Annotated in this window: 114 protein-coding genes (1 of these 114 running past the window's edge); 53 read left to right on the top strand and 61 right to left on the bottom strand. The window is 60.0% G+C overall.

From position 1 onward, the window contains the following. Positions 1–82 carry the beginning of a cell division protein ZapE gene (gene zapE, locus JZI28_RS18435; RefSeq protein ID WP_375698533.1) on the bottom strand. It extends 992 nt beyond the left edge of the window, so only the first 82 of its 1,074 coding nucleotides appear in the window; its start codon is at positions 80–82; its stop codon lies beyond the left edge, outside the window. A 117-nt stretch (positions 83–199) separates the two neighbouring features. Here zapE and JZI28_RS18430 point away from each other — a divergent pair, with 117 nt between their 5' ends. Both JZI28_RS18430 and JZI28_RS18425 read left to right on the top strand, forming a co-directional pair. Next, positions 200–763 carry a hypothetical protein gene (locus JZI28_RS18430; protein ID WP_375698532.1) on the top strand — a complete coding sequence of 188 codons (564 nt, stop codon included), beginning with the start codon at positions 200–202 and terminating at the stop codon, positions 761–763. 119 nt (positions 764–882) lie between these two features. Continuing rightward, entirely contained in the window at positions 883–2,124 is a 1,242-nt protein-coding gene (locus tag JZI28_RS18425; protein WP_375698531.1) for an MFS transporter, read from the top strand. Positions 2,125–2,185: 61 nt separating this feature from the next. On the opposite strand, the gene JZI28_RS18420 is transcribed toward JZI28_RS18425, so the two are convergent. The 8 genes from JZI28_RS18420 to JZI28_RS18385 form a co-directional block, all read right to left on the bottom strand. After that, positions 2,186–3,034, bottom strand: coding sequence for an alpha/beta fold hydrolase (locus tag JZI28_RS18420; protein ID WP_375698530.1), 849 nt, complete (start codon positions 3,032–3,034; stop codon positions 2,186–2,188). Continuing rightward, a complete protein-coding gene (locus JZI28_RS18415; protein ID WP_297340870.1) occupies positions 3,031–3,948 on the bottom strand; it encodes an ornithine cyclodeaminase family protein in 918 nt (305 codons plus the stop codon). Before JZI28_RS18415 ends, JZI28_RS18420 begins: the two co-directional genes overlap by 4 nt. Beyond that, positions 3,945–4,565: an HAD family hydrolase gene (locus JZI28_RS18410; protein WP_375698529.1), complete on the bottom strand. Its 621-nt coding sequence runs from the start codon at positions 4,563–4,565 to the stop codon at positions 3,945–3,947. Before JZI28_RS18410 ends, JZI28_RS18415 begins: the two co-directional genes overlap by 4 nt. Before the next feature lie 14 nt (positions 4,566–4,579). Next, positions 4,580–5,542 carry a DMT family transporter gene (locus JZI28_RS18405; protein ID WP_297340868.1) on the bottom strand — a complete coding sequence of 321 codons (963 nt, stop codon included), beginning with the start codon at positions 5,540–5,542 and terminating at the stop codon, positions 4,580–4,582. 389 nt (positions 5,543–5,931) lie between these two features. Then, positions 5,932–6,390, bottom strand: a complete 459-nt coding sequence (locus JZI28_RS18400) for a YaiI/YqxD family protein (protein WP_295455031.1) — start codon at positions 6,388–6,390, stop codon at positions 5,932–5,934. After that, the gene (gene sthA, locus JZI28_RS18395; RefSeq protein ID WP_353397058.1) at positions 6,387–7,916 is read right to left on the bottom strand and encodes a Si-specific NAD(P)(+) transhydrogenase; all 1,530 of its coding nucleotides are present in this window, start codon (positions 7,914–7,916) and stop codon (positions 6,387–6,389) included. The genes JZI28_RS18400 and sthA overlap by 4 nt, the downstream gene beginning before the upstream one ends. A gap of 27 nt (positions 7,917–7,943) precedes the next feature. After that, a complete protein-coding gene (fghA, locus tag JZI28_RS18390; RefSeq protein WP_375698528.1) occupies positions 7,944–8,777 on the bottom strand; it encodes an S-formylglutathione hydrolase in 834 nt (277 codons plus the stop codon). Between the two features lie 136 nt (positions 8,778–8,913). Next, positions 8,914–9,843 carry an AEC family transporter gene (locus tag JZI28_RS18385; protein WP_375698527.1) on the bottom strand — a complete coding sequence of 310 codons (930 nt, stop codon included), beginning with the start codon at positions 9,841–9,843 and terminating at the stop codon, positions 8,914–8,916. Between the two features lie 554 nt (positions 9,844–10,397). Here JZI28_RS18385 and JZI28_RS18380 point away from each other — a divergent pair. Then, positions 10,398–11,024 carry a TetR/AcrR family transcriptional regulator gene (locus tag JZI28_RS18380; protein WP_375698526.1) on the top strand — a complete coding sequence of 209 codons (627 nt, stop codon included), beginning with the start codon at positions 10,398–10,400 and terminating at the stop codon, positions 11,022–11,024. Between the two features lie 54 nt (positions 11,025–11,078). On the opposite strand, the gene JZI28_RS18375 is transcribed toward JZI28_RS18380, so the two are convergent. Next, positions 11,079–11,618, bottom strand: coding sequence for a c-type cytochrome (locus tag JZI28_RS18375; RefSeq protein ID WP_375698525.1), 540 nt, complete (start codon positions 11,616–11,618; stop codon positions 11,079–11,081). A 306-nt stretch (positions 11,619–11,924) separates the two neighbouring features. Between JZI28_RS18375 and JZI28_RS18370 the strand changes: the two genes are divergently transcribed. The 3 genes from JZI28_RS18370 to JZI28_RS18360 all read left to right on the top strand — a co-directional run bounded on the left by JZI28_RS18370 (position 11,925) and on the right by JZI28_RS18360 (position 13,491). Beyond that, positions 11,925–12,626: an ArsR/SmtB family transcription factor gene (locus JZI28_RS18370; protein ID WP_375698524.1), complete on the top strand. Its 702-nt coding sequence runs from the start codon at positions 11,925–11,927 to the stop codon at positions 12,624–12,626. Beyond that, positions 12,619–13,068 carry a hypothetical protein gene (locus JZI28_RS18365; RefSeq protein ID WP_375698523.1) on the top strand — a complete coding sequence of 150 codons (450 nt, stop codon included), beginning with the start codon at positions 12,619–12,621 and terminating at the stop codon, positions 13,066–13,068. Before JZI28_RS18370 ends, JZI28_RS18365 begins: the two co-directional genes overlap by 8 nt. An 84-nt stretch (positions 13,069–13,152) precedes the next feature. After that, entirely contained in the window at positions 13,153–13,491 is a 339-nt protein-coding gene (locus tag JZI28_RS18360; RefSeq protein WP_375698522.1) for a DUF2794 domain-containing protein, read from the top strand. An 18-nt stretch (positions 13,492–13,509) separates the two neighbouring features. Here JZI28_RS18360 and JZI28_RS18355 read toward each other — a convergent pair whose 3' ends face one another. The 3 genes from JZI28_RS18355 to JZI28_RS18345 form a co-directional block, all read right to left on the bottom strand. Beyond that, positions 13,510–14,274 carry an NlpC/P60 family protein gene (locus JZI28_RS18355; protein WP_375698521.1) on the bottom strand — a complete coding sequence of 255 codons (765 nt, stop codon included), beginning with the start codon at positions 14,272–14,274 and terminating at the stop codon, positions 13,510–13,512. A 5-nt stretch (positions 14,275–14,279) separates the two neighbouring features. Continuing rightward, positions 14,280–15,680 (bottom strand): M17 family metallopeptidase, encoded by a 1,401-nt coding sequence (locus JZI28_RS18350; protein ID WP_375698520.1) that lies wholly within the window; start codon positions 15,678–15,680, stop codon positions 14,280–14,282. A gap of 328 nt (positions 15,681–16,008) precedes the next feature. Further along, the gene (locus tag JZI28_RS18345) at positions 16,009–16,368 is read right to left on the bottom strand and encodes a hypothetical protein (protein ID WP_295455558.1); all 360 of its coding nucleotides are present in this window, start codon (positions 16,366–16,368) and stop codon (positions 16,009–16,011) included. Between the two features lie 175 nt (positions 16,369–16,543). On the opposite strand from JZI28_RS18345, the gene JZI28_RS18340 reads away from it, so the two are divergent. Then, on the top strand, positions 16,544–17,194 hold the full coding sequence (locus tag JZI28_RS18340; RefSeq protein WP_295455463.1) for a carbonic anhydrase: 651 nt from the start codon (positions 16,544–16,546) through the stop codon (positions 17,192–17,194). A 62-nt stretch (positions 17,195–17,256) separates the two neighbouring features. Here the strand turns inward: JZI28_RS18340 and JZI28_RS18335 are convergent, their stop codons facing one another. Continuing rightward, positions 17,257–18,408, bottom strand: coding sequence for a DUF3095 domain-containing protein (locus JZI28_RS18335; protein ID WP_375698519.1), 1,152 nt, complete (start codon positions 18,406–18,408; stop codon positions 17,257–17,259). 137 nt (positions 18,409–18,545) lie between these two features. On the opposite strand from JZI28_RS18335, the gene JZI28_RS18330 reads away from it, so the two are divergent. From JZI28_RS18330 to JZI28_RS18315, 4 genes are all read left to right on the top strand, one after another. Continuing rightward, positions 18,546–19,718, top strand: a complete 1,173-nt coding sequence (locus JZI28_RS18330; RefSeq protein WP_375700122.1) for an MFS transporter — start codon at positions 18,546–18,548, stop codon at positions 19,716–19,718. Between the two features lie 79 nt (positions 19,719–19,797). Next, the gene (locus JZI28_RS18325; protein ID WP_348152263.1) at positions 19,798–20,820 is read left to right on the top strand and encodes an aspartate-semialdehyde dehydrogenase; all 1,023 of its coding nucleotides are present in this window, start codon (positions 19,798–19,800) and stop codon (positions 20,818–20,820) included. 128 nt (positions 20,821–20,948) lie between these two features. Then, entirely contained in the window at positions 20,949–21,326 is a 378-nt protein-coding gene (locus JZI28_RS18320) for an aspartate-semialdehyde dehydrogenase (protein ID WP_295455470.1), read from the top strand. Between the two features lie 278 nt (positions 21,327–21,604). After that, complete coding sequence (locus tag JZI28_RS18315) at positions 21,605–23,272, top strand: mucoidy inhibitor MuiA family protein (RefSeq protein ID WP_375698518.1); 1,668 nt, start codon at positions 21,605–21,607, stop codon at positions 23,270–23,272. A 341-nt stretch (positions 23,273–23,613) separates the two neighbouring features. Here the strand turns inward: JZI28_RS18315 and JZI28_RS18310 are convergent, their stop codons facing one another. The 7 genes from JZI28_RS18310 to hpaD form a co-directional block, all read right to left on the bottom strand. Next, on the bottom strand, positions 23,614–24,684 hold the full coding sequence (locus tag JZI28_RS18310; RefSeq protein WP_348152258.1) for a branched-chain amino acid ABC transporter permease: 1,071 nt from the start codon (positions 24,682–24,684) through the stop codon (positions 23,614–23,616). Then, positions 24,681–25,712, bottom strand: coding sequence for a branched-chain amino acid ABC transporter permease (locus tag JZI28_RS18305; RefSeq protein ID WP_295455476.1), 1,032 nt, complete (start codon positions 25,710–25,712; stop codon positions 24,681–24,683). Before JZI28_RS18305 ends, JZI28_RS18310 begins: the two co-directional genes overlap by 4 nt. 86 nt (positions 25,713–25,798) lie before the next feature. Further along, complete coding sequence (locus JZI28_RS18300) at positions 25,799–26,521, bottom strand: ABC transporter ATP-binding protein (protein ID WP_295455478.1); 723 nt, start codon at positions 26,519–26,521, stop codon at positions 25,799–25,801. Beyond that, positions 26,514–27,290, bottom strand: a complete 777-nt coding sequence (locus JZI28_RS18295) for an ABC transporter ATP-binding protein (protein ID WP_375698517.1) — start codon at positions 27,288–27,290, stop codon at positions 26,514–26,516. Before JZI28_RS18295 ends, JZI28_RS18300 begins: the two co-directional genes overlap by 8 nt. A 155-nt stretch (positions 27,291–27,445) precedes the next feature. After that, positions 27,446–28,621, bottom strand: a complete 1,176-nt coding sequence (locus tag JZI28_RS18290; protein ID WP_295455482.1) for a substrate-binding domain-containing protein — start codon at positions 28,619–28,621, stop codon at positions 27,446–27,448. Positions 28,622–28,820: 199 nt separating this feature from the next. Then, positions 28,821–30,230: a pyridoxal phosphate-dependent decarboxylase family protein gene (locus JZI28_RS18285; protein ID WP_375698516.1), complete on the bottom strand. Its 1,410-nt coding sequence runs from the start codon at positions 30,228–30,230 to the stop codon at positions 28,821–28,823. A 75-nt stretch (positions 30,231–30,305) separates the two neighbouring features. Further along, positions 30,306–31,286: a 3,4-dihydroxyphenylacetate 2,3-dioxygenase gene (hpaD, locus tag JZI28_RS18280; protein WP_375698515.1), complete on the bottom strand. Its 981-nt coding sequence runs from the start codon at positions 31,284–31,286 to the stop codon at positions 30,306–30,308. 143 nt (positions 31,287–31,429) lie between these two features. Here hpaD and hpaR point away from each other — a divergent pair, with 143 nt between their 5' ends. After that, positions 31,430–31,864 carry a homoprotocatechuate degradation operon regulator HpaR gene (gene hpaR / locus JZI28_RS18275; protein ID WP_295455488.1) on the top strand — a complete coding sequence of 145 codons (435 nt, stop codon included), beginning with the start codon at positions 31,430–31,432 and terminating at the stop codon, positions 31,862–31,864. A 21-nt stretch (positions 31,865–31,885) separates the two neighbouring features. Here hpaR and JZI28_RS18270 read toward each other — a convergent pair whose 3' ends face one another. Next, a complete protein-coding gene (locus JZI28_RS18270) occupies positions 31,886–33,151 on the bottom strand; it encodes a glycerate kinase (RefSeq protein ID WP_375698514.1) in 1,266 nt (421 codons plus the stop codon). 138 nt (positions 33,152–33,289) lie between these two features. Beyond that, positions 33,290–34,846, bottom strand: coding sequence for a sulfatase-like hydrolase/transferase (locus tag JZI28_RS18265; protein WP_375698513.1), 1,557 nt, complete (start codon positions 34,844–34,846; stop codon positions 33,290–33,292). Between the two features lie 218 nt (positions 34,847–35,064). Here JZI28_RS18265 and JZI28_RS18260 point away from each other — a divergent pair, with 218 nt between their 5' ends. From JZI28_RS18260 to JZI28_RS18230, 7 genes are all read left to right on the top strand, one after another. Continuing rightward, positions 35,065–35,871: a DeoR/GlpR family DNA-binding transcription regulator gene (locus JZI28_RS18260; RefSeq protein WP_375698512.1), complete on the top strand. Its 807-nt coding sequence runs from the start codon at positions 35,065–35,067 to the stop codon at positions 35,869–35,871. A 1-nt stretch (position 35,872) separates the two neighbouring features. Beyond that, positions 35,873–37,576, top strand: coding sequence for a Na/Pi cotransporter family protein (locus JZI28_RS18255; protein WP_353396879.1), 1,704 nt, complete (start codon positions 35,873–35,875; stop codon positions 37,574–37,576). Positions 37,577–37,649: 73 nt separating this feature from the next. Continuing rightward, positions 37,650–38,489: a hypothetical protein gene (locus JZI28_RS18250; protein WP_375698511.1), complete on the top strand. Its 840-nt coding sequence runs from the start codon at positions 37,650–37,652 to the stop codon at positions 38,487–38,489. Positions 38,490–38,771: 282 nt separating this feature from the next. Continuing rightward, the gene (locus tag JZI28_RS18245) at positions 38,772–39,896 is read left to right on the top strand and encodes an extracellular solute-binding protein (protein ID WP_375698510.1); all 1,125 of its coding nucleotides are present in this window, start codon (positions 38,772–38,774) and stop codon (positions 39,894–39,896) included. A 161-nt stretch (positions 39,897–40,057) separates the two neighbouring features. Continuing rightward, positions 40,058–41,170 carry an ABC transporter ATP-binding protein gene (locus JZI28_RS18240; protein WP_295455499.1) on the top strand — a complete coding sequence of 371 codons (1,113 nt, stop codon included), beginning with the start codon at positions 40,058–40,060 and terminating at the stop codon, positions 41,168–41,170. Positions 41,171–41,181: 11 nt separating this feature from the next. Continuing rightward, positions 41,182–42,102 (top strand): ABC transporter permease, encoded by a 921-nt coding sequence (locus tag JZI28_RS18235; RefSeq protein WP_295455501.1) that lies wholly within the window; start codon positions 41,182–41,184, stop codon positions 42,100–42,102. Next, positions 42,099–43,379 (top strand): ABC transporter permease, encoded by a 1,281-nt coding sequence (locus tag JZI28_RS18230; protein ID WP_297339724.1) that lies wholly within the window; start codon positions 42,099–42,101, stop codon positions 43,377–43,379. Before JZI28_RS18235 ends, JZI28_RS18230 begins: the two co-directional genes overlap by 4 nt. Before the next feature lie 75 nt (positions 43,380–43,454). Here the strand turns inward: JZI28_RS18230 and JZI28_RS18225 are convergent, their stop codons facing one another. Next, the gene (locus JZI28_RS18225) at positions 43,455–44,222 is read right to left on the bottom strand and encodes an aspartate/glutamate racemase family protein (protein WP_375698509.1); all 768 of its coding nucleotides are present in this window, start codon (positions 44,220–44,222) and stop codon (positions 43,455–43,457) included. A 202-nt stretch (positions 44,223–44,424) separates the two neighbouring features. Between JZI28_RS18225 and JZI28_RS18220 the strand changes: the two genes are divergently transcribed. After that, positions 44,425–45,348, top strand: coding sequence for a DMT family transporter (locus tag JZI28_RS18220; RefSeq protein WP_375698508.1), 924 nt, complete (start codon positions 44,425–44,427; stop codon positions 45,346–45,348). Between the two features lies 1 nt (position 45,349). On the opposite strand, the gene maiA is transcribed toward JZI28_RS18220, so the two are convergent. The 7 genes from maiA to hmgA form a co-directional block, all read right to left on the bottom strand. Beyond that, positions 45,350–45,991 (bottom strand): maleylacetoacetate isomerase, encoded by a 642-nt coding sequence (gene maiA / locus JZI28_RS18215; protein ID WP_348152227.1) that lies wholly within the window; start codon positions 45,989–45,991, stop codon positions 45,350–45,352. A 93-nt stretch (positions 45,992–46,084) separates the two neighbouring features. Continuing rightward, on the bottom strand, positions 46,085–46,627 hold the full coding sequence (locus JZI28_RS18210) for a VOC family protein (RefSeq protein WP_297339720.1): 543 nt from the start codon (positions 46,625–46,627) through the stop codon (positions 46,085–46,087). Continuing rightward, positions 46,624–46,836, bottom strand: coding sequence for a DUF2783 domain-containing protein (locus JZI28_RS18205; RefSeq protein WP_295455511.1), 213 nt, complete (start codon positions 46,834–46,836; stop codon positions 46,624–46,626). The genes JZI28_RS18210 and JZI28_RS18205 overlap by 4 nt, the downstream gene beginning before the upstream one ends. Before the next feature lie 5 nt (positions 46,837–46,841). Then, positions 46,842–48,455 carry an FAD-dependent oxidoreductase gene (locus JZI28_RS18200; protein ID WP_375698507.1) on the bottom strand — a complete coding sequence of 538 codons (1,614 nt, stop codon included), beginning with the start codon at positions 48,453–48,455 and terminating at the stop codon, positions 46,842–46,844. A gap of 230 nt (positions 48,456–48,685) precedes the next feature. Further along, entirely contained in the window at positions 48,686–49,636 is a 951-nt protein-coding gene (locus JZI28_RS18195; protein ID WP_295455514.1) for an MBL fold metallo-hydrolase, read from the bottom strand. A 68-nt stretch (positions 49,637–49,704) separates the two neighbouring features. Next, positions 49,705–50,967, bottom strand: coding sequence for a fumarylacetoacetase (gene fahA, locus JZI28_RS18190; protein WP_375698506.1), 1,263 nt, complete (start codon positions 50,965–50,967; stop codon positions 49,705–49,707). Between the two features lie 132 nt (positions 50,968–51,099). Continuing rightward, positions 51,100–52,455, bottom strand: coding sequence for a homogentisate 1,2-dioxygenase (gene hmgA, locus JZI28_RS18185; protein ID WP_375698505.1), 1,356 nt, complete (start codon positions 52,453–52,455; stop codon positions 51,100–51,102). 70 nt (positions 52,456–52,525) lie between these two features. Between hmgA and JZI28_RS18180 the strand changes: the two genes are divergently transcribed. Continuing rightward, positions 52,526–53,008, top strand: a complete 483-nt coding sequence (locus tag JZI28_RS18180) for a MarR family winged helix-turn-helix transcriptional regulator (protein WP_375698504.1) — start codon at positions 52,526–52,528, stop codon at positions 53,006–53,008. A 26-nt stretch (positions 53,009–53,034) separates the two neighbouring features. Continuing rightward, positions 53,035–54,285, top strand: coding sequence for an adenylate/guanylate cyclase domain-containing protein (locus JZI28_RS18175; RefSeq protein WP_375700121.1), 1,251 nt, complete (start codon positions 53,035–53,037; stop codon positions 54,283–54,285). A gap of 158 nt (positions 54,286–54,443) precedes the next feature. Here JZI28_RS18175 and JZI28_RS18170 read toward each other — a convergent pair whose 3' ends face one another. The 5 genes from JZI28_RS18170 to trmD all read right to left on the bottom strand — a co-directional run bounded on the left by JZI28_RS18170 (position 54,444) and on the right by trmD (position 58,843). Further along, a complete protein-coding gene (locus JZI28_RS18170; RefSeq protein ID WP_295455523.1) occupies positions 54,444–55,253 on the bottom strand; it encodes a division plane positioning ATPase MipZ in 810 nt (269 codons plus the stop codon). A gap of 239 nt (positions 55,254–55,492) precedes the next feature. Next, positions 55,493–55,714, bottom strand: coding sequence for a 50S ribosomal protein L31 (gene rpmE, locus JZI28_RS18165; protein WP_083100364.1), 222 nt, complete (start codon positions 55,712–55,714; stop codon positions 55,493–55,495). 11 nt (positions 55,715–55,725) lie between these two features. Further along, positions 55,726–56,100 carry a 50S ribosomal protein L19 gene (gene rplS / locus JZI28_RS18160; protein ID WP_295455526.1) on the bottom strand — a complete coding sequence of 125 codons (375 nt, stop codon included), beginning with the start codon at positions 56,098–56,100 and terminating at the stop codon, positions 55,726–55,728. A gap of 331 nt (positions 56,101–56,431) precedes the next feature. After that, on the bottom strand, positions 56,432–57,889 hold the full coding sequence (locus JZI28_RS18155; protein WP_375698503.1) for a M20 family peptidase: 1,458 nt from the start codon (positions 57,887–57,889) through the stop codon (positions 56,432–56,434). Positions 57,890–58,009: 120 nt separating this feature from the next. Continuing rightward, positions 58,010–58,843 carry a tRNA (guanosine(37)-N1)-methyltransferase TrmD gene (trmD, locus tag JZI28_RS18150; protein ID WP_295455530.1) on the bottom strand — a complete coding sequence of 278 codons (834 nt, stop codon included), beginning with the start codon at positions 58,841–58,843 and terminating at the stop codon, positions 58,010–58,012. A 55-nt stretch (positions 58,844–58,898) separates the two neighbouring features. Here trmD and JZI28_RS18145 point away from each other — a divergent pair, with 55 nt between their 5' ends. Beyond that, complete coding sequence (locus JZI28_RS18145; RefSeq protein ID WP_375698502.1) at positions 58,899–59,507, top strand: hypothetical protein; 609 nt, start codon at positions 58,899–58,901, stop codon at positions 59,505–59,507. A 7-nt stretch (positions 59,508–59,514) separates the two neighbouring features. After that, positions 59,515–59,697: a phosphotransferase gene (locus tag JZI28_RS18140; RefSeq protein WP_375698501.1), complete on the top strand. Its 183-nt coding sequence runs from the start codon at positions 59,515–59,517 to the stop codon at positions 59,695–59,697. A 228-nt stretch (positions 59,698–59,925) separates the two neighbouring features. Here JZI28_RS18140 and rimM read toward each other — a convergent pair whose 3' ends face one another. The 9 genes from rimM to JZI28_RS18095 all read right to left on the bottom strand — a co-directional run bounded on the left by rimM (position 59,926) and on the right by JZI28_RS18095 (position 65,973). Next, complete coding sequence (gene rimM, locus JZI28_RS18135) at positions 59,926–60,441, bottom strand: ribosome maturation factor RimM (RefSeq protein ID WP_295455533.1); 516 nt, start codon at positions 60,439–60,441, stop codon at positions 59,926–59,928. 149 nt (positions 60,442–60,590) lie between these two features. After that, a complete protein-coding gene (gene bluB / locus JZI28_RS18130; protein WP_375700120.1) occupies positions 60,591–61,175 on the bottom strand; it encodes a 5,6-dimethylbenzimidazole synthase in 585 nt (194 codons plus the stop codon). Between the two features lie 97 nt (positions 61,176–61,272). Continuing rightward, positions 61,273–61,632, bottom strand: a complete 360-nt coding sequence (rpsP, locus tag JZI28_RS18125; protein ID WP_295455535.1) for a 30S ribosomal protein S16 — start codon at positions 61,630–61,632, stop codon at positions 61,273–61,275. Between the two features lie 40 nt (positions 61,633–61,672). Beyond that, positions 61,673–61,999, bottom strand: coding sequence for a chorismate mutase (locus JZI28_RS18120; RefSeq protein ID WP_295455537.1), 327 nt, complete (start codon positions 61,997–61,999; stop codon positions 61,673–61,675). Then, the gene (locus tag JZI28_RS18115; protein ID WP_375698500.1) at positions 61,992–62,597 is read right to left on the bottom strand and encodes a GNAT family N-acetyltransferase; all 606 of its coding nucleotides are present in this window, start codon (positions 62,595–62,597) and stop codon (positions 61,992–61,994) included. The genes JZI28_RS18120 and JZI28_RS18115 overlap by 8 nt, the downstream gene beginning before the upstream one ends. Next, complete coding sequence (locus JZI28_RS18110; RefSeq protein ID WP_295455540.1) at positions 62,594–63,121, bottom strand: GNAT family N-acetyltransferase; 528 nt, start codon at positions 63,119–63,121, stop codon at positions 62,594–62,596. The genes JZI28_RS18115 and JZI28_RS18110 overlap by 4 nt, the downstream gene beginning before the upstream one ends. Beyond that, positions 63,118–63,660: a GNAT family N-acetyltransferase gene (locus JZI28_RS18105; protein ID WP_375698499.1), complete on the bottom strand. Its 543-nt coding sequence runs from the start codon at positions 63,658–63,660 to the stop codon at positions 63,118–63,120. Before JZI28_RS18105 ends, JZI28_RS18110 begins: the two co-directional genes overlap by 4 nt. A 1-nt stretch (position 63,661) precedes the next feature. Then, positions 63,662–65,191 carry a signal recognition particle protein gene (ffh, locus tag JZI28_RS18100; RefSeq protein ID WP_295455543.1) on the bottom strand — a complete coding sequence of 510 codons (1,530 nt, stop codon included), beginning with the start codon at positions 65,189–65,191 and terminating at the stop codon, positions 63,662–63,664. Between the two features lie 269 nt (positions 65,192–65,460). After that, a complete protein-coding gene (locus JZI28_RS18095; RefSeq protein WP_375698498.1) occupies positions 65,461–65,973 on the bottom strand; it encodes a hypothetical protein in 513 nt (170 codons plus the stop codon). Between the two features lie 234 nt (positions 65,974–66,207). Between JZI28_RS18095 and JZI28_RS18090 the strand changes: the two genes are divergently transcribed. The 3 genes from JZI28_RS18090 to JZI28_RS18080 all read left to right on the top strand — a co-directional run bounded on the left by JZI28_RS18090 (position 66,208) and on the right by JZI28_RS18080 (position 68,255). Then, positions 66,208–66,447 carry a hypothetical protein gene (locus JZI28_RS18090; RefSeq protein ID WP_375698497.1) on the top strand — a complete coding sequence of 80 codons (240 nt, stop codon included), beginning with the start codon at positions 66,208–66,210 and terminating at the stop codon, positions 66,445–66,447. Next, positions 66,386–67,480 carry a hypothetical protein gene (locus JZI28_RS18085; protein ID WP_375698496.1) on the top strand — a complete coding sequence of 365 codons (1,095 nt, stop codon included), beginning with the start codon at positions 66,386–66,388 and terminating at the stop codon, positions 67,478–67,480. Before JZI28_RS18090 ends, JZI28_RS18085 begins: the two co-directional genes overlap by 62 nt. 247 nt (positions 67,481–67,727) lie before the next feature. Continuing rightward, the gene (locus JZI28_RS18080; protein WP_375698495.1) at positions 67,728–68,255 is read left to right on the top strand and encodes a prolyl-tRNA synthetase associated domain-containing protein; all 528 of its coding nucleotides are present in this window, start codon (positions 67,728–67,730) and stop codon (positions 68,253–68,255) included. Between the two features lie 9 nt (positions 68,256–68,264). Here JZI28_RS18080 and JZI28_RS18075 read toward each other — a convergent pair whose 3' ends face one another. The 3 genes from JZI28_RS18075 to JZI28_RS18065 form a co-directional block, all read right to left on the bottom strand. Next, a complete protein-coding gene (locus tag JZI28_RS18075; RefSeq protein WP_375698494.1) occupies positions 68,265–68,417 on the bottom strand; it encodes a hypothetical protein in 153 nt (50 codons plus the stop codon). Next, positions 68,414–68,728 (bottom strand): hypothetical protein, encoded by a 315-nt coding sequence (locus tag JZI28_RS18070; protein WP_375698493.1) that lies wholly within the window; start codon positions 68,726–68,728, stop codon positions 68,414–68,416. Before JZI28_RS18070 ends, JZI28_RS18075 begins: the two co-directional genes overlap by 4 nt. 143 nt (positions 68,729–68,871) lie before the next feature. Next, on the bottom strand, positions 68,872–69,453 hold the full coding sequence (locus JZI28_RS18065; RefSeq protein WP_297340726.1) for an FMN-dependent NADH-azoreductase: 582 nt from the start codon (positions 69,451–69,453) through the stop codon (positions 68,872–68,874). A gap of 152 nt (positions 69,454–69,605) precedes the next feature. Between JZI28_RS18065 and JZI28_RS18060 the strand changes: the two genes are divergently transcribed. Both JZI28_RS18060 and JZI28_RS18055 read left to right on the top strand, forming a co-directional pair. Continuing rightward, a complete protein-coding gene (locus JZI28_RS18060; RefSeq protein ID WP_375698492.1) occupies positions 69,606–70,484 on the top strand; it encodes a LysR family transcriptional regulator in 879 nt (292 codons plus the stop codon). Next, positions 70,481–71,386: a DMT family transporter gene (locus JZI28_RS18055; RefSeq protein WP_375698491.1), complete on the top strand. Its 906-nt coding sequence runs from the start codon at positions 70,481–70,483 to the stop codon at positions 71,384–71,386. The genes JZI28_RS18060 and JZI28_RS18055 overlap by 4 nt, the downstream gene beginning before the upstream one ends. A gap of 10 nt (positions 71,387–71,396) precedes the next feature. On the opposite strand, the gene JZI28_RS18050 is transcribed toward JZI28_RS18055, so the two are convergent. Next, positions 71,397–71,765, bottom strand: coding sequence for an ArsR/SmtB family transcription factor (locus JZI28_RS18050; protein WP_375698490.1), 369 nt, complete (start codon positions 71,763–71,765; stop codon positions 71,397–71,399). A gap of 266 nt (positions 71,766–72,031) precedes the next feature. Between JZI28_RS18050 and JZI28_RS18045 the strand changes: the two genes are divergently transcribed. The 5 genes from JZI28_RS18045 to JZI28_RS18025 all read left to right on the top strand — a co-directional run bounded on the left by JZI28_RS18045 (position 72,032) and on the right by JZI28_RS18025 (position 74,739). Further along, positions 72,032–72,376, top strand: coding sequence for an AtpZ/AtpI family protein (locus tag JZI28_RS18045; RefSeq protein ID WP_295448513.1), 345 nt, complete (start codon positions 72,032–72,034; stop codon positions 72,374–72,376). A gap of 38 nt (positions 72,377–72,414) precedes the next feature. Continuing rightward, positions 72,415–73,215, top strand: coding sequence for a F0F1 ATP synthase subunit A (locus tag JZI28_RS18040; RefSeq protein WP_295448504.1), 801 nt, complete (start codon positions 72,415–72,417; stop codon positions 73,213–73,215). Between the two features lie 86 nt (positions 73,216–73,301). Beyond that, on the top strand, positions 73,302–73,538 hold the full coding sequence (locus JZI28_RS18035) for a F0F1 ATP synthase subunit C (RefSeq protein WP_008205040.1): 237 nt from the start codon (positions 73,302–73,304) through the stop codon (positions 73,536–73,538). Positions 73,539–73,625: 87 nt separating this feature from the next. Further along, the gene (locus tag JZI28_RS18030) at positions 73,626–74,174 is read left to right on the top strand and encodes a F0F1 ATP synthase subunit B' (protein WP_375698489.1); all 549 of its coding nucleotides are present in this window, start codon (positions 73,626–73,628) and stop codon (positions 74,172–74,174) included. A 4-nt stretch (positions 74,175–74,178) separates the two neighbouring features. Then, positions 74,179–74,739: a F0F1 ATP synthase subunit B gene (locus JZI28_RS18025; RefSeq protein ID WP_295448493.1), complete on the top strand. Its 561-nt coding sequence runs from the start codon at positions 74,179–74,181 to the stop codon at positions 74,737–74,739. A 328-nt stretch (positions 74,740–75,067) separates the two neighbouring features. Here JZI28_RS18025 and JZI28_RS18020 read toward each other — a convergent pair whose 3' ends face one another. Both JZI28_RS18020 and JZI28_RS18015 read right to left on the bottom strand, forming a co-directional pair. Next, on the bottom strand, positions 75,068–75,733 hold the full coding sequence (locus JZI28_RS18020) for a metal-binding protein ZinT (protein ID WP_375698488.1): 666 nt from the start codon (positions 75,731–75,733) through the stop codon (positions 75,068–75,070). Between the two features lie 339 nt (positions 75,734–76,072). Beyond that, positions 76,073–76,993 carry a PHP domain-containing protein gene (locus JZI28_RS18015; protein WP_375698487.1) on the bottom strand — a complete coding sequence of 307 codons (921 nt, stop codon included), beginning with the start codon at positions 76,991–76,993 and terminating at the stop codon, positions 76,073–76,075. Between the two features lie 94 nt (positions 76,994–77,087). Between JZI28_RS18015 and JZI28_RS18010 the strand changes: the two genes are divergently transcribed. Beyond that, positions 77,088–77,636, top strand: a complete 549-nt coding sequence (locus tag JZI28_RS18010) for a tetratricopeptide repeat protein (protein ID WP_375698486.1) — start codon at positions 77,088–77,090, stop codon at positions 77,634–77,636. 111 nt (positions 77,637–77,747) lie between these two features. Here the strand turns inward: JZI28_RS18010 and JZI28_RS18005 are convergent, their stop codons facing one another. From JZI28_RS18005 to JZI28_RS17970, 8 genes are all read right to left on the bottom strand, one after another. After that, positions 77,748–78,455, bottom strand: coding sequence for a hypothetical protein (locus JZI28_RS18005; protein ID WP_375698485.1), 708 nt, complete (start codon positions 78,453–78,455; stop codon positions 77,748–77,750). Then, complete coding sequence (locus JZI28_RS18000) at positions 78,452–79,339, bottom strand: ABC transporter permease (RefSeq protein WP_375698484.1); 888 nt, start codon at positions 79,337–79,339, stop codon at positions 78,452–78,454. Before JZI28_RS18000 ends, JZI28_RS18005 begins: the two co-directional genes overlap by 4 nt. Continuing rightward, positions 79,336–80,736, bottom strand: coding sequence for an ABC transporter permease (locus tag JZI28_RS17995; protein WP_375698483.1), 1,401 nt, complete (start codon positions 80,734–80,736; stop codon positions 79,336–79,338). The genes JZI28_RS18000 and JZI28_RS17995 overlap by 4 nt, the downstream gene beginning before the upstream one ends. Then, entirely contained in the window at positions 80,733–81,833 is a 1,101-nt protein-coding gene (locus JZI28_RS17990; protein WP_375698482.1) for an ABC transporter ATP-binding protein, read from the bottom strand. Before JZI28_RS17990 ends, JZI28_RS17995 begins: the two co-directional genes overlap by 4 nt. Positions 81,834–81,908: 75 nt before the next feature. Continuing rightward, a complete protein-coding gene (locus JZI28_RS17985) occupies positions 81,909–83,030 on the bottom strand; it encodes an extracellular solute-binding protein (protein ID WP_353396970.1) in 1,122 nt (373 codons plus the stop codon). Positions 83,031–83,151: 121 nt separating this feature from the next. Next, entirely contained in the window at positions 83,152–84,357 is a 1,206-nt protein-coding gene (locus JZI28_RS17980; protein ID WP_375698481.1) for a TRAP transporter large permease, read from the bottom strand. Next, entirely contained in the window at positions 84,350–84,910 is a 561-nt protein-coding gene (locus JZI28_RS17975; RefSeq protein WP_297339350.1) for a TRAP transporter small permease, read from the bottom strand. Before JZI28_RS17975 ends, JZI28_RS17980 begins: the two co-directional genes overlap by 8 nt. Then, the gene (locus JZI28_RS17970) at positions 84,907–86,142 is read right to left on the bottom strand and encodes a serine hydrolase domain-containing protein (RefSeq protein WP_375698480.1); all 1,236 of its coding nucleotides are present in this window, start codon (positions 86,140–86,142) and stop codon (positions 84,907–84,909) included. Before JZI28_RS17970 ends, JZI28_RS17975 begins: the two co-directional genes overlap by 4 nt. Before the next feature lie 196 nt (positions 86,143–86,338). Here JZI28_RS17970 and JZI28_RS17965 point away from each other — a divergent pair, with 196 nt between their 5' ends. Both JZI28_RS17965 and JZI28_RS17960 read left to right on the top strand, forming a co-directional pair. Then, complete coding sequence (locus JZI28_RS17965; protein WP_375698479.1) at positions 86,339–88,252, top strand: flavin-containing monooxygenase; 1,914 nt, start codon at positions 86,339–86,341, stop codon at positions 88,250–88,252. 87 nt (positions 88,253–88,339) lie between these two features. Continuing rightward, positions 88,340–89,005 (top strand): TetR/AcrR family transcriptional regulator, encoded by a 666-nt coding sequence (locus tag JZI28_RS17960; RefSeq protein ID WP_375698478.1) that lies wholly within the window; start codon positions 88,340–88,342, stop codon positions 89,003–89,005. An 85-nt stretch (positions 89,006–89,090) separates the two neighbouring features. On the opposite strand, the gene JZI28_RS17955 is transcribed toward JZI28_RS17960, so the two are convergent. Then, positions 89,091–90,266 carry an iron-containing alcohol dehydrogenase gene (locus JZI28_RS17955; RefSeq protein ID WP_375698477.1) on the bottom strand — a complete coding sequence of 392 codons (1,176 nt, stop codon included), beginning with the start codon at positions 90,264–90,266 and terminating at the stop codon, positions 89,091–89,093. An 82-nt stretch (positions 90,267–90,348) separates the two neighbouring features. Further along, entirely contained in the window at positions 90,349–92,004 is a 1,656-nt protein-coding gene (locus JZI28_RS17950) for an AMP-binding protein (RefSeq protein WP_375698476.1), read from the bottom strand. Between the two features lie 399 nt (positions 92,005–92,403). On the opposite strand from JZI28_RS17950, the gene JZI28_RS17945 reads away from it, so the two are divergent. The 16 genes from JZI28_RS17945 (at position 92,404) to JZI28_RS17870 (ending at position 111,498) form a co-directional block, all read left to right on the top strand. Continuing rightward, positions 92,404–93,411 (top strand): alpha/beta hydrolase family protein, encoded by a 1,008-nt coding sequence (locus JZI28_RS17945; protein ID WP_375700119.1) that lies wholly within the window; start codon positions 92,404–92,406, stop codon positions 93,409–93,411. A 235-nt stretch (positions 93,412–93,646) separates the two neighbouring features. Then, positions 93,647–94,231 (top strand): ANTAR domain-containing response regulator, encoded by a 585-nt coding sequence (locus JZI28_RS17940; protein WP_295448409.1) that lies wholly within the window; start codon positions 93,647–93,649, stop codon positions 94,229–94,231. Between the two features lie 2 nt (positions 94,232–94,233). Then, positions 94,234–95,415 carry a CmpA/NrtA family ABC transporter substrate-binding protein gene (locus JZI28_RS17935; protein ID WP_375698475.1) on the top strand — a complete coding sequence of 394 codons (1,182 nt, stop codon included), beginning with the start codon at positions 94,234–94,236 and terminating at the stop codon, positions 95,413–95,415. Positions 95,416–95,693: 278 nt separating this feature from the next. After that, the gene (locus JZI28_RS17930; RefSeq protein WP_375698474.1) at positions 95,694–97,007 is read left to right on the top strand and encodes a CmpA/NrtA family ABC transporter substrate-binding protein; all 1,314 of its coding nucleotides are present in this window, start codon (positions 95,694–95,696) and stop codon (positions 97,005–97,007) included. A gap of 75 nt (positions 97,008–97,082) precedes the next feature. After that, a complete protein-coding gene (locus tag JZI28_RS17925) occupies positions 97,083–98,156 on the top strand; it encodes an ABC transporter permease (protein ID WP_375698473.1) in 1,074 nt (357 codons plus the stop codon). Positions 98,157–98,161: 5 nt separating this feature from the next. Continuing rightward, positions 98,162–99,838, top strand: coding sequence for an ABC transporter ATP-binding protein (locus tag JZI28_RS17920; RefSeq protein WP_375698472.1), 1,677 nt, complete (start codon positions 98,162–98,164; stop codon positions 99,836–99,838). Between the two features lie 3 nt (positions 99,839–99,841). Next, positions 99,842–102,268 carry a nitrite reductase large subunit NirB gene (nirB, locus tag JZI28_RS17915; RefSeq protein ID WP_375698471.1) on the top strand — a complete coding sequence of 809 codons (2,427 nt, stop codon included), beginning with the start codon at positions 99,842–99,844 and terminating at the stop codon, positions 102,266–102,268. Further along, positions 102,265–102,600, top strand: a complete 336-nt coding sequence (gene nirD / locus JZI28_RS17910) for a nitrite reductase small subunit NirD (protein WP_295448428.1) — start codon at positions 102,265–102,267, stop codon at positions 102,598–102,600. Before nirB ends, nirD begins: the two co-directional genes overlap by 4 nt. Beyond that, complete coding sequence (locus JZI28_RS17905) at positions 102,597–105,188, top strand: molybdopterin-dependent oxidoreductase (protein WP_375698470.1); 2,592 nt, start codon at positions 102,597–102,599, stop codon at positions 105,186–105,188. Before nirD ends, JZI28_RS17905 begins: the two co-directional genes overlap by 4 nt. Next, positions 105,185–106,141, top strand: a complete 957-nt coding sequence (locus JZI28_RS17900) for a glycosyl transferase family protein (protein WP_375698469.1) — start codon at positions 105,185–105,187, stop codon at positions 106,139–106,141. The genes JZI28_RS17905 and JZI28_RS17900 overlap by 4 nt, the downstream gene beginning before the upstream one ends. 245 nt (positions 106,142–106,386) lie before the next feature. Continuing rightward, entirely contained in the window at positions 106,387–107,115 is a 729-nt protein-coding gene (gene cobA, locus JZI28_RS17895) for a uroporphyrinogen-III C-methyltransferase (RefSeq protein ID WP_375698468.1), read from the top strand. A 345-nt stretch (positions 107,116–107,460) separates the two neighbouring features. Further along, positions 107,461–107,820 carry a polyketide synthase gene (locus JZI28_RS17890; RefSeq protein WP_297341523.1) on the top strand — a complete coding sequence of 120 codons (360 nt, stop codon included), beginning with the start codon at positions 107,461–107,463 and terminating at the stop codon, positions 107,818–107,820. 63 nt (positions 107,821–107,883) lie between these two features. Then, positions 107,884–108,723 carry an MbnP family copper-binding protein gene (locus JZI28_RS17885; protein WP_375698467.1) on the top strand — a complete coding sequence of 280 codons (840 nt, stop codon included), beginning with the start codon at positions 107,884–107,886 and terminating at the stop codon, positions 108,721–108,723. Then, on the top strand, positions 108,723–109,850 hold the full coding sequence (locus JZI28_RS17880; RefSeq protein ID WP_375698466.1) for an MbnH family di-heme enzyme: 1,128 nt from the start codon (positions 108,723–108,725) through the stop codon (positions 109,848–109,850). The genes JZI28_RS17885 and JZI28_RS17880 overlap by 1 nt, the downstream gene beginning before the upstream one ends. 9 nt (positions 109,851–109,859) lie before the next feature. Then, positions 109,860–110,327 (top strand): copper chaperone PCu(A)C, encoded by a 468-nt coding sequence (locus tag JZI28_RS17875; protein ID WP_375698465.1) that lies wholly within the window; start codon positions 109,860–109,862, stop codon positions 110,325–110,327. 454 nt (positions 110,328–110,781) lie between these two features. Then, positions 110,782–111,498 (top strand): Crp/Fnr family transcriptional regulator, encoded by a 717-nt coding sequence (locus tag JZI28_RS17870; protein WP_375698464.1) that lies wholly within the window; start codon positions 110,782–110,784, stop codon positions 111,496–111,498. Positions 111,499–111,900: the final 402 nt, after the last annotated feature.

Here is a 111,900-nt window from a genome sequence, read left to right as displayed (position 1 = left end):
GCAGAACCGCCTCTTGTGCGGGGTCGGGGCGCAGATCGCCATCGGCAATCTTTTGGGCGTAAAGCGTGCTGAGATTGGTCATGGGCTAGGCTTAGCGCGAAGGTGGTGGGATGGGAAGTCAGTGTAGCTGCCTGTGGAGTGACAGAGGAGAAAAAGCTGTCTAACGTCACTGCTGTGCCGGGGGGAGACAGGACGCTTTATGCAACAGATCAAATTGCCTTGTTGGCCCCATGCGGCGGCGCTCCTGCTTTTTGTTTTATCGGGCCTTTGGGCTGCCGCGCCCGTTTCTGCCCGCGATAACCAGTTTTCCCTTCTTACAGGTTTGACCTTGTTCAAACACATGAAAGAGAGTGGTGACTGGGATATCACAGTCTTGCCGGAGGCTATTGAATACGTCTGCTTGACTTGCGAGGGCCCGGTTGTGGCGCGCCTGGAAAGAGCTGTCCCCTATGGCCCTGGTGACTATGGCTCGGCTTCACAGCGCTACCTTGCGGAACGAAAGGAGTTTTGTGCAAATCTTGTTGCCGATAGGGATGGGCGTTGTGTCTCTCACCGTACAATAAGATGGAGCATGGTCCTTCACGGGTTTCGCTTTCAGTATGAGATAGGCCACGAAGAGGTCACTGAAATGGTGTTTTTTTATCCCGAGTATGACGTGGGGCAGGTGAAACTTGTGACTGTGATCCTCCATGGGGAGAAAGGCGTAAGTCTACCAGACTTCCTATTGAAGGCTCATATGGCGCGTATGACTCCGTTCTATTAGAGATCGTTGGCCTTTCGTAAACTCTCACATCAAATTTGCTTAACTGGGAACGCAATATCTTTGATTTGACCGGGGGGAGATTTCCCATACTCTCGCCAGTCTGATCAGGAGAATACCCCATGCCCCGCAGTGCTGCGCCCCTTTTTACGCCGGTCTTGATTGTCGGCTGCGTTATTATCATGGCCAGCTTTGCTGTGCGGGCTTCCTTTGGGGTGTTTCAGATCCCCATCGCCGAGGAATTTGGCTGGCTGCGGGCCGAGTTTTCGCTGGCCATCGCCATCCAGAATCTGGCCTGGGGGATTGGCCAGCCGATTTTTGGCGCGCTGGCGGAAAAGATCGGCGATCGTAAGGCCATTGTTCTGGGGGCAATCATCTATGCTGCCGGGCTGGTGCTTAGCTCTGGTGCCACGACGCCGCTTGAAATGCAGGCCTATGAATGGCTGGTGGGTTTTGGCATTGCCGGCACCGGCTTTGGCGTGGTTTTGGCGGTGGTGGGGCGGGCCAGCTCCGATGCAAACCGGTCGATGTCTTTGGCCGTTGTCACCGCTGCCGGGTCTGCCGGCCAGATCATTGGCGCGCCAACAGCGGAGTTTTTGCTGTCGGTGATGAGCTGGCAATCGGTGTTCTTGGTCTTTGCCGGTGCGGTACTGGCCCTTATTTTGACCCTGCCGCTGATGCGCGCCCCGCAAGCGGCCAGCAAGGCCGAGCTTGAGGCCAGTATGGGATCTGTCCTGAAGCAGGCCTTTAAGGATCCGTCTTTTACGCTGATTTTCCTCGGGTTCTTTTCCTGCGGCTATCAGCTGGCCTTTATCACCGCGCATTTTCCCGCCTTTGTCACTGAAATGTGCGGGCCGATCCTGCCGGGTGGGGCGCTGCATAGCATTGGTATTACCACCACCTCTGCCTTGGGGGCGGTATCGATCGCTCTGATCGGCGCGGCCAATGTGGGCGGCACGCTGTTTGCCGGCTGGCTGGGCAATCGCTACAGCAAGAAATACCTGCTGGCCGGGATCTACACGGCGCGCACGGTGGTGGCGGCGATGTTTATCCTGCTGCCGATCACCCCGATGAGCGTGATCATCTTCTCGGTGGTCATGGGATCACTTTGGCTGGCCACGGTGCCGCTGACCTCTGGCCTGATCGCGCATCTTTACGGGCTGCGCTACATGGGTACGCTTTACGGCATTGTGTTCTTTAGCCACCAGCTGGGCGGTTTCTTAGGCGTTTGGCTGGGCGGGCGGATGTATGATGTCTACGGCGATTACACCTTTGTCTGGTGGATTGGCGTGGCGGTCGGGGCCTTTAGCGCCGTGGTACATCTGCCAGTACGGGAGAAAGCCCCGATGGCGCAGGCCGTCTGACCTGCGCTGATATGGCAAAGTCGCCCCCCGCTAAGCGCAAAGGCCGCGCTGTCCTGCGCCTTTAGTCAAGCCGGTTGCGACTGTTGGCAGCGATGATCTCCAGCACCTCCTGGGTATGGGTGTAGGGCAGCCCATGGCCGGCGGATTTGATGACCTCCTGACGCGCGGAGCGCGCCTGTTCGGTCATCCGCCCCACCGCGCTGATGGGGATCACCTGGTCTGCATCCCCCCAGATCGCCAGGATCGGCACGCCGCTGCGATGGATCTGGCGCAGATCATCGCCCCTGTCTTCGGCCAGTATGCCGCGCAATGAGGCCAGAACCGCTGGCACAAAGGCTTTGTAGCGCAGCTCGTTTTTCTGCAGATCTATGATGCCGGGCACCGAAGAGGGCAGGGCGCGCTCTGCCTCACAGCCGCGGCGATGAAGTTGGGGAAAAAGCGCCAGCATCAGCCAGTCGCCCAGGGGGCTGTGGTCCCGGATGAAGCGCCCCATCTTGCCCGGTTCGGTTTTCAGCCCGGCTGAGGCCAGCAGCACCAGCGTGCGGATGCGGTCGGGATGGGCAGCGGTATAGGCCGTGGCGATGGCGCCGCCCATGGAGTAGCCCACCAGGGTAAAATCTTCGGTGATCCCTTCATGCTCCAGCATCTCTTCCAGCTGGGTGACAAAGAATGCTTTGTCCTGCGCCCCTGCGGGGCGGTCAGAAAAGCCACGCCCGTAGAGATCATAGGTCAGCACGCGGTAGCCTTGGGCCACCAGCCCCTCGGCAAGACCGCCCCAGACAAAGGAGGGCGTGGTGAGCCCATGCACGCAGACCGCAATGGGCCCGCGCCACCGCTCCCGTACCAGCGGCAACAGGCCCAGCAACAGCAGGCCAAGAAACAGCAGGCCGGAGAGCAGCAGCCAGCTCATGCAGCGGCTTTCCATTTCTCCAGAACGTGATGGCTGGTCATCAGATCGAGATGGGCGCCGCCGCCGTTTTTGAACAGGGTGATCGCGGCAGGGTCAAAGGCCGGAAACTGGTCGATGCTGTAGAAATCCGCCAGCACATCGCTGCGCTGGATCACGCCCTCGGCCAGCGGGATCTTGAACTCGCCGATATGGTCCAGGGTGGTGTCAAAGCTGTCGCAGTAGATCTGCGCGCGGGTCAGGGCGGTATCATCTGCCTCGCGCATGTCGGGGCGATAGGCGCCGATCATGTTCAGATGCTGGCCGGGGCGCAGCCACTCCCCCTTGATCACCGGGCTGGAGGACATGGTTGAGGTGACGATGATATCTGCCGCTTTGACCGCTGCTTCAAGATCGGTGGCAACGGTGGTGCCAGGGTAGCGCGCCGCCAGCTCTTCGGCCTTGGATTGGGTGCGGTTACAGATGCGGATCTGCGCCTGCGGGTAGGCGGTGCCAAAGGCCTCAACCAGCGATCCGGCAACGGTGCCGGCGCCGACAATCAGTACCTCGCGGCTGTCGGGGTTGGCCAGCCGCAGGGCGCCGAGCAGACTGTCGCCTGCGGTCTTCCATTTGGTCACCAGATGGAAATCCACCAGCGCTTCCAGCGTGCCGTCGAGATCCGAATACAGACAGACCGAGCCATTGATCATCGGCTTGCCCGCATCAGGGTTGCGCGGGAAGATATTGGCGGTTTTGACCGCCAGCCCCATGCCATCAATCCAGGCAGAGCGGCTGAGCAGCGTATCCGGGTCGCGGTACAGAAAGGTATCGCCGATCTCGGCCTTGGGCAGGTCGTGGCCGCGGGTCAGGGCCTTGGTGAAGTCGATCCAGTCCAGCAGGGCTTCGCCGGCGTCAAAGGTGATCATGGGAATGCTCATTGGGCGTCCTGTTCTGAGAGTAATCCGGCCTTGACCAGGCGCGCGGCCCAGGCCTGGGGGGTGGTGAAAAGATGGCCCTGCCAACCGCGGGCCTCGGCGGCGGCGATATTTTCAGGGCGGTCATCGGCAAACAGCAGACGGTTCGCAGGGAGGCCTGCCCCCTGCTCCAGATGCTGGTAGATCTCGGCATCGGGCTTGATACAGCCCAGATGGCCCGAGATGTAGGATTGATCAAACTCAGCCAGAAAGGGATAGGCTGAGACGGCGACTTCAAAGGTGCCGATGCCAAAGTTGCTGAGGGCCAGAACCGGCACACCCTTGGCCCGCAGGGCGCGCAGCAGTCGGACCGACTGCGGGATATCGCTGTGGGCAAACGCCAGCCAGCTGTCGTGCCAGTGGCGTATTTCTTCGGCCCAGGTGGGGTGCTGATCGGCGAGATCATAGACCGAGGCGCGAAAGGGGGCGCCGCGATCCAGGTCAAGGTTCATGTCGTGCAGGGGCACCTCGGCAAACAGGCGTTTGCAGGCCTCAACGCCGAGACGGGCGTCATAGAACCGTTCGGGATCCCATTGGATCAGCACATTGCCGATATCAAAAACGACGGCTTCAATGGTCATGGGGCTGCTGTTTCCTATCCTGTGGAGCGGGGCCGTGGGCGACTGGGCGGGCGGTTGTTGCGGGTCTCGCGCCAGAGGGAAACAAGACCGGCGCCAATGATCAAGCCACTTCCGAGCCAGACCGGCAAATCGGGCCATTCCTGAAACACCAGTATACCCCAGAGCACGGCCAGAGGCATGGCGATGTATTCAAAGGGGGCGACCAGCCCAGCTTCACACTGGCGATAGGCAAAACTGATCAGATAGCCACCGATAGAGGCGGTCAGCCCAAGGGCGACAAAGGCCCACCAATCGTCTGCGGCGGGCCAGATCCAGGCACGCAGGATGAAATCCAGCGCGGCGCTGTCACCCGTGGCAAAGCGGCCATCTCCGGTGGTGAGCCCGACAAGGGCGCTGACCGTCATAAAGGCCAGCGAGGGATAAAAGGTCAGCGCCGCAGGGCTGTCGGCACCGCCTGCGCGGCGGGTCAGAACATGCAGGGTGGCATAGCCGCAGGCGCCAAAGAACGGCAATAGGGCAGCGGCTTGAAAGGTGCCGGGACCGGGGCGCATGATGATCAACACGCCGATAAAGCCCACTGCAACGGCGCTCCAGCGCCAGATGCCGGGGCGTTCGCCCAACAGCACTACCGACAGCAGGGTGACGATCAGAGGCGTGGCAAAGGCAATCGCCACCGCATCGGCCATGGGCATGGTGGCAAGCCCGGTGTAAAAACAGATATTGGCAAACAGCACCGCGCAACAGCGGATCAGGTGCAGTTTGGGCTGGCGGGTGCGCAAGACGTGAAAACCGCCCTCTAGCGGCACCAGGATCAGCAGCAGGATGGGCATCGCCACCAAGGAGCGCAGCAACACCACCTGATAGAGCGGATAATCCCCGGACAGGAATTTGACCAAGACGTCGATGATGGAAAAGCAGATGGCCGAGCCGGCAGCAGCCATGAGCCCAAGGAGGCTGACTTTCATCGTGTCGCTCATCAAAGCCTCCCTGTGCGCTACAGGGAAATGCATCGCGCAAAAACCGGGCTGGGGCAATGGCGGCACGGGGATAGCGCGGAAAAGATTTTGCAGTGCCAGCTCCTGCACCTGTGGCTGGCAGAAATTTTATTTGCTGAGAAGCGGTTTGAGGGGGCATGCTGCCCTTCAAACACGCCGCCTCCAGTCTATACCAACAGATCCCGCCTCAAGGACAAGCCGCTGACGCGGGGGCCTTGCGGCCCTCCTTGACCCGCGACCTGCTGGAGGCCACGGATCCTGTCAGCCTGGCGGCGGCTCATCCCGGCCAATTCTGCGCCGGTGTAATCACAGAGTGCAGTGCCAATTCCCAGACAGTGCAAAAATCGCTTTTTTAAAAGGGTTTCTTACACTCAGGTTGCTGACTTCGCGGCGCGGATCTCGCGTTCCAATGCGTCCAGAAAACGCGACCGATCCGCCTTGGTAAAACCCTTGCCGGAGCCGCCGGCCCCCAGCGGATTGGCGGCCCGCAGGTCGGCCATCAGATCGCGCATCGCCAGTTGCTGGCCGATATTGGCCGGGGTGAAGCGTTCGCCATTGTGGCGCAGTACCTGGGCGCCGGTTTCGATACATTTGGCCGCCAGGGGGATGTCGCCAGTGACAACCACATCGCCGGTGCCGCAGCGCTCGGCGATCCACATGTCGGCGACATCGGCGCCTTCGGAGACGATAATATTCTCCACCAGGGGATTGCGCGAGGGGCGCAAGCCGCCGTTGGAGACCACATACATTTTCAGCTTGTGGCGGCTGGCCACCCGCTCGGCCTCTTCTTTGACCGGGCAGGCATCCGCATCAATATAGAGCGCGCTCACTTGGCTGTCTTTTCGTCAGTGTCTTTGCTGGCCTCGGCGGGTTTATCCTTGGCTTTGGTTGGGGCTTTGGTTGAGGCTTTGGCCGGGGCCTGTGCAGTCGATTTTGCGGGCTTTTTCGCCTTGAATTCCTCTGGGATGGGCATCCGATTAAAGGCGTCCAACCCGGCGATCTTATAGGCTTCGGCCAGGGTGGGGTAGTTGAAGGTGTTCTGGACAAAGTAGTCCACGGTGCCCTGCAGGTTCATCACCGCCTGGCCGATGTGGATCAGCTCGGTCGCGCCTTCGCCGACGATCTGCACCCCCAGAACCCGGCGGGTTTTGAGGCTGATCAGCATCTTCAGCATGCCGTGTTCCAGCCCCATGATATGCCCGCGCGAGGTCTCGCGGAAGCGGGCGACGCCGATCTCGTAGTGGATGCCACGCTCTTGCAGTTCCTCTTCGGACATGCCGCAGGTGGACATCTCTGGCACTGAATAAATGCCATAGGGGTACCAGGGGCTTTCCGGCAGGGTGGGCGTTTCCAGCGCGTGGCAGGCGGCAACACGGCCCTGCTGCAACGAGGTGGAGGCCAGCGACGGGTGGCCGATGACATCGCCAGTGGCATAGATATGCGGCACGGCGGTTTGATAGGTCTTGCGCTCGACGCTGAGACGGCCCCGGTGATCGGTCTCCAGCCCAACGGCCTCAAGGTTCAGCCCATCGGTATTGCCCATGCGCCCGGCGGCAAACAGCAGCATTTCACCGCGGACATGACGGCCATTGTCCAGCGAGACCTCGATATGGCTGCCCGCGTCCTCGATCGTGTCGATGGCAGAGCCAAGACGCAGATCAACACCGTTTTCACGGATCTGATGGGTGAAATCCTGGATCAGGGTGCTGTCGATGAAATCCAGAAAGCTGTCGCGGGGCTCAATTAGCGTAACGCGCACGTCCAAGGTCGAAAACATGGTGGCATATTCCACCCCGATGACGCCGGCTCCAACAACTACCAGCGAGCGCGGGATCGCAGCCATATCCAGGAACTCATCGCCGTCGACAACGGTTTTACCGTTAAAAGGCACATCCTTTGGCCGGTAGGTGCGGGTGCCGGTGGCAATCAGAAACTTCTCTGCGGTGATCCGGCTGGTGTCCCCGGCCTCGGTGGCGACTTCGACCTCATTTGGGCCAATGAATTTGGCCAGACCGGCCAGCCATTCCACGTGGTTGCGGTTGAACTGGTGCTCCAGCACATCGACCTCGTGGTCCAGGGTCATATGCAGCCGGGCCTTCAGGTCTTCGGCGGCAATTTGGTCTTTGACCCGGTAGGAGCGGCCATAAAAGCTGCGCTCGCGCCAGCCAGAAAGGTTCAGCACGGTTTCGCGCAGGGTTTTGGAGGGCACAGTGCCGGTATGGACCGAAACCCCGCCCAGCCGGTCTGCCCGGTCGATGACCAGCACCCGGCGTTTGAGCTTGCCGGCCTGGATGGCAGCGGTCCGCCCCGAGGGGCCGGAGCCGATAATCACCAGGTCGTAGTCGAAATCGGTCATCGTTGGGGAGGCGGCAGTGTTCATGGTTTAATCCCGGTACAGGGCTTCGGCGTGGAAGGTGACGTGATCTTCCATGAAGCTGGAGACAAAGAAATAGCTGTGATCATAGCCCGGCTGCAGGCGCAGGGTGGCCTCTTGCCGCTTTTCGGCCAGGGCGGCGGCCAGGGCTTCGGGACGCAACAGGTCGATGAACTGGTCGGTGGTGCCGGTATCAATCAGCACCGGTCCGTCAAACCCTGTGTCCCGCATCATCAATGAGGCATCATGCTTGGCCCAGGTGGTCTCATCCTCCCCCAGATAGGCGGTGAGCTGCTTGCGGCCCCAGTCGGCGCCGGTTGGATTGCAGATCGGTGCAAAGGCCGAGACCGATTTGAACCGGCCCGGCAGGTTCATTGCCAAGGTCAGTGCGCCGTGGCCCCCCATGGAGTGGCCGGTGATGGCCTGGCGGTCCAGGTCGATGGCAAAGTTTTCCGCCAGCAGCGCGGGCAGCTCTTCGGCGATATAGTCCCACATCTGGTAGTGCGCCGCCCAGGGCTCTTGGGTGGCGTTGACGTAAAAGCCCGCGCCCTGGCCCAGGTCATAGGCCGCGTCATCCGCGACCCCTTCCCCACGGGGGCTGGTGTCGGGAAACACGATGGCGATGCCCTGTTCGGCGCACCAGGCCTGGGCGCCGGCCTTGGTCATGGCGTTTTCATGGGTGCAGGTCAGGCCCGAGAGATACCACAGGATTGGCACTGGCCCGTCCTTGGCTTCTTCTGGGAGGAACAGGCCAAAGGTCATGTCGCAGTTGGTGGCAGTGCTTTTGTGGCGGTAGACGCCCTGATTGCCACCAAAGGCTTTGTTTTGCGAAATGGTTTCCATGGAGCCGCTCCTATCTATGGTTGCCCTATCGCTACCTGTCAGGACGGCGCGGGTCCAGTAGAGGCGCGACAGCTGGGCCAGTTAATGCGGCAATCGCGTTACAATAACCTGAATAGTGGGGGCAAAAAGCGGGCGACTACAGCTGCGTGACCCAGGCGATCACCATGGGCACGGTGAAGATGGAGACCAGGGTGGAAATCAAAATGGCCGCCGAGGCCCGGTGTGGTGCCACGCCATAATGCTGTGCCAGCATATAGACGTTGCCCGCCACCGGCAGAGAGGCCGCTGCAATGGCCACCATGGCAGAGTAGCTGTTGACCGGAAACAGGATGATGACGCAAAGCGCGACACAGAGCGGGTGCAGCACCAGTTTGGCAAAGCTGATCCAGACGGCGATCTGCATCCGTTCAGCCGATTTTGACGCCAGCGAGGCACCAATGGCAAACAGCGCTCCGGGGGTGGCAGCCCCACCCAGGATCGACAGAAAATCGTTCATCGGCTCCGGGATCGGGAGCTCAGAGGCGGACCAGGCGAGGCCGGCGCAGATGGCCAAAATCATCGGATTGCGCAGCAGTCCGAGCAGCACCAGCTTGAGTGTTGCCATCCCCAGGCCAGAACCGCGCCCAAGGTTGATCAGGATGACGATCAGTGAGGAAAACACCACCAGATCAACGCTGAGCACCAGCATCATCGGCGCAATGGAGGCCTCACCAAAAAGGATGGCCATCATTGGCAGGCCCAGAAAGCCAACATTGCCGATGGCGGCGCATTGGGCCTCGACGGCGGCGGTGGGCATGTCCAGGCGGCGCAGCAGAGCAACAAGCGTGACCAGCAGATAGACCGCCATAGTGCCTGCCAGGTAGGCCAGAACCAAGTTGGGATCAAAGATCTCGGCAAAGGAGAGATTGGCGGAAAAGCGAAAGATCATCGCCGAGAGCGGGAAGAAAAAGATGAATTTGGTGAGATAGGCGGTGGCCTCTTCGGTGAAGAACCGCGTTCGACCCGCCCAATAGCCGAGGCCGATGATTGCAAAGAAGGGCAGTGTTCTGAAGAAAATATCGGCCATTGCCAGAGTGGTAGCGGCTTTTGGTAAAAAGGCAAGATGGAAAGCTGGGCGTTGTTTGCAAAGGAGCAGGGAAAAGCAAAGGGGGGCTCCCGCCCGTCGTTTGGGCATCCATAATGCCCGCCTCCCGTTGGGCCGGGCGCCGCGCTGCCGCGCGGCGTGGGTGATCCAGCCCTGATCCGCCCCAGGAGGGGCTCGCCTGATTTGAGATTTTCCCGTTTGAGATCTGGACCAAACAAGCGGCCCACTGTGGTGCTTTGGTTCGGGAAAGTGGAGGGACGTCTGGGTTGCAGGCCGGAGTGACAGGTCCGCGGGGCGGAACAGGCTTTGGGCCGTGCGACCGCGCCGCGCGGCAGCGCGGCGCCACCCCCAACGGCCCCAGCCTTCGTCAGAAGGCTGAAGGGTGGGCGGGAGCGCTTGGCCCTGCAGGTCACTTGGGAAGTCCTCGGACTTGGCCTTTTGGACAGGCGCGAAACAAGAGCAAAGAGAATGGTTTTGCGCTACCGTTCTCTCGGTTAGAGTGGTGGTTCCATCCCGCCAGCGCCACGAGGTCAGCCATGAACAAACACGCCAGCATTCTGCGAACCGGACGGAAGTTTGATCAGGTTCTCAAGGGCGCGCGTGAGGTGTTTTTGGCAGATGGGTTTGAAGGCGCCAGCGTTGACGATATTGCACGCGCGGCCGGGGTCTCCAAGGCGACGCTTTACAGCTATTTTCCGGATAAACGTCTGTTGTTCATGGAGGTCGCCCGCAGCGAATGTGCTCGACAGGCGGACGCGCCGATGGATCTGGCGACTTGTTCCAGTACTCCGCGTCAAATTTTGCGAGCTGCAGCTGGGCATATCTTGTCCATCAGCCTGTCTGACTTTGGCCTGCGGATGTTTCGTATCTGCGTGGCTGAGGCTGATCGCTTTCCTGACCTTGGACGCCAGTTTTATGAGAGCGGTCCATTGTTGATTCGCGGCAAAATTCGCGACTATCTTTGCAGTGCCGCGGCTAGGGGCGAATTGCAGGTCGAGGATTTTGACCTCGCTGCCGATCAGTTTGCCGAACTTTGCCGCGCCGATCTTGTGCCGCGTTTTTTGTTCAACATCGACGCGAGCTTTACAGAGGAAGAACGCAGCAGGATTATTGAGGGCGCGGTTGATACCTTTCTCGCCCGCTATGCTGTGGTTTCGACCTAACCGCCGCGGGGGGCTATCTGCGGGGTCATTCCGCCCGATGTCTTGCCAAACGGGTTAATGCGTGATCGCCTGATTGGGCGTCGTGCGATAGGTTTGATGGCAGCTGTGGCAGGCCTGTATCATCGTTGGCAGGCTGCGGCGCAGCCCGTTCACAGAATTGGCGCTGATCTGTTTTGCTGCCTGTCGTGCGACCTCGGCGCGGGCCTCAAAATCCTGCCACTGGGCCCAGATTTCGGGGCGAGCATAGGAATTGGGGTCCATGCGCTGCTTGGCAAAACGTTTGGGGATCCTGCGAGTGTTGTTCATCAGCACCCGCCGCGCGGCCTTGGCCGTCTGGGGGGTGTAGACCCGCCGCCCCGCCATCATTTCGCTGAGGCTGAGGAGCGCTTCTTTTTGTTGACGCATCAAGGCCAGACGGGCCTGAATCTGTTTATCGGTGATCACCGCGCTGCCGGCATATAGATCAGCGCTGAGCAAGCCTAAGCACAGGCCGAGAGCACTGAAAGCGCCGATCATCCGCCGACAGACCCGCTTGGCAAGCGCGGAAAAACGGTGGCGTGTCCCCTTGTGACGGGGGCTGGAACCAGAGGTCATTATATTTCTCCACCAAGAGGGGGCATGGCCAAACAGGGAGCGTTTGACCAAAACGAAAGCTGAGACCAAAAAGCGGGCAGGGTGCCGGGCGCCTGCTGGCTGCTTGCCTGGCCATGGTCGGAGCAGTGTCCACCACTCAGGTTATTTCTGCGTTAAACTGCGCGGCAGCGGCTGGATGCACTGCGATGGGCTTCGGGCTGCCAACAACAGAGCTTGTGCCTATGGGCGCACCCCCTCACGCATTGTTCGCTCTGCAGCGAAGGGAATTCTATGGGCAGGGGGGCCGCAAAGGGCTAGCCTTGGGACATGACAACACCACGCTTTGATATCATTGGCCAGGCCCTGAGCGATGCCAGCCGCACCCGGATGCTGTGTGAGCTGATGGAGGGGCGGTCTTTCACCAACAAGGAACTGGCCTCGGCGGCGGGCATCACCGCCCAGACCGCCACGGCGCATCTGCGCATGTTGCAAAACGCCGGGCTGGTCCTGGCCGAGAAACGCGGGCGCTGCGTGTTTCACCGCCTCGCCAATAGCGAGGTGGCCGGGGTGCTGGAGCAACTGGCGGCCATCGCGCCCAGTTCTCATCTGCATCTGGCCCAGCGGCGCAAGGCGGGCGATATTGCCCCGCTGCGCAGTTGCTATGACCACCTCGCGGGCCCTCTGGCAGTGGCTATCACCGGGCAAGTTCTGGACCGAGGCATGCTGGTCGAGGAAAACGGCGGCTTTCGCGTCTGTGACCACGAGACCTGGCAAAAGCTGGGCGTGCACCTGCCGCAAATGCCTGCATCTGCGCAGGCGCGCCAGCCCTTTGCCCGCCCCTGCATGGATTGGACCGAGCGCAAGCTGCATGTAGCAGGTCCACTGGGAAAACAGATCCTTGCTCATTTCTTTGATCAGGCATGGGTGACGCGCAACAGCCACAAACGCGGGCTGCAGATGACCGGGGTCGGGGCACGGGCGCTGGAGAACATTCTTGGACTACGCTGTGAGGAACTGACCAATGCCTGAGGCCTTTGACACAATCCACTGCGACCGCTTTACCATCGAACAGGGCACACGGGTGCTGGTTCAGGTGCCACAGGAGGCCGCCGGGCGGGTTTTGCAGGCGGTGCTGTCTCAGGAGCCATTGCACTGGGGGGACTATGATCAAGTGGCCTATACCACCCGCGCCGGGGTGCAGCAGTTTCGCACCCTGCCACAGGCCCGCAACCGGGCCACGGATCAGGCCGTCGCGGTGGCCTGTGTTGAGCTGCAGATCTTTGTGCCCAAGCAGGGGCAAGCGTTGGAGCCGCTGCTCTGTGCCATTTACCACGCCCATCCCTATGAAGAACCGGTGATCCAGCTGATTGCGGCCGCGCGCAGCCTGCATCGGCGCGGCCAGGATGAGGCAAACCCAAACCGGTTTTGGAACCAGGAGACCGCCGATTGGGTGCCGGAGGCGCATCGCTGAGGCAGGGCCTGCCTAGGCTGAGGCCGGGCAGGTGCAAAACACCTTGATTAATCTCGTCGTTGCGGCGAGTCTCAGGATATGACTATGGATCCCATTCCGCCCAAGTCGGGCGTGCCTATCCCGCAGCAAGTGGCCTTTGACCGACGTGAAATGTCGGTGATCATGTCGCTCTATGGCCGCATGGTGGCCGCCGGAGAGTGGCGTGATTACGGGATTTCCTGCCTGCGGGAGCTTGCGGTGTTTTCAGTGTTTCGCCGCACCGCTGAAAATCCGCTGTACCGGATCGAAAAACACCCCAAACTGCGCAATCGCCAGGGGCTCTATGCGGTGGTGGGGATGGATGGCCAGATCCTGAAACGCGGCAGCGACCTGAAGGCGGTGCTGCGGGTGCTGGAACGCAAACTCATCCGGGCGGTGAAATAGCCTCGGCTCCGGTGTGGCTCAGCCGATCTGCGGCAATCTCCGGTGTGCCGTTACTGGGCCGTCGCCCTGGTCGGCAATGCGGGCAATCGCCTGTTGCAACGGTTCCAGCGCCACAGCCATGGCATGGACATTGGCATGTAGCAGGGTGTCGGGGTCTTGGACCCAGGCAACATGGCCTTTCCAGAACAACAGATCTCCAGGCTGATAGGCGCTGCCGGGGGGCAAAAGTGTTCCCAATTGGCGCTCTTGTGGGCCGCTGTCGCCGGGGCAGGCAATGCCACAGGCGAGGCAGGCCAGTTGCACCAGCCCTGAGCAATCAATGCCAAAGCGGCTGTTGCCGCCCCAAAGATAGGGGGTGCCAAGAAAGCCCATGGCCACAGACAGCGGATCGTGCAGCTGCTGCTCCATGGGGGTAAGATGCACCCTTGGGATATAGCCCTGATCGGTTGCTGCAAATCTGCCCTCAAAGCCTGAGACCAGGACCTGACTGCCAAAGCTGAGCGCGGCCAGGTCGGGGGATTTGAAATCGGCAGCGCTATAGGCGTGGCTGGCTGGAGCGCTGATCCAATGGCTGTTGGTTTGCGCCGGGGCCAGGGCCGTATCGGGCAGATAGCCGTGGTAGCCATCCTTGGTGGCGCGAATATGGGCCCAACCCTGATTCTGATCCAGGATCTCTACCGCGTCACCACACAAAAGCTGCCGGTCGCGCGGCCCGTCGGGGGCGCGCAACAGGTCAACAACAGGCAGGGCAATACGTGCACATTCTGAGCCACTCTCTGACATGGTGCTTACAATCCCAGCAGGTCGGGCAGTGCGGCAAACAGTGCCCGGCAGCCCTGGCCGGTGCCGCCCTTGGGCCGGGCCGGCGCGGCACTGGGGGTCCAGCCGTAGATGTCAAAATGCATATAGCGGCTTTCGCCGACAAAGCGGCGCAGGAACAGGGCGGCGGTGATTGAGCCGGCAAATCCGCCCGCAGGTGCATTGTCGAGATCGGCAATACCGGGTTCGATCATGCTCTCATAGGGGGCGTGAAAGGGCATCCGCCAGACCGGGTCCGCCTGCGGGGCTGCCTGGGTCGCCAGCGCGGCGGCATCCGCGTCGTGATCTGTGTAAAACGGGGCCAGATCCGGGCCAACCGCCACCCGTGCAGCCCCGGTCAGGGTGGCCATCGAGATCACCAGATCAGGTTCGCCCTCATCCGCCAGGGTCAGGGCATCGGCCAGCACCAGGCGGCCCTCGGCATCGGTGTTGTTGATCTCAACCGTCAGCCCCTTGCGCGAGGGCAGCACATCACCGGGGCGGAAAGCATTGCCAGAGACGGCGTTCTCTACTGCGGGGATCAGCACCCGTAGCTGAATTGGCAGCCCGGCTGCCATGATCATCCGCGCCAGACCCAGAACATTTGCAGCCCCGCCCATGTCCTTTTTCATCAACCCCATGCTGGCGCCGGGTTTCAGGTTCAGCCCGCCGGTGTCAAAGCAGACGCCCTTGCCCACCAGGGTCAGCTTTGGCCCGGAACTGCCCCAATGCAGGTCAATCAGCCGTGGAGCCTGATCTGCGGCGCGGCCAACCGTATGGATCAGCGGCAGATTCGCCTCCAGCAGATCGGCGCCGGTGATCACCCCGACGGAGGCGTCAAACTCAGCCGCCAGGGCCTCAACTGCGGCCTCCAATTCGGCAGGCCCCATGTCGGCGGCGGGGGTGTTGATCAGGTCCCGTGTCAGCCATTCGGCAGCGGCCAGCGATTCGATCGCGGCGGCATCAACCGTCGCCGGGGCAATCAGGCTTGCCGCCATCGGTGTGGTGCTTTTGTAGCGGCTAAAACGGTATTGGCTCAGCAGCCAGCCAAGGCATTCCGTCGACAGCGTCTCGGTGTCCAGCTGGGCCAGGCCCGGTGTCTCGGTCTGTAGCTGATAGCAGCCTGCAGGCAGTTTTTCTGCGGCGGCGGCCAGGGTAAAGCGTTGGCGCCTGCGCTGCGTGGCTGTGCCATAGCCCGCCAGGGCAAAGGGCGCAGCACCATCGATTCCCGGAACCAACAGCGCCTGACCGCAGCCTGCGGTAAAGCCATTGGTCGTGACCCAGTCCTGGAGTGACGCGGGCTGATTCTGTAGCCAGGCTTGCAGCTGATCCTGCTCCATCAGAGAGAGAGAAACAGCAGTGTCAGAGACTGGTGCAAAGCAAGGGGCCATAAAGGATACTCCGGTTGGGCGTCAGGTGCGGTCAGAGTATATGCCTGCCCGCTGCCTGCAAGTGCCGCCTGTCATTTGTTGCCAGAGTTTTAGGTGTTGCCAGAGTTTTGGTGCTGCAAGCGTTTTGGGGAAATCTGCGCGGCGATACACAGCCCTGGCGCATGCCACAATAACGGACCCTCAAACAGGCCAAGGCCGCCGGAGACCATTTAGGTCTCCAGGGCGGCCTGGCATGTAGGCATTTTACACTACAGTTCTAGTGGTCTGTCTTCCTGTTGGGTCAAGCCGTTCAGAAAGTGCGTTTGGTCTTGGCGTTTGATCTAGGCGTTCAAACGGTAATGTCTTGCTGATCCCAGACAGCTGTCAGGGAGCGCTCGCCGACCCGAAGGAGCCGGAACAGGATCGCGGCCACGGCGGGTGCGTCCTCGTTATCAATTGCCGCGGTGACATCGCGGGCAATGGACGCCATGGCGCTCATCCCGATCTGTTCCGCTATTGCGATCAAGGATCGCGCGTTTTTGCGCAGATCAACCATGTTGTTCTGACGCCAAAGTCGTTCGCAATGCGTCAGGCGCACAGCCAGTTCCTCGATGGCGCGACAAACGACATCTTCGGCTCCGGCTTCGCCCAGTTGCGCGTACAGCTCGCCCAGTTTGTCTGGATCAAGATGCACGTTCTCTGCTTGCATGACAGTGAGTATATTAGCCACCACATTCACCCTAAATTTATTGTACCCCCACGGCACGAGGCCAATTTGCCTGCCAGTGGTTGTCAAAAGGTTTCCACCGGACTGTTCAAATCCCTCGAATTTGCTATCAATTTAGGATATTAGCGCCGCGAACACTCACAAGAGGATGCTCTCAATGGAATTTGCCAAACCTCTACCCAGCTATCTGGTCACCCGCTATCACGGCTGGAAGGCCACCTCCTATGCGGAGAACCAGGGGTGGTATCGCCGGCTCGCGACCGAAGGACAGCGGCCTCGGGCGATGGTGATTTCCTGTTGTGACAGCCGGGTCCATGTGACCTCGATCTTTGGCGCCGATCAGGGGGAGTTCTTTATCCACCGCAATATTGCCAATCTGGTCCCGCCCTATGCGCCCGATGGCGATTACCACGGCACCAGTGCGACGGTGGAATATGCTGTAACCGTGCTGAAAGTCTCGCATCTTATCGTTCTGGGCCATTCGCAATGTGGCGGCGTACAGGGCTGTATTGATATGTGCAAAGGCCATGCGCCAACCCTGGAAGCCAAGGACAGCTTTGTCGGGCGTTGGATGGATATCCTTAAGCCCAAGTTCGATCTGGTTGCCGAAATCGAGGACGACGACCACCAGGCGCGCCAGTTTGAACGTCAGGCGGTTGTGGCATCGCTGGAAAATCTGATGACCTTTCCCTTTATCTCGGAGGCCGTCAAAGGCGACAGTCTCAGCCTGCATGGGTTGTGGACCGACATCGGAGAAGGCGGGTTGGAATGCTACGATCCCAAGGCGGGTCTGTTTCAGAAAGTCTGATTGCAAGCCTGGCCCCCCAAAGCTCGTCTTTGGGGGGATGCGTCAGGAGCTGATACTCCGGCTCATTCTCTTTGAATTTTACCCATATTGCTGGCGGCGCGGGTGTATCCCCCTGCGGCGCCATCGACAAAATGGACGTGATCATCGCTGCTTGCGGAGGGCACGATACAGGTGAGTCGGGCCTCATCCTGCGCATGCAGGCCAAACCGGATATGCCCGGCGGTCTGGGCCTTCTGCAGGATAGCCGTGATCTCGCTTTGCAGATCTGGGGTGCAATCAATGGTCATTTTGAGCCCGTCGTCGAACTTTCGATAGTCGGCATTGTCGCTCATCACCGCAAGGTAGTGGGTTGGATCAAACTGGCCCATGGGCTTTTTGTGGCGGAACAACCAGCTCGTCAGCATGGTGCCGACCATCAGACTAAGCCACTTGCGCAGCACTGATCCGCTGCCATGGGTCAGTTTGGCTTCCAGACCGAGCCCCCGTGGCAGCAGGGCGATCCCCGGTCCTTCGGCGGCGACCGGATGGCCGCCCCGCGCCAAAGCCGCTGTCCGGGTCAGGATCTCTGCCGCCACCCTGGAAAACTGCGCCGCTGTCGCCTTTGGCCCTGGCACCATCACCAGCGACAGGATTAGCCCATTGCGTGCGGGAATCGTGTTCCAGCGGCAGGACAAGCCGGTCAGATCTGGTGGTGTCTCGTCTGTGTTTTCGGGGATGACGCAATGGCCCTGCTTCATCTGATCTTCGGCCCAGGCGAGGCCGCCGCCTGAAAACATTGCGTAGTCGGCATTGTCCGAGACCGCATGGCGGGCCACGGTGACATCCAGCCCCTGCGCCCGCACCTCGTGCACGGGGATCATCGCCACCCGCAGGGCAATGCCAAACTCCTGTTTCACCCAGCGGCGCAGACGGGCCAGAGTGCGCCGTGCCGTCATGGCCTGCGCGGCGGAGACCGCAAACGAGGTCCCATCGCCGCCAAAGACATAGGGAAAGGCGGCGCCGTCGAGCGCGTTCTGCATGGCTGCAATCACCGAGGCCCCAACCATGTTGACGGTCTTGTACTTCCCGGCGGCAATCAGCCCGGTGGAATCGACGATATCGCTGCAGCAGATCACCCAGTCATCCGGAAGCGGGGTAAAGGCTGCTGGCTTTGTCAGGCTGGAAAAATGCCTCTGCCGGGGCAGAGATTCGTAAAATTTGGCGATATGCATCATCCGTCTCAATCTCTGCTGTCTGGTATCAAAACAATTGTACCCAGGCTGCAAACATGCAAGCTCGCGTCGCGAACATGTGACAACAAATGCTCAATGGACGCGCAAAGCAAGAGATCTACCCAAAGGGAGCGTTCAAGATGCAGGCTGGATTGATCATGTTGTGCCTGGCCTATGTGCTGAGCCAGTTTTTCCGCGCCTTTCTCGGGGTTCTGACCACGGTGCTGGGGCAGGATATTGGCGCCACGCCCAGTGATCTCGCGGATGCGTCTGGTATGTGGTTTTTGTCCTTTGCGGCGATGCAGCTGCCGGTGGGCTGGGCGCTGGACCATCTGGGACCACGCCGGACCTCTGCCTGGCTGTTGTTTCTGGGCGGCTCTGGCGGCGCGGCGGTCTTTGCACTGGCGACATCGCCTTTTCACGTCAGCATGGCGATGTTCTTTATCGGCATCGGCTGTTCGCCGGTTCTGATGGCGTCATATTACATCTTTGCGCGCCAATACCCGGCGGCCCGCTTTGCCACTTTGGCGGCCCTGATGCTGGGCATGGGGTCGGTGGGCAATCTGGTGGCCTCTTACCCGACGGCCTTTGCGGTGGAGCACCTTGGCTGGCGGGCGACGCTCTGGACCCTGGCGCTGGCCTCGTGGTTGGTGGCTGCGGGTATTTTCCTGACGGTGCAGGATCCAGCCAAACCTGAGGGCGGCCAGAAAGGATCGGTGCTGGAGCTGCTGAAGATGCCGGTGCTCTGGGCGATTTTCCCTTTGATGTTTGTCTGCTATGCGCCCTCTGGCGCGCTGCGGGGACTGTGGATCGGCCCCTACTTAACCGATGTCTACGGTCTGAGCACCGGCGAGGTCGGGCTGGCGGCGCTGGTCATGGGCGTGGCCATGGTGGCGGGTACCTTTGCCTATGGGCCGCTGGACCGGATCTTTGGCAGCCGCAAATGGGTGATCTTTACCGGCAACGCCCTGGGTGTGTTGGCAATGGTCGCCCTGATGTCCGTGACTGGCGCGCCGATCTGGATGCCCATCGTGGTGATGGCCTTTGTGGGCTTTGTGGGCGGCTCTTTCCCAGTGATCATTGCCCATGGCCGCGCCTTTGTGCCGCCGCATCTGGTGGGGCGGGGCGTGACGCTGCTCAACTTCTTTGGCATCGGCGGCGTTGGAATCATGCAGTTTGCCTCCGGCAGGCTGCATTCGAACATGGCCGGAGCGGCCCCGGCAGCGCCCTATCTGGCGATTTTTGGCTTCTTTGCGCTGTCTCTGGCGGTGGGATGTGTGATTTATCTGTTCAGCCGCGACCGGCTGGACTGACCAAGCCCTTTAAATGCAGGGCAATTGCCTATATGAGACCCCAGCCGGCCATGAGGTCGGATGATACTGGAGAAACAAAATGGGTTATCGCGTCGTCGTCGTTGGCGCCACAGGCAATGTGGGCCACGAAATGTTGAACATCCTGGCAGAGCGCCAGTTTCCTGCGGATGAGGTTGCCGTTCTGGCCAGCCGTAAATCGCTGGGAACCGAGGTGACGTTCGGCGAGAAGACGTTGAAGACCCAGGATCTCGACACCTTTGATTTCACTGGCTGGGACATGGCGCTGTTTGCCGTTGGCTCTGATGCGACCAAGATCTACGCCCCCAAGGCCGCCAAGGCGGGCTGTGTGGTCATCGACAATTCGTCGCTCTACCGCTACGACCCCGATGTGCCGCTGATCGTGCCCGAGGTGAACCCCGAGGCCGTGCATGGCTATGCCAAGAAGAACATCATCGCCAACCCCAACTGCTCGACCGCGCAGATGGTTGTGGCGCTGAAGCCTTTGCATGACCGTGCCAAGATCAAACGCGTCGTGGTGTCGACCTATCAGTCTGTGTCAGGATCGGGCAAAGAGGCGATCGACGAGCTGTGGGAGCAGACCAAGGCGATTTACAACCCGACCAAAGAAGTACCGCCAAAGGTCTACCCCAAGCAGATTGCCTTCAATGTGATTCCACATATTGACGTCTTTCTTGACGACGGTTCCACCAAGGAAGAGTGGAAAATGGTCGCTGAAACCAAGAAGATCATCGACACCTCGATCAAGGTCACAGCCACTTGTGTGCGAGTCCCTGTCTTTGTTGGCCACTCTGAATCGATCAATATTGAAACAGAAGACTTCCTCGACGAAGACGAGGCCCGCGACATCCTGCGCGAGGCACCTGGCATCATGGTGATTGATAAGCGCGAAGACGGCGGCTATGTGACCCCGGTTGAATGCGTTGGTGATTTTGCCACGTTTATCAGCCGCATACGCCAGGATTCCACCATTGATAACGGCCTGAACTTCTGGTGTGTCAGCGATAACCTGCGCAAAGGCGCCGCCCTGAACGCGGTGCAGATTGCCGAACTTCTGGGCCGGGAAGTGCTCAAAAAAGGCTAAAGCTTTTTGCACTTTAGGTTAGGGGGGCTGCTTCGCAAGAGGCGGCCCTTAATCTTTTGCAGGGCTGCCCAAATCTGGCCACATAACGCAATATCCTGAGGGTGGGATATGAAAACGGGGTTTGAGCCATGTACTCGAAAGATTTTGAACGCGAAACACAGACAACCGGCGACGCAGCCATGCAACAGACGGCCTGGTCAAGTGCCAGTGATCAGGACCGTATGGATACCGAAATGGCCATCCAGTTGCGGATCATGCTGACGCCACATTTCCAAGAGGCCAAAACCTGGTCAGAGCTGCGCTCGGGGCTGCAGGGCAAGGGCTTTTACATGAAACGTGCCAAGGGCCACATGCATCTTTATGACGCGCAGAGCCATGTCAAAATCTGCACCTGTGCCTTCTTGGGCTTTCCTGCCGCAGATCTGGAACAGCGGTTCAAACGGGTGCGTCCGGTGCGCAAGGCGCCAACCCGCATGATGGCAGCTGCCCCTGTGGCGCAGCACTGATCTGATCCAGGGACTATGCTCTTCCCATTGGCGCTGCCCGCGTGCAGTCTGCGTCGCGCAGCCAATGAGGTTCAAAACGGTGCCAGAACGGCGCCGTTTTTGCTTTCTTGATGTGGCGAAGCTTCGGCAAATTTGCGCCAGATCGCAACTGCTTGGCAACTTCTGCTTTTAGCTGCGCCTTGATACTCTACTGTCAGGACTATTGAGCGGGTCGACTGCTGTTTCACTCAGGGGCGGTGGGACAGGGCCTGCACTCCAAACCTGATTGTGAGATATTCATGCGTTTTTCCCTCTCCTTGCTGTCGTTGCTGGCCAGTTCGATCGCCAGCCTTGCCTGGGCCGATGACATTACCGTCAACAGCCAGGTGACCGAGGTCACGGTCTACCCAGAGGTGGCTGCGATCACCCGCCGTGCGGAGTTTGACCTGCCAATCGGCCAACATCGTCTGATCCTGAGCAATATTCCCTATTCGGCGGATCTGGAGACGCTGCAACTGGATCTGACCGGGGCGCGACAGACTGCGCTGTTGTTCCGTGAGGATGGCGCGCCGCCACGACGGGCTGACGATCCAGAGGTTCTGGCGGCTGAGGCGGTGATCAAAGAGGTTGAGGCCCGTATTCAGGCGGTTCGCGATGAGGCAAGCCGGGCCGAGAGCGACGCGGCGGCGGCGCAAACGGCGATTGGTTTTTTGCAGCAGCTGGGCAGCAATGAGGGCCTGGCAGAGGCTGGCGCGGAGGCCCTGCGCGATATCACCCGGATGATCGCGACGGAGGCCGGTGCCGCAGGCAAGCAGGCGTTGGAGGCCCAGATCCGCGCCCGCGCCATCGAGGATCAGCTGGAGGACCTTGCAGAGGAGCTGAAAGATGCTGAACAGGCCCTGGCAGCCGTCGCGGTTCAGGATGCAAATCGGTTCTATCTGGTGGTTGCGGTGGATGTGACCCAAGCCGGACCCGGCGCGCTGGAGCTGAACTATTTCACCAGTGGATACGCGTCCTCGCAGCCAAGCTATGAGTGGCATTTGACCACGGGGGAGACCCCTGAGCTGGAACTGAAGCGCGGCTTTGACGTCTGGCAAGCAACCGGCGAGAACTGGAACGGCGTTGATCTGACGATATCAACCCTGCAACCGGGGGAGCGCGGGACACCTTCCCAGATTAACGCCCTACAACGGTGGCTGCAGGACCCGCGCCCGGAACCAAAAATGCGCAGTCAGGATTTTAGTGACTCAGTTGCGTCTTCAAGCGTAGGCAATTTGAGTGAACCAATCATCGAACCCATAGTCATGGAAGAGGCGTCTGGCGGTGTGCACTGGGGGGCGGATACCAGCGGACCCGGGGCCAGCTATCATTTTTCCCATCCTGTCTCCATTGCCTCAGGCCCGGATCTTCTGAAGCTTGAGATGGACAGTCTGACCACAGAAGCCGAGGTACTGGCAGTTGCGGTACCGATGCGGGATGAAACCGCCTATCGGGTGGCGAAGTTTACCAATGATTTTGACGGTGACTTGCTGGGAAGTGCTCGGGTGCCGATGTTTGTGGATGGTAAACTGGTGACCTTTTCGAAGTTCGAAAGACTGGCCGTTGGGCAAGAGGCTGAACTGGGCTTTGGCGCCCTGCACGGGCTGCGCCTGACACGGGATGTATTACAAAAAAGCGAAGGTGAGCGTGGGATGATCTCGCGCAGTAACCAGCAGCAGGAAGTGGTCGAGATTTCTGTGGAGAACCTGACAGGGGAGACCTGGCCGCTGCGCCTGGTGGACCGGGTGCCCTATAGCGAGCAGGAAGAGCTGGAAATCAGCTGGAGTGCCGCGCCCAGTGTCAGCGAGGAGAATGTCGACAAACAGCGCGGTATTCTGGCCTGGGAGTTTGATCTGGCTCCGGGAGCGGACCGGCTGATCCGTCTGGAAACCACCTTGAGCTGGCCTGAGGGTAAACTGCTGCGCTGAGCCTGAGTTTGGCCAGGCCATATACCTCCATCAGGCCTTGCGCATAAAGGGGGGCTCCCGCCCGGAACGGGAATGGATCAAAGATCCACCCGTTCCCGTTGGGCCCAGCACCGCTGCCGCGGTGCTGGTTTTTTGAGGGGGCACCGCTGGCGCGGTGCAAAAAAGAAAGTCTGCTGAGAAGGCCCTCAGGGGCAGGTCTGCCCTGAGGCGCCTGTTCTAAGTTTGTGAAAGGGCTGCGCGTCAAGGGTGAACCGCGCTGGCGCGCGGCCGCTTACAGCGGCCCTTGACCCGCGAAACACAGCGACCCGTAGGTGGCCGTTCGTAAGGTGCCAGGGGCCGGGCTAGCGGTTTTCGCGCAGCCGCCCCACAACGCCGGTTGGGAAGAAGTAGACGCTGAGGATAAACAGCACACCCAGCCAGAGCAGCCAACGGTCGGCGCTGAGCAGTTCCGGCAGCAGCGGCAGTCCCTCGACCAGATGAGAGGCGGCGCCCATCAGGTTTTGCAGGTAGTTCTGCGCCAGCACAAACAGAGTGGCGCCGATCATCGCACCATAGAGCGTGCCCATGCCGCCGATGACCACCATCAGGAGGATATCAATCATCAGCTCCATCGACAGCACGGTGTCGGGGCCCACATAGCGCAGCCAGACCGCATAAAGAGAGCCCGCCAGTGCGGCAATTGCCGCTGAGAGGCAGGTGGCTGCAACCCGGTAGTAGACCACCCGGTAGCCAATGGATTCGGCGCGAAAGTCGTTTTCGCGGATTGCCTGCAGTACCCGGCCAAAGGGTGAGTTCACCACCCGCAGCAGCGCCAGAAACAGCAGGGTGGCGCCAATGAAAACAAAGTAGTAGGCGAGCAGTTTGCCGTTCAGTTTGACGCCAAAGAGAGTGCCGCCAAAGGTGTCTTTGCCAAATTTGAAGGCGGGGCCAAGTTCGCGCGGGGTTTTGAAGGTGAGGCCATCCTCGCCGCCCGTCAGGCCCGAGAGCTGGCTGACCAGCACCGCCACCGCCGAGGCCACCGCGAGGGTGATCATGGCAAAGAAAATGGCCCTGACGCGGAGCGAAAACAGCCCGATCAGCAGCGCCAGAGCCGCTGCCAGACCTGCGCCTGCCAGGGCGCCGATGGCGATGGCATCAAAGCCGCGCCCCATATGGGCAGAAGTCAGGGCAACGCCGTAAGCACCGATGCCAAAGAACATGGTATGGGCAAAACTGACGATACCGCCATAGCCCAGCAGCAGATCATAGCTGGCCACCAGCACGATAAAGATGCAGATCCGCGCCGCGGTATCAACGGTGCGCACGCCGGGAAACAAGAAGGGGGCCAGCGCCAGGCAGAACAGAATGCCGCCAAGGATCAGCGCCAGCGGCAGGGAACGCGGCATATCGCCAGAGAGAAGAGAGCGGATCATTTTGCTTTTACCACCGGAATCATACCCATAGGGCGCCACATCAGAATGGTGACCATCAGGGCAATATTGGAAATGAGGGCGGCTTTGGGCTCGATAAAGGCGATGTAGTTCTGCATCAGCCCCACCAGGAGCGCGCCGATGAAGCAGCCCTCAACCGAGCCAAGCCCGCCGATGATCACCACGATAAAGATCAGGATCATCGCGTGATTGCCCATATGGGCGGTGATCACCTCTTGGTAGAGCGCCCACATGACGCCCCCGAGCCCTGCAAGGGCAGAGCCGGCAATAAAGACACCGACAAAGACCAGCTTGAGCCGGTAGCCAAGCGCCTGCACCATTTCACCGTTTTCGACACCGGCGCGCACGATCAGGCCAATTTTGGTGCGGCGCAGCACCCAGCGCATGGTGGCAAAGACCGCCAGCCCCACGGCCACCGCCACCAGCCGGTATTTTTCGATTGCGGCGCCGGCAAAGGTCACGGCACCTTTCAGGGCTTCGGGGCGGTTGAAATAGATCTCTTCCGGACCCCAAAGCACGATGATCAGCTGTTCCACCACGATGAGCCCGCCCATGGTAACCAGGATCTGTTTCAGGTGATGGCCATAAACGGGGGCGACAATGACCTTTTCAAAGGCATACCCCATGGCGCCAGTGGCCAGCATGGCGCCGATGACAGCCAGCAGCACCGCGCCGAGGTTGAGCATCAGCGAGGGGGCTTCGGTCAGGTGGCCCAGCCCCATCAGCACGGTGATGCCGACAAAGGCGCCGACAGAGACAAAGGCACCATGGCCAAAGTTGATCACATCCATCAGGCCAAAGACCAGCGTCAGTCCCGAGGCCATGATGAAGATCATCATGCCCATGGCGAGGCCGGAAACCGTGAGGGTCAGCCAACTGGCTGGATTCAGGATCGCGAGAAATCCGGCGATGGCCAGCAGCGGCACCAGCAGGACGGGCATATAGGGGCCGATGCGCTCAGACAGGGTGGCCTGGGCCATGGTGGGCGCATGTTCGGGGGCGGCACTCATATCAGAGCCTCCATCAGTTTATAGGGCGCGGGGGCGGAGTATCCAGCCGGGAACGGGCTGGGGGAGAAGCTTTGGAACCGGGACATTCAGTGGGTCTCCATGCTGAGGCCCATCAGCCGTTCCTGCAGGGCAGCATCGCGGCCAAGGTCCGCCATGTCACCGGACCAGATCATGCGGCCATCATCCATCACGTTGGCGCTGTCGCCGAGGGCTTTGGCGACGGCAAAATTCTGCTCCACCAATAACACTGAAGCACCCTGATCTTTGAGATCTTTCAGAGCCTTGGCCATGGTCGAGATGATTGCAGGGGCCAGGCCTTTGGTGGGCTCATCAATCAGGTAGAGCTTACGTTCTTCGATCATCGCGCGGGCAATCGACAGCATCTGTTTTTGCCCACCCGACAGGGTGCCGGCATCGGATTTCCAGAATGTTTTCAGCGGCGGGAAGGCGGTGAAGATCCAGTCGAGCCGGGCCGAGTTGATCGGGCCGCTGACCGCGGCGAGGGTCATGTTTTCCTCAACCGTGAGATCGGCAAAGATGCCCATGTCTTCGGGCACAAATCCGATACCAAGACGGGCTATGGCCGGGGTGGGCAGCTTGGTGATGTCGGTGCCGTCAAACAGGATGCGGCCCTGATGGGCGCGCCAGTGGCCGATGATGCTGCGCAATGTGGTGGTTTTGCCAACACCGTTGCGCCCCAACAGCATAGTGACACCGCCACGGGGCACCGCCAGATCGACGCCCTGTAGAATATGGTACTGAGCGATATTGGTATAGACGCCCTCCAGCGTCAGGATGGCATCAGACATCTGCGAGAATTCCTTCGAGACCACGGCCCATATAGGCTTCTTGTACCACATCCGAGGCCATGACCTCAGCCGGGGGGCCATCTGCGGCAAGGGCACCATTGTGCAACACGATAATGCGATCCGCGAGGCTGCGGATCACGTCCATCTTGTGTTCGACCAGCAGAATGCTGCGGTCTTTTTGCTGTTTCAGCTCGGCAATCAGATCCAGAACCACCGGGGCCTCGTCGACGCTCATGCCGGCGGTGGGTTCGTCAAACATATAGACATCCGGGTCCTGAGCGATCAGCAAGGCGACCTCCAGTTTGCGCTGGTTGCCATGGGACAGCTCCGACACCACCTGATCCCGTTGATCCAGCAGATGCACCTGGGCGAGGATCTCTTCGGCCTGATCCGTCAGGTCCTGGTGACGCGACACCATGGACCACAGGTTAAAACCGCGCCCCAGTTTTGCCTGCACCACCAACCGCAGGTTTTCCAGCACGCTCAGCCCTGGAAACAGATTGGTCAGCTGAAAGGCGCGGCCAATGCCGGCCTTGGTACGGGCAGAGACCGAGGCGCGGGTGATGTCGCGACCGCGCAGTGACACCTGACCGGCGGAGGCCGGGATCTGGCCCGATATCAGGTTGAAATAGGTGGTTTTTCCGGCGCCATTGGGGCCGACAATCGCGGTGAGCTCACCGGCGTTAAACGCGCAGCTGACGGCATCAACAGCCACATGGCCACCAAAGCGGACGGTCAGGTCACGGGTCTTCAGAATGGGTTGGGTCATTTTGATCTCGGAGTGTTCTCTGCAGGCACGTGCCGCGCAACTGGCTGCGCGCCCGGTCTGAGAAAAGGGGCAGACTGGGGCCGCGCGGCCCGCTGCTGAAAAACCATGGCCCAAAGATGAGATCCCTGGGCCATGGAGATTGACTGTTTACAGGCTTACTGGTTGCGGATCGGGATTGGCATCTCGTCGATCGGCAGTTCGCGCACCAGTTCTGGCACCGCCCATTCCACACCGTCCTGCACGGTCAGTTTGAAATGGTACATGGTCTGCAGTGCCTGGTGATCCTCCGCCCGGAATCGCATGGTGCCTTTGGGGGTTTCCCATTCCATGCCTTCCATCGTGGTGATCAGCTCCTCGGTATCGGTGGAGCCCGCCTTGCGGATCGCCTCAACTGCGGCGATGCCTGCGGCCATGCCCCCGGCAGTGAAGAAATCAGGCGGCCCATCAAAACGCTCAAAATGGGTTTTGACCAGCCAGTCGTTTACCTCATTGTCGGGCAGCTCGTAGTAGTAATAGGTGCCGCCTTCCATGCCTTCATAGTCTTTGAAACCTTTCAGCGCGGCGAGGATATTGCCAACCCCGGCAAATTCGATGCCAAAGCGGCCCGGATCCATGGCGTTGATCTTTCCCAGCGGGTTGCCACCCCCGGCCCAGATCACAAACAGCTTTTTGGGGCCGTCCAGGTCTTTCATGGCGTTAAAAATGCGCTCACCCGCGGCGGTAAAGTCGGTGGTGTCGGTGGGGGCGTATTCTTCGTGGACCAGTTCGATGCCCTGGGTGGCCAGGGCCTCGCGGAAGGCGGCGACCCCGTCGCGGCCAAAGGCATAGTCCTGCGCCAGAGTGGCGATCTTGACGTTGTCAGCCGCCAGCGCGATGGCGCTGGACACCGCGTCCTGCGATGAATTGCGCGAGGTGCGGAAGATATAGCGGTTCCAGTTGGCGCCGGTGATGCTGTCGGCCACGGCGGGCTCAACAATCAGGATCTTTTCGTATTCTTCGGCAACCGGCAGCATTGCCAGGGCCACGCCCGAGCTGACCGGACCAATGGCGAGATCAACTTCGTCGTCGCCATAAGCCTCTTCCAGCAGGGCCTTGCCGTTCTCTGGTTTCAGCTGGGTGTCTTTTTCGATCACCACGATTGGCTCACCATTGATCTCCATGGTGCCGCCGGTGGCATATTCCAGCCCCAGCATCAGCCCGTCGTGGCTTTGTTTGGCATAAGCCTCAAACGGGCCGGTCTTGCCATAGATATGGGCAATCTTGATATCTGCAGTGGCGGCCGAAGCCAGTGCCAGTGCAGAGACCATTCCTGCTAGCAAAGTGCGTGTCATGTCGTTCCTCCCTGAGGGCGCGCCAATGTGTAGGGCTGGCGCAGTCTCGCTCCTGTGCCTTCAGGCTAACGGCGGCCTCGCATTTTGGTCAATTGCAGGGAAATACGTATGTCGCCTCTCTCCCGCACCGCAGGCTTACTGTGCCTCTCCCCCGGCTGCAAGCGACAGCCAGAGGAGCCAGGCGAGGAGCGCAGGCGCGTTAGAGCGTTGCGGCGATTTCGGTGATGACACCGTGGGCCATCATCACGTCGGCCTGGGTGGTTTCAAACTGACCGGCCTGAAAGCGGATCACCAGATCGCCATCCACCCGCGTCTGAGTGAGGTAAATCCGCCCGTCATCATTGATTGCATTGACCAATTTCAGGTTCAACTCATCCAGATCGGAGGCGCCTTTGGGGGCATAACGAAAGGTCCAGAGCGACCACATCGGCGGGGTGACGATCTCAAAATCCGGTGTCGCTGCCAGCTTGTCATGCAGGGCTTCGGACCAGGTGATGTGGTTGCGCAGGCGCTGCCGCAGGCCCTCCAGCCCATAGGTGCGGATCAGGAACCAGATCTTGAGCGCGCGGAAACGCCGCCCCAGCGGCACCGACCATTCCGAGTAATTGATGATACCGTCTTTGCCGTGGGTTTTCAGATACTCGGGGCTGATCGCCAGAGTCTGCACCAGATCGTCGGGGTTTTTCAAAAAATGCGCCGAGCAATCAAACTGCACGCCCAGCCATTTATGCGGGTTAAAGACAATACTGTCGGCGCGCTCGACCCCGGGCCAGTAATGGCGGTATTCGGGGCAGATCATCGCCGATCCCGCCCAGGCGGCGTCGATATGGCTGTAGAGCCCGTAGTCTTCGGCGATTTGCAGGCACTCATCCACTGGGTCCGTGGCGCCGGTGCCGGTGCCGCCAACACAGAGGATCAGCCCGGCAGGCTGCATCCCGGCGGCGATGTCGGCCTCAATCGCTTGACGCAGGGCGGCAGGGTCCATGCCGCGCCAGTCGCCTTTGATCGGCACGCGCACCAGGTTTTGCTGGCCAATACCGGCCACCCAGATGGCGCGATCCACTGATGTATGCACTTCGCTCGAGCAATAGATCCGCAGTGGTTTCTGCGCAAACAGCCCCTGTTGGTTGCCCTGCCAGTTCAGCGCCTTTTCCCGCATGGTGAGGACCGCAGCCAGGGTCGCCGACGAGGCGCTGTCCTGAATGACACCCTGAAACTCCTTGGGCAGATCCAGCGCCTGGCGCAGCCAGTCCATCATCCGGGTTTCCATCTCGGTGGCCGCCGGAGAGGTCTGCCAGAGCATACATTGTGGCGCGATGGCAGAGGTCAGGAATTCCGCCAGCACCGAGGGCGCAGCGGCATTGGAAGTGAAATAGGCAAAGAAACGCGGGTGCTGCCAATGGGTGATCCCCGGCATCACGATCTCTTCAAAATCGGCAAAGATCGCCTCCATGCCCTCGCCGCCCTCGGGAGGCGTTGCTGGCAGGGCGTTCAGCACCTCGCCGGGTTCGGTGCGGGCACGCACCGGCTTGTCGCCAACGGTCAGGTGATAGTCCTGCGCCCAATCCGCAATGCGGCGGCCCCAGCCTGAGAATTCATCCCATTTCATTGTCAAAACTCCAGTGTTCGGGCCTTGGCCCGGATAGCCCCCACCCAAGGGGAGGGTGCTGTCATAATTGCTATACTAAGGGGCGATAATGGGCTGTGCCGTCAGGGCGCTGTCTTGGGTGGTGGCGCCTTCGAAGGTGGAGCCCTCTTCGAACCAGCTGCGCGGCGCCGGAGCCCCCCAAAGCGTTTGGCGCTGTGGGTCTTTCAGGGACCATTTGATGGCCTCGTGGTCGGGATCAACGGTTTGATAATCCGAGCAATAGATCTCGATCCGATGGCCGTCAGGGTCGCGCACATAGAGAAAGAAGGCGTTGGAGATACCATGGCGGCCCGGGCCACGTTCGATATTGTCGACATAACCGGTGGTGGACATCAGATCGAGCAGATCAATGATGTTGAGCGGCGTCGGCACCCAGAACGCGCTGTGATGCAGACGTGGCCCGGTGCCATTGGTAAAGGCAACATCATGCACGCCGCCCTTGCGGTGCATCCAGGCAGCCCAGACCTTGCCGCTTTCGTCGTCCTCTGTGTACTCCGTCACCCGGAAACCGATCTCGTTGTAAAACGCGACAGAGGCATCCACATCCGCCGAGAACATGTTGAAATGATCGATTCGCAGGGGTTTTACCCCGTTATAGAGCCGATATTTCTGATGGATCGGTGCCATGCGCTCCATCTTGACGTAGAACTCCAGCGGAATGCCCCAGGGGTCACGGGTGCGCAGGGTGCGCCCCATGTGGGGGCGTTCAACCCAGTCCACCGGCAGGCCTTTGTCGGCAAAGAATGCGGCGGCCTTTTCAAGATCGGGCGCATCATAAAGCTTAAAGCCCAGCACGCCGACTTCGGCCGTGTCCGCCTGGACCAGCACGATACAGTGATGACCGCGCTCCTCCATAGCCCGCAGATAGATGTGGGTGTTGTCTTCTTCGGTGACTTGAAGACCGAGAATCTCGACATAGAATTTGCGAGAGGCGGCCAGATCGGTGACGCGGTACTCCACATGGGACAGCCGAACGATGTTGAAAGGGGGATAAAGCACGGGGGCGGGAACTGGCATGGCTGGGCTCCTGTTGGGGACCGGGAAACCGGACGGCTTCACATTTGTTGTTAACATGTGTAGCTTTTAGGGGGCGGTTTGTCAAACAGTGAAAAATCGCGACCGCAATTGCCTTTAGGCAGGATTATGAGTGATAAGCAGATATGAAGAACAGATTGCCCTCTACCGCCCGCTCCTTGCCGATCGCCCTTTTACGGGCGCGTGAACGAGTCATGGGACCGATCCGGCATCTGCTGAGCGATGTGGATCTCACGGAGCAGCAATGGCGGGTGCTGCGGGTGGTGCAGGAAAGCAACGGCATTGATCCAACCGAGATCGCCGATCAGGCCTGCCTGCTGCTGCCCAGCCTGACGCGGATCCTGCAAAAGCTGGACGAAAAAGGCCTGATCAGCCGCGAGCGCGACCAGGTGGACCGCCGCCGCCAGGTGATCCGCATCACCGCGGCAGGGGCCGAAATCATCGAGGCCAATATTGCCGCCAGCATCGCCATCGTCGAGCGCACCCGTGAAAAAATGGGAGAGGAGCGCTATGAAGCGCTGCTGGATCTTCTCAATGAGCTCGACGCGATTGATCTGTGAGCGGGCTTGAGGGGCAGGACCCTAGTCAGCTGCCCGTCGCAGAAAAACCTGAACATCCGCCACATTGGTGCCAGTGCCGCCGCAGATCAGCAGGGCCTCGGCGGCTTTGAGCGCGGCGTAGCTGTCGTTATTGGCCAGCAAAGCGGCAGGGTCTTGGCCCGCCTCGGCAATAGCCTGCCAGGTCTGCGGGGTGGCAAAGCCGCCGGCCGCATCGGTTGGGCCGTCGCGGCCATCGGTGCCAGCGGATAGGAATAGCCAGTCTCCGCTCAATTCGGAGGCGCCGCGCTGGGCCATGCGCAGGGCCAGTTCCTGGTTGCGGCCACCGCGCCCATCGCCCTGCAGGCGCACGGTGGTCTCCCCGCCAAAGATCAGCGCGACGGGCTGGTCCCCTGGCGCTGCCTTGGCCGCCTGCAGGATTTCTTCAACCGCTTCACAGACATCGCCAGTCAGATGATCGCTGACCAGCTGCGACTGCCATCCCAGGGCGCGGGCGCGCTCCATCATCGCAGCCAGGCTGTGACGGTTGGAGCCGATGAGGCTGTTTTGTGCCTCCGGCAGGGGGCTGGTGGGCGACTGCTGTGCCAGATGGGTTTTGACTGTCTCGGGCAGATCCTGCCAGATCCCGGCGCGCTGCAACAGGGCGCGCGCCGCCGCGCGGTCCCCCAATGGCGAAACGGTCGGTCCCGAGGCAATGGCGCGCAGATCATCGCCAATCACATCCGACAAGATATAGGCCTGCACCGATGCCGGGGCCGCATGGCGCAGCAACCCGCCACCTTTCAGCTCGGACAGGTGCTGGCGCACCAGGTTCATCTCATTAATGTCCAACCCGGAAGATAGCAGCGCCGCACCAACAGCGGCCTTGTCCGCCAGGCTGATCCCCGCCGCAGGCGCCACCATCAGCGACGACCCCCCACCCGAGACCAGCACGGTGATGCGGTCCTGCGCGGTGGTTTGCGACACCAGATCTATGACCGCTGCGCCGACATCGGCACTGGCCTGATCGGGCACCGGATGTGACCCGGCCAGAACCCTGGCGCCGGGGACCTCTGTCAGGTTTTCCGGGTTGGTGATCACCAGCGCCTGACGCGGCTCTGGGATATGGCGCAGCATTTCCTGCATCATCGGAACCGCCGCTTTGCCGAGCGCCAGGATATAGTCCTGCCCGCCGGGTTCCAAGGCAGGGAGCGGCGTTGCGAGCAGCGCCTGGCTGAGCGCTTTTGCCGGATCGGCGCGGGTCACGGCGGCGTCAAACAGGGTGCGGGCGTCTTGGGGAAGGGAGGTCATCTTGATCTTTACCTTGCGTTGCCAGCGGGCGAACCCGCGCCGTGTTACCGCTAAATCTACGGCGGTTTTGCCTGAGCGCCAGGGGTTAGGTCAAGGGGGCGGATCGCAGTTGAGGCGGGACGCAAAGCGCTGGCGGGGCTAGGCTCCCGGCCTGTGGCGCTTTTGCTGGCGTGGCCCATCGGTTGTGATGCTATGCAGCGACAGGCTGTGATCGGCGTTGCGCATCCGGTGGCGCAGCATCTGCCGGGTCAGTCGCGCCAGATCCGCCTGCAACGCCGGGGCCTGTGCCAGGTTTTCCATTTCGCCGGCGCCCTGATGGTCAAACAGCAGCGGCGGCAGGTCGGCGGCAAACTCCACCAGGCTGAACCGCCCATCGCGCAGGATGGCGAGGCTGGACTGGGAGGTCGGGGTGGCAAGCATCTGTTGCCAGATCGTCTGCCCCTGCGGGTCGCCAAAATCCAGCTCGGAATAGGTGTATTGCCGCCAGTCAGAGGGGATTTCACCGCGCAGCAACGGCACCAGCGAGGCACCATCCATTGAATTGGGAATCTCCTGCCCCACCCAGTCCAGAATGGTCGGAGTGAGGTCGATGGATTCGGTCATCTGCTGCACCACCGACCCGGCCTGCGCGCCATTGCCGGGCATACGGATGATCAGCGGAGTTTTATAGGCGGCGTCATAGACGGTGAACTTGCCCCAGCTGTGGCGGTCGCCCAGCATCTCACCGTGGTCGGCACTCAGCACCACCAGGGTGTTGTCGTCCTGGCCGCTGTCTTTGAGGAACTGCATCACCCGGCCGATATGGGCGTCCACTTCGCTTGCCAGCCCCAGATAAAGCGCCCGCAGGGTTTGGATATTTTCATCCGTTGGCTGCAGATCAGGAAAGCCCAAAACCGTAGAAGCCGGGGGAGAGGCCTGGGTCGTGGGGGTAAAGAACGGATGCATCGCGCATTCCTCCGCCACCGTGCCATGGCGCAGGGGCAGCGGCAGATCGGCGGGATCATACATCGCATTATAGGGCGCAGGCGCCACCAGCGGCGGGTGCGGGCGAATATAGGTGAGATGGGCAAACCAGCTCTGGTCGCCATAGGCGGGCATGGTGGCCAGAAACCGATTGGTCAAAAAGGCGGTGTCACTGTCGTCTGCCGAATAGGGCGCCGGATCGTTCAGCCGGGCCGGGCCACCAGTGGGCGAGACCGGCCTGTGCAGATCCCAGTAGGTGTCAAATGTATAGCCCTTGGAGAGCAGATCGGCGCGCCAAGGATAGGACATCTCCAGCCGCATCTCCAACATCTCCTGAAAGCCGTCCATATGCTGTTCATAGGTGCGGATGGCTGGATCATTGGGGTGATGGGTGCGGGGGTCACGGGCGGTATCGGTATAACCAAACAGCATCGGAGTGTATCCCGCCTTGCGCATCTCGCCGGGCAGGGTGGGGGTGTCATGGCGCAGCGGGGTGCCGTTGCGCACCGAGCGATGGTTCATCGCATATTGCCCGGTGAGGATTGACGCGCGCGAGGGGCCGCAGGGGTTTACCACGGTATAATTTTGCTCAAAGGTCACCGCCTCTGCCATCAGGGACCGCAGGTTGGGCAGGGCGACATGCGCGGCGAGCGCGCCTGTCAGGCAATCGGCCCGCAGCTGGTCGATCAGAATGAACAGCACGTTCTTTTTCTGGGCTTGATCGGTGCTCATAGGCTGGAGTCCTTTGTCAGCTGGGGGCCTCATTGGCGCCAGATAAGCCTGTCATTTGTGATTTGGGAAGAGGGTTTCTTGACGGTTTTGACCGCAATTGACCGCTATCGAGAGTAATTTTGGGAATTTGTGGGGTTTGTCTTGCCATGTTGGCGCTAACCTGACATTTTGCCGCAAAATTGTGAACTGTATCTGCCGTCTTTGTGGAGTTTTGCCCGATGTCCCGTCCTACAGCGCCGTCCCACCGGGAGGTTGAACTGCTTGAAACCCTGCGGCGGTTGGGCGGATCCGGGCGCAGCGCCGAGCTGGCGATGATGCTGCATGTGTCGGAAGAAACCGTGCGCCGCACCATCAAGGCCCTGGCCAAGGCGGGCTCGGTTGAGCGGGTCCATGGCGGAGCCTATCTGGTGGGGCCGCGCGGCACGGGCGAGGCAGGCCCCAGCTTTTTCCGGCGCATGGGGGAGAACCCAACAGAGAAGGCGCAGATTGCGACAGCGGTTTTGCCCAGGATCACCGATGGCATGACGGTGTTTCTGGATGTGGGATCCACCACCTCCTTTGTGGCAGAGGCCCTGCGGCAGCGTCGTAATCTGACGGTGGTGACCAATTCCATCGGGGTGGCGCAGCTGTTGGCCAACCACAATGGCAACCGGCTGCATCTGCTGGGTGGTGAGATGTGTCGCGACGATCGCGGCACCTTTGGCCCGGTGGCCGAAATGCAAGCTGCCCGGTTTGCCTTTGATGTGGCGATTTTATCTGCCGATGCGCTGTCGCCAAAATACGGGCTGTTGTTTCACAATGCCGCCGAGGCAGAGCTGACCCTTGCTGTCACTGCTGCGGCTGAGCAGATCATGGTGGTGACCACCCATGCAAAATTCTCCGAGGGCGCCCCACATCGTGGGCCAGACCCGCAGCAACTGACGCATCTGGTCAGCGACCGGGAGCCGGGAAAGAAACTGGCGCGGTCGCTGCTGGACTGGGGGGTGGAGTTCACCCTGGCCACCGCAATATCCGAAGAGGCATGATATGGCCATTTTGACGTTTCTCATCAGCCTGGCTGGGGCGACGATGTTTTTGTTGTTTGCCGTGCGTATGGTGCGCACCGGCATCGAGCGCAGCTATGGCGCCTCGTTTCAGCGGCTTTTGACCGGAACCGGCAGCCAGTTGCATGCAGGTGGGGTCGGCGTTGGGATGGCGCTGGTCCTGCAAAGCTCTGCGGCGGTGACGCTGCTGGTGACGGGCTTTGCCTCTGGTGGGTATCTGGCTTTTCCCACCGGGTTGGCCATCGTGCTGGGGGGCGATCTGGGTTCGGCGCTGATTATTCAGATCCTGTCCTTCGATCTGGACTGGCTGGTGCCGGTGCTATTGGCGGTGGGGGGCTACCTTTTTGTCAAAACCGAGGGCAAGAAAACCCGGCAGGCGGGGCGGATCCTTATGGGGATCGCCTTTATTCTGATTTCGCTGCGCTTTTTGCGCGAGGCAATGGACCCTATCCGTGACAGCGCCTTTTTGCCCGCCGTGGCAGGCTATCTGGCGCGGGACTATATCACTGCCTTTCTGGTGGGGGCGGGGCTTGCCTTTGTGATGCATTCCTCGGTGGCGGCCATTCTGATGTGCGTGACCCTGGTGCAGATCGGCGCCATCCCTTTTGAGGCAGGTCTGTCGCTGGTGTTGGGCGCAAATTTTGGCTCTGGCTTTATCCCTGTCTGGCTGAGCCGCGGGATGAGACACAGCGCGCGGCGCATCCCCTATGCCAACCTCGGCCTGCGCGGCACCTGGGCGGTGACCTGCCTGCTGGTGGTGAATTCTGGCCTGGGTGACAGCCTGAGTGCGAGCCTGGCGGCCGCGCTGCAGATCGGGCCGCAGGTTGGGGCGATGGGTGGGCAGATGCTGGTCTATCTGCATCTTGCCTTCAACGGCACGCTGTTGCTGCTGGCGCTGCCGATCTGCCGCCGACTCGAGCCCTTGATGACACGCCTGATGGCAGAACCCCCGGTGCCGGAAGCTGGCCTGACAGGACGACCACCGAGCGCTTTGGAGCCGGGGCACTATGGCCCACCGGCGCAGGTTCTGGCCAATTTGAAACGGGAACTGTTGCGGATGTCTGATCTGGTCGAGACCATGTTTCGCCCGCTCTCGGACCTGTATAAAACCGGTGACGGCGCGCAGATCAAGGCAGTTCAGGAGCTGGACCCCGAGGTCGATGCCTGCCTGTCAGGGATCCGTTCCTATGTGGCAGATATTCCCGAACAGGACTTTACCCCGGCTGAGCTGAAACAAGCCCGTGAAATGGTGGAATATGCCATCCGCCTGGAAAGCGCCGGCGATGTGGCGGCGCGGCGTTTGGCGGTACTGGCGGGGGAGCTGAACAAAAAACACCTGCGGTTTTCCAAAGAGGGCTGGGACGAAATCCTGCATATGCACGAGGCGATCATGGCCAATCTGCGGCTTGCCTCGAATGTGCTGATTTCAAACGACCTGGAAAGCGCCCGGTTGCTCAACCTGGAAAAGACGGAACTCAAACGGATGGAGCGCGACAGCCGCAAGCGCCACCTGAAGCGGCTGCAGCGGGGCACCGGGCACAGTTTTGAAACCTCGGATATTCATCTGGAAACCCTGCGAGCACTGCGCGAGTTCAACAGCCACGTGGCGGCGGTCTCTTATCCGTTGCTGTATCAGAATGGCCAGCTGCTGGAGACCCGATTGATCGAAGAGATGGAAGCCAGTTGACCGCGCGAAACAGGCTCTAAACAGGCTCTAAACGGGGCGTTTTATCGCCAGAATTAAAAAGGTTTCCCGGAACATGACGCCCTTTGTTGTTGCCATCATTCTGTCAGCCGCGCTGCTGCATGCGGTTTGGAACGCGATTGTTAAAACGGCGGCGGATCGCACCACGACGCTGGGGCTGGTGGCGCTGGGCCACGTCATTCCCGGCGCGGTCATGGTGGCCTATTTGCCGCTGCCGGAATTGGAAAGCCTGGTCTATGTGGCACTGTCGACACTGATCCATTTTGGCTATTTCTACATGCTGGGACAGGCCTATCGCCATGGCGACCTGAGCGTGGTTTACCCCATCGCCCGTGGCGTTGTCCCTGCGCTGGTGGCGCTGTGGGCGATGGTCTTTGCCGGGGAGTTCCTGCCGCTGCAGGCCTGGTTCGGCATTGGCCTGATTGGTCTGGGGATCCAGCTGAGCAGCTGGCAGGCGCTGAAATCAGGGGTGGGCAGCACTGCGTTGCGGTATGCGCTGGGCACTGGGGTCTGTATCTCGCTCTATTCGCTGGTCGACGGTCTCGGGGTCCGCTTGTCGGGTAATACGCTCAGCTATTGGGCCTGGGGCGCCTTTGGGCATCTGTTTATTGCCGCCTTTATTGGCCTGCGCCGACGGCAGGTGCTGGCGCAGATCCCGGCGCGCAGTTGGTTGATCGGCATTCTGGGTGGCTTTGTCTCGATGACGGCCTATGGCCTTGTGCTCTTTGCCAAAAACTTCGCACCGCTGGGGGCGGTCTCGGCCCTGCGCGAAACCTCGGTCATTTTTGCCGCCCTGATTGGCTTCGTTTTCCTGCGGGAAGGCAACTGGATGCGCCGTCTCGGGGCGGCTGTCGTGATGGCGCTGGGCGTGGCCATGATCGGGCTGTCTGTTTGACAGGCACTCGCCCTGTCCAAACCGGGTTGCAAGGCTGTTTACATTGACGGAACGGCTTGGGAGGCGCAAACTCCTGTTACGACACCACCTTATTCTGCAAGGGTTAAGGAGAATCGGGCGATGTCACCTGAAAGCTGGAGCCATTTTTTTGCCGCTGCGGCATTTTGGCCTTATCAGTTTTTGAAACTGTCACTGTTTGTTGGGCGCAATGCCTCGCACTCTTTAATGTACCAAAAACAATAAAAAACGATACCAACAAACCCACTAGGGAGAAATTTGAATATGACTACCAAATCTAGCTTCACTCGCCGGACCCTGCTGAAAAGTGCCGGTGCGGCTGCTCTTGCAGCGCCGCTCTATTCCAAAAGCGCGCTGGCGTCTTCGGGTGAAGTCAACATTCTGATGTGGTCGGACTACCTGCCCCCAGCCTTTATCGAAGGCTTTGAGGCAAAGACCGGCATCAAGGTGAATTACACCGGTATTGGTTCCAACGAGGAAATCATCAACAAGATGAAGGCCACCAAGGGTCAGGGCTTTGACATCGTCTCGCCCACCAACAACCGGTCGCTGCAGTGGGGCCCACTGGAGCTGCTGAAACCCTTTGACATGAACAAAGTCAACATCGACGCGGTGAACCCGGCGATGGCAAAAATCGGCACATCGGCATGGAACTTTGACGGCGCCGGCGTGCATTGGCTGCCTCATATCTGGGGCACCGAAGGTGTCGCCTACCGCACCGACAAATGGCTGCCAGCCGGCGACGCGCCGTCCTATGGCGATGTCTGGTCGGAAGAAAACGCCGGCAAAACCATGGGCCGTGCCCATTCGATGATGCTAGGCGCGGGGCTCTACATGGAAGCCTCTGGCGCAATGGAGCCTGGCTCCGTCTGGGCGGCTTATGGTGACGAAGACACCATGCGCGAAGTTTGGGGCAAGATCACCGACTGGTGTATGGCGCGCAAAGACCGGATCAAGCTGATCTGGAACGATGCCGACACCCAGAAAAACGGTCTGCTGAACGAAGGTGTTGTGGTCGGTCAGACCTGGGATGGCCCACCACTGGCGCTGAAAGCAGCAGGTGAGCCAGTGCATTATCAAGCGCCTGTTGAAGGCGCGATGGCCTGGGTTGACGGCATGTCCATGCCCGTCGGTGCCAAAAACGAAGAGCAGGTCTATGCATTCATCGACTACGCCTTTGGCAAGGAAGCTGCTGGTAAGGCGATCGACAGCCATGGCTACAACTCGCCGGTTCTGGGTGCAGATACCTTCTCGGGGGATGTCTACAAAAAGAACTTTGCCGAAGCCTATCCTGGCGACAGCCTGGCCAATCTGAACCCCTGGCCTGCCGAAGCGCCTTGGTATGCTGAAGTGCGGACCGAGTTCGTCAACAAGTTCAAAAGCGCCTGATCCGTTTTTGAGCCAACTGGCCCCTGGATCGTCCGGGGGCCAGCCTGGGCGCCATGCATGTCCCATGGACGCATCACACACATCTGAATGAACAGAGCAGCCTGTTTGCGCCGGGGGTATTCTCCACCGGGCAAAGGAGCTGTGAGCTGAGGAGAGACCACATGAGTGCTGGGGTCGGCGTAGATCTTGAAAACCTCTGGATCCGCTTTGGAGATTTTGTCGCGGTGCGCGACGCAAATGTGCATATCAACGGAGGCGATTTCTTTTCCTTCCTTGGGCCTTCTGGCTGCGGCAAAACCACGATTTTGCGCGCTGTTTCGGGGTTTTTAGACCCTAGCGAAGGTCAGGTGTTGATTGGCGGCAAGGATATGAAGGGCATCGGCCCGAACAAACGTCCCACTGCGCTGATCTTTCAGAATCTGGCGCTGTTTCCGCTGATGAAGGTCTGGGAGAACATAACCTTTTCCCTGGAAATCAAAGGCGTGTCGGCGCGGGACCGTCGCAAGCGCGCAGATGAGCTGCTGGACATGATCGCGCTGCCGGGGCAGGGCGACAAACTGCCCTCGGAGCTGTCAGGTGGCCAGCGCCAGCGGGTGGCCATTGCCCGTGCTCTTTGTGCGGAACCGGATGTTTTGCTGCTGGATGAGCCACTTTCGGCGCTGGACTTGAAACTGCGCCAGCACATGCGCACCGAGCTGCGGGAAATTCAAAAACGCGTTGGCATCACCTTTATCTACATCACCCATGATCAGGGCGAGGCGCTGACCATGTCCGATAATATCGCGGTGATGCGTGCAGGTGTCATTGATCAGATTGGTGATGGCAAGACCATCTACAACGACCCCGCCACCGCCTTTGCTGCGTCTTTTGTCGGCGAAAACAACGTATTCCGGGGCAAGGTGAAACAGGTGACGGGCGACACCGCAATGATCAGCACCAACCGGTCAGGGGATCTGCTGGCGCGGGTTTCTTCGGCCAATCAGGGCAAGATGAAACCGGGGGATGACGCGATGATGTTCATCCGTCCCGAAGCCTTTGCCCTGGCACCGGTCGGCACCGAAGGCGATCACTTTGTCACCGCCACCGTCACCAACGAAGAATTTGAAGGCAACAGCTTCAATATCTTCATGGAAGGCGAAGGCGGCAAGGAAATGAAGGTCTCGTTGCCGAACCTTGGCCAGTCTTTTGACAGCCACAAGGGGCAACCGATGACCCTGCAATATGATGTCCAGAACGCTGTGGCCCTGCCCGCTGGCGATCTGGCCACCGAATAGGGAGAGCGGCAATGCCTCGTTTCCTAAAAGAGTTTTTTGACCGCAATGGTCTGGGCATCGGTTCTCTGATGCTGGGGCTGGTGCTGTTCTGGACCATTGGTCTGATCATCCTGCCGCAGCTGTCGATGCTGGATTTCTCCTTCCGTCCCAACCTGCCACCGCCTGAGATCGGCGGGCCAAAAGACGTCTATACGATGGAGAACTACAAATATCTGGTCTTTGGCCCCGAAGGTGGCAGCCAGGACTACAACGCGGTGGATCTCAAGGTGTTTTACCGCACCCTGATCGCGGCGATTTTTGTCACCATTTTCAACCTGATCCTGTGTTACCCGATCGCCTATTACCTGGCCCAGACCAAGGGTAATCACATCCGTATCTTTGCGCTGATGCTGATCATCCCTTACTGGATCAACGAGATCCTGCGCGCCTTTGCCCTGCGCATCATCTTTGGCGAGACCGGTGTGCTGAACAATCTGCTGGTGGCGGCCGGGATATTTGATACGCCCTTTGACTTTGTCCGCAACGATATCGCGCTCTATGCGGGCCTGGGCTATGCCTATATCCTGTTGATGATCTTCCCGATCTACAATGTGATCGAAAGCCTGGACCGCAACCAGATCGAAGCGGCGCGCGATATGGGCGCCAGCTGGTCAATGATCCACCGCCGGGTTGTCATTCCCTATGCCAAACCGGGCATCAGTTCGGGCTGTACCATGGTGTTCATGTTGTCAGCCGGGGCGCTGGCGGCACCGCAGATCCTGGGCGGGCCTTCGTCGCTGTGGTTCACGCAGCTGATCTACCAGCAATTCAACGACAACTCTGACTGGCCACAGGGCGCGGCCTATGCGGTGGTGCTGCTGGTCACCTGTATCCTCTTGGTGCTTGCTCTGATGCGGGTCTTCAAGGTGAACATGGGGGATATCGGCAAATGAAGAACCTTTCTCTTATGCGCCTCAGCATCTGGGCCTATCTGGCAATCTTCTTTGCCTACCTGCTTGGGCCGCTGGTGATCATGTCGATCACCGCTTTCAACTCGCCCGAGTTCCCGCGGGCGACGCCCTGGGAATGCCTGACCTTTGAGTGGTTTTCGGCTCTGTTTCAGGATGAACGGATCCTGAATGGCATCAAGAACTCCATCCTGGTGGGCGCAGGCACCGTTGTACTGTCGGTGGCCATGGGGTTGGCTGGGGCGCTGATGTTGACCCAGATCTGGCCCAAGCTGCGGGCGACCTACTACACCATCATCATTGCGCCAATTCTGGTGCCGGGTGTGGTTATTGGTATCTCGACGCTGGTGTTCTGGGACCGGATCAACCGGATGGTGGGCCTGGGGGCGGACAGCTTCCTGTCCAACGGCTTGTTCCTGACGGTCATTGGTCAGTCTACATTCATCGCCAGCTATTGCATGCTGGTGCTGGTGGCACGACTGCAGCGCTATGACATTGCCCTGACCGAGGCGGCGCTGGACCTGGGCGCCACCCATGCGCAGGCCTTTCGCAAGGTGTTGTTGCCCTTCATGAAGCCCGCCATTGCCTCAGCCGCAGTGCTGGCCTTTCTGGCGAGCTTTGAAAACTACAACACCACCACCTTCACCTTTGGGGAATACCCAACCCTGACCATCGAGCTGGCACAAAAGGTCCGCTACGGGATCACCCCGGCCATTTCGGCGCTGGCCTTTATTATCGTTCTGCTCACGGTGTTTGCTGCCCTGTTCAACGAGGCCAATATTCGCCGCAAGGAACTGGTGGCCGAGGCCCGCAAGGATGCCACGGTGGAAGAGCTGAGCTCAGGCCAGTTCAAATTGCCCGGCTTTCTCAGCTCCAACTGGGCGGCTGTTGCCTTGGTGATTGTGGCCTGTGCCACGGTGACCGTGGTTGGCACGGCGACCGTTTATAGTCCGCAGCAATGTATCGCGGATGTGCAGGAGCAAAAGCGCATGGAGTCCGAACTGCGTATCCAGGAACTGCTGCGCCAGCGTGAGCTGCGCCGTCAGCAGCAACAGGAAGAGCAGGGCGAAACCGCGCCGGTTCAGTCCCAGCCTGCTACCGGTAACAACTCAGGTTTTGGTGGCGTCTTTGCCCCCGGCACCCTGAGCGGCGACGGGGCAGAGGCCGAGACCGAAAGTGAGGGCAACAACTCCGGCTTTGGCGGTGTTTTTGCTCCCAGTGCCTTGGGCGGTGATGACGCTAGCGAGGGATCCGACAACTGATCTCTTGCCAGTTGCTAGACACACAAACCCCGCCCGGCCAAAGCTGCTGGGCGGGGTTTTCTTTTTTGACTGCCCCTAAAATTTGCCCTGTGGCAGCGGTTTGGAGAACAAAACACCCGGCGCATCCGCCGCCAGCGGTGCCCCGGACAGGCGCGCCATATGCCAGGCCAGCGCCTGATTGCTGCTGACCACGGGTTTGCCAAGGCGCTGTTCCAGATCCGCGATAATATCCAGTGTCCGCAGGTTGGTGCAGCTGAGAAACACCGCCTCCACCTCTGGGTTTGATCCGACCTCCAGCGCTGCAGTGTGGATAGAAGCGGGATCAATGCGGGCGACATTGGCCTCGACCTCCTCCCCAAAGGACACCATGGCGGGCACCGCATACCCTGCGGCTTCAAATGTCTGCCGCATAGGCCCGGAAACAGTGTCTATATAAGGGGAAACCAGCCCAATCGTGGCGGCCTCTAGTGCGGCAAAGGCGGCGAGAGTTGCGCTCAGCGGCTGGGCAACGTGGCGCGTATGTACCGCGCCCTGCACCAGATCACGCACCCGGTCCACTCCGATCAAGGTGGTGCCCGAGGTGCAGCCGTAGGCCACGGCGTCAAACGCGGCGCCCTGTGGCAACAAGGCGGCTGCGGCGGGCAGGTCGCGCCCCATCTGGGCAATGGTGTCCGGCGTCAGCGCCGCCCCCGACGGAATACGGTTGATATAGAGCGCCACATCAGGCGCCACGAACAGGCGGCGAAAATCCTGTTCGATGGTTTCATCCACCTGCAGGACAATCAGCCCAAGCGTCGCCGCAGAGCCGATGGGACCGGTGAGGCGATAGGGGAAATGGGGCATGTGGATAGGCTCCTGGCGGGGGACATCTGCTGTGACCTTTACCGCCAATGCCTGGCTCTGCAAGAGAGAAGCAGCAGAACCTGGTTGGCAAAGGAGGACGGCTGGATGGAGACTGACGGCCCGGCAAAACGATGGCGCAGGAAACGGGTCGCCGCAGAACAGGAGGCAATCTAGGTTGGGGTAGCGTTTCAAGGAGCCTCCCATGTCCAGCCCATCGTCACCTGCAATTGATCTCACGGCCGGCCTGCTCTTGGCTTCTCTGGCGCTTGTCTGGGGAGGCTCGTTCTTTTTTGCTGAAATAGCCCTGCGCGAACTGCCCCCCCTGACTGTGACTCTGGTTCGGGTCACACTGGCCCTGCCGGTGCTGTTTGTCGTGGTGCGGCTCAAAGGCATTGGACTCCCGCGCGGCGCCAGGATCTGGGGGGCCTACCTGGGCATGGGGGCCTTGAACAACGCGCTTCCCTTTTCGCTGATCTTCTGGGGGCAGACCCAGATTGAAAGCGGTTTGACCTCGATCCTCAACGGCACCACGGCGATGTTTGGCGCGGTGGCGGCGGGCGTGCTGCTCAAGGATGAGCCACTGTCGCCGCAAAAACTGGTTGGAGCTGGCCTGGGCGTTCTGGGGGTAGCGGTGATTATGGGGCCAACAGCCCTGACCTCGTTGGATCCGCGCAATCTGGCGCAGTTGGCGGTTCTGGCGGCGGCCTGTTCCTATGCGCTGGCCAGCGTCTGGGGCAAGCGGTTCCTAGGCGGGCAGCCGCCGCTAATGAATGCGCTGGGGATGGTGACTGGCAGCACCGTGCTGATGCTGCCTGTGGCCCTATACGTCGAGGGCGTGCCTCAGTTGGACCTGTCCGTTGAGGTCTGGGGCGCGGTGATCGGGGTTTCGGTGCTGTCGACGGCACTGGCCTATCTGATGTATTTCGAGATCCTGCGCCGGGCGGGATCGGCCAATCTGATGTTGGTGACGCTGCTGATCCCGCCGGTGGCGGTCAGCCTAGGGGCCGGAGTTCTGGGCGAACAAATCAGCCGCGAGGCTGTGCTTGGCTTTGGCATTATCGGGCTGGGGTTGATTGTCACCGATGGCCGCCTGCCCAGAAGGGTGCTGGGCAGGCGGCAGGCATGATCTAGCTGGCGGTGTTTACCGCATCGGGGTGGGCCCCGGCAAAGGCGGGATGCGCCGCGCAGGCAGCCTCGGCCGCCAGAATGCGCGGCATGTCGGAAAAGTCTGCCCCCCAGCGCCGGGCATTATAAAGCTGCGGCATCAGGCAGATATCGGCCAGGCCGGGCGTGGTGCCGGTGCAATAGGGGGTCTGTTCATAGGCCCCTAGCAGGGTTTCAAAGGCCTGCAGGCCAGGGCGGATGAAATGCACCATCCAGTCAGCGGGCATGCCCGCGGCGCCACCGGACAGCTGGGTTGCGTGTTTGGCCACCTGCAGGTTGCAGACCGGATGCAGATCCACCGCAATCGAATGTGCCAGCGCCTGGGCCTGCACCCGTGCGGCGGGGTCTTTGGGCAAGAGGCCAAGATCACGCGTCTGATCCAGGTAGTCCAGAATGGCCAGCGACTGAGTCATCCGCAGACCGTCGATTTCCAGCACCGGAACAAAGCCCTGCGGGTTGCGGGCCAGGTGTTCGGGGCTTTTGTGCTCCCCCTTGACCAGATCCACGGTGATCGACTGATAGTCGATGCCTGCCAGGTTCAACGCAATGCGCAAACGGTAGCTGGCAGAGGAGCGCCAATAGTCGAAGAGAACGGTGTCGTGCATCACTGATCTTTCCTGAAAAAGGGTCTAACAAGGGAAAATGGGCAGCCGAAGAGTTTCCGGTTGCCCATTGTAAGTCAATCTTTAGCTGGGCGCTCAGACGTCGTTCAGCTCTTTGGCATGCAGCCAGTCGGCGTGTTTGGGGGCTTTCTTGGTCTTGGACCATTCCTCCAACATGTCCCATTTCACCGCGTCGAGTTTTTCCAGCAGCGCCTCTTCTTTGGGGTCTGGGCAGGCCAGTTCCACCCGATGACCATTGGGATCAAAGAAGTAGATCGAGTGGAAGATCGAGTGATCGGTGACGCCCAGAACCTCAACGCCATTGGCTTCCAGGTGGTCTTTGAATTCGATCAGGGTCTCGCGGTCCTTGACCTTGAAGGCGATGTGCTGAACCCAGATCGGCGTGTTGGGGTCGCGGCCCATTTCGGGTTTGGTGGGCAGCTCAAAAAACGCCAGCACGTTGCCGTTGCCCGCATCCATGAAGATATGCATGTAGGGGTCGGGCTCGTGGGTGGAGGGCACGTGGTCCTCGGCGATGGCCAGCACAAAGTCCATCTTGAGCATCTGGTTGTACCACTCGACAGTCTGTTTGGCGTCTTTGCAGCGATAGGCGACGTGGTGGATTTGTTCGATTTTCACGAGGGGTCCTCCTCTTTGGTGAGCGCGGCCGCAGCCAGCGCCTGTTTCAGGATCGCGCGGTCTCCGATGTGGTTGGCCAGCACCAACAGCAGACGGGCGTTGAATGCCTCGCTGTCGGCGGTGTCGCGCCCCTCATGGGCGGCCAGAAGATCTGCATAGAAATCATCGGCGCCGTTGATATTCGGGGTCAGGATCAGGGTATCAGACATAGGGGTCACTCCTTGCCCACCGCGCGGCGGATGGCGGCGCGGAACTGGTTGTCATCAAACGAGGGGCGGCGGGCGGCGACATGCTGATCCGGGCGGATCAGATAGGCGCCGCTGTCATTATCGCCCAGATAGCGCTCTTTCAGGGCCAGGGTCTTGTCGTCCTTGACCGAGAGCGCCAGACGTTTGACGGTAATGCCTGCCTCTTCGATTTCATCGGGGGCATCGGCATCAATGGTCAGCAGAACAAAGTCATTGCCCAGTTTTGACAGCAGGAAGCCCTCCCCCAACGGCGCATCCGGGCATGCCGATCCAGGGCGGCTGCGCGCAGGCCCATCCATCAGCGCATCGGCTGAGTTCAGCGTTGAACCGTCATAGGTGCAGGGCACTGACAGGCGGCCAGAATTCACCAGCGGGCGGGCAAATTCGTGGTGTTCGCTCAGATCCAGAACCGCGTCGCGCAGCAGGCGGGACATTTCCGATTTTGGCGTGATGAAATCGGTGGAGCGGCTGGAGTTGAGGATATTTTCCTCGGCCCCATGCACCCGCTCCTGGTCGTAGCTGTCGAGCAGGCTGTCGGGGGCTTTGCCCTCCATCACCAGTTTCAGTTTCCAGATCAGGTTGTCGGTGTCCTGCAGGCCTGAGTTGGCCCCACGGGCGCCAAAGGGCGAGACCTGATGCGCGGCGTCACCGGCAAACAACACGCGGCCATGGCGGAATTGTTCCATCCGGCGGCACTGGAAGGTGTAGATCGAGACCCACTCCAGCTCAAACTCCACCTCCTCGCCCAGCATTGCCTTGAGGCGCGGAATGACATTTTCGGGGCGTTTTTCCCGTTCTTTGTCGATGTCCCAGCCCAGCTGCAGATCAATGCGCCAGACGCCGTCGGGTTGCTTGTGCAGCAGCGCCGACTGGCCTTTGTTGAAGGGCGGATCGAACCAGAACCAGCGCTCGGTGGGGAAGTCGGCCTCCATCACCACATCGGCGATCAGGAAGTTGTCCTCAAAGACGCGTCCGACAAAATCCAGCCCCAGCATCCGGCGGGTGGGCGAGTTGGCGCCGTCACAGGCGATCATCCAATCCGCTTCCAGGTTATAAGAGCCTTCGGGGGTGTCGACCTCCAGCGTCACGTGGTCGGGATGGGTGCCGATTGCAGAGACCTTGTTGCGGCCGCGGATTTCGATCGGCGCACCCTGGGCCTGCAGCTCGCGCACGCGGTCAACGAGATACTCTTCGAAATAATATTGCTGCAAATTGATGAAGGCCGGGCGTTTGTGGCCCTCCTCTGGCAGCAGGTCAAAATCATAGACCTGGCGGTCATCAAAGAAGACCTTGCCCTTGTTCCACAACACGCCTTTGTCGACCATCGGCTGGCCACAGCCGAGCCGGTCCAGGATCTCTAGCGGGCGTTTGGCAAAGCAGATGGCGCGGGAGCCAAAGCTCACCTTGTCATTCTCATCAAGGACCACAACCTCGATGCCTTCCTGCGCCAGTTCAATTGCTGCCGCCAGGCCAACGGGGCCGGCGCCAATCACCACCACTTTGCGGCGCACTGGCGCCCCGGCATCCTGATCCTCATGGCGGGCATAAGGATACATCGGGACTTCAAAGATCTTGTTCATCTGGTCTCCTCCCAAAGGGGGTGCCAACCGGAGGATCTGATCGGCACAGCTTCTCTGTTTCCCGGCAGTGCAGTGCCGGGAGGATGTGAGTATCGTTTCACATGTTTTTGCTGGGCGGCACGATCTGGATCAAAGCGCCCGGAGTTTGTGATCGGACCGGCCTGGCCTGAGCGGCCAGTGGGTGCGATCTTGAAAGCCCCCGCTGTTTGGGGGCTTTCAAAAGGTGGGGATCAGCCTTGCAGTGCAGCCCACATTTCCAGATCGCGTTCGGCGGTCCAGATGCGAGGGGTGTCAATGCCACGGGCTTCGTCAAAGGCGCGGGCGACGTTGAAGGGCAGGCAATGCTCGTAGATTGCATAATCCTTGAACTTGGGGTCACACTCGGCGCGCACCGCATCCCAGGCCTCTTTCAGGGTGCCATTGCGGGCTGCAACACGCGCGGCGGGGCGATAGGTGCTTTCGACAAAATCGCGGGTGTTTTCGATCGCCGCGTTGACCATTTCCTTGCCAACCAGCGCGTCGCCGCGACCGGGGGCAATGGCGTCCACGTCAAAGGCGGCGATGTTGTCCAGAGTGTCCCCCCAGTCGCTGAAATGACCGTCCCCGCAATAGCAGGCAGAGTGGTATTCAACGATGTCACCGGTGAACATCACGTTCTCATCTGGCACATGCACAACGATGTCACCCGCCGTATGGGCGCGGCCCAGATGCATCAGGTCGACGCGGCGGTTGCCCAGATAGACCGTCATGTCTTCGCTAAAGGTGGTGGTGGGGAAGGTCAGGCCGGGAATGCTCTCGTGGCCTTCAAACAGGCGGGGAAAACGCTGGAATTCGCTGTCCCAGTCTTCCTGGCCCCGTTCCACCACCATGGCGCGGGCGGCGTCGCCCATGATCACCTGACCAGCACCAAAGGCCGAGGCCCCCAGCACCCGCACAGCGTGATAATGGGTCAGCACCACATGGCTGATGGGTTTGTCGGTCACCGAGCGCACGCATTCGATCACCTTGTTGGCCAGACGGGGTGTCGCCTGAGCCTCAATAATCATCACAGAGTCATCGCCGACGATAACACCAGAGTTGGGATCGCCCTCGGCGGTGAAGGCATAGATGTCCTTGCCCACTTCGCTAAAGGTGATTTTCTTTTCGCTCATGTCCCCTTGGGACGCAAATGCCTTGGCCATGTTATTATCCTTTTTCGGGTGCCAGAGGCTTCAAACCGCCTCTGGCAAAAATGTTTCGAACGATGGGGTTAATTGGCTGCGGGCCAGGATTTGGCGGGCAGGATCTTGCCGGTACAATCACCAAAGCCAATGGTGAAGCCATCGCCACGGGCATTGCCGCGCAGGGTCAGGGTGTCGCCATCCTCGATAAAGCCACGGCTCTCGCCGGTCTCCAGGGTAAAGGGCTCACGCCCGGCCCAGCTCAGCTCCATCAACGATCCATATTCAGACCGCTCCGCGCCGGAAATGGTGCCAGACCCCAACAGATCCCCGGTGTTCATCTCGCAGCCACCAATGGCATGATGGCACAGCTGCTCCGCTGCTGAGAAATACATCCGGTTGTAGTTGGTCTTGGAGATCGCCGTGGCCGTCGCCGCGCCTTCGGGCTGCATCAGCACTTCCAGCTCGATATCATACAAGCCATCCTTGCTGCCCTCCAGATAGGGCAGCAGCTCTTTCTCGCGGGCAGGGGTCGGGGCGCGGAAGCTTTCCAGCGCTGCCGCGGTGACAATCCAGGGTGAAATCGAGGTGCCAAAGGCCTTGCCCTGGAACGGCCCCAGCGGCTGGTATTCCCAGCCCTGAATGTCGCGGGCTGACCAGTCGTTCAGCAGCACATAGCCAAAGATCATCGCATCCGCTTCATCCACGGTGATGGGCTGGCCAAATTCGGATCCGGTGCCAACAATGGCGCCCATTTCCAGCTCGATATCCAAACGTTTGCTGGGCCCAAAGGAGGGCATCTCGGCGTCCGGCGCCTTGGTCTGGCCATTGGGGCGATGAATTGGCGTGCCAGAAACCACAACAGAGGAGGCGCGCCCATTGTAGCCAATAGGAATATGCAGCCAGTTGGCAGGCAGATCCGGCGAGCCCCGCAGGATCGCCCCCATGTTTTTGGCGTGCTGCATGCCGGCATAAAAATCGGTATATTCTGCCACCGCCATCGGCATGTGCAGCTCGGCCTCTGCCTGGGCCGTTAACAGCGGTTCCAGCTTGGACTGCTCAGCCGCGCCTTCGGCCAACAGCGCCGTCAGGCGTGCGCGCAGGGCGGCCCAGACCGCTGGCCCCTCTTCCATCATCTCGTTCCAGAAGGGCATTTCAAATAGCGGATAATCCGCCAGCTGCAACAGGCCCGCCTCTTCGGCAGCCTGGCAGTCGAGGATCATATCGCCAATCGCCACACCACAGCGCGGATCGCTATCGGCGGTAGAGAAAACACCATAGGGCAGGTTGTTCAGGGGAAAGGGATGCGCGGCGTCATTGGCCGAGCTCACCCAGGATTTCAGAAGCGGCATAAAGCCTCCAGTCGGTTGCAAGATCCGCAGATCTCATTTCATCTTTCCGGAAATACCTCCGGGGGTGAATGGGCCCAAAGGGCCCAGAGGGGGGCAGCGCCCCCTTCTGTTTTTACTTGCTCTACCCGCAGCCTATTTCAAACCGGGGGTGCCGTCGAATTTCTTCTCAATGTCGCTCCAGCAATCGATGTAATCGTCCTGCAGCGGCGCTTCCTTGGCGGCAAAGGCGGTCAGATGCTGCGGAAAGCGGGTCTCAAACATGAAGGACATGGTGTTTTCCAGCTTCTCCGGCCCAAGGTTGGAGTTCGAGGCGCCTTCAAAGGCATTCTTGTCCGGTCCGTGCGGGATCATCATATTGTGCAGCGACATGCCGCCGGGGACAAATCCCTTTGGCTTGGCGTCATACTGCCCGTAGATGTTGCCCATCAGCTCGGACATGATGTTCTTGTGATACCAGGGCGGACGGAAGGTATTCTCGGCCACCATCCAGCGGTCGCGGAACAGGACAAAGTCGATATTGGCGGTTCCGGGCACCCCCGATGGCGCTGTCAGCACGGTAAAGATCGACGGATCCGGGTGGTCAAACAGAATGGCGCCAACCGGGCAGTAGGTCTTTAGGTCATATTTATAAGGCGCATAGTTGCCGTGCCAGGCCACCACATCCAGCGGCGACTGGCCGATCTTGGTTTCATGGAACTGACCACACCATTTTACGGTCATGGTCGAAGCCACCTCGCGGTCCTCATAGGCCGCCACTGGTGCTTTGAAATCTCGCGGATTGGCCATGCAGTTGGCACCAATGGGGCCACGGCCGGGCAGTTCAAATTTCTGACCGTAGTTTTCGCAGACAAAGCCACGGGCCGGGCCTTCCAGAACCTCGACCCGGTAGACCAGACCCCGGGGGATGATGGCAATTTCCTGCGGTTCCAGATCAATAATGCCAAGCTCGGTCGCAAAGCGCAGACGGCCCTCCTGCGGCACCACCAAAAGCTCGGAATCGGCGGAAAAGAAATAGCTGTCGACCATGCTTTCGGTGACCAGATAGACATGGCTGGCCATGCCGACCTGGGTGTTCACATCCCCGGCGGTGGTCATGGTCTTCATCCCGGTGAGCCAGGTCAGGGCCGCGCCATCATGGGCCACTGGGTCCCAGCGATACTGGCCCAGGCTGGCCACATCAGGGTCCACATGCGGCGCCGATTTCCAGTAGGGCAGGTCGATTTTGCTGTAGCGATGCGAATGCTTCACCGAGGGACGGATACGATAGCACCAGGTGCGCTCGGGGGGATCGGCGGTAAAGGCGGTGCCTGACAGCTGCTCGCCATAAAGACCGTAGTTACATTTCTGCGGGCTGTTCATACCCTGTGGCATGGCACCGGGCAGGACCTCTGATTCAAAATCATTGCCAAAGCCGGGCATATAGCCTTCGTGCGGGCCGGCAAGAGAGGGGGCCTGGATCATCTGGTGGGGATCAGCAGCTTTGTTCATGTCGCGCGCTCCTTTTCTACTTGCGGAATTAATAGTTGTTTTTGTAACTAACAAGGGCAAGGAGAGCCCCATGACTGAAAAAGATGATTTTTCGCTGCAAGATTTTCTGCCCTTTTTATTGAACCGGGCGGCAGAGGAATCTTCGCTGGCCTTTCAGGCCCATTACAAAAACCGCTATGGTATGCTGCGCAATGAATGGCGGGTGCTGTTCCATCTGGGCATCTTTGGGCAAATGACCGCCCGCGATATCGGCGAGCGGGCCAAGATCCATAAAACCAAGATCAGCCGAGCCGTGGCCAAGCTGGCGGAACGTCGATTCGTGTCCCGCAGCCGGGATGAAAAGGACCGCCGTTCGGAACATTTGCGGCTTACCCCGGCGGGCGAAGCAGCCTATCGTGATCTGCGCGCCGAAGCGCAAAGCTATGATGGGATGCTCGCGGAGCGTTTCACGCCAGAAGAGGTGGCACTGCTGCGGCGCATGTTGCGGCAGCTGGCCGGGATCGAGTATCCCCTGCCAAAAGATATGCCGCACAGCCAGGGGCAGGGCGGGTAGAGCTGATACAGAAAGGCCGGATGGCAATGGAAGGCTTGGAGAGCAGGGCAGCGGCAGTCATCCCTTGGCTGATCGGCAAGGGGCTGCGCTGCAACAGTCGTCAGGATCTGCTCAACAGTTTTTGTGAGAAACTGGTGGAGCTGGGGGTGCCGCTGTGGCGGTTCCATCTGGCGCAGCGTGCCTATCACCCCAAATTCGGCGGCATTGGCTACAACTGGACCCGCATGGACGGCATCAGCCACGAACACTATGAGCGCCGTGAAACACCGCTGGAGGCCTGGTTGCAAAGCCCCTTCTATGTTCTGTTGGAACAGAACATGGAGGTTTTTCAATCGGATCTGACCGGCGAGGACCTGACACGGTTTCCCTTGCTGCGGGATCTGAAAGATCAGGGCGGCTCCGAGTATCTTGCCATGGCTCTGCGGTTCACTGAAGACGAGCCCCCTTTTGATCCCAATAACCCGTCCGAGGGGGTGTTATGCTCCTGGACCTCTGATGGCGCTGAGGGGTTCTCGAGCGAGGACAAGGCCTTGATTCAGGCGCTCTACCCGGCGCTGGGGCTGGCGTTGAAATCCATGTCAAACCGCCAGATGGCCACGGACCTGTTGCAGACCTATCTTGGGCGAGACCCCGGACAGCGGGTGCTTTCTGGTGAATTCCAGCGTGGTTCTTCCACCGAGATTGACGCGGTGATTGGCCTGTTCGATCTCAAGGGCTTCACCAGCCTCGCGGGTGAGCTGCCGGGGCCCGAGCTGATCGAGATGCTGAACGATTACTTTGGCATCGCCGTCGCAGCCACCCATGGTCATGGCGGCAATATCCTCAAGTTCCTGGGCGACGGAATGCTGGTGATGTTCAATCTGGGAAGTATCGAAAAGGACGCGCAGGCCGCCCTGGATGCTGCTGCAGAACTGTGCCGCAATATCAGCCTGCGCAATGAACAGCGCCTGGCGCTTGGCCTGCCAATCACCGATTGGACCCTGGCGCTGCACGCCGGAAAAATTCTCTATGGCAACATCGGCGCGGAAAACCGGCTGGATTTCACCGTGATTGGCCCGGCGGTCAATCAAACCGCGCGGATTGCCGACATGCATCGCTCGGTTGGGCAAAACATGATTTTTTCCTCGGTGGTCCAGCGCGCCGTTACGGCGGGCAAGCATGACATGGTGTCATTGGGGCGCTACATGCTGCGCGGCGTGGCTGATCCGCTTGAGCTGTTCACCGTTTACCGACCCAACGGGGCAATGCCAAATCTCTCCCCCTATGTTGAGGATTGATGGGTCCCGACACTAAGGCCGAAGGCCTTTGCAACTTTGGCCTTCAAAGTGGCATTTGTCTGTGCGGGCCATGGTGCCCCAGGCCCAGGCTCAGGCTCAGCTAGAGCGGGCGGTCCTCCCGCACGGGGAGCAACCACCGTTTTGTTGGCTGGAGGTGTCTAAATGTCGATCTCGACGCCGGGCAGGTTCACGGCCTTCATCATGTCGCGCAATTCCTGGCGGGCGGCGATGTTGGAGATGTTCAGCTGCTTGATACCGATGTCCTTGAGGTCCAGCAGGGTCAGGCCGCGCGGGAACAGCTCGCGGAAAATCACCCGCTCGGAAAAACCGGGGGCAACGCGAAAGCCGATGCGTTTGGACAGCATGTTGATGGCGCGTTCCATCTTTTCCTTGTTGACCATGCGTTGGGTGCCGACGCGGTTGCGGATCACCACCCAGTCGATGGGTTTCAGCCCGGCTTGAGCGCGCAGCTGGCGGGCGTTCCAGACCATTTCGGAATAGACGGACGGGCCGGTGATCTTTTCGCCCTTCTGGTCGGTATGGGCCAGCAGATCAAAATCCACAAAGCTGTCGTTCAGCGGTGTGATCAGGGTATCGGCCAGGGAGTGCGCCACCTGGCTCAACCGGGTGTGCGAGCCGGGGCAGTCGATCAGGATGAAATCATTGTCCGGCTCCAGACTGGAGACCGCAGCAGACAGGCGATGATCATAGATGTTTTCGCCCGGCTGCAGGCTCTCGGCGTCGATCTCGGGCAGCTCGTGCAATTCGACCAAGGGCAGATCCAGCGCCGCCTTCGCCATGAACTCCTTGCGGTTCTCAATATAGCGACCCAGGGAGCGCTGCCGCAGGTCGAGATCAAGCGCTGCCACTTTGTGGCCAAGCCGGGCCAGGGTTGTGGCCACATGGATCGAGACGGTGGATTTCCCTGCGCCGCCCTTTTCGTTGCCGACGACTATGATATGCGCCATCTATTGGTCCCTTTGGTTCGCTGCGCTGCGCGCGCCTGTTGTGTTGTCCTGACTATAGAGCTGAGGCGAATCAATGGAAAGCATGCAAATTACAGGAAAAGACCTTAGTTAGGCTCTGTATTGCTCTCATTTGACCGACCTCTGGCAGGCCATGTTACAGATCTGCAAATTCCGAGGTGCCAACAAAAAATGCCGCCCCCAAAAGGAGCGGCATTTCGAAATCCAAAAGGGGACTAAGCTTAGAAGCCCAGGCCTTCGTATTTCTTTTTGAACTTGGAGACGCGGCCGCCGGCATCCATCAGACGGGTGTTACCACCGGTCCAGGCAGGGTGCACTGTGGGGTCGATGTCCAGCGACATCTGGTCGCCTTCTTTGCCCCAGGTGGAGCGCATCTTCAGAACGGTGCCATCGGTCATTTTGACGTCGATGAAGTGGTAATCGGGGTGAATATCTTTTTTCATGATACCGCTCCTCAGGCCTTTTTGGCTTTGTAATGTGAATCTTCAGCGATCCGTGCGGACTTACCGCGCAGGGCACGCAGGTAGTACAGTTTGGCGCGACGAACGCGGCCACGACGCACAACGGTGATGCTGTCGATGTTGGTGGAGTGCAGTGGGAACACACGTTCCACGCCTTCACCAAAAGAAATCTTGCGAACGGTGAAGGAACCCGCAATGCTCGCGCCGTTTTTACGGCTGATGCATACGCCTTCGTAGTTCTGAACGCGCGAACGCGAACCTTCGGTTACTTTAAAGCCAACACGGATGGTGTCACCGGCTTTGAAGTCAGGGATGTCTTTCCCCAGGGCGGCAACTTGTTCCGCCTCCAGCTGTGCGATCAGGTCCATCTGATCTTCTCCTATTTTGCTCGTGGTTTTCCACGACGTATTTGCGCGTCCTCAGAGCTCTTGGTCTTCACCGGGTCCCGCCTTTGCAGCCCGCCAGAGGTTAGATCGTCTGTTCATTTGAGTGTTGCGCCGGGGTGCTGCAGCAAAACCGAAGAAAGCTTCCGAGGCATTGTCCCAACGTCAAACAGCCCGCAACCGACTCAGCAATTACAGACTGAGGTTTCCTAGGCGGGTTGTCCTATTCGGTCAAGGGCAAACAGCCCATCATGCGTCCCATCGACGGACCTGGCGGCCAATAGGGAGACATTTGACTGCAGCTGATATCGACGGGTTACTGCTTTTGCAGCAGGGCGCCAAAGAAGTTGATGCCGGTCTCCAGGTTCTCGATTGACAGGCGTTCATTGGTGCCATGAAAACGCGCCAGGTCAGAGCCTTCGATCTTGAAGGGGTTGATCCGATAGGCGTCTTTGGCGGCTTTGCCGTAGTGGCGCGCGTCCGTTGCGGCAATGGTCAGGCCAGGGACAGTTGCCAAGGGGCCAAAGGCATCCAGGATCGAGGTTTTGATATCCAAATAGCCCGTGGCCTGCGCGGAAGACACCGGCGAAGCCGGGTTGGCCAGGCTTTCGTCATAGCGAATTTCGATCTCCGGATCGTCGATGGTTTGGCGCACATGCGCCACGATGTCAGCGACGGAATCGCGGGGATGGATGCGAAAGTTGATCTTGGCAGAGGCCTCGGCGGCCAGCACGTTGTCCTTGCTGGATCCTGTCAGCATGGTGGGCGCGGTGGTGCTGCGCAGCATCGCATCTGTGGTAGGAGAGCCCGCGAGGATGGTTTCCAGCAGCGGCTTGAACAGCCAGCGATTGGCAAAGACCACCCGTTGTCCAAAAGAGAAATGACGTCCAAGGCCGTCAAAGAACTCCTCTGAAATGCCGGTCAGCCCACCGGGGACGGGATTGTCCTGCAATCGGGTGATGGCCCTGGCGATGCGTCCCACGGCGGTGACGCGCGGCGGCATGGAGGAGTGCCCCCCGGCGGATTTAGCCACCAGCTCCAGGGTGACATAGCCTTTTTCCGACAGGTTGATGCTGGCCACTGGTTGGTCCAGGCCGGGGATGACCTTATCGAGCACAAAGGAGCCTTCATCCAGCATCCAGTCCAGCTCGATGTCCTGCTCATTCAGGTGAACAGCGACGGCCATGGCGCCAAGCCCGCCGATCTCTTCATCGCCGCCAAAGCTGAAATAGACCGTGCGCTTGGGGGTGAAGCCATCGGCGATCATCTTTTCGGCAGCGGTGAGCATGGCAATGACGGCGCCTTTGTCATCCAGAGTGCCGCGTCCCCAGACAAATTCGTCGTCAATCACGCCAGCAAAGGGTTCGTGCTCCCAAAGATGATGGGACCCCGGGGCAATGGGCACGACGTCATAATGGCCGGCCAGCAGGATGGGCGCGAGGCTTGGATCGCTGCCTTGCCATTTGTACAGGGGAGTCTGCCGGGCCAGCACTTCGCGGCTCATAGTATTGTGCACCAGCGGGTAGCTGTCTTGCAGAAAGGTCAGAAAGGCGGCGAAATCCGGGTGCTTCAAATCGGTGGAAACGGTTCGGAACTTGACCGCTGCGGACAAATCTTTGGTTGCCTGCTCGATATCGGCCCCTAGCTCATAGGGGGTGCCGGAGTCGGCGGTTGCCTCTGGCGTATAGCGCAGGGTGTTGAAGATCAGCACCGCCAGCAGAACCACGACTACCAATACCAGTCCCGCCAAAAGGCGTAGCAATACGCGACCCATCAATTTTCTCCCCGGTCCGGGCTGGGCGCTGGTTGTTGCAGGGCGCAGCCGCAATTACACTGTCAAATGATTACCCACATGATGCATGGAAGCGAGGCGCCTGTCGTGGTTGACTAGGCGTCACTTCTTTTTGCGCTTGGGCTTTTGCGGTGGTCTGCTGGCCTCATAGGCCTGCCACAGGTCGGGGCGGCGCGCCTGTGTGATCTGTTCCGCCATCTCCTGGCGCCACTCTGCAACCTTGCCATGGTGGCCGGACATCAGCACCTCGGGGATCTTGCGGCCCTGCCACTCTGCCGGGCGGGTATATTGCGGATGCTCCAGCAGGCCAGAGGAAAAGCTCTCTTCCTCGGTTGAGGCCTGATTGCCCAGCACGCCGGGGATCAGCCGCACGGTGGCGTCAATCAGCGCCTGCGCCGCCAGCTCACCGCCGGTCATGACAAAATCCCCCAATGAGACTTCCTGAATGTTGTAATGCTCCAAGACCCGCTCATCGACGCCTTCAAACCGGCCACAGAGCAGCGTAATGCCATCGCAGCGCGCCAGGTTCTGCATCATGGCCTGATCCATCGGCTTGCCGCGCGGGGTGAGGTAGATCAGTGGCCAGTTGCCGCCCTGGGGTGCGGTGGTGTCCTGCATGGCCTGGTCTATGGCATTGCCCAGAACATCCGCCCGCAACACCATCCCGGCGCCGCCACCTGCCGGGGTGTCATCCACATTGCGGTGTTTGCCAACGCCAAATTCACGCAGATCCACAGTCTCCAGCTGCCACAGGCCTTCCTGCAGGGCCTTGCCTGTCAGGCTTTCGCCGAGCACGCCCGGAAAGGCGGTGGGAAACAGCGTCAGGATCTTTGCCTTCCAAACGCCGACCAGTTCGGGCGTTGGCGTCATCAGCTCACGCGGCTTCAGGCTCGGGCGGATGGCTTTGCGGCCATGGGATTTGTTTGGTGTAGTCATATTACTGTGTTTAGTTCAGATAGATTTACACGCAACACAAAGCTGTGGTGACTGGATGGAATTAGAGCGGGCCGCTGGCCAGGCAGCCGGGGCAATTCCGGAGCGGGATGACCTGATACAAGCGCGGGCTGAGGCGCTTTGGCCACAGATCGCGACGCAGTTGGGGCTGCCCGCTGCAGGTGCCAGATTTCGCAGGTTTCAGGTCAACAGCCGCAGACAGCACTGGCGCAGTGTGCTCGAGGTCAGGATACCGCAGGGGGACCGGTTTGTCCTGCGGGCGGATTTTGACGGCAGCCCGTCCTCCCCTTTCGCAGGCATTCTACAGCGGCACAGGGCAGCGGCTGCTGCTTTGAAACCTGTACATGGGGTCTCGGCGCCGGCGATCCTGTGGCAGGATCCTGAACAGCCCTATTACCTGATGGAGTTTGCACCCGGTGACACCGCCTTTCGCGCCTTGGAGGCCGCGGACTATGGTTTGGGCGACAGGGCGGCTGTGGTGCAGAACATTGGCCTGGCGGTGGCTGCGCTGCATCGGGTCTCTGCGGTGGGGGAGCGACAGTTTTGGCCGAAACCCTTTTTGACACGGATCTCAAAACGGGCGCAGGCGGTACGGGGCGGACAGATTGAGCTGCCCAGGCCGTGCGGCGCGGGGGCATTGTTTTGATGCCGCAGTGGAACATGGCGATTTGCATCTGCGCAATATTCTCATCAGCGATGAGACAACGTCCTTTATCGACTTTTCCAACCAAAAGGGCATCTTTCCACAGCGCGATCTTGCCAGCATCTGGCTGGCAAACTGTCCGGACCATCTGGCGCAAGACGGACAGGCGCCGGGATATGGGCTGGTGGCATAGGCGGACTGGGCGGCTTTTCAGCAGGGCTATGGGCGCGATCTGGTGAATGATCCGGTGTTTCGGTTCTTCTTTGCGCGGCGGCTTTTTAAGGCCTAGCTGTTACTGGCGCAAAAGCCCCGCCCACGTGATCAGAAAGCCGTTCAGCTGGCGGATACATATCTGCAGGTCTTTAACGCCTTGCTGGCAGAGGAATGACCTGCGCCAGGGGATTAAGACGGGCCAGAGGGATTAAAACAAACCCTCTGGCGGATCTGCGATGATGCGTCCCTGTTCCAGGTCAACCGTGGGCACCGCCGCCAGGGTGAAGGGCAGAAACACGGTGCCTTTCAGGCCCTCGCCCATCAGCTCCAGCAGATCGCTGGCGCCGTGGTTTTGCACCGATTTCACCGTGCCGAGCAACACACCGCCGGTGTCAAAGACCTCGACCCCGATCAGGTCGGCGTGGTAATATTCGTCGCTGGGCAGGGTTGGCAGCTGGTCGCGCGAGGTGAACAGGCGCAGGCCTTTCAGCGCGTCGGCCTGTTCTTTTGTCTCAACACCTGCGATGCGGCCGCAAAAGCCGCCCTTTACGGCGCGGGTCAGGGCAATGCTGTAGCTCTGGCTGCCGTCCTCATTGGTGAGCGGCGAATAGGTTTCGATTTCTTCCGGCTGGGCGCAAAAGCTTTTCAGCCGCACTTCGCCGCGCACGCCATAAGATCCAGCGATGGCGCCTACGCAAATCAGGTCACTTTGGGGGGCACTCATGAGTTCACTCTCCGGCGCAGAACCCGGCGCGCATCCATTGGCCGCCAGATTGTGCGCATAGGTCCTTTTGATGGCTGCGCTCGAATAGAATGCCCGAGGTAAAGGCGATCGCAACAAAAATTACAAGGCGGATCAATCGTCCCATCGCTTTACCGTGTCTCGATCGACAACGCGTTCTGCCGGTTTTCCCAGCCCTGGCGTTCCAGTTCGGGGCTGTCGTGCAGCTCTTCGGGCAGGCCGATGCAGAAATATCCGATCAATTTCCAGCTCGTCGGCACCTGCAAATCACGGTTGAGCTGATCCGGGTCCAGCACCGAGACCCAGCCCAGTCCCAGCCCTTCGGCGCGCAGGGCAAGCCAGAACAGGGTGATGGCGGTGACCACCGAATAGCGGCGCATTTCAGGCATGGTGCCAGCGCCCAGCCCATGACCCTGCACGGTGTCATCATCGCAGTAAATCGCCAGTTGCACCGGGGCTTCGCGCATGCCTGACAGTTTCAGGCCTGCATAGCGATTGGCGCGCGCACCGGAATAGCCGGCCAGAGCCTCTGCATTGGCGGTTTCAAAATTCTTAAGGGCGGCCTCACGGGCGGCATCGCTGTCGATACGCAGGAGGCGCCAGGGTTCGCTCAACCCCACCGAGGGGGCCAGCTGGATGGCGTTGAGGCAGCGCGCCAGCACTGCCTCATCCACCGGATCCCTGCGGAAGCGGCGCACGTCGCGCCGCATCTGCATCAACAGATCAAGCTGGGTGCGGAACGCCGCGGGGAAAGCACCTTCCGGCACATCCCCCTCGGGCCCCGAAAGGGGCAGGTCCCGCGACCCCACTGTCTTATTCCGCGTCTGCGGCTGGCTCGGCGGCCTTGGCGGCTTTCTGTTCAGCGCGCTCCTGGGCTTTCTTGCCAGGGGTACCCTTTTTGGGGTTGGAGCGGTCGGCCTTTTCGCGCACGCCAGCAGCTTCGAGCATACGGGCGATACGGTCGGTGACCTGGGCGCCCTGGCCGAGCCAGTACTGAACGCGTTCCATGTCCATTTTCACGCGCTCTTCGCTGTCTTTTGGCAGCAGCGGGTTATAGGTGCCGAGCTTTTCAACAAAACGGCCGTCACGTGGCATGCGGCTGTCAGCAGCTACGATGCGGTAGAAGGGGCGTTTTTTCGAGCCGCCACGGGCCAGACGAAGTTTGATAGCCATTGGGTAGTCTCCTTTGATGGCGTTGACAGGGATTGCCCTGTTATTCCTGGTGTTTCTTGTGGTGTCTGATGACTTCCTGAATGATGAAATTCAGGAAAGCCTTGGCAAAATCGGGGTCCAGGTTGGCCCGTTTCGCCAAATCTTCGAGCCGTGCAATCTGCGCGGCCTCTCGGGTGGGATCCGAGGGCGGCAGCGCATGTTCAGCTTTCAGCTGACCCACGGCCTGTGTGTGTTTGAACCGCTCGCCCAAGGTGTAGACGAGAATCGCATCAAGCCGGTCGATGCTTTCGCGGTGCCCTTGCAGGATTTCGGCGGCGCGGGCCACGTCGTCCTGCGTGTGCTCGGCTGGGGTGATGTGATCAGTCAAGAGCCCATCCTTTTGGTTTGAACAGCGGGTCAGCGTAGTGGCTGATTTCCATCTCGATACCATGGGCAATCTGGCTGCCCTTCAGCGCCGCAGGGGCTGGGTGGCGATAGACCGCATCGTTGCCATCAATGGTTGCCGCATCGTGATCTTTCACCGCGCCAAGCCGTTCTGCCAGGCGGATGGAGTCGAGGTTCTTGGGGTCGAGATAGCTGACAGCGGTTTCCCAGCCCTGGGTTTCGTAGAAATAGGCGCGGGCGGCATTGGTGGCCTCCAGCGCATAGCCGCGCCCTGCGGCGTCGGGCCAGATGATCCAGGCGATTTCCCGTTCTGGCCAGCCCGCAGGCATCCAGCCGCCGGCCATGCCGTAGGTTTCATCCGTGACCTTGTCGTGGATCATCCACATGCCAAAGCCGTGGATCTGCCAATGGCCGATTTCAGCGGCATAGAGCATCCAGGCCTCATAGGCATTCAAAGGCCCGCCCATGAACCGCGCCCGATAAGAGGAGAAGGTCGCCTCAAAATCGGGGTAATCCTCGGCCTCGGGGCCGCGCAGTACCAGGCGTTTGGTTTCAAGAACCGGGATGTTCTGGCGGCTCATGCTGCGGCCTCCAGGGTGGGGTGCCGCCAGATCTGACAGGGCTTGCCCAGCAGCGCAGCGTCAGATTCAAAACGTGCGCCCAGGCGTTCCGCAAGTGCAATAGAGCGATTGTTGTGCGGCGCAATATAGCTGATCACACCGTTCAGGCCCTGTTGATGCGCACCGTAGTTGCGGGCAGCGGTCGCGGCTTCAAAACCGTAGCCCTTGCCCTCGGCCTCTTCAAACAGGGTCCAGCCCAACTCTGGCTCAGACCAGGCAGGGGCAAAGATCAGACCGGTCCAGCCGATGAAGCGCCCAGAGGCTTTTTCGACGATATGCCACAGCCCGTAGCCATTGAGCACCCAATGCCCCAGGCGGGAAACCAGCGAGGTATAGCTGCCCATGGCATCGCGCGGACCGCCAACAATATGGCTGCGCTCTGTCTCAAAGAAAGCCGCCATTGGTTTTAGATCATCCAGGTGCGGCGCGCGCAGTGTCAGGCGCGCGGTCTCAAGGACCGGGATGGGCAGGCTCATTGCGGTCATGCGTAGGCCTCCATGCCGCCAGCGGCCAGATCATCGGGGCTCATGTGGCGCCAAACCTCCAGCGCGCCCAGGCGCACATGGGCAAAGTCACCATCGCGGGTTGCACCCAGGCGCTGCGCCACCGCGCGCGAGCCGTGGTTTTCAGGCGCGACCAGGCTGATCGCGGTTTTCCAGCCCAGGGTCTCATAGGCATAGGTACGCGCGGCAGTGGCGGCCTCGGTGGCGTAGCCCTTGCCGCCAAAACCTTCAAACAGGTCCCAGCCGATTTCCGGCTCGGGCCAGCCTTCGGGGTTCCACAAGCCGATGATGCCAGCCGGTTTGCCGCTGTCCTTTTCCTCTAGCGTCCAGCGACCATAGCCCCGCAATTGCCAGTGACCGATTTCCAGCGCCAGATGACGCCAGACCTTGTCCGGCTCCATCTGACCACCGACAAAATCGGCACGGGGCGAGTCATAGAAGGCGCAGAGCGGCTCAAAATCGCTCAACGCAGGCTGGCGCAGCATCAGGCGCTGAGTTTCTATGGTGGGAACCTGGATCATGTTATTTCTTTTTACCAAAGCCAGAAAGACCGCCGGGCAGGCCCATGCCGCCCATGCCACCAAGACCGGGCAGACCGCCGGGCATACCCTTGCCGCCGCCCATGGCTTTGGCCGCTGCTTCCAGCGCTTTGGGGTCCATCTGGCTGGGATCCATACCCGCCATGTCGCCCATACCGCCGCCTTTGCCGAGCATGCCTTTCATGGCCTGCTTCAGCATCTTGCCTTTGCCCATCTTGCCCATCTTCTTCATCATGTCCGACATCTGCCGGTGCATTTTCAGAAGCTTGTTCAGGTCAGAGACCTGCATGCCCGCGCCGGCCACGATACGCTTTTTGCGGCTGGCCTGCAGTAGGCCGGGATTGGCGCGCTCTTTCTTGGTCATCGACTGGATCATGGCGATCTGGCGCTTGATGACCTTGTCGTCCATGCCGGCGTCCTGCACCTGCTTGGCCATTTTGCCCATGCCGGGCATCATCGACATCATGCCTTCCATGCCGCCCATCTGCTGCATCTGTTCCAGCTGCATCTTCAGGTCATTCATATTGAAATGACCCTTCATCATGCGCTTCATCATGCGCTCGGCCTGTTCGGCCTCGATGGTTTCCTGCGCCTTTTCAACCAGGGCAACAATGTCGCCCATGCCCAGGATACGGCCTGCGACGCGCTCTGGCTCGAAGGTCTCGATGGCGTCCATCTTTTCGCCCAGACCGACAAAGCGGATCGGCTTGCCGGTCACCGCGCGCATCGACAGGGCGGCACCGCCACGACCGTCGCCATCCATCCGGGTCAGCACCACGCCGGAGATGCCGATCTTGGCGTCAAATTCTTCCGCCACTTCAACCGCGACCTGACCCGTCAGACCATCGACCACCAGCAGGGTCTCACGGGGGGAGACCACCGCCGCGACATCCTCGACTTCCTGCATCAGGACTTCGTCGATCTGCAAGCGGCCGGCGGTGTCCAGCATGTAGACGTCATAGCCCCCCAGCGCGGCCTGCTGTTTGGCGCGCTTGGCGATGTCAACGGGTTTCTGACCGGCGACGATCGGCAGGGTGTCGACGCCAATTTGGGCACCCAGCACCGCCAGCTGGTCCATCGCAGCCGGGCGATAGACATCGAGCGAGGCCATCAGCACCCGCTTGCCTTCTTTGTCCTTCAGCCGCTTGGCCAGTTTACCAGTGGTGGTGGTTTTACCAGAGCCCTGCAGGCCCACCATCAGGATCGGCGCAGGCGGGTTGTCCACCTTGAGCGTGCCGAGATCTTCGTCGCCGCGCAGCACGTCAACTAGTGCGTCATGCACGATTTTGACGACCTGCTGGCCGGGGGTGACCGATTTGGTCACCGACTGTCCGGTGGCCTGGTCCTGAACCTTTTTGACAAAATCACGCGCCACCGGCAGTGAGACATCGGCCTCTAGCAGGGCAACGCGGACTTCGCGCAGGGCGGTTTTGACATCTTCCTCGGACAGGGCGCCCTGTTTGGTCAGCCGGTCAAAGACCCCGGAAAGCCGTTCGGATAGATTTTCAAACATGGCTTACGGCCTCCTTTGCCGACTTCAAAACCAGACAGCCCCTATGTAGTGAGCGGGATGCCCATGCGCAAATGCCCTTCAGGTCGAATGTCGGCTTGTGAGAGCAATCCAAACAGAATTGCCCCCACGGGCGTAACACGCTGGTGGAGGGCGATCCCCGACACGTCAGGGACCGGAAGACATAGATGCTTCCGGATATGGGCCCTGCGTTACGTGGATTGGCTGACAGAGTCAAGCGATGACAGGGTTTGGCCAAGGTCCAGCCTGTTTCAGATCACGGTTTTTGCCGGCAGCCAGCTGTTCACGGCCCTGGCAATCCGGTCGGATCCTGCCCCGTTGGTATAGGCCGCAACAATCGGGATGCGGGTTTTGCCGCCGGGGGCCGCAGGCCCTGCCGTTAGAACCAGCGTCGGGCGATACAGGGTTGAACTGCGCCCATCCCGAAGCGTCGTGGTCTGTTCTATTTCCACATGGGACAGCTGATCCAGTGGGTGATCCTCGCTGCTGTAGCCAAAAACCGACTGGCGACGAATGAAAATCTTGCCGGCGACGCGGTCAAAAATGATCTGCACGCGTCGCACAAAGGCGCAAAAAGCTACTATGCCGATGCCGCCGCCCAGACTGCCGAACAAGACGCCAAACCAGAGATCACCCTGTTCTCCGCTGGCGACGAGAAGACCTGCGCCGATGAAGACCAGGATAAACAAGATGAGCATGATGCCGATCAGCCAGGGCGTATTTGCGATGATCAGCTGCTCTGGGGTGTCTCGCGTGATTCGCATAGTTATATCCTAGTGAAATTAGCACGCCTGAGAAGGTCAGCTGCCGTCCACGGCTTGACTCAAACAGTGAGAGGCTCGCAGCATCGGGACTATAGGTGCCTCATCGACTTAACGGATCTGAGCGATCCATCGGGCGCCGTGAGGCAGCAACAGCAGCAGGTAACACAGGCGAACGGGGTAAGCGTTCGGGCGGCCAACCGGGCAGCCATCTGGCTGAGGGAAGGACCAAGAGGGATGCGTGTATTCACGATACTGGGGCCATCGCAATCTGGCAAAACGACCCTGACAAGGGCGCGGCTGGGCAAACTCGGGGAGGGGCTGGCGGATGTGGTGGCGGTTGGCTGTATGGCCGATCAGGGCAAACATCTTGATAAAGCCGTCTTGCTGCGTGCCCTGGGCGGAGGCCTGGGGGATGGTAATCCGGTGGGGGGGCACTCTGGCCGCGTTGGGCGGGCTGGACACTGGCGCCGATGAGCGACAGGGCGATCACGGAAATACCATTGGCAGCCCTGGCTTCTCGCACACTGGCCTCTCGCACAGCGGTCTGCAGGCCGACGATATCGGTCAGGCGATAAAATCCGACCATCCGAACCTTGGCTACTGTTATTCTGCTGATGGCAGTGCCGGGCTGCCCGGCTGGGCACAGTCGCCGCCGTCGACCTACCGGCGCTTGGTTGTTCCGGTGCATCAACGCGACGAGGCGCGGCTCTCGGCGGCGTTGGACCGTCTGGTGGGCATTGATCCGGCTGTTAAGCTGGAACAGGATCCGATTTCTGGGCGCGCCCTGTTGCATCTGCAGGGACCGTTGCATCTGCGCCGGGTGCTGGCCACGCTGGAAACGGAGTTTGGCGTCGAAGCCATTGGCGAGCAGGTGCCGCCGTCCTTTTGCGAAACCCTCAGAGAACCAATTGAGCTGCGCTACCGTCACCGCAAGCAGTCCGGCGGGGCGGGGCAGTGTGCCGATGTTCTGATCGAAATGCGCTCGCTGCCCCGGGGCAGCGGTTTTCAGTTTCACGACAGGATCAAGGGCGGAGCGATGCCAAAGGCCTATATTCCCTCGGTTGAGGCCGGGGTGCGCGAAGCCCTGCGGGAAGGCAACAACAGCCACCCGGTGGTGGATGTCGCGGTGGTCTTGAAAGATGGCAAGCACCACGCCGTGGACAGCGCTGATTTTGCTTTTCGCACGGCGGCCAGAAATGCAGTGCGGAGCGCTTTGGATCAGGCCGATCTGGTGCTTTTGCAACCCATTATGAAGGTGGCCATTCATGTGCCTTCGGTGTTTTCAGGCCGGGTGATCCCGGTGATTAGCAACCGGAAGGGACAGGTTCTGGGCTTTGCTGCAGAAGACGGCAAAGCGGGTTGGGTTGTTCTGGAGGCCCTGATTCCGCTGGTCGCACAGGATGGCCTGTGTCACAGCTTGGCCAGCGCCAGCCGCGGCACCGGCTGGTTTGAGACTGCATTTGACCACTATGAGGAGGTCAGACAAGACGAGCTCGCACCGGTTTGAGGGCTCGGCTGACCGCCTGCCGCACCTACCTGCTCCCCTAACTGGCTGCACAGCTGTGTGTCCGCCTGACAGGGTGCCGGCCTGCCTGTGTGCCCGTCTACCTGTGTGCTCGCCTACCTGAGTGACTGTGTGCCTGAGCGGCTGTGGCGCAGTTTTGTCTCCAGAGAGCGCATCGTCTCTTGCGTCTTTGGGGTTTTTTGCGTGATCTGAAGGCGACGTAAAATACCGCCTTTGGGAGACTTGAATCATGGATGCAGCCGCCGCTCAACAGGACGCCTTGCCGGTCAGCTCAGATGCGCTGTTGGCACAGCTTGATGCATGGGATTTGCCCTATACCCTGTTTACCCATGTGCCGCTGCGGACCGTGGAGGAAGCCAAGCAGGTTGAAGCAGAGATGCAGCAGCCCGGCGTCAGCAGCCTGAAGATCAAGAACCTCTATCTGCGGGATCGCAAGAAGCGTAATTACCTCATTTCTGTCGAACAGGACCGCGAGATCGACCTCAAGGCGCTGGGGAAGGAGATTGGTGCCGCAGGGCTGAGCTTTGGATCTGCTGATCGCCTGATGCAGAACCTGGGCATTCGCCCGGGCGCAGTGAGCCCAATGGCAATGATCACCGGTGTTGCGCAGGGGGTGACATTTTATATGGATGCAGCGGTGCAGGAGGTGGATGTGATCAATATGCACCCGCTGGTGAATGATCGCACCGTGGTGATGGCACGGGAGGATTTTCTTGCCTTTCTCGCTCGCATCGGGTGTGAGCCCCGCTGGATCTGACGCGCCCCCCTAGGCGTTTTGGGGTTCCCCCAATGCCAGCTCCAGCGCTGCTGCGACATGGGCTGCGGAGGGATTGATAAACAAGACCCCGGCGGCCTCAAAACAGGGCTCATCAATATGGTCCGGGAAGGCCAGCGGCAGTTCGGTACAGGCAAGGATCACTGCCTCCCCGGCGTTGGCGTGTTGCTGGCAATCACCGCAAAATCACATCCGGCCGCTTGCAGCACCAGCAGGCCATTGCGAAACACCGCATCAAAGGCGGCCCAGCTGGCGTCATCCTCGGGGCGCCCGCGCAGGCTGCGGGTCTCGGCCTGATTGACCGATTCTATGGTGATCTTTGGGCAGGGGAGCGGGCCGTTGTCGGCCTTTGCGCCAGTCTCGATTTGCCGCTGCCAGCTGCCCGCGCAGATGCCGCGATAGTAGTCCAGGGTCGAGGCCCAGCCGACGCCGCCGAGAATACCGATTTTCTTCATATCTGCTGCGCCCTGTCTTGCGTTCCCGTCCGGGTAGCATGGTGCAACAGAGTAGCGTGGTGCAACAGGGGCGTTGAACAAAAGCACCGCCCCCCGAGGGAGGCGGTGTTCAGGTTTGGTTTGCCAAATTTAGCGGGCAAAGCTTAGGCGGCAAGCGCCTCGATTGCGGACTTGGCGCGCTGCATCGAACCTTCCTCATCCATGGACAGCTGATCTGCGGCGACCAGTTCAACATCGGTGATGCCGATAAAGCCAAGCACATGGCGCAGGTAGGTGGTGGCAAAATCGATATCCGATCCGGCCTGCGTCCCGCCAGAGGCCACCGCGATGATGGCGCGTTTGCCCTCCAGCAGACCAACGGGGCCGGTTTCGGTGTAATTGAAGGTCACCCCAACGCGAGCAACCAGATCAATCCAGGCCTTCAGCGTCGAGGGCACTGAGAAATTGTAGATCGGCGTGCCGATGACAATGGTATCGGCCTGTTTCAGCTCGGCAATCAGCGCGTCAGACTGCGCAAGAAGCGCCTTCTGCTCATCGCTGCGTTGGTCCGCAGGGGTGAAGTTGGCACCGACCCAGGCCTCGTCGAGCAGTGGCAGTGGGGTCGCCAGATCCCGACGGATGACAGTTTCAGGTGCCAGCCGCCCGGTGATCTCGGCGCTCAGCGAGCGGGTGACGGAGTTCTCGGTGCGGGCAGAGGAGTCGATATGCAGAACTGTGGAGGTCATGATCTGAATTCCTATTTTTTGTTTCGTCTGCATCACACATGGGTTATAGCAAAAATGAACTCAATCGCCGTGTCGGCACAGGTTTTGTGCAAATTTGCGGTGGGGCTTGAGGGGCAGATTTCACAAAGCGGATTTGAAGCAAGGACAGTGTGATGGAGAATTGGGACGAAGTTCGCACCGCCTATCAGGTGGCCCGCATGGGGACTGTCAGTGGCGCCGCCGAGGTTCTGGGGGTGCATCATGCGACGGTGATCCGCCATATTGATGCAATCGAAACACGCCTGGGGGTGAAGCTGTTCCAGCGTCATGCCCGTGGCTATACGCCAACGGAATCCGGTCAAGACCTGTTGCGGGTGGCGCAGGCCACAGATGACCAGTTCAGCCAGTTGGTTGGCCGGTTGAAAGGCCAGGGGGAAGAGGTTTCAGGCGAATTGGTGGTGACCTCACTGTCGTCGATGTCGCATCTACTGGTGCCAGTGCTGACCGAGTTCCAGCAGATGCATCCGGGCCTGGTTATTCGCTACCTCACCGGTGAGCGCCTGTTCAGGCTGGAGTACGGCGAGGCCCATGTGGCGCTGCGGGCAGGCAATGCACCGGATCAGCCGGACAATGTGGTACAGCCCTTTCTGAAGCAGAAGATCGGTCTGTTTGCCTCCCAAGGCTATGTAGACCAGCACGGCATGCTGAAAGGTGTCGATGACCTGAAGAACCATCAGTTTGTTGGCACCGACAATCCAGACAGCCGCGCACCTTTCAACAAATGGCTGCGCGAACACACCACGGAAGAGACAATCATCTTCCGCTGCTCCGACGGTGTGGCAATGCAAGAGGCGGTTATGGCAGGGGCCGGTATTGGCTTTATGTCGATGTGGGAGGCCTCGCGCCGCCCGGCTTTGGTCAAGATGATGGATCCTCAGGCCGATTGGGAAGGCAGCCTTTGGTTGGTGACCCATGTGGACCTGCACCGCACTAACAAGGTGCAGAGTTTCCTCAGCTTTTTGAAAGAGCGCGCCAAGGCCTGGCAGCAATGAGCCCGGTTCAGCGCGCCCATGGCGCCATGCTGTTGTTTTCGGTCCTGGTGGCGGGATCGTTTTCTCTGGGGGTTTTGATCGCCAATGATATCGCGCCGATGGCGCTGAATGCGGTGCGTTTCGGCATCGCGGCGGTGGTGATTGGCGCGGTCGCGGGGCTAAGTGGCAAACTGCGACGGCATCATTTTCGGGCGCCCTGGCGCTATCTGGTGATGGGGGCGCTGTTTGCCAGCTACTTTGTGCTGATGTTTTATGGCTTGCAGACGGCAGATCCGGTCAGCGCCTCGGCGGTCTTTACCCTGACCCCGGTGCTCAGCGGGGTCTTTGGCTATCTGCTGCTGCGCCAGATTACCACGCCGCGCATGGCGCTGGCCTTGGGCATCGGCGCGGCGGGGGCGCTTTGGGTGATCTTCCGGGCCGACCTGGCGGCGCTGCGGGCCTTTGATATTGGCCGCGGAGAGATGATCTATTTTGTCGGCTGTGTTGCCCATGCGATCTATACGCCGGTGGTGCGTAAGCTGAACCGGGGTGAGCCGGCGATTGCCTTTACCTTTGGCACCCTGATTGCCGGTGCACTGGTATTGCTGGTCGTTGGCTGGGGGGACATCCGCGCGACCCAGTGGGACGCCCTGCCGATGCTGGTTTGGGTTGGAATTTTTTATGTGGCGATATTTGCCAGCGCTGTCACCTTTGTGTTGCTGCAGTTTGCCAGCCTTCACCTGCCTGCGGCCAAGGTCATGGCCTATACCTATCTGACTCCCAGTTGGGTGATTGTCTGGCAGGTCGCGCTGGGCAACCCGGCCCCAAGCGGGCTGATCCTGGTGGGGATTGCGCTGACGGTGGTGGCCCTGGTGTTGTTGCTCGAAGATGCGGCCAAGCCCGCGCGCCCTGTCAAAGCCTGAATGGGCTGCCTCAGATTTCGCTGTTCTGAATAGCCGGAGCGGGTGGGACTGGGGGTTGGTCGTCCAACTCGCTGGCCAGGAAGCGTTCAAATGCGTCCAGGTGCACCGGTTCAAACTGGCCAAACCCCTGCATCCAGACCGAAGCCGCCCGCATGGCGTCGGGCTGTAGTTTGCACCATTTCACCCGCCCGCGCTTTTCCTGCGCGATCAACCCGGCGCGGCTCAGGATGGTGAGGTGTTTGGAAATTGCCGCCAGCGACATCTCAAAAGGGTCAGCCACATCCGTTACCGCCATATCATCCTCCAACAACATGGTGAGGATCGCCCGACGGGTCGGGTCGGCCAGGGCGGCAAAGACGGTATCAAGTTCACTGGACATACCGCGCACATTAGGCGCCTGTTTCGTTAAAGGAAAGCCGCGCTTGGTTTGCCAAAAGCGGGGTGAAACCAAAATCAACCTTTTGGTTGAATATGCCAATTCGCGGCTTCTGGGCGAAAGACGCCAAGTGACAGAAGCGCGCAGGGTAGGTGAATTTTTCAAAACATATTTAATATCAAACACCTACCGTGTTTCTGAGGCTGTGGACTCTGCAATTGACTCTGTGGCCCCAGCGCCTTAGCACCTCACATAGAAATCGCGTGAGGATGGCGCCTGTGACAGATGATGACCAAAAGCAGCGCATGGCGCAGCTGGAGGCCAAACTGGCAGCGGCGCGTAAGGCCCAAGAGCCCAAGCCGCGCGCGGATGAACACTACTCTCTGGCCAATCAGGCCTGGCGGATGGTGATAGAATTGGTGGTCGGTCTTGGGATCGGCTTTGGCATCGGATTTGGGTTGGATCACCTTTTTGGGACCCTGCCTATCTTTATGGTGCTGTTTATACTGCTGGGACTTGTCGCAGGGGTGAAGGTGATGCTTCGCACCGCGCAGGAGATCCAGGAACAGAAACTGGCCGAACAGGCCGATGAAAATGCAAAGGCTCAGGACTGATCGCGTGATCAACACCTGACGACAGGAGAAGCGGAACGATGGGCAAGCTGTTCTTTTACGTAGCATTGGCACTGGTAGTGGTGTCTGGCGTGCTTTTTGCACCTGAGCACGCGGCTCTGGCGATCCACCCGATGGATCAGTTCAACGTCGCCTCGCTCACTGGTGGCGCAGTAAACACCTTCGCAATCACCAATGTCACGCTCTGGCTCGCCCTGGCCGTTGTCTGCGTCTTCTTGCTGATGGTTGTTGGCTCTTCGCGCCGCGCCATCGTGCCTGGCCGCGCCCAGTCGGTTGCGGAACTGACTTATGGGTTCATCTACAAAATGGTTGAAGACGTGGCCGGCAAAGACGGCGTCAAGTTCTTCCCCTACATCATGACCCTGTTCATGTTCATCCTGATGGCCAACTTTCTGGGCCTGATCCCGATGTCCTTCACCACCACCTCGCATATCGCTGTTACCGCGATCCTGGCGGGTCTGGTGTTCTTTACCGTCACCATCGTTGGCTTTGTCAAAAATGGCGCCGGTTTCCTTGGCCTCTTCTGGGTATCCAGCGCGCCTCTGGCCCTGCGCCCCATCCTGGCCATCATCGAACTCATTTCCTACTTCGTACGCCCCGTGAGCCACAGCATTCGTCTGGCTGGCAACGTCATGGCGGGCCACGCGGTTCTGAAGGTTTTTGCAGGTTTTGCGGGCGCTCTGGGCCTGTTCAGCTTCCTGCCGATCTTTGCCATCACCGCAGTCTACGCTCTCGAAGTTCTGGTGGCCTTTATCCAGGCCTATGTCTTTACCATCCTGACCTGCGTGTATCTGAAAGATGCCCTGCATCCGAGCCACTAAGGTCTAGATCCAACAAGTTACCGGATGATCCGTTCCTGGGTCATTCGGGTCCCAAATCACCACATTCCATCGTAAGGAGAATACCCATGGAAGGCGATATCGCACAACTCGGTCAGTTCATCGGCGCAGGCCTGGCAGCAATCGGTTCCGGCGCAGCCGCAATCGGTGTTGGCCACGTAGCCGGCAACTTCCTGGCAGGCGCACTGCGCAACCCATCGGCAGCCGCCGGCCAGACAGCTACTCTCTTCATCGGCATCGCCTTTGCAGAAGCCCTGGGCATCTTCTCGTTCCTGGTTGCTCTGCTGCTGATGTTCGCAGTCTAAGACCTTAGGACACTTTATCCTTACGGTCGGGCGGTAGGCCCAATGGCCCACCGCCCGATGTAACGGCAAGTTCCCTAGGAGGACGACATGGCATCTAATACGCAAGACGCAGCTCACGGCGCCGCCGAGGCCGCGCACGGCTCTGCTCCGGGCATGCCGCAGCTGGATTTCTCGACCTTCGGGAACCAGATCTTCTGGCTGGCAATCGCGCTGGTCGCGATCTATCTCATTTTGTCGCGTGTCGCGCTGCCCCGCATTGCTGCGGTTCTGGCAGAGCGTCAGGGGACCATTACCAACGACCTTGCTGCGGCTGAAGATCTGAAAGCCAAGGCAGTTGAGGCCGAAGACGCTTATAACAAGGCCCTGGCAGACGCCCGCGCCGAGGCACAGCGTATCGCCGCCGAAACACGCGCCGAAATCCAGGTTGGCCTGGACGACGCGATTGCCAAGGCGGACGAACAGATTGCAGCCAAAGCGGCTGAGTCTGAAAAAGCCATTGGCGAGATCAAAGCTGGCGCGCTGGAAAGCGTGAAAGTTGTGGCCGCCGACACCGCCGAAGCTCTGGTAACAGCGCTGGGTGGCAAAGCAGATTCAAAAGCAGTCGCGACAGCGGTTGCCGACCGGATGAAAGGTTAAGGACATGCGCACAGTTCTGGCAATTGCCCTCACCCTTGGGGCCACCAGCCCGGCGTTTGCCGCCTCTGGTCCCTTCCTGTCGATGAGCAACACCAACTTTGTTGTTCTGCTCGGCTTTCTTCTGTTTGTTGGCATTCTTCTGTTTGTCAAAGTGCCTAGCCTGCTGGGTGGCCAATTGGACGCCCGCGCCGAAGGTATCCAGAAGGAACTGAACGAAGCCCGCGCCCTGCGGGAAGAAGCTCAGACCATTCTGGCCTCCTACGAGCGCAAGCAGCAGGAAGTTCAGGCACAGGCCGATCGTATCGTGGCTGCGGCCCGTGAGGATGCGGCGGCGGCTGCCGAAGAGGCAAAGGCGGATCTGGAAACTTCCATCGCCCGCCGTCTGGTGGCAGCAGAAGAGCAGATCGCATCTGCCGAAGCTTCTGCAGTCAAAGAAGTACGCGATCAGGCGATCTCCATCGCTGTTGCTGCTGCCGATCAAGTGATCGCCAAGCAGATGACAGCGACCGAGGCAAACAAACTGATCGATGCGGCGATCACCGACGTCAACGACAAGCTGCACTAAATCACAACGATCACTGTATCTGAGTGTTCATAACCCGGCCCTTGTGGCCGGGTTTTTTTGTCTTTGCTTTTGTTCCAGGCCGCATTCGCGTGGTTCGAAGGGGGATAGCTGCGCGTGACGCCGTGCCAGCCAATGCACACGCGCCCCATATCCGCTGGCGGGCGGTCCGACTGGAAGGGATGCAACAGGCAGGGATTTTCCGGTGGCGCAGACTGGGTGCAGAGGTCATCAGGTGTCTGCTTTGACGCTATTTTATCAACATTCTACATAGCGGCCAAAGTCCGCTATGTAGAACGCGTGCATTTTTCCTGTTCAGGAATGCGCCCTATTAATGGGCCATCATTTCAGATGCGATCTCTGCACCGTTCAACTGGGCCGGGAAATATGTTGGCCAGTTGGTGACTTCTGTCAGCAACTCAGCGCGATCATTACCCCAGTAAAGATGGTAGTGGTCAGCCTTGGTTGGTGCAATCTTGTGGTCGCTGAACTGAATGAACCGAGGCGCGGCCGCGTCGCCGCCGGATTTTTCAAAAATGAAGCGCACACCCTGATTGCCGGATTTGTAGGTCAGGATTTCATATCCGTCTTCGGCGTACTGCCCCTGCACAGGCTGGCCGTCCCGGAAAAAAGTCACGCTGGGGCCGTCGATCAGGATACGCTCCACATCTGTTTTGTAGCCGACCTCGTAGTAGGCACGATACTCCTCAGCGGATTTTTCTCCATGTTCAGCTTTGTGTTCCATCACTTCATCCAAAGTGCCGTCTTGCAGGAGTGGGTAAAGCGACTGCCAGTCGCCACCCCAGTCAGACAGGTTGCGGGCTTTAACCGCAGCGGCGTCGACCAGGGATGGCCCGTCGTCCTTATGTGTGTGTGTATGGGTATGGGTGTGAGTGGTGGCGGAATTTTCCGCTGTTTGCGCCATTACCTGCGCCGAACTAACGATCAGCGCGCCAAGCGCAATGACGCCAACGCGTTTGAGGATTGTCTGTTTCATGTGAAGCTTCCTGCCTTTGCTATGATGAATTTGTTATGATATATCATAACAAATCCAGTCAGTATCTCTCCCTGATTAATTTGGCAAGACGCACTGCCCCTAACCGCAAGGTTTAAGCGGAGTCAGCACAGAACAAGTGAAAGCGATCAGTGACCTGGCAAGAGCAAATTAAAGGTCTGCCCCGCGTAGTCGACAAGCATGATCTACAGAAAGGCCAGAGCCGCATTGGGTTCTATCGTGTGGAAACCGGTACTTACCTAATGAGCGGTGCCAATGGGGGGGCAGGGCTGCATTTGCGGTGCCTTCCTTCCCATTGGCCGCCTGTGATAGGCCGCGCCATCACAAGCGAAAGGGATTGGTCCAGGCGCGTTTGCCCGCAGCGTCCACCACTGTTACCCGCAGCCAAGGCGAATTGCGGAACCGGTGTAGCGGGATCTGGCCGCGGGTCATTGAGGCACCATGGATGGCTGTCGCCGCTTGGCCATGGCCTTGCAGGATCATCGTTGACGCGGCGGTGCTTTCGATCTCGATTGTGTCGCCGGTGAGTGTCACATTGCGAATTTCAGGCCCTTGTGAGCTGTAGAAATCACCTTGTTTCAGGGCTTGCAGCAGTAGGTCAGGATTGTTGGCCTCTGCCTTGACCATGACCCAACCGCCAAAATGGTCTGGTTCAGTAAAATGGGCGTCATCGGTGGCGATAAGCGTCACATCACGGCCTTCTGACAGCAATAGGTCGAGCACATGCCCGCCACCCTCGCGGTCGCAACCGATGGCACAGCCGTGATTATAGATCTCGACCGCATGCGCCGCTTCGATTGAACGCGCATCAGAAAGAGTCAGGCCGGACCAGTGCGGATGGGCGATGGCGACAAATGCGCCGGCGTCCCGGGCGCGCGCCGCAAGTTCCGGGCCTGTTTCCTGATCGTCCACCGGATGAAAGCCCGGAGCGTTGGGCGCTGCAAACCCTTCGGGCAGGCCAACCGCAAGGATGTGCCACAGTTCACCGTTTTCCATGGCGCCGGAATGCAGTTCCGCCCCGAGAAGCGTGGTGAACCCGTCGTCGCGAAATGGTTTTGTATCCGCAAGGGGATAGTCATAGGCGCCGATGAAATGATCCGTCAGCGCCAGGAAATCATAGCCTTCGGCCTTGTACCGGCGGCACACTTCTGCGGGATCAAGGCAGCCGTCCGACAGGGTCGAGTGGGTGTGCAGATTGCCTCGCCAGAAACGGCCGGGAGATGAAAATGCTGACAAGACCATTGTGTTTTCCCCTTCGAAAATCTGGTGCCTGAATAGGCGGTTCGGGAAACGGATTTGTGACAAATCTGTTGCGGAATCGGGATAGGGTGGCGCCATGAAACTGGACCGACTTCAGCGCGCCCTTCAGACCGGAAACTGGGGGCAGGCCGCAGATATACTTGCCTCTTTGGTGGCGGGTGCTGATCCGCATCCATCAATGATGTACAACTACGGCAAGGTCCTCTTCGAACTTGGCCGGATGGCGCAGGCGCAGGCGATGCTGCGGCGCACGGTTCAGGTCATGCCGGAGCATTCGGCCGCCTGGTTTGAACTTGGCCGCGCAGCGCTGAGTGCGGAAGATTTCGAGACCGCGTTTGAGGCCTTTAGCCGCGCGCTGGATCTTGAACCCACAGACACCGATGCGCGGCGCAATCTGGGACGGGTTGGGGTGCGATTGGGGCGGTTTGGCGCAGCGCAGGCGGCTTGGAGCGAGCTACGTGGCGATCCCGAGGCGGACCTGGCCCTGTACCGGATTGCGGCGGAGACCGGCGCGGCCAATACGTCGGATCTGCGGCGGGACCTGCTGGATACCCACCCAGACAAGGCGGCGGTGATCCGCACTTTGGTGCGTATGTCAAAGGGCTCGGTACCACTGAGCCTGTAGGGGCAGCACATAGGCCATTGGCGCCTGTTTCGGCGGGTTAAACACGCGATACAGCTGTTGCGATTTGTCTGGCTGCACTACGATCACATGGCAAAATGACCTGCGTGACCCCTAACCGGGGCGGTGCCGCTGCCGGAAGCTCTTGCGATACACGCCGCGTTCCTGGCCCAGTGCGTGCTGAACCTCGCGGTTGCGGGCGATTTCGTCCTCCGTCATGACACCAACATCCAGCGCAAGGGCCGCGCGCTGGATTGCAAAGACCTGTGCGACAGGTGTTCCTTTGGCCAGTGTGCCTTCGAAATTGGGGTCGGTCCAAAGCGCTGGGAAATGGACGTAGCCGTCTTTGTACAGATCACAGTCAACAACACCGGATAGCGCGCGAAAGGGCAGGTCTTCCCGGTTTAGCGGATGGGTGAACAGCAGCGACCAGCCCGGTGGCGTCTCGAGTGTCCAGAAGTTGATGAACTTTACCACCGCATTGCTGGCCAGCTTGAACGGGGCGCCACTGGCCTGTTCCGGCACATGCAGCCCAACCGGCGCGCGCGAAATCAGCGCATCCTGTAGGATCGGCGGATCCCAATCCCAGGCGATCTCACCGTTGCTGATGTGCAGATCCGTGGCCAGCGGGATGATGACACCGGACGACAGCGCATCAATAATGGGCGGGCAGTGCTTCAGTGTACGCACTACTTCGCCGCCAAGACTGGGGGCCGCAACCTCCGAGGGCATGGATTTCAGCCAGTCGGGCAGGGTCTGGGCCGCTGGCACCGGTTCGGGTAAAAGCGGGCGCAGTTTTGGATGACAGCGGGCGCGGATCACTTTTGCGCCTCGCGCCGGGACATAAAGGCATGGGCGGTGGCCGCCAGAACGGTCAACGCGATGATGATCGTGCCGACGGCGTTGATCACAGGAGGGTGGCCATTGGGATTGCGCGCCATCGCACCAATTTCGGTGGCAAAGGTACAGGACCCGCCCTTGGCGAACATGGTGGTGTTGTAATTCTCGATACTGGCCATAAAGCCGATCACCGCCGCCGAGACCAGCGCCGGGAACAGGTAGGGCAAGGTTAGACGGCGAAACACCCGGAAGGGCGAAGCGCCGAGATCCAGCGCGGCCTCTTCCAGTTCGATCGGCTGACGTTGCAGGCGCGCCATCAGGATCAGCATCGGGTAGCCGGCGACAAATGTGGTCTGCGCCATGATGATGGTAAAAAGCCCGGCATTCACGCCCAAGCGGCCCCAAAAGACCAGCGCCGACAGCCCCAGCACGATGCCTGGTGCCAGCATCGGCGACAGCAGGATCCACCACAGCACTCCGTTGGCACGCGAGCGCCAGCGGGTCAGCAGCACGGCCCCGGACAAGCCAAGGATCAGCGACAGCGGCACCACAAATGCCGCCACATAAAGCGAATTTCCAAAACAGCCGACAAAACGGTCGCGATCCAGTGCCCGTAACACCGGGTCGGCGCGCATCTCGGTCTCGGACATCCAGAAATAGGCATACCACTTGCCGGTGAAGCCTTCCCACTGGGTGACCGAGGGGGGCGAGGTATCGTTGAAGGAGGACAGCACCATGAGCAGGAGCGGCGCGAACATAAAGGCGAGGAACGCCCAGGTATAGGCGTTCAGCAGGCCAGCAGAGCTAATGCCAAAGCGCACCGGTTTGGTTGGCGGCACAGCCGGGGTCTGAGTCAAATCGGTCATTGCACCCTCGCGAAATCTTTGAGCCGCGTACGCATGAGCCACATGAACAGGCCCACAAGCACGAAACAAACCATGGTATAGGCAAAGCTGTAGGCCGCCCCGACATTCGAGTTCTCGGATTCAAAGAACTTATTGTAGATCGTCTGGCTGAACCATTCGGCCTGTAGCCCGCGACTGATGATGCGGGGCACGGAAAAGGCCCCGGCCGATAACATGAAGGTGGCAATTGCGCCCACAGCGATGCCGGGCTTGGAATGGGGGATGATGATCCGCCAGTGGACGCGCCAGGTCGAGGCTCCCAGATCCTTGGCGGCCTCGATCTGATTGCGGTCCAGCGTATTCATCACGTTGTAGATCGGGAACACCATGAACAGCACATAGGTGTAGACGATCACCACAAAAACGGTGCCAGGAAAGCGTTTGAACTGGATCGGGTCGTCGACAACATGCAGCCACTGCAACACCCCGTTGAGCAGCCCGTTGTTGTCGATGATCACAGTCCAGGCATAGATCCGCATCAGCTCGACAATGGCATAGGGAATGACAAGGCCAAGAAACAGCCATACGGCCCGTTCCGGCGTGGTGGCCAGGGCCACTTTGTAGGCCATAGGATAGCACAGCAGCAAGGCCAGCGCGGTGGCGGCAATCGCAAAGCTGAGCGTGCGCGCCAGGGTGATGAGGCCGATACGTTCGTAGACTTTGCCGTCGCGTTCAAAGCGCAGGCCAATCAGGCCGATCAGCTTTTTGGACAGCTTGGCATCTTCGATGGTCTTTTGCGTCTCCGACAGGGGGATCATCCGGGCCTGTGTCAGCCAGCCAAAATTGGCCAGGGTGTAGGGGGTGGCGCGGGCTTCACGGGCCTTGAGATCGACAAACAGCGCTTTCGCCCGTTCGGAGATTTTTTCTGCGGTTGCGATTTGTTTTTCAACGGTGTCGGCATCCGAGACAGCCATCACTGGCAGGCCATATAGCGTATCTAGATACTGCGATGGCTCCCCGCTCGCCCGCACAAGAGATTTATGTGTATTGGCCCTGTCGCATTGCAAGATATAGGGCCGCGTTGCCTGGGCAGGGGTTTGGCCTGTTGCCGAGGGTACGGCCATACCGGAGGAAGACGGAACAGCCATGCCGGAGGCCGATGGAATGCCCATCCCGCCTGCGGAGGCTGCTTCGGCATCGGGCTGCATTTCATAGGTTTTCAGCACCGAGATACAGGTCTGGGCGTCGCGTGACAGGCTCAGCGCCACCGAACTATCAAGCCCGCGTTTGGGCGCGGTGATGGCACGTTCCAGCATGGTCAGCTGCGGCAGGATGATCAGGATCAATCCCCAGACCAGCACCGCGCCAAAGAAGAAGGCGGAGAGAGCGGCCCCATAGCCTTTCAGCAAACCCTTCATTGCGCGGCCAGCTCTTGCCCGGTGCGCGCAAGGGGGCCAGAGGGTAAGATCACGGCACTCTCGGCGCGGAACCCGATTTTGGTATCACCTTCCGAGGGCAGATGGACCTGTCCGTCGTTGGTGATGTGCACCGCCAGTTCAGTGCCTTGGGCATCAAAAAACAGATTGAGAAAGGCGCCTTCCAGATCGCGGCGTTGCATCCGGGCCAATAGCTTGTTTTCCCCATGTCCCAGCAGCATCGCTTCGGGTCGAACGAACAGCATCGCCTCGGCTCCGGGGGCAAGGTCGCGCGGGTTGCGGGCGCGGAACCGGCCCATCGGAGTTTCTATGTCCGCCATGCCCTCGCTGGCCGCCATTACCCGCCCCTCCAGGCGGTTGGCTTCGCCCACGAAGGAGGCCGTGAACGCGGTTTGCGGGGCCGAATAGATCTCGTCGCCGGTGCCAACCTGTTCGATCCGGCCTTCGTTCATCACGGCAATCCTGTCGGACATTGTCAGGGCCTCACCCTGGTCGTGGGTAATGTAGATGAAGGTCACACCGGTCTGTTTCTGGATGGCCCGCAACTCGGCCCGCATGTGCTGACGCAGCTTCAAATCCAAAGCCGACAGCGGCTCATCCAACAGCAATACAGCGGGTTCTACGGCCAATGCCCTGGCAATTGCCACCCGCTGGCGTTGACCGCCCGACAGCTCTCCCGGTTTCTTCTCCGCCTGATCGCCCAGAGCGACCAGTTCAAGCAGCTTTTGCGCCTGGGCGCGGCGGTCGCGTTTGGACAAGCCGCGGGATTCCAGACCAAAGGCCACGTTTTCCCACACTGGCATCAGCGGAAACAGTGCGAGGTTCTGAAAGATCAGCGCGGTTGGCCGGGTGTTCGGGCCGATCCCGGCCATGTTCTGACCGCCGATCCGCACCTCCCCCTCGGAGGGCTCAATAAACCCGGAGACGGCGCGCAAAATCGTCGTCTTGCCACAGCCCGACGGCCCGAGGATCGAAAAAAACTCACCCGCCTGAATGGTCAGGTTGGTGGGCTGCACCGCCCTGAACCCATTGGGATAGGTGATCGACATATTGTCGAGTGTGACGTCCTTGCCGCGCATGATTGCCCCCGGAAAAAAGAGTGGGAGAGGCGCGGACGCCTCCCCCCAAGTTGTTTCGAAAACCCACCCTGCCGATCAGGCGTTGGTGATGATTTCCACAAACTCGTTGCGGATTGGGGCAAAGAACGGCGTATCCGCCTGCCACCACCACATGTTGCCCAGAACGTCCGCAGTGTAGACGTCGTTGAACTGGCGCTTGAAGTTCTCGGAGGCATGGTCTGCCGCCCCCATCACAGCCGAGTTGTAGCCCGTGTTGTTGGCGAACATGCCACCCACTTCTGGCTGCAGCATGAAGTTCATGAAGGCTACAGCCTGTTCGGGGTTCATCGCCTGTTTCAGCATGCCGAAGCTGTCGAGCCAGGTGATGATGCCTTCTTTTGGCGCGCGGTAGACAAAATTGTCATCTTCGCGGTTCAGCAGCAGGCCGGTGGTGTCCCAGGTCTGGCCGATGACGCAGCCCGCATCCTTGAAGGCGGCGGTGGCTTCGGTTGCATTGTTCCAGAAGGCGCCAAAGTTGGCTTTGCGTTCGATGATCCAGCCAGCAATAGCGCCCCAAACCCGGCGTGCATCCTCTTCGGATTTGTAAACGTCAAGCATGCGGTTGGACGGAACTTCGCCAATGGCATCAAGGTAGAGGCCGGTGCCCATGATGACCGACTTTTGACGGAAGGCCGCAGCGCCTTTGGCCTCGGGACGCCACAGGTCCCCAAAGCTGAGATCGGCATCCGAGATGTCGAGCTTGCCACGGTTCAGGGTCAAACCTTCGGTGCCCCAGTCGAATGGCAACAGGACTTGTTTGCCGGCTTGCATGCCGCCCAAGCTGGCGCTGTCGCGCAGGAACGACGGGATCACGTTGTCGATTTTAACGTCGGCGGGGACTTCTGCGAAGAAACTGTCGCCGTTGTCGTCGATATAGCCCGATGCGTTGGTGATCGACGGGAAGACGATGTCAAACCCCTTGCCGCCATTGGCGCGGATGGTCGACTCGGCTTCGTCATTCGAGCCGAATGTGGTCAATTCCAGTTTGATGCCGGTGTCGGCTTCGAATTTTTCTCTGATATTGGGCTGGATATAGTCCTGCCAGGCCAGCACTTTGACGCTGCCCGAAGAGGCAAGCGCATCGGTGGCGCGCAGGACCAGCGGCGCCGCAACAGCGGCGGCCCCCAACTTAATCGCGGAACGGCGAGTCGTTTTCATAAAAGCACCCTCATGTCATATATTTCACCCGGCGCGGGCTCTGCGCGTCGCTACCGTGCGAGTGAAACAGCCCGGTGACGCTTTTGTTGCATTCCTGTGATCCTGATGGCGCCGCAGCTGATCACCGCCGCACGCCATGGAAAAAAGGTCCGGGTGCGCCACCCCAGAACGCAGTTGCAGGATCCAAGATCCGCCCTCGACTTTGCGCCAATGGGGGCGGTGCAAAGGCCCGTTTCCAGATCATATCGAATCCGGTTTCCCTGATGATGGGCAGAACCAGCGGCAGGGTCAAAAGCATCGCTCCCACGGGTTCGAGGAACAGGCCCAGAAACAGATAGAGCACTACGAGGCCGAGCATGATGATGACGGGGTTTGAGGTGCTCTGCACCACGAGGTCGCTGAGAAAGTCCCCGGCGCCGGAAAAGGCCAGAAAGCGGGTCAGAACCGTGGCACCGACACCGATGATGATCATCGTCGAGGTGGTCAGGACGGTGTCCGATATCGCCGCCAAAATCACGCTCCAGGTGAGGGTGCGCTTTAGCATCGCAACAAGGGTCGCAAGAAAGGCCCCGATCGCGCCGGCTTCGGTGGCTGTGAACACACCGGAGAACAGACCAGTAAAGACGCCAAGCATGATCAGGAGGATGGGCCAGGTGTCCTTGGTCATCAGGAAGCGTTCGCGGATTGGCAAAGGATTGTCGTCGCGTGGGGCAAGGCTCGGGTTCAATTTCACGCGGATCAGAATCACGAGGATATAGCCAAGGGCGGTGACCAGCCCCGCTGCGATGCCAGAGACAAAAAGGTCAGTGACGGGCACCTTGGCGATTACCGCAAAGATCAGCATGATCACGGAGGGTGGGATCAGCGCCCCAATGGTGCCGGCGACCGCGACGGTGCCGGTGGCAAGTTCGGGGTGATAGCCAGCCCGTGTCATCTCTGGCACCGCGATCCGCCCCATCGTTGCCGAACAGGCGATGGACGATCCGGACACGGCGGCGAAGCCTGCCGATCCGAGCACCGAGGCAATGGCGAGACCGCCGGGCATGCCCTGTAGCCAGACGCGTGCGGCCCTGAACAGGCCTTCGGTTAGTTTTGCGTGGTAGCACAGAAAGCCGAGCAGCAGGAACATGGGAACCGCGCTCAGCACCCAACTAGCCGCAAAGTTGAAGGGCAGCAGCCCCAGGCTGGCCCAGGCGATCCGCCATCCGCCCAGCAGGTAAAGGCCACCAAAGGACACGCCGATCATCGCGATGCCGATGGGAATGCGCAGGGAGATCAGAACAAAAAGAAGGCCGAGGCCGTAGAGCCCGATTTCGATATCACTCATCTTTGGTCTCCTCTGCGGTGCGCAGCCCCGTTGTTGGATCCATGCCAAAGGCAAGAAACTGCAGGAAACGCAGGATGATCAGCAGGGTCATTAGCCCGGCGCCAAGGGGCAGGGCGAAATGTGCGGGCCAGGTGGCAATGGAGGTGGTGCCTTGCACCTGCGCCGCGCCGATCTGCATCTGGTTCAAGGCCTCTTCGACCCCGCGCACCGCCAATGCGCCCGTGACCAGACCCGTGGGCACCAGACCCCAGCCGGTAACCCATCGTGCGGCCTGCCGGGGCATCAAGTCGGTCACCAGCTCCATCTGGATATGGGCGCGGCGCAGTTCAGCCAGTCCAAGCGGCACAAAGGCGACAATGACCATGTAGTAATAACTGACGATGGTCAGCGTACCAGGAAGGCCGCTGCCACGCAGATAGCGCAGCGTGACATCAGCCGTGACGTGCAGCATCATCAGGACGATGGCAAAGCCCGCAGCTATGGCAACGACGCGGATCACGCGGCCAAGCGCAGTTTCGATCCGGATAAGCAGAGGCGGGGCGGCTCCGGTCATGTGGACGCTCCCAGATCACACGCATTGAGAGCGGCAATCAGAGCCGCCCCACGGTCGTTGACCAGAAAACCCTCGCCCATCTGCGTCATCGCGTAACCGATGGCGAGATCACGGGAGGGGTCGCAAAAGGCAAAGCTGCCGCCGGCGCCGACATGGCCAAAAGCCTGGTCTGGGATCAGGATGCTGTCGCCACGAGCCGGCCTGTCAGCGCTGCTGCAATTGTCCATTCGATGCATGAAACCGCCCCCGAACCGCGTCGGCTGCAGCAGCATGCCATCGCAATGGGTTGCTGATGTGGTCCGGGCAAAGCGATCGCAGGTGTCCTGGGTGAGGCCAAGGCGCCCCCCCGGGCGCATGGCGCCATGCAGGCGGGCCAGGCCGCGGGCATTGGTGATCCCTGAGGCGGCCCCGATTTCGGCGGCACGTCCGGCGCGGGTGTTGACCCCCTTGGCCATCCAGTCGCCGTGGTTGAAAAAGAACAGGGCCTGGGGGGAGGTCTTGTCGCGCAGCGCCATGCCAAAGGCAGTCGGCGCGCCCCCTTTTTGTGGCACAAAATGTCGGATCGGAGCGACGCGGTGGTCCTGATTTTCGGGCAGGCCGATCCAGAACTCAATGCCCAGGGGGGCTGCGATTTCTTCGGCAAAGAACTGGCCCAATGTGCGCCCATCGGTGCGCCGGATGATCTCGGCAAGGATGAAGCCCCCGGTCACCGGATGATAGGCGGTCCGTGTTCCCGGCACGAACATCGGGTGCGCCTGTTCCAGCGCTTGTGCCATATAGGCGTGGTCCGTCAGGCAATCGGGCTTCAGCGGCTCTGTCAGAGCGGGCACCCCTGCCGAATGGTCAAGAACCATGTCCACGGATATCCCGTCCTTGCCGTGGCTTGCGAAGGCAGGCCAGTAGTCGGCGACGGGCGCATCCAGTGCGATCACGCCGCGCTGGGCAAGCAGGTGAATACACAGGGCCGTTGCGGGCTTTGTCGCGGAGAAAACCACGCTGAGCGTGTCTTCGTGCCAGTCTTGGGTATCGCTGACCCGGCCGCCCCAAAGGCTCAGCACCTCCTTGCCGCGCCACTCTAGGTGGACAGAGGCGGCGACCTCGCCTCGGGCTGTGAAGTTGTCACAAAATGCCTCGGCAAGGGGCTCAAAACCCGGGGCCACCCTGCCACAGATCCGAGTGCTGCCCACAGGCGTTTCGACAGCGCTCGACCAGCGCTTCTGATTGGTGTCCATTGTTTCCTCCTCCTCCCAATGCCGCTGCGCCTTGCGCGGCGTGGCGCGACCGCCAAGCGCCAGTTTCGGTCCTGAGCGCACCGAAAGGCGGTTGCCAGCTCTGCTCAGAGCGTTTAAGTCATTTGCTTGAGTCATTTGACTTCATGGAATAGACAATGATTTCAAGCCCGTCAATCGGGAAGGGAGGAGCATACCAATGACCATTCAGAACAAAGCGCTAAAGACAGGCGTGGACCGCGATCTTTTGCGAGCGGGGATCAGACAGGGCAACATTCCGACGCTGCTTGCGGTTCTCTATCAAATGTCTGGTGATGCCCGTTGGTTACGCCCACCCTACACCCCCGGTCGTGCGCGTGGTCTTGATGACAACGATGACGGTGGACTGCCGCCGGAAATCCAGGACGAGATCCGGGATGCAGCGCAGCAGGCGATTTTTGCCTGGCTGGATGGGGTTCAACTGGCGATCCCGGCCCCCGATCATCAGACGCTGGCGAACATGCTGTCCGTGTCGATGCACGAACCGGTGCCCGATAGCTATGGCGAAGTCATCGCATCCGATTTGGGGCTGAGCGAACATAGGCTCAGCCCACAGGTGACCTGGCCTGCGGGGACACGCGCGCTTGTCATCGGTGCCGGGGTGTCGGGAATATGTGCCGGGGTGAACCTCCAGCAGATGGGGGTTGATTTTGAAATCATCGAAAAGAACGAGGACTTTGGTGGCACCTGGTGGGAAAACCGATACCCCGGCGCCGGGGTGGATACTCCAAACCACATCTATTCCTTCTCCTTTGCGCCAAATGACTGGTCGCGCTACTTTGCTCTTCAGGGTGAGCTGCTGACCTATTTCCAATCCGTCGCGGACCGGTTTGATCTGCGACAGGCAACGCGGTTTGAAACGCGCGTCGATGAGGCCCGCTGGAATGACGAGACCAGAAAATGGCAGGTCACCATGACCGGGCCCGATGGCACGCGTACCGAAACCTGCGATATTCTGATGAGCGCAGTCGGCGTTCTGAACACGCCCCAGATACCGGACATCCCGGGGGCAGAGACTTTTTCGGGCGTCGCGACCCACACGGCTCAATGGCCCGAGGATCTGGATGTTAAGGGCAAGCGTGTCGCTTTGGTGGGCAATGGCGCCTCGGGCATGCAGGTCGCCCCGGCCATTATCGACAAGGTCGAAAAGCTGACGGTTTTTGCCCGCTCCAAGCAATGGGCCGCGCCGTTTCCGCAGTTTCAGAAAAAGGTGCCTGACCCGGTGCGCTATCTCTTGATGACGGTGCCGCTGTATCAGCAGTGGTATCGCATCCGGCAATTCTGGACATTCAACGACCGTATCCATGAATCGCTGCAAAAGGATCCAACCTGGCCCGAACCTGACAAGGCATTGAACGCAACAAATGACCGGCACCGTCAGATCTTTACCGCGTATGTGAAGGCAGAGTTGGGGGACCGTCAGGATCTTCTGCAGGAGATGCTTCCCGATTTCCCGCCCTACGGTAAGCGCATCCTTTTGGACAATGGCTGGTACCGGACCCTGACCAAGCCAAACGCCGAACTGGTGCCCGCGCGTCTGTCGCGTATCGAGGGCAGCACGCTGGTCGCAGCAGACGGCTCCACCTCAGAGGCGGATGTTTTGGTCTATGCCACGGGCTTTAAGGCGGCTGAGATGCAGTCCTCCTATGAGATCATCGGACAGGGCGGCCAGCATCTGAAGGACGCCTGGGAGACGGACAATCCCTCCGCCTATATCGGCTCGATGGTGCCGGGGTTCCCGAACTTTTTCACCATCCTTGGGCCGAATGTCGGGCTGGGACATGGCGGCAGCATGATTAAGGCAATCGAGCTGCAAACCTCGTTCATTTTGTCGATCATCAGCCGGATGTTCGAGCGGAATGCGCAGACCGTCGCGGTGACCGCGCAGGCCCATGAAAGCTACAATGCCCGTATCGACGCGGCACATAACAAAATGGTCTGGACCCATCAGGGCACCGAAAACTGGTATCGCAACAGTCGCGGGCGGGTGGTGGCGATTTCGCCCTGGCGCAACGATTACTTCTGGTCGCTGACCCGGGATGCCGATTCGGAGGCTTTCACATTCGAAACCTGATCCGCAGGTTTGGCCGGAATGGCTTTGACCTTGGGGCATTGTCTGAGCTATCGACGGACCCAATACTGAAAATAGTAGGATGTTCGCATGACCCTGGATACCGCTGATGACGACACCCGCGAACGCATCAAACGCGCGGCGATCCGGTTGTTTGCGCGGCAGGGCATTGACGGCGTGTCGGTGCGGGCGATCCTCACGGCGGCCGACGTCAAGAACTCGGCGGGCATCCATTACTATTTTCGCACCAAGGACGTCCTGATTGGAGAGCTGGTCTCGGATGCTCTGACACGGACGCGGCGCGCCCGCAACGCAGCTCTTGATGCGCTTGAGGCCTCGGGGGCGCCGATTTCCGTCCGCGACGTTGTTAATCTGATCTGCAAGGTGGAAACCATAGAAACCAACGATCCCGAAGCGCGGACCGATTTGCCCATCGGGTTTGGTCATATGCGGTTCATCTCGGTGATGCAGCTGAACCACCGCGACAAGTTCACCCAGGCGGTTGAGGCCGAAGGGGACGACAGTTTTGAGCGCTGCATCGCGCATATCGCCAAGGCCTTGACCGAGGTGCCGCGCGCGGTGCTGAACCAGCGTATCGTCTTTTTCTATCAGTTCGCGCAGGCCTCTTTGTCGGCGCGCGAGGCGGCTTTTGTGCAGACAAAGGATGGCGGCAAGCTGTGGGGTGATCCGAACGCGCTGGAAAATCTAATTGATAGCCTCACGGCAGGCCTGGTTTGCCCTGGCCACCTGGCCTGAGCGGGTTTTGATGGGGCCAAAACAGGAAACGCCGCCCCGGACAGGGCGGCGTTTTTCGTGGCTTGGGTTTGGCGTTGGGCTGGGATCAGCGGGCCAGTTCGAGGATCTGCATCACATCAGAGGGTTCGCTGATCTGGCGCGGATTGGTTTTGCCCCAGATGTCATCCATGGTGTATTCCGCGATCTTTTGCAGCTGTTCGGCTTTCACACCCACCGCCGTCAGGCTGCGCGGCATGCCAAGATCCGCGATGAACTGATCGACCTGCTTGGAGGCTGCGGTGCCGCCCTCGCCAAAGATGGCTCGGATCGGAGCCTGACGGTCGCCATTGATTGTCTCGTTCCATTGCAGAACGAAAGGCGACATCACGCAGGAGGTATAGCCATGCGGCACGTCGCATAGCCCGCCCAGAACGTGGCCGATTGAATGGCTCGCCCCCATTGGGACTCCGGCAATGATCGGCAGCATGGACTGCCAGACGCCAATCTGACACTTCATGCGGGCCTCAAGATCGGCCGGGTCTGCCTTGCTGCGCGGCAGGCCCTCGACCAGAAGACGCAGGGCGCTTTGCGCCAGACCGTCGCAGAAGTCGTTGGACTGGAACGATTGCAGGGTTTCAATGGCGTGATCGACACCCCGAACCCCGGTCGACAGCCAGAGCCATTCGGGAGTGTGCACGGTCAGGGCAGGGTCAAGGATCACCGTGACCGGCGCCATCATCCGTTCCTGATAGCCTTGTTTGTGCTTGGTCTCCGGGTCCGTCGCCCCGGAGAGTGGGTTGAACTCGCCGCCCGACAGGGTTGTTGGCACGCAGATGGTGCGGATATCCTGGCTTTCGAACTGCGGAATCACCATGGCCCCGGCGTCGTCCACCGTGATGTGATAGGCGTCCATGTCTTTGGTGGTGCGCACGTTGTGTTTCAGCATCACCGGCACGATCTTGGCGCAGTCGGTCACCGATCCGCCGCCAACCGACACGATCAGGTCGGCGTCGGCCTTGCGGGCCACCTCGGTCGCTTCCATCACATTGTCGCGCGGCACATGCGGTTCGACACCGGAAAAAGTGGCGGCATGACGCGCCCCCAGTGCGGTTTCGATCTTGGTGATTTCGTCCGTGTTTTCGACCAGCGATTTGCTGGCGATCAATACCACCCGTTCGGCGCCAAGCATTTCTGCCTCGGCCCTGAGAGCATCTGCTGCGGATTCCCCAAAGCGAACCCGTTCTGTTGAGGTCATCCCGACCATACCAGCTGTGAGCGTCATATATTCCTCCCTAATGCAACGCAAAACTATCGTGCCCCGCGCCAATGCTGGTGCAGGGTGCCGTTTTTCGCGCCACAGCCAATCAGGCCGTGGTGCGGAACCTTTCTCCCTTGATGCGTAGCCCCTCGGCCTCCCGGTCCCATGTGTCCGGGGTTTTGCCTTCGGTACGAAGCCTGTGTTTGAGAACCTTGGCGGTTGGGGTCTTGGGCAGGCCGTTGTTCAGGATCCGCACGTAGCGCGGGATCATGAAATAGGCGAGGCGGTCCTTCAGGAATTCAATCAGCCGGGCGGGGTCCAGTTCCCGGCCTTCGACCGGGGCGACACAGATCAGCACATCGTCTTCGCTGTGCTCGCTGGGCACGGCGACTGCTGCGGCCTCGGCCACGTCGGGGTGTGCCAGCACTTCGCTCTCCACCTCGAACGAGGAAATGTTCTCACCGCGGCGCCGGATCGCATCTTTGACCCGGTCAGCAAAAAAGAAGTTGCCGTCCGCGTCCTGAATGAAGGCATCGCCAGTATGGAACCAGCCGTTGCGCCATGCCTCTGCCGTTGCCTCGGGCATTTTGTAGTAGCCGCTGTTCATCGCCCAGGGGCGGTCGGTGCGGATGACCATCTCACCCATTTCGCCCTGCGGCACCTCGCAGTCGTGCTCATCCACCAGGCGCACTTCGACACCATCGCGCGGCTTGCCACAGGTCCCGCGCACCTCTGGGTTTGGGGCCGAAATCAGCGGGGTCGAGACCTCGGTCATGTTGAAGATCGTGAAGACATCAAGCCCGAAGCGGTCGGAGAAACTTTTGGAGTTGGAGGCAAGCGGTACCATCACCACCAGGCGCAATGGGTTGTCTGTGTCGTCGGGGCGGGCGGGCTGTTTTTCCAGAAAACTGGCCATTACCCCAAGCAGGAAAGCGACGGTGCTTTTGGTCCGGCGCACGGAGTCCCAATAGGTGGCCGTGTCGAACCGGTCGACCATCGCAATAGAGGCCCCGCGCGCCAGCATGCAGAACATCGGACCACAGCCGCCGATATGAAACATCGGCGCGTTGATCATGTAACGGTCGTCTTCGGTGACGAAGGTCCAGGTTTCCGGGCCGGCATTTGAATAGAGATGCATATAGGACATCAGCACCCCCTTGGAGGGGCCGGTCGTCCCCGAGGTAAAGACCACCGACATCGGGTCCCAGGGCTCGATGGTGCGCTCCAGCGGCTCCAGCGTCCCACTGTGTGGCAGCAGCGCGTCTTCGTAGGTCTCCACCGGTAGCGGGGCATTATCGACCAGTCCGCCGGTAACGATCAGACGGTCCAGTTTCCCAAGATCGACACCCGACAACCGCTCTACCAGACTGGACTCGATCAGCGCCAAAGAGGCATCCGAAACGGCGATGACATGTTCCAGCAGTCCGCCTTTGTAGGCCGTATTGATCGGCCCGTAGACGGCGCCAAGATAGTTCAGGGCAAAGAATATGCGGATCTGTTCGCGGCAATTCGGCATCCAGACGAGCACGTGATCGCCCTGCTTCACCCCCCGTGACTGCAGCCCCACAGCGGTCTGCAGAATGAGCTCCCGGAAGGTCGCATAGGACCATTCCTCGCCGGTGTCGTCGAATTTCGCAAACACCTTTTCGGGCCGCTCCTCGGCCCACCGGTCGATGAGGTAGCGCGTGACCAGTTTTGATCGTGCGGGCATCCGCGAGTCGCGCGTCTCCAGGGACAGCGGGCTGTCCTTTGTCTTGAACATGATTTCCTCCCTTGCAAACCTGTCCGGTCCGCTTCTCCAAAGGGTGCGGCCCCCTCCAACCAGACCGGACAGCACACCTTCAGCGTTTCGCAGAGTGGATCACCAAAGAGGTGTGTAAGTCAATAGCTTTAATCGTTCGGCTTAAATCAGGAGGGGTGATGGCGTTACGGAGGGAGGAGACCCCAAATCGAGGACGCGGCGCATGCCTTTGAGATGGGCCATTGGGATGGAGACCACAAGGGCCGCAGGCCTCAGCCGTGATGGTGCCTGCAAGCTGAGCAAGTCGTTCGCGAACTTTCACAGGATTTGCAGTGCGATGCCTGGAGCGGTGCTGTGTGAAAACGGCGCAAGAGGGAGAGGCCACGTGGAAACGCTGCCCCTGGCCTCACAGCTTTGACCGTGCAAGCACAAGAGACTGCTCCAGTCGCAGCCCATACATATGAGGCCGGATTAAGCACTCTCGTTGTCCTAGACGAGCGCAGCGACCGGGAGCTCGAAGGGCTGATTTGGTATCCGACCGACTCAGCAGAGCCGACGCAGCCGGATTTCAAGAGCGCGGTTTGGGTCGGCGCCCAGGTCATCCGGGATGCAAAGGCGGCACCGGGCGCCTTTCCGTTGATTGTGCTGTCCCATGGCATGTTCGGCAACGCGCGAAACCAGGCTTGGCTCGCGGCAGAGATGGCCCGCAGAGGCTTTGTTGTCGCCGCAGTTGATCATCCGGGAACATCAACCTGGCAACGCGACCCGGACCAGCGGCGGGCGCTTTGGCGGCGCCCGGGCGACATCACCCGACTGATAGATTTTGCGGTTTTGCCGGGGACATTGCCGGTGCAAGTCGATCCCGATCGCGTCTTTATGGCGGGGCATTCACTTGGTGGTTTTACCGCGCTGGCGCTGGCCGGGGCCCGCTACGACGCAGAGCGCCTTGAACGGTTTTGTGAAACAATGCCAAGCGAGTTGGCCTGCGGTATCTTTGCGGATTGGCAGATTGCACAAACACCCGAAGATCGGGTGCGGATGCAGGCCGATCTGGCGGACAAGCGAATTCGCGCATTTGCGGTCTTTGATCTCGGCGGAACCCAGAGCTTTTCGGACGCAAGCCTGACCAGGATTGACAGGCCCTTGCTGGTATTCGGCGCCCCGATCATGAACTCTGGTTTGACGCTGGATATCGAGTCCCGCGCGCTGATCAAGGCGCTGCCCTCAGGGAGCTTTCGATACATTGAGCCAGCCAGTTTGAGCCATTTTGATTTCTTCAATCTGTGCAAACCAGCTGGCTACGAAATTCTGGCCAAGGAACTGCCAGGAGACGAAGTTATCTGCGAAGATGGCGGCGCCCATCGAGCGGCGATGCATGATCTGATCCTTGATGAGGTGACGGCATTTTTTGCGCAGAGCCTGGACTGATTTTGTCATGAGCCAACGGACACGTCCCGCGAACACAGCCTTTCATCGACGCATTTGGCCATTGATGCGCCCAGGTGGACAGGGCTGCTGGACAGGGCTGCGCACGCTTTCAAAGCGCCTGTTTTTTGCGCGCCCCTGTGACCAACTGCCCACCTGGAAGGCACAGTTCTAAGCCCAGCCCAATACGTCCCTTTGTGGCTGGTCTTTAGGTGGCGATGGTCACTATCCAGCTCATATGCAGACGGATCTAACCATACTTGTGGTCGAGCGGGACAAAACCACAGCGCATGAAATTATTGGCGCTCTCAAGGAGGGCGGCTGGACCGACGTGACCGTCATTTCGTCCCCCACCGCACTTGAACACGCAGTGCAGCAGCACGACCCCGACATCATCTTGATCGACCTCGCCGACCCAGATCGCGATACGCTTGAACACCTCAGCCTTGTCTCCAACGCGCGCAACCGGCCAGTTGCCATGTTTGTGGATCATTCGGATGAAAAAATGACCCAGGCGGCGATCTCGGCCGGGTTAAGTGCCTATGTGGTAAATGGTCTGCAAAAGGACCGTATCAAACCAGTGCTTGAAACGGCAATTGCCCGGTTTCGGATGATTGCAAAAATGCAGACGGAATTGGACGCCGCAAAACAGGCGCTGTCGGATCGCAAGATGATCGAGCGCGCCAAGGGCTTGCTCATCCAAGCGCGCAATATTTCCGAGGAAGAGGCCTATGTGCTGCTGCGAAAAACAGCGATGGGCCAGGGCCGCAAAGTCATTGATGTCGCGACCTCTCTCGTGACGGCAGCGGAGCTTTTGAGATGAAGATGACAGAAGTACGCTGCGGTTATCTTCCGCTTGTGGATTGTGCGCCGCTGGTTGTCGCCAAAGAGCTGAAATTCGCCGCCCAGGAGGGGCTTGATCTCACCTTAGTCAAACAACCCTCGTGGTCGGCTCTGCGGGATATGCTGGCGTTTGGGCAGCTTGATTTTGCGCATATGCTGTCGCCCATGCCGGTTGCAATGTCACTGGGTTTGGGTGGCTTCGCCTGCGATATCGACGTTCTGATGGTGCTGTCCGTCAACGGCACCATAATAGGCGTCTCCGATGCTTTGGATCGCGACATGCAGCAAACAGGATGGACCAACACCTTCGACGATCCTCTGGGCAGCGCAGAAGCGATTTTTTCGGCAAGCTCCAAGCAGCTTCGCATTGGTGTGCCCTTTCCGTTTTCCATGCACCGGATGTTGCTGGAGGCCTGGCTGTCGCAAGCCACTTGCTTCGCAACCGATCGCATAGAGATCGTGACCGTTCCTCCGCCCAAAATGGCCGATGCCGTGCGCGGGGGCACATTGGATATGTTTTGTGTGGGTGAGCCCTGGGGATCTGTCGCAGTGCAGCAAAGCAATGCAACGCTGATCCTGCCCGGCGCTAAGCTCTGGGGGTTCTCGCCGGAAAAGGTGCTGGGGGTGCAACGCAAATGGGCTTCTGAACATCCTGCCCTCTGCCGTGCAATGATCCGGGCCATCTACAAGGCTGCTTGGTGGCTGGACCAACCGGAAAACACGCCACTCGCTGTCGAAATTCTGACGCGAAGCCAGCATTTGGATCTCCCTGATCAGGCAATTGATCCGGCGCTCAGTGGGCGGTTCATCACCAAACATGGACAACGGCCCAAACAGACAGATCAGTTTATGAGTTTTCACAAAGGATCCGCCAATTTCCCATGGCGTCGCCAGGCCCACTGGATCGCGGATGTATTATCGCGCTGGCATCACCTTGATGAAGCCCGGTCACGCCGGATTGCCCAGGCCTGTTTTCGCAGCGACATCTATCGTGAAGCCCTGACACCTTTTGGCGAGGATGTGGCCCAACCTCCTGCACATAGCGAAGGCAAAAACCCGAATGCAACACCTCTCCCATCCACCCAGGAGCAGGTGATTCCAGCCCCGGATCGCTTTTTTAACGGCGCAATTTTCGACTTTGCCGGATCAAATTCGCCCGATTAATAGGCAAATGCTGCATTGCAGAAAAAATCTCGCGCTTCACGAAACCATAGGATGGCAAAATTTGGTCTGAAGCATCAGGATGAATCCCAAGGCAACGATGCCTGTACCGGCTGACAACGTTGCCAGCTAAAAAATTCAAGAGCAAAGCCGCTCGATTGTGCATGCACCTCCTCCCGCATGTATCAGTCGTGCGGTTTTTTGCGTTTTTGACAGGGACCAAAACAATGAACACATTAAAATGGCTACTCGCGTCGACAGCTTTTTGCGCCAGTCCCGTTATGGCTGATATTCTGGATCTCGAAAAAGACGAACTGACGCTTGGGTTTATCAAGCTCACCGATATGGCACCTTTGGCCGTGGCCTATGAAAACGGCTACTTTGAAGATGAAGGCCTGTTTGTCACGCTGGAGGCGCAGGCGAACTGGAAGGTCCTTCTCGACGGGGTGATCGACGGACAGCTGGACGGGGCCCATATGCTGGCAGGCCAACCGCTGGCGGCAACCATCGGATATGGCACCCAAGCCCATATTATCACGCCTTTCTCCATGGATCTCAACGGCAACGGCATCACCGTTTCCAACGAAATTTGGGAGCAAATGAAGCCGCATATTCCGCTGATGGAGGATGGTCGCCCACAGCACCCGATCAGCGCCAGCGCCCTTGCGCCCGTTGTGGAAGACTACAAAGACCAGGGCGTGCCCTTCAAAATGGGCATGGTGTTCCCGGTTTCCACTCATAACTACGAGCTGCGTTACTGGCTCGCTGCTGGTGGCTTGGAGCCCGGCTTCTACTCTCCCGAAGACGTCAGCGGCCAGATTGGCGCTGATGTTTTCCTCAGCGTCACCCCGCCACCGCAGATGCCGTCCACCATGGAAGCCGGCACCATCTTTGGCTACTGCGTTGGTGAACCCTGGAACCAGCAGGCCGTGTTCAAGGGGATCGGTGTGCCCGTGATCACCGATTATGAGCTGTGGAAGAACAACCCCGAAAAGGTCTTTGGCATCTCGGCGGAGTTCGCCGCAGAAAACCCCAATACCACCATCGCCCTGACCAAGGCCCTGATCCGCGCCGCGATCTGGCTGGACGCAGACAATAACGCCAACCGCCCCGCAGCGGTCGATATTCTGTCGCGGTCCGAATATGTGGGCGCAGACGCAGCCGTTATCGCCAATTCGATGACGGGCACCTTTGAATATGAAGAAGGCGACATCCGCGAGGTCCCCGATTTCAACGTCTTCTTCCGCTACAACGCCACCTACCCCTTCTATTCCGATGCAATCTGGTACCTGAGCCAGATGCGCCGCTGGGGTCAGATCGCCGAAGCAAAGACCGATGAGTGGTTCTTTGACACCGCTAAATCTGTCTACCGCCCCGACATCTATCTCCAGGCAGCCCGCATGCTGGTGGATGAAGACCTGGCCAATGAGACTGATTTCCCCTGGGACAGCGATGGCTTCAAAGCACCAACCCCGGCAGCAGATATCATCGACGGCATTGCCTACGACGGGCGTACGCCCAATGCCTATCTCGAAAGCCTGCCGATCGGGCTCAAAGGCAGCCAGACAGTCTCAGGATCCGAAATCCTGGATTAACACCACAGCCCGCCGCATCACGCGCTGCGGCGGGCCTCTCTTTTGCACATTCCTCCAGATCATAGGCCCCCTGTTATGACCGCCATTGACCCAGATACACTCGCCGCAGAAGCCCGCCGAGCCCGCCTTTTTACGCGGATCAACAAGGCAGACGCCTGGTTCCAAGTGCTGGGGCTCGCCTGGCTGACACCGGTTCTGAAAGCCGCCGCCGGGGACAACCCGCGGGCGCAGATCACCGAGATCTGGCGCCTGCTGGGGGTTCCGCTGCTCGCCATTGCCATCTTTATCGGCGCCTGGGCTACCATGGCCCCTAAGGTGCAAACCTCGCTGGGCGCCATTCCCGGCCCGGCACAGGTCTGGGAACAGGTCGGCAACCTACATGCGGATGCCCAGCGCGAAGGCGAAAAGGCCGAGGCCTTTTATGACCGTCAGGATGCCCGCAACGCCAAACTGATCGCCGCGGGGAAATCCGACAAGGTGCGCCAGCGCAGCTATACCGGCAAACCCACCTATTACCAGCAGATCTGGACCTCGATCAAAACCGTGTTCTTTGGCTTTCTGATCGGGTCGGCCATCGCCATTCCACTGGGAATCATGGCCGGGCTGTCGCCCACCGCCAATGCCGCCATCAACCCCATCATTCAGATCTTTAAACCGGTCAGCCCGCTGGCCTGGCTGCCAATTGTCACCATGGTGGTCTCTGCCGTCTACGCCACCAATGACGGTATGTTTTCAAAATCCTTCCTGGTTTCGGCGATCACCGTGACGCTCTGTTCGCTCTGGCCCACCCTGATCAACACAGCGCTTGGGGTGGCCTCCATCGACAAGGACCTGATCAGCGTCTCCAAAGTGCTGAAGATGAGCACCTATGCCAAGATCACCAAGCTGGTACTGCCCTCGGCGCTGCCGCTGATCTTCACCGGGCTGCGCCTGTCTTTGGGCGTGGGTTGGATGGTGCTGATCGCCGCCGAAATGTTGGCGCAGAACCCTGGCCTTGGCAAATTTGTCTGGGATGAATTCCAGAACGGTTCGTCACAGTCGCTGGCCAAGATCATGGTCGCTGTCTTTACCATCGGCATCATCGGCTTCCTGCTCGATCGCGTCATGTTCGCGCTGCAGTCCATGTTCACCTTTACAGAAAACCGGTGAGATCCATGAGTATTCTCAAGTTCGAAAACGTTTCCAAAGGCTTTGGCCAAGGAACCGATCGCGTCGAAGTGTTGAAAGACATCAACCTCGACGTCAGTGAGGGCGAGTTTGTCGCCATCCTCGGGTTTTCCGGCACCGGGAAATCCACCCTGATGAACCTGGTTGCAGGTCTGGAGATGCCCGATAACGGCCGCGTCACCTTCAAAGGCGCGCCCATCACCGCCCCCGGTCCCGAACGCGGGCTGGTGTTCCAAAGCTACTCGCTGATGCCCTGGCTCACGGTGGGTGGCAATATCGGCCTGGCGGTGGATGCGGTCTTCCCCAAGCTGTCGGCCTCTGAACGTCAGGCCAAGATCGACCACTATGTCGCCATGGTTGGCCTGTCCCATGCCATCGCCCGCCGCCCGGCCGAGCTGTCCGGCGGCATGCGCCAACGGGTTTCGGTGGCCCGCGCCCTGGCAATGAACCCGGAAATGTTGCTGCTGGATGAGCCGTTAAGTGCGCTGGACGCGCTGACCCGCGCCAATCTGGCGGATGAGATCCTGGAGATCTGGGAGCAGGAGAAAAAAACCTGCATCCTGATCACCAATGACGTGGACGAGGCCATCCTACTGGCCGACCGGATCATTCCGCTGAACCCGGATGGCACCCTGGCCGATCCGGTCACCGTCAACATCCCGCGCCCCCGTGATCGCGGCGCAATGAATGACGATGCAACTTTCAAGGCGCTGCGCGCCAAGGTCACAAAATACCTGATGGATGTGGGCATCGCCGCAAAGATTGAAGAAACCCGGCAACTGCCAGATGCCACCCCCATCCATGGTGTTCCCGTGGCCCTGTCCAAAGCGCAACAAACCATGCTGGAAGAGCGCTATCTGGTCTTCTCCCAACTGAACAAAGTCTACCCAACCCCCAAGGGGCCGCTGACTGTGGTGGAGGATTTTGACCTCAAGGTGAAGAAGGGCGAATTCATCAGTCTGATCGGCCATTCGGGCTGCGGTAAATCCACGGTTTTGACCATGGCGGCGGGGCTTAACCCGATCTCTAAGGGCGGCATCCGGCTGGACGGAAAACACATCGAAGGCGCCAATCCAGAACGCGCGGTGGTGTTTCAATCGCCCAACCTGTTTCCTTGGTTATCTGCCAAAGAAAACGTCTCTATTGGTGTAGATAGGGTCTATCCCAGTGCTAGCCAGGCGGAGCGCCAGGATGTGGTGGAATACTATCTCGAACGGGTTGGTCTGGCTGACAGCATGGACAAACAGGCCTCAGGCCTGTCCAACGGCATGCGCCAGCGGGTTGGCATCGCACGGGCCTTTGCCCTGTCCCCCAAACTGCTGCTGCTGGATGAACCCTTTGGCATGCTCGACAGCCTGACCCGCTGGGAGCTGCAAGAGGTGCTGATGGAGGTCTGGTCGCGGACCAAAGTAACCGCGATCTGCGTCACCCATGATGTGGATGAGGCAATTCTGCTGGCCGACCGGGTGGTGATGATGACCAATGGACCCCAGGCCACGATCGGCAAGATCACCGATGTGAAACTGCCGCGCCCGCGCACCCGTAAGGCGCTGCTGGAACATCCTGATTACTACAGCTACCGGGCCGAGGTTCTCGACTTTTTGGAAGAATACGAGCACGGCGCCAAACCCAAACCGAAACCCACACATATTGCGGCGGAGTAAGACATGACACAGAAACTTGTTGTTATCGGTGCGGGCATGGCATCTGGCCGCGTGTTGGAACATCTTTTCGATGCAGAGGCTGATTTTGAGGTCACCCTGTTCAACGCCGAAGAGCGCGGCAACTACAATCGCATCATGCTGTCGCCAGTGCTGTCGGGTGAAAAATCCTACGAGGATATCGTCACCCATGACACGGACTGGTACGCGGCCAACGCTGTGACCTGCCACTTTGGCACCCATGTCACTGCCATCGACCGCGCCGCAAAAACCGTGACCAGCAGCAAGGGCACGACCTCCTATGACAAGCTGCTGATCGCCACCGGCTCGGCGCCCTTTATCATTCCGGTGCAGGGCAAGGATCTGCCCGGCGTCATCACCTACCGCGATCTGGATGATACCAATGCCATGATCGAAGCCTCAAAATCAGGCGGCAAGGCCGTGGTCATCGGTGGCGGGCTGCTGGGGCTAGAGGCCGCAGCCGGTCTGGCCGAGCGCGGCATGGATGTGACCGTGTTGCACCTGATGGGCCACCTGATGGAGCGCCAGCTGGATGAGGCCGCAGGGTTTCTGCTGCGCCGAGATCTGGAAAAACGCGGTATCACGGTGAAATGCCGTGCCTCCACCACCGCGATCCTGGGCACCGACAAAGTCGAAGCTGTGCTGCTGGAAGGGGATGAGAGACTAGAGGCTGATCTGGTGGTCATGGCCGTGGGCATCCGCCCCGAGACCCGTCTGGCCAACAACGCCGGGCTGGAGGTCGCGCGCGGTATCGAGGTGGGCGCCCAGCTGCAGACCTCGGACCCGGATATTTTTGCGGTTGGCGAATGTGTTGAATTTGACGGCCAGCTTTTTGGTCTGGTGGCGCCGCTGTATGATCAGGCCAAGGTTCTGGCCAATAGCCTGATGGATGAACCCGCCGTTTTCACCCCCAAGGAACTGTCGACCAAGCTGAAAGTCACCGGCTGCGATCTGTTCAGCGCCGGCGATTTTGCCGAAGGTGAGGGCCGCGAAGACATCGTTTTCCGTGATCCCGCCCGGGGCGTCTACCGCCGTCTGGTGATCGAAGACGACTGCATCATCGGCGCGGTGATGTATGGTGACACCGCAGATGACAACTGGTTCTTTGGCCTGATCCGCGACAAGACCGATATCTCGGATATGCGCGACACGGTGATCTTTGGCCCCGCCTATCAGGGAGGCGCCCCCTCGGACCCGCTCTCAGCCGTTGCAGCCTTACCGCGTGACGCGGAAATCTGTGGCTGCAACGGCATTTGCAAAGGTCAGATCGAAGATGCCATAGCCGCCGGGGCCACAGATATCGCAGCCCTGCGCAGCCAGACCAAGGCCTCGGCCTCTTGCGGGACCTGCACCGGGCTGGTGGAGCAGGTCCTTGCGGTCACTCTGGGGGATGATTTTGTCCTGCCAACGGCGCAGCCCGTCTGTGGCTGCACAGATATGACCCACGAAGATCTGCGGCGCATGATCAAAGCCCAGGAGTTGAAATCCCTGCCTGCGGTTTGGCAGGCCTGCAATTGGAAAACCCCCTGCGGCTGCCATACCTGCCGCCCAGCGCTGAACTTTTATCTGCTGGCCGACTGGCCGCTGGACTACGAGGACGATCCCCAATCGCGGTTTGTCAACGAACGCAAACACGCCAATATCCAGAAAGACGGCACCTTTAGCGTGGTGCCGCGCATGTGGGGCGGGATCACCACCCCGAATGAGCTGCGTGCCATTGCCGATGCGGCAGATAAATACGCGGTGCCCACGGTCAAGGTCACCGGCGGGCAGCGCATTGATCTCTTGGGGGTCAAAAACGAAGACCTGCCCGCGATCTGGGATGATCTGAACCAGGCGGGAATGGTCTCGGGCCATGCCTATTCCAAGGGGCTACGCACGGTGAAAACCTGCGTTGGCACTGATCATTGCCGCTTTGGCACCCAGGACAGCACTGGCCTGGGCATCCAGCTGGAAAAGGCGCTTTGGGGCTCCTGGACGCCGCATAAACTGAAACTCGGTGTCTCTGGTTGCCCGCGCAACTGCGCCGAGGCCACCTGCAAGGACATTGGCATTGTCTGCGTCGACAGTGGCTATCAGATCAGCATCGGCGGCGCCGCGGGCATGGATGTGCGCGAAACATCACTGCTCTGTCAGGTGGCAACCGAAGAAGAGGTCATGGATGTGGTCAAGGCCGTCACGCAGAGCTACCGCGAAAATGCCAAATATCTGGATCGCATCTACAAGTGGATGGACAAAGTGGGTCTTGAGTGGATCCAGGCGCAGATCGGTGACCTGGCCACCCGCGCGGCGCTGGTGGCCAGGTTCGACCTGTCCCAAACCATCTACCGCAAGGATCCCTGGGCTCAGCATGTGGCCAAGCCAGCCCCCTACGAGCCCCTCGCCACTCTCACCCTGGAGGCCGCCGAATGAGCAACTGGATTGATATCGCCGCCCTTGAGGCCGTGCCCCAGCGCGGCGCCCGGCTGATCAAAACCCGACATGGCTGCGTCGCAGTGTTTCGCACCGCCGTGGATGAGGTCTTTGCGCTCGACAATGCCTGCCCCCACAAAAACGGCCCGCTGGCCGATGGCATCGTGCACGGTAAGGCGGTGACCTGCCCGCTGCACAACTGGGTTATTTCCCTGGAAACAGGGCAAGCTCAGGGAGCGGATGAGGGTAAGGTTGCAACCTACCCGGCCAAGGTCAGTGAGGGCCGCATCCTGCTGGACGCCGATTTCCTGCAACAAAGAGCCGTCGCATGAGCGCGCCCCAGACCTTGACACGCACCACCTGTCCCTATTGCGGCGTCGGCTGTGGTCTGCTGGCGGGCGCAGATGGTTCCATCAAGGGCGATCCTGACCATCCCGCCAACTACGGCCGGCTGTGCTCCAAAGGGGCGGCCCTGGGGCAGACCATTGATCTAGCGGGGCGCCTGTTGGCACCGCAGATCAACGGCCAGGAGGCCAGTTGGGATCAGACGCTCGGTTTAATGGCAGAGACGTTCAGTACTGCCATTCGTGACCACGGACCGGATAGCGTCGCCTTTTACATCTCGGGGCAGCTGCTGACGGAAGACTACTATGTCGCCAACAAACTGATGAAGGGCTTTATCGGTTCCGCCAATATCGACACCAATTCGCGGCTCTGCATGGCCTCCTCTGTGGCCGGGCACAAACGCGCCTTTGGCAGCGACACCGTGCCCGGCACCTATGCCGATCTGGAAGAGGCCGATCTGATCGTGCTGGTGGGATCAAACCTGGCCTGGTGCCATCCGGTGCTGCACCAGCGCATTGCCGCAGCCAAAACCAAAAATCCGAACATGAAGGTGGTCAACATCGACCCGCGTAAAACCGCGACCACGGATCTGGCGGATCACCACCTGCGGATTGTCCCAGATGGCGATACGGCGCTGTTTAACGGATTGCTAGCGCATCTGGCCGACACTGGGCAGCTTGATGATGATTACCTGAAAAAGCACGTCACCGGTCGCCGCCCCGCGATCACCCAGGCACGTCTGGGGGATCCACTGGAAAGCGGGCTCACCGAGGCAGAACTGGCGCAGTTCTACCAGCTTTGGGCCGGTACAGAAAAGGTGGTGACGGTCTATTCCCAGGGCGTCAATCAATCCAAATGCGGCACCGACAAAGTCAACGCGATTCTAAATTGCCACCTTGCCACCGGACGCATCGGCAAGCCGGGCTGCGGCCCGTTTTCGGTGACTGGCCAGCCCAATGCCATGGGCGGGCGCGAGGTTGGCGGATTGTCCAATATGCTGGCCAATCATCTGGATATCGAAAACCCCAATCACCGCGCCAGCGTTCAGGGTTTCTGGCACAGCCCGACCATCTGCACCCAGCCGGGCCTAAAGGCCGTTGATCTGTTTCAGGCCTGCGCCGATGGCAAGATCAAGGCGCTTTGGGTGATGTCGACGAACCCGGCGGTAAGCCTGCCGGATGCCGATGGCGTGGCCGCTGCGATTGCCAAGGTGCCCTTTGTGGCGGTGTCTGACATCATGGCGCGCACAGATACTGGTGATTTGGCCGATGTGCTGCTGCCTGCCACGGGGTGGGGCGAAAAGGACGGCACCGTCACCAATTCCGAACGCCGGATCTCGCGCCAGCGCGCCTTTCTCCCGGCCCCCGGCGCCAGCCGCCCGGATTGGAAAATCATCTGCGATCTTGCCGCCCGCATGGGCTGGGCAGAGTCTTTTGATTTTTCCTCCCCGGCAGAGGTTTTTGCCGAATATGTCGCCCTGTCCGGTGCAACTCAGGATTTTCACCGCGACCTGGATCTCAGCATTTTTGCCGATATGGACTACGCCAAGCTGCTGCCAACCCAATGGCCGCAGAACGGGACACGATTTTTCGCCGATGGCGGCTTTTTTCATGGCAACGGCAAGGCCCGGATGCTTCCGGTCACTGCCCCCGCGCCCATCCAGCGCGACGCATTTACGCTCAATACCGGACGCAACCGGGATCAGTGGCACACCATGAGCCGCAGCGGCAAAGCCCCGCGCCTGGGCGCGCATCTGGCGGAACCCTATGTGGAAATTCACCCGGTGGACGCAACATCCCTGGGCCTGTCGGCTGGTGATCTCCTTGCCCTGCGTAACCGATACGGCCAGGCGGTTCTGCGCGCCCTGATCACCGATCGCAGCGCCCCAGGCCAGTTGTTTGCCCCCATGCACTGGACCCGCCAGCAAAGCACCTCTGGCTGTATCAATACCCTGACCGCACCGGTGGTTGACCCGGTCTCTGGGCAGCCCGCCTCCAAATGCATCCCGGTTGCCGCCCAAAAGTTCAATGCCGCCTGGTTTGGCTTTGCCGCCGCGCTGTCCCCGTTGCGAGCCGCTGGAGCCTATGGCGCTGTCGCCCGTTCGCTGACGGGCTGGCAGGGCGAATACGCCGGAACCGAAACGCCAGAGAACTGGCAAGAGTTTGCAGCTGACCTGCTGGGGCTGGACAACTGCCAGATCACCGAACTGACCGATCTAAACCAACGCCTGACCCGGCTTGCCTTTTATCAGGGCGACAGGCTTGTTGGTCTGTTCTTTGCCAGTCCAGAACCGGTCTCACTGGCGCGCAGCTTTGCAGTCTCGCTGATTGGAACCACCACCCCGCCGCTACAGGCGCTGGCGGGCCGCAGTGGCGCAGATCAACCCGACCCTGGCGCCACCGTCTGCGCCTGTCTCAATGTCGGGATCAATACGTTGCGTACCGCTATCACCGCTGGTGCCACCACTATAGAAGGCCTGGGCGAGGCCACCTGTGCCGGGACAAGTTGCGGCTCCTGCAAGCCAGAGCTCGCCAGTCTTATCTCGCAGCATCACATAGGGATGGCGGCGGAATGACACTCGCGCCTTTTGTCCGCATTGTTGCGCAAGGCAAGGGCCGTGCCCGCCCGCTGACCCAAGGCGAAGCACGGCAAGCCATGACCCTGATGCTGGCAGGTGACGCCGTCCCAGAGGCGCTGGGAGCCCTGTTGATGGTGCTGCGGATGCGCGGGGAGACCGATGCAGAAATTGCCGGCTTTACCGCCGCCTTGCGCGCTGCCACGCCAGCTGCCCCCAGCGCCATTGGCGACAGGGTTGACCTTGATTGGCCCTGCTACGCAGCGGGGCGTACACGCGGCGCTCCGCTGTTTGCACTGGCTGCCAAACTGGTCGCACAGGCAGGTTACAGGGTCGCTCTGCATGGCTGGAATTCCCATCAGGGTACTGCCGCTGATCTGCGCGGCGCGCTCCAGGCAGCCGATCTCATCGGCAACGGCTTGTCCTACAGCCCATTGGAAACTCTCAACCCCATGGCCTTTAGGCTGTTAAAACTGCGCGAAACTCTGGGGCTCAGGAGCTGTATCAACACGGTGCTGCGCATGTGGAACCCGCATGGGGCGCGGGCCTCGGTGCAGGGGGTTTTTCATCCCTCATATCGCGGCCTGCAATCGCGCGCAGCCGCTTTGCTGGGGGATCGAAACCTCACTGTGATCAAAGGTGGCGGCGGTGAGTTTGAACGCCATCCGGCGAAGGACACCGCCATCTTTGGCCTGCAAAACGGCACAGAGATCAACACCCAGGCCTCTGCGCTCTTGTCGGACACACGGCGCCTGCATGAGCCCGATCACCCCATCGAGATTGCAGCGCTCTGGCGCGGCGCCCAGGACGATCCATTTGCCAGCGCCACAGTGATCGGCACCGCAGCTTTGGCGCTTTGGACCGTTCAGGCTGAACGCTCGATCACGCATTGCACGGCCCTGGCAACCGAGCTTTGGGACAATCGCCATAACCAGGACCGGAGAACCCAATGAAGACCTTCCCCCTTTTGCAGCCCCTGACAGGTCGTTCCCTTGCTGGAGCCGAAACCCCTAGATCAGCAGCCCCCCTGCGGGGACTTCGACGGTTTGCCGCGCGCCTGGCAGAGTCTACACCTGCTGTTGTGGAGCTTTCTCTCCTCGCCCGCAGAAGCGCGAGCTTGCGCCAATTACGCCAGATGGCATCTGGGCTGTGGCACGCCACTGACAGATCCATTCCCAGAAATCAGCAGGTGGGGTCTGTGGCCCTGGTTGGCGCCGGACCCGGTTGCAAGGATCTGATCACCCTGCGCGGAGCACAGCGCCTGCAAGAGGCCGATGTGATCTTTTTTGACCGCTTGATTGACCCCGAAGTGCTGGATTTGGCCCCTGCAAATGCAAAACGCATTTATGTGGGCAAGGCCCCAGGCTGCCACCACTGGCCACAAGAAAAGATCTCGCAGGCGCTGGTGGCCATTGCCGGTCAGGGGCAACGGGTCGTGCGGTTGAAGTGCGGCGACCCTGGCGTCTTTGCCCGGGGGGCCGAAGAGATTGATGCCCTGGATGCGGCAGATATTTCCTATGAAATTATCCCCGGCGTCACCGCAGCCAGCGCAGCCTCAGCTGCATTGGGTGGGTTCCTGACAGAACGCGGCACCTGTGACACCCTGGTTCTGGCCACCGGCCAGACAGCAAAGGATGCGGGCAATGCCAATTGGATTGCTCAGCTGCAACCTGGAACCCGTATGGCGATCTACATGGGGGTTGGGGCCGCCGCAAATACCGCCAAGGCCCTGACTGAGGCCGGTCTGGAAAAACAGGTCTCCATCGACATCGTTTCCCGTGCCCAGCAAAGTGATCAGGTAACCGCCAAGTGTCGCGCCTCGACCCTGCTCGAGACAATCGAAACCTCTGGGATCTCAAATCCGGCGATCATGTTCCTGACTTGGCCCCAGTCCGCGACAGAAGTTAACTCCCCACAGCGAGGCTAAAGGTCAGGCCGCATACCAGGCGAAACGCCTGCTTCAGAAACGACCTGCGGAATGGACCATGAACCGAAACAGGTTGCTTGGGCGACGGGGAGCCCCAAGAGAACGGTAGCGAACTTGATGTGTGGACCACTTTCAAAACCGGTACCCAAGATTTTCTCTATTCTGACAGCGCTCAGATGTTGCGAACAAAGGGCAACCAAGAGCGCGTCGGTCCAAATATCAACCATTGGGCCGCCCTGCTGATTGCAGACAAACAGGCTGCAAAGGAACATCGCGCTGGCACACAGGGGATGCGACCCTATGAACGCTTGCGGATCCGGCAGTGTGTGCTAGCCAGCTGTGGCGATGAAGATTTGGCAAATCATATTCCCTCTGCGCGCGCTGGTCGTGCTGCTGACCGTTGCTTTGGCAACCACCGGATTTGCACATCGTGCGCCATCGCAAACAGACCAAGCAGTGCTGGACTATGCGGCGCTCTTTGGCATTGACGCCGCTTCGATCTGTGGTGGCTCGGATGACCCGGGCGCCACGCAGGAGTGTGAAGCCTGCCGCTTGCAGGCGGCCATGGCTCTGCCAGAGCCGCCGCTGGTTGCCTCCGTTGCCGAACTGTCCTTCTCCCCGCCCCACTGGGTGCCACAATCCCACGTTCTGGAAACCCTCTCCGCCGAGGCGACCCGTCCGGCGCGTGCCCCTCCTATCGTCTGAACTTTGCGAATCTATTTGTGAAACACCCGGCCCGCGCGCCGGATCAGACCTCTGGAGACTTCCATGAAACTCGCTCTTCAAGCGGCCCTTGCCGCCCTGCTTCCCGCGACCGCTGCCTTTGCAGATCAGGACGTTAAGATCAATTTTGCCGCCGAAATCGGCGGGCACCCCTTTGCCTGCGACGCGACCTTCACCGACATCGGAAGCACCGGTGCTGCGGTGCGCGGCACGGATTTCCGCCTCTATGTCAGCGATGTGGCGATGATCGCGGCTGACGGCACACGCAGCCCTGTGACTTTAGCCGAAAGCGCCTTTCAGCATGACGGCGTCGCCCTGCTGGATTTTGAAGATGGCAGTGCCGCTTGCGCCAATGGCACCGCGCCCCTGAACACCCAGCTGGCTGGCACTGTTGCTGAGGGCAGCTATACTGGTGTGGCTTTCAACGTCGGTGTGCCGTTTGAGATGAACCACGGCGACCCCACCACCGCCCCCACGCCGCTCAACCTGACCTCGATGTTCTGGAACTGGCGCGGCGGCTACAAGTTCGTGCGTATCGACATGGTGCCGACAGACAAGGCAGCAAGCGGGCCAAAAGGCTGGTTCCTGCACCTTGGCTCGACCATGTGCAAATCCGGTGGCAAGACAGACGCCCCCGCCGCACCCTGCAAGAACCCCAACCTGATGGCGGTCAGCTTTGATGGCTTTGATCCGGCGAAACAAACGCTGGTCATCGATCCGGCGCCAGTGGTTGCAGAGGCTGACATGCGCTCCAACACGCCCCAGACCTCGCCCGGCTGCATGTCCTTCCTGAACGATCCCGACTGCGACACGGTCATGACCAAGCTTGGCTTGCCGTTTAAAGATATCGCAGCGGGAGAACAGCAGTTGATCGCGGTTCGGTGATGCGCAGCGCCGCGCGTGGTGCGGCGGTGAGCGTGATCCTGTCAGGTTTACTATCCGGGGCGGGTTTCGCCCTGGATGCGGCAGAGGCCTATGACTGGCCCCTGCCGGACTGGATGCCGCGCCCCTCCGTACCAGAAGACAACCCCATGAGCGCCGCCAAGGTCGAGCTTGGCCGCCATCTGTTCTACGATGCCCGCCTGTCCGGCGATGGTACTGTGGCCTGCGCCTCGTGCCACGACCAGGGCCGTGCCTTTACCGATGGGCGCCAGGTGGCTGTGGGCATCCACGGCACCCATGGCAAGCTGAACGCGCCCAGCCTTGCCAACGTGGCCTACCTGCCGGCGAATTCCTGGGCCAACCCGCATATGACCTCGCTCGAGTTTCAAGCGCTTGTGCCTTTGTTTGGCGAAGCACCCGATGAAATGGGCGCAACCGGGCAGGAGGCGCGTATCTTTGCGACGCTGGCCGAGGATCCCTATTACGCGCAGGCTTTTGCACAGGCATTCCCGCAGCAGCCCAGACCAGAGCTGTTCACAGTGACCCGCGCGCTGGGGGCCTTTCAGCGCAGCCTGATGTCCTTTGACAGTGCCTATGACCGCTTCAAATACGGCGACGAACTGGATGCGCTTTCGGATGCCGCCAAACGGGGTGAGCAGCTGTTCTTTGACCACCGGTTTGAATGCTATCACTGTCATCAGGGCGTGTTGTTCACCGACAATTTCAAACGCGAGGGCAGCCCCTGGGTGGAGACCGGCTTTCATAACACCGGGCTATACGCTGACTACCCCGCCAGTGCGCCGGGCCGGATCGAATTCACCGCAGAGCAGGGCGACGCGGGCCTGTTCCGCACCCCATCCCTGCGCAATGTGTCTGTGACAGCGCCCTATATGCATGACGGATCAATCCCCGATCTGCGCGGCGTTCTGGCCCATTACGCCAAGGGTGGCCGTGAAGGCCACAGCAATCAGGACGGCATGATCGTGGGGTTCACCGCCACCGAAGCGGAAATTGCCGATCTCATCGCCTTTCTCGAAAGCCTCACCGACGAGCGCTTACTGACGAACCCGGATCACGCTGACCCGTGGCCAAAAGATCATCCCGCCCGCCTCAAACGGGCCGAACCCTAGGAGACAGAAATGAAACGCGCGATACTTGCCCTGATGCTGCTGGCTGCGCCCGCTGTGGCCCACGACCAGATGACTGGCGATTTGCATATCATCCACCCGTCGATCCCGGCGCCCAACGACACGGCCAAGTCGGCTGCGGGGTATATCACCATCTCAAACGAAGGTGAGACCCCCGAAGAGCTTCTTGGTGTGCGCTCGCCCTTTGCGGCCTCGACAACCTTGCACACCACAATTTTTGAGGACGGGATCGCCAAGATGCGGCCGCTGATCGGTGTTCCCCTTGCGCCAGGTGACGTCGTCAACCTGGAACCGGGCGGGATGCATGTGATGTTCATGGGGCTGACAGGCACCGCGAAAGAGGGCGACATGATCCCGGCCACGCTGATTTTCCGCAAGGCTGGCGAGGTCGAGGTGGAATTCATGGTCGATCCGGCCGACGGGGCGGATCATTCCCAGATGGACCATTCGGGCCACTAGTCCTTGTTCCTCCCGGGCCTCATAACACGCGCGCTGCTTTTGCTGGCGCTGATCGGGTCGGCCACCGTGCCGAACGGGTTTATGCGTGCATCTGGCCCCCAGGGTCTGCGGCTGGTTCTGTGCACGAGCGCAGGCAAGCAAGAGGTTTGGCTGACTGACACAGGCGATATTATCCCTGTTGAAGACACCACGCCCAGCCATGACGCTCCCGCGTCTCACCACGATGCGTCCTGCGTTCAGGTCAGCGTTGCAGGCACCGATGCCCCGCCCTACGTCGGGGAGTGGATCCGCTTGCGGTTGATCGCAACGACGACGCTGCGCAGCGCCGCACCCCTGCCGACCTCTTCCCATTCTCCCAGACGTCATCGAACACGCGCACCTCCCCTCCCGGCTTGACCCTTTCGCCGGGGGCGACCTGCCCCTTGTCCACCCTTTCACGACAAGGACGTTCAAGATGAACGCGATGAACCACGACTGGGCAGAGGCCTCCCTCCGTCCAAACAACACTTGCCCTGCACTCCTGCAGGGGCTGAACGCCGATGAAATGAGCCGAGTTTGGAACCGGTTCGAGGAAGACTGTCTCGCCGATGGTGAGGTACTGCTGCGTGACAGGGCAGAACCGCTGCACATCGGGTTGGTGCTGAAAGGCGCCCTGCGCGAAGACGTATCGGTGCCACAGGGTGGCACGCGCTTGTTTGCCCTGACCTTTGCCGGTGAGGCGCTTTCGCCACTTGGCCCGCGCCAAAAAGGCGGACGTCTCAGCGCCATCGGAGACACCCGTCTGCTGACCTGCGACCACGAGGGGTTTGCGGATCTCAGCAGAGAAATCCCACGCCTGCAACTCAACCTGTTTGGTGTATTGCAGGACCAGATCGAAGACGCGCACCGCTGGCAGCTGCTGCTCGGACGCAAGACCGCAGCCGAACGCGTGGCCTCCATTCTGGCCTGGTTTCATATGCGTCAGGGCACGCCCGAAGAAATTGACTTGCCAGTGACCAGAGCCGAACTTGGTGAGATGTCCAGCCTGACGCTGGAAACCGTCTCTCGCCAGGTCCGCGCCCTGGAGAAGGTCGGCGTGATCAGCCTCCCAAAGCCGAGCCAGGTGCGCGTTCTTGACAGCAAAGCGTTGCTGGAACGCTCCTGTAATTCACCGATACTCCGTGCTGCCTGATTAGGCTCTACAAGGGGAAAATATCGCGTATTCCTGCGTGACATGGCCTGTACTCAACAGGCCATGTCCGCCCGACGTCGCGTGCCCTATCTGGTAAATCCATATGGGGTCGCGGGCTTTGAAAAGGCTTACCGTTGTCGCAACAGCCCTGGGATCACGGCTCATTCACCCAGCCTGTTCAGTCTGACCAGTTTTTAGCTGCAGCGGCAGGTCTGCGTAAAATAGCCACTCTAATTCAATCGGATGTAACGCCATCAGCGGGCATAACCCTCAAACCCCAAGGGCCAGAAGGGTTAGAAGGGTTAGAAGGGTCAGTGAACAGAGGCGTTTCATGTGTGGCGTCCTTTTATTTGCAACACAGGTAGCCTATGAGGAACAGCGATCACCCGGCGTCCTGAAACG

It is taken from the genome of Pseudophaeobacter sp. TrK17 (assembly GCF_042192375.1).
Classification (GTDB): Bacteria; Pseudomonadota; Alphaproteobacteria; order Rhodobacterales; family Rhodobacteraceae; genus Pseudophaeobacter.
This window is presented reverse-complemented; position numbering and strand designations above follow the sequence as displayed.

Bases quoted from the DNA above. Each gene is read 5' to 3' on its own strand.
- JZI28_RS18430 (WP_375698532.1), top strand. From the start codon at position 200: ATGCAACAGATCAAATTGCCTTGTTGGCCCCATGCGGCGGCGCTCCTG.
- JZI28_RS18425 (WP_375698531.1), top strand. From the start codon at position 883: ATGCCCCGCAGTGCTGCGCCCCTTTTTACGCCGGTCTTGATTGTCGGC.
- JZI28_RS18420 (WP_375698530.1), bottom strand. From the start codon at position 3,034: ATGAGCTGGCTGCTGCTCTCCGGCCTGCTGTTTCTTGGCCTGCTGTTG.
- JZI28_RS18415 (WP_297340870.1), bottom strand. From the start codon at position 3,948: ATGAGCATTCCCATGATCACCTTTGACGCCGGCGAAGCCCTGCTGGAC.
- JZI28_RS18410 (WP_375698529.1), bottom strand. From the start codon at position 4,565: ATGACCATTGAAGCCGTCGTTTTTGATATCGGCAATGTGCTGATCCAA.
- JZI28_RS18405 (WP_297340868.1), bottom strand. From the start codon at position 5,542: ATGAGCGACACGATGAAAGTCAGCCTCCTTGGGCTCATGGCTGCTGCC.
- sthA (WP_353397058.1), bottom strand. From the start codon at position 7,916: ATGACCGATTTCGACTACGACCTGGTGATTATCGGCTCCGGCCCCTCG.
- fghA (WP_375698528.1), bottom strand. From the start codon at position 8,777: ATGGAAACCATTTCGCAAAACAAAGCCTTTGGTGGCAATCAGGGCGTC.
- JZI28_RS18385 (WP_375698527.1), bottom strand. From the start codon at position 9,843: ATGGCCGATATTTTCTTCAGAACACTGCCCTTCTTTGCAATCATCGGC.
- JZI28_RS18380 (WP_375698526.1), top strand. From the start codon at position 10,398: ATGAACAAACACGCCAGCATTCTGCGAACCGGACGGAAGTTTGATCAG.
- JZI28_RS18375 (WP_375698525.1), bottom strand. From the start codon at position 11,618: ATGACCTCTGGTTCCAGCCCCCGTCACAAGGGGACACGCCACCGTTTT.
- JZI28_RS18370 (WP_375698524.1), top strand. From the start codon at position 11,925: ATGACAACACCACGCTTTGATATCATTGGCCAGGCCCTGAGCGATGCC.
- JZI28_RS18365 (WP_375698523.1), top strand. From the start codon at position 12,619: ATGCCTGAGGCCTTTGACACAATCCACTGCGACCGCTTTACCATCGAA.
- JZI28_RS18360 (WP_375698522.1), top strand. From the start codon at position 13,153: ATGGATCCCATTCCGCCCAAGTCGGGCGTGCCTATCCCGCAGCAAGTG.
- JZI28_RS18355 (WP_375698521.1), bottom strand. From the start codon at position 14,274: ATGTCAGAGAGTGGCTCAGAATGTGCACGTATTGCCCTGCCTGTTGTT.
- JZI28_RS18350 (WP_375698520.1), bottom strand. From the start codon at position 15,680: ATGGCCCCTTGCTTTGCACCAGTCTCTGACACTGCTGTTTCTCTCTCT.
- JZI28_RS18345 (WP_295455558.1), bottom strand. From the start codon at position 16,368: ATGCAAGCAGAGAACGTGCATCTTGATCCAGACAAACTGGGCGAGCTG.
- JZI28_RS18340 (WP_295455463.1), top strand. From the start codon at position 16,544: ATGGAATTTGCCAAACCTCTACCCAGCTATCTGGTCACCCGCTATCAC.
- JZI28_RS18335 (WP_375698519.1), bottom strand. From the start codon at position 18,408: ATGATGCATATCGCCAAATTTTACGAATCTCTGCCCCGGCAGAGGCAT.
- JZI28_RS18330 (WP_375700122.1), top strand. From the start codon at position 18,546: ATGCAGGCTGGATTGATCATGTTGTGCCTGGCCTATGTGCTGAGCCAG.
- JZI28_RS18325 (WP_348152263.1), top strand. From the start codon at position 19,798: ATGGGTTATCGCGTCGTCGTCGTTGGCGCCACAGGCAATGTGGGCCAC.
- JZI28_RS18320 (WP_295455470.1), top strand. From the start codon at position 20,949: ATGTACTCGAAAGATTTTGAACGCGAAACACAGACAACCGGCGACGCA.
- JZI28_RS18315 (WP_375698518.1), top strand. From the start codon at position 21,605: ATGCGTTTTTCCCTCTCCTTGCTGTCGTTGCTGGCCAGTTCGATCGCC.
- JZI28_RS18310 (WP_348152258.1), bottom strand. From the start codon at position 24,684: ATGATCCGCTCTCTTCTCTCTGGCGATATGCCGCGTTCCCTGCCGCTG.
- JZI28_RS18305 (WP_295455476.1), bottom strand. From the start codon at position 25,712: ATGAGTGCCGCCCCCGAACATGCGCCCACCATGGCCCAGGCCACCCTG.
- JZI28_RS18300 (WP_295455478.1), bottom strand. From the start codon at position 26,521: ATGTCTGATGCCATCCTGACGCTGGAGGGCGTCTATACCAATATCGCT.
- JZI28_RS18295 (WP_375698517.1), bottom strand. From the start codon at position 27,290: ATGACCCAACCCATTCTGAAGACCCGTGACCTGACCGTCCGCTTTGGT.
- JZI28_RS18290 (WP_295455482.1), bottom strand. From the start codon at position 28,621: ATGACACGCACTTTGCTAGCAGGAATGGTCTCTGCACTGGCACTGGCT.
- JZI28_RS18285 (WP_375698516.1), bottom strand. From the start codon at position 30,230: ATGAAATGGGATGAATTCTCAGGCTGGGGCCGCCGCATTGCGGATTGG.
- hpaD (WP_375698515.1), bottom strand. From the start codon at position 31,286: ATGCCAGTTCCCGCCCCCGTGCTTTATCCCCCTTTCAACATCGTTCGG.
- hpaR (WP_295455488.1), top strand. From the start codon at position 31,430: ATGAAGAACAGATTGCCCTCTACCGCCCGCTCCTTGCCGATCGCCCTT.
- JZI28_RS18270 (WP_375698514.1), bottom strand. From the start codon at position 33,151: ATGACCTCCCTTCCCCAAGACGCCCGCACCCTGTTTGACGCCGCCGTG.
- JZI28_RS18265 (WP_375698513.1), bottom strand. From the start codon at position 34,846: ATGAGCACCGATCAAGCCCAGAAAAAGAACGTGCTGTTCATTCTGATC.
- JZI28_RS18260 (WP_375698512.1), top strand. From the start codon at position 35,065: ATGTCCCGTCCTACAGCGCCGTCCCACCGGGAGGTTGAACTGCTTGAA.
- JZI28_RS18255 (WP_353396879.1), top strand. From the start codon at position 35,873: ATGGCCATTTTGACGTTTCTCATCAGCCTGGCTGGGGCGACGATGTTT.
- JZI28_RS18250 (WP_375698511.1), top strand. From the start codon at position 37,650: ATGACGCCCTTTGTTGTTGCCATCATTCTGTCAGCCGCGCTGCTGCAT.
- JZI28_RS18245 (WP_375698510.1), top strand. From the start codon at position 38,772: ATGACTACCAAATCTAGCTTCACTCGCCGGACCCTGCTGAAAAGTGCC.
- JZI28_RS18240 (WP_295455499.1), top strand. From the start codon at position 40,058: ATGAGTGCTGGGGTCGGCGTAGATCTTGAAAACCTCTGGATCCGCTTT.
- JZI28_RS18235 (WP_295455501.1), top strand. From the start codon at position 41,182: ATGCCTCGTTTCCTAAAAGAGTTTTTTGACCGCAATGGTCTGGGCATC.
- JZI28_RS18230 (WP_297339724.1), top strand. From the start codon at position 42,099: ATGAAGAACCTTTCTCTTATGCGCCTCAGCATCTGGGCCTATCTGGCA.
- JZI28_RS18225 (WP_375698509.1), bottom strand. From the start codon at position 44,222: ATGCCCCATTTCCCCTATCGCCTCACCGGTCCCATCGGCTCTGCGGCG.
- JZI28_RS18220 (WP_375698508.1), top strand. From the start codon at position 44,425: ATGTCCAGCCCATCGTCACCTGCAATTGATCTCACGGCCGGCCTGCTC.
- maiA (WP_348152227.1), bottom strand. From the start codon at position 45,991: ATGCACGACACCGTTCTCTTCGACTATTGGCGCTCCTCTGCCAGCTAC.
- JZI28_RS18205 (WP_295455511.1), bottom strand. From the start codon at position 46,836: ATGTCTGATACCCTGATCCTGACCCCGAATATCAACGGCGCCGATGAT.
- JZI28_RS18200 (WP_375698507.1), bottom strand. From the start codon at position 48,455: ATGAACAAGATCTTTGAAGTCCCGATGTATCCTTATGCCCGCCATGAG.
- JZI28_RS18195 (WP_295455514.1), bottom strand. From the start codon at position 49,636: ATGGCCAAGGCATTTGCGTCCCAAGGGGACATGAGCGAAAAGAAAATC.
- fahA (WP_375698506.1), bottom strand. From the start codon at position 50,967: ATGCCGCTTCTGAAATCCTGGGTGAGCTCGGCCAATGACGCCGCGCAT.
- hmgA (WP_375698505.1), bottom strand. From the start codon at position 52,455: ATGAACAAAGCTGCTGATCCCCACCAGATGATCCAGGCCCCCTCTCTT.
- JZI28_RS18180 (WP_375698504.1), top strand. From the start codon at position 52,526: ATGACTGAAAAAGATGATTTTTCGCTGCAAGATTTTCTGCCCTTTTTA.
- JZI28_RS18175 (WP_375700121.1), top strand. From the start codon at position 53,035: ATGGAAGGCTTGGAGAGCAGGGCAGCGGCAGTCATCCCTTGGCTGATC.
- JZI28_RS18170 (WP_295455523.1), bottom strand. From the start codon at position 55,253: ATGGCGCATATCATAGTCGTCGGCAACGAAAAGGGCGGCGCAGGGAAA.
- rpmE (WP_083100364.1), bottom strand. From the start codon at position 55,714: ATGAAAAAAGATATTCACCCCGATTACCACTTCATCGACGTCAAAATG.
- rplS (WP_295455526.1), bottom strand. From the start codon at position 56,100: ATGGACCTGATCGCACAGCTGGAGGCGGAACAAGTTGCCGCCCTGGGG.
- JZI28_RS18155 (WP_375698503.1), bottom strand. From the start codon at position 57,889: ATGGGTCGCGTATTGCTACGCCTTTTGGCGGGACTGGTATTGGTAGTC.
- trmD (WP_295455530.1), bottom strand. From the start codon at position 58,843: ATGACTACACCAAACAAATCCCATGGCCGCAAAGCCATCCGCCCGAGC.
- JZI28_RS18145 (WP_375698502.1), top strand. From the start codon at position 58,899: ATGGAATTAGAGCGGGCCGCTGGCCAGGCAGCCGGGGCAATTCCGGAG.
- rimM (WP_295455533.1), bottom strand. From the start codon at position 60,441: ATGAGTGCCCCCCAAAGTGACCTGATTTGCGTAGGCGCCATCGCTGGA.
- bluB (WP_375700120.1), bottom strand. From the start codon at position 61,175: ATGCAGATGCGGCGCGACGTGCGCCGCTTCCGCAGGGATCCGGTGGAT.
- rpsP (WP_295455535.1), bottom strand. From the start codon at position 61,632: ATGGCTATCAAACTTCGTCTGGCCCGTGGCGGCTCGAAAAAACGCCCC.
- JZI28_RS18115 (WP_375698500.1), bottom strand. From the start codon at position 62,597: ATGAGCCGCCAGAACATCCCGGTTCTTGAAACCAAACGCCTGGTACTG.
- JZI28_RS18110 (WP_295455540.1), bottom strand. From the start codon at position 63,121: ATGACCGCAATGAGCCTGCCCATCCCGGTCCTTGAGACCGCGCGCCTG.
- JZI28_RS18105 (WP_375698499.1), bottom strand. From the start codon at position 63,660: ATGATCCAGGTTCCCACCATAGAAACTCAGCGCCTGATGCTGCGCCAG.
- ffh (WP_295455543.1), bottom strand. From the start codon at position 65,191: ATGTTTGAAAATCTATCCGAACGGCTTTCCGGGGTCTTTGACCGGCTG.
- JZI28_RS18095 (WP_375698498.1), bottom strand. From the start codon at position 65,973: ATGCGAATCACGCGAGACACCCCAGAGCAGCTGATCATCGCAAATACG.
- JZI28_RS18090 (WP_375698497.1), top strand. From the start codon at position 66,208: ATGCGTGTATTCACGATACTGGGGCCATCGCAATCTGGCAAAACGACC.
- JZI28_RS18085 (WP_375698496.1), top strand. From the start codon at position 66,386: ATGGTAATCCGGTGGGGGGGCACTCTGGCCGCGTTGGGCGGGCTGGAC.
- JZI28_RS18080 (WP_375698495.1), top strand. From the start codon at position 67,728: ATGGATGCAGCCGCCGCTCAACAGGACGCCTTGCCGGTCAGCTCAGAT.
- JZI28_RS18070 (WP_375698493.1), bottom strand. From the start codon at position 68,728: ATGAAGAAAATCGGTATTCTCGGCGGCGTCGGCTGGGCCTCGACCCTG.
- JZI28_RS18065 (WP_297340726.1), bottom strand. From the start codon at position 69,453: ATGACCTCCACAGTTCTGCATATCGACTCCTCTGCCCGCACCGAGAAC.
- JZI28_RS18060 (WP_375698492.1), top strand. From the start codon at position 69,606: ATGGAGAATTGGGACGAAGTTCGCACCGCCTATCAGGTGGCCCGCATG.
- JZI28_RS18055 (WP_375698491.1), top strand. From the start codon at position 70,481: ATGAGCCCGGTTCAGCGCGCCCATGGCGCCATGCTGTTGTTTTCGGTC.
- JZI28_RS18050 (WP_375698490.1), bottom strand. From the start codon at position 71,765: ATGTCCAGTGAACTTGATACCGTCTTTGCCGCCCTGGCCGACCCGACC.
- JZI28_RS18045 (WP_295448513.1), top strand. From the start codon at position 72,032: ATGGCGCCTGTGACAGATGATGACCAAAAGCAGCGCATGGCGCAGCTG.
- JZI28_RS18040 (WP_295448504.1), top strand. From the start codon at position 72,415: ATGGGCAAGCTGTTCTTTTACGTAGCATTGGCACTGGTAGTGGTGTCT.
- JZI28_RS18035 (WP_008205040.1), top strand. From the start codon at position 73,302: ATGGAAGGCGATATCGCACAACTCGGTCAGTTCATCGGCGCAGGCCTG.
- JZI28_RS18030 (WP_375698489.1), top strand. From the start codon at position 73,626: ATGGCATCTAATACGCAAGACGCAGCTCACGGCGCCGCCGAGGCCGCG.
- JZI28_RS18025 (WP_295448493.1), top strand. From the start codon at position 74,179: ATGCGCACAGTTCTGGCAATTGCCCTCACCCTTGGGGCCACCAGCCCG.
- JZI28_RS18020 (WP_375698488.1), bottom strand. From the start codon at position 75,733: ATGAAACAGACAATCCTCAAACGCGTTGGCGTCATTGCGCTTGGCGCG.
- JZI28_RS18015 (WP_375698487.1), bottom strand. From the start codon at position 76,993: ATGGTCTTGTCAGCATTTTCATCTCCCGGCCGTTTCTGGCGAGGCAAT.
- JZI28_RS18010 (WP_375698486.1), top strand. From the start codon at position 77,088: ATGAAACTGGACCGACTTCAGCGCGCCCTTCAGACCGGAAACTGGGGG.
- JZI28_RS18000 (WP_375698484.1), bottom strand. From the start codon at position 79,339: ATGACCGATTTGACTCAGACCCCGGCTGTGCCGCCAACCAAACCGGTG.
- JZI28_RS17995 (WP_375698483.1), bottom strand. From the start codon at position 80,736: ATGAAGGGTTTGCTGAAAGGCTATGGGGCCGCTCTCTCCGCCTTCTTC.
- JZI28_RS17990 (WP_375698482.1), bottom strand. From the start codon at position 81,833: ATGCGCGGCAAGGACGTCACACTCGACAATATGTCGATCACCTATCCC.
- JZI28_RS17985 (WP_353396970.1), bottom strand. From the start codon at position 83,030: ATGAAAACGACTCGCCGTTCCGCGATTAAGTTGGGGGCCGCCGCTGTT.
- JZI28_RS17980 (WP_375698481.1), bottom strand. From the start codon at position 84,357: ATGAGTGATATCGAAATCGGGCTCTACGGCCTCGGCCTTCTTTTTGTT.
- JZI28_RS17975 (WP_297339350.1), bottom strand. From the start codon at position 84,910: ATGACCGGAGCCGCCCCGCCTCTGCTTATCCGGATCGAAACTGCGCTT.
- JZI28_RS17970 (WP_375698480.1), bottom strand. From the start codon at position 86,142: ATGGACACCAATCAGAAGCGCTGGTCGAGCGCTGTCGAAACGCCTGTG.
- JZI28_RS17965 (WP_375698479.1), top strand. From the start codon at position 86,339: ATGACCATTCAGAACAAAGCGCTAAAGACAGGCGTGGACCGCGATCTT.
- JZI28_RS17960 (WP_375698478.1), top strand. From the start codon at position 88,340: ATGACCCTGGATACCGCTGATGACGACACCCGCGAACGCATCAAACGC.
- JZI28_RS17955 (WP_375698477.1), bottom strand. From the start codon at position 90,266: ATGACGCTCACAGCTGGTATGGTCGGGATGACCTCAACAGAACGGGTT.
- JZI28_RS17950 (WP_375698476.1), bottom strand. From the start codon at position 92,004: ATGTTCAAGACAAAGGACAGCCCGCTGTCCCTGGAGACGCGCGACTCG.
- JZI28_RS17940 (WP_295448409.1), top strand. From the start codon at position 93,647: ATGCAGACGGATCTAACCATACTTGTGGTCGAGCGGGACAAAACCACA.
- JZI28_RS17935 (WP_375698475.1), top strand. From the start codon at position 94,234: ATGACAGAAGTACGCTGCGGTTATCTTCCGCTTGTGGATTGTGCGCCG.
- JZI28_RS17930 (WP_375698474.1), top strand. From the start codon at position 95,694: ATGGCTGATATTCTGGATCTCGAAAAAGACGAACTGACGCTTGGGTTT.
- JZI28_RS17925 (WP_375698473.1), top strand. From the start codon at position 97,083: ATGACCGCCATTGACCCAGATACACTCGCCGCAGAAGCCCGCCGAGCC.
- JZI28_RS17920 (WP_375698472.1), top strand. From the start codon at position 98,162: ATGAGTATTCTCAAGTTCGAAAACGTTTCCAAAGGCTTTGGCCAAGGA.
- nirB (WP_375698471.1), top strand. From the start codon at position 99,842: ATGACACAGAAACTTGTTGTTATCGGTGCGGGCATGGCATCTGGCCGC.
- nirD (WP_295448428.1), top strand. From the start codon at position 102,265: ATGAGCAACTGGATTGATATCGCCGCCCTTGAGGCCGTGCCCCAGCGC.
- JZI28_RS17905 (WP_375698470.1), top strand. From the start codon at position 102,597: ATGAGCGCGCCCCAGACCTTGACACGCACCACCTGTCCCTATTGCGGC.
- JZI28_RS17900 (WP_375698469.1), top strand. From the start codon at position 105,185: ATGACACTCGCGCCTTTTGTCCGCATTGTTGCGCAAGGCAAGGGCCGT.
- JZI28_RS17890 (WP_297341523.1), top strand. From the start codon at position 107,461: ATGAAGATTTGGCAAATCATATTCCCTCTGCGCGCGCTGGTCGTGCTG.
- JZI28_RS17885 (WP_375698467.1), top strand. From the start codon at position 107,884: ATGAAACTCGCTCTTCAAGCGGCCCTTGCCGCCCTGCTTCCCGCGACC.
- JZI28_RS17880 (WP_375698466.1), top strand. From the start codon at position 108,723: ATGCGCAGCGCCGCGCGTGGTGCGGCGGTGAGCGTGATCCTGTCAGGT.
- JZI28_RS17875 (WP_375698465.1), top strand. From the start codon at position 109,860: ATGAAACGCGCGATACTTGCCCTGATGCTGCTGGCTGCGCCCGCTGTG.
- JZI28_RS17870 (WP_375698464.1), top strand. From the start codon at position 110,782: ATGAACGCGATGAACCACGACTGGGCAGAGGCCTCCCTCCGTCCAAAC.